Genomic DNA, 107,735 nt, shown 5'->3' with positions numbered 1-107,735 from the left:
GAAACCATTGTCCAGATGGACCAAAGGCCGATCATGCACTAACAATCAAATTGGACCACTCAAGTGGGGCTGATCAGACGGATGACCGTTCCTAGCGCAAAAGAACCTTGCGGATAAATCTCAGGCTCAAACTGCCTAATCCCTGATTGTGGACGCTCTAACCATTCACCTAGCGATTTATAGCGCTTTCGAGCGAGTGCATCCAAGTGTTCAGGTATGTCCAGCGCCTCGGCAATCGCTTCCAAGACTTCTTCGTGATTTGAAATTTGCTTATTCATAGTTTTTCCTCATAACGAATAGATTGGCTCGAATTCATCTGCCGGTACGGCAAAGAACGCCTTCAGAAGATCAGGCTTTGCCGTTCTGGCCTCCGCAACGCCACTACTTTTCAAATCCTTGATGCGCCGGGTGTCGTCTAATTTGTAAAACCCATCCGGCGCTGGCGGACTAATGCGATAAATTGCCTTGTGGTCAGCTCCGCCGACGTCACCGGTCAGAATATGTGCCAGGCCAGTTGAGCCATGTGATTGGCCTGCCATAAACAAGCCAGCTAGTTTTGAGGCCAGTCGTGCAGCGCCGTAGGCGTCTCGCATTTCAGTTACATCTTCCAGGCATCCGACGCTCAAAACCCGAATCTCACTAGCATTCCAGCCAAGGGTGCCAATTGCTTCGGCAACCGCTATCCCCGTCGGGTTGTTTGCCCAAACCCCACCATCGACAAGTCCGACGTCTCGCGCCGTAATATGTTCTCGGAAGTAACTTGGCGCTGCAGCAGTCGCGAGCGCCGCATCTACGGCTAAATCATTGTAGTCGGTGCTAAGACGCTCATGATGGGCTGTTTTGTAGATGTAGACCTTTTGAAGTTTGGTGTGCCAAGCTGGAACCATAAGGCGAGAAGTTGCCTCTCCTATCTTGCGTTCACCCAGAACCTTACCAAGCGCATCTTCTAGCGGTCCAGTGTCGTACTTTGGTCCCCAAACAGCCCACTTCGCCGTCTTACCAATCTTGGTAATGATCCCCTTGGCTCCGCCTTCAGTTTGGCCGAAGATTGCCGGTCCGTTTTCTTCATAAAGCGATAAAATCTCTTTGGCCGACAAACCAAGAGCCAATCCAATTGCAATGATGCCGCCAGTTGAAGTTCATGCGATAAGATCGAAATAGCGACCAATGGGATGTTCAAGATCTTCTTCTAGACTGGCCAAAAACGCCGCTGGAAACGTACCGCGAATTCCACCACCGTCGATTGAAAGGATTCTTCTCATATCTCTACTTTATCAAAAGTCATCCAATAGATGTAGGAACGAAAGCAGAACCGCACAAGATGTGGACACGAGAAATTAACAGTTTTTCAATGAAAAGGATGGCCGGGTTTGCAACCCCGGCCATCCAGCTCCTGAAATCAGGAGTGTCGGTTTGGTTCTTCTCGCTGCGCCAAGCGTTCCTGAAGCCAGTCCAGCACTTCACTCTCAACCCAGCCCACCCGGTTCGGGCCCAGCGGTACCCGTTTGGGGAATTGGCCTGCCTTCTCCAGCCGGGCTATGTGTTGAGGTGAGTACAGAACAAGCTCCTTCACCTGACGTTTTGAGAGTATCCTCATCACGATGTTCTCCATGATTGGAGAGCAACGCGATGCCCTCAGGTTTCGACAAGTCTCCCGAGAGGCCATTATGCTAGGTCAAAATCATCAGTTGATTCAATCAACATGCGCATTGTGGAACATAAGGGCATGTAGCATCGCAGCGAAAAGGGTGGACTAAACGGGGGTCCGAAAATTTATCACCCAATTTTATCTTGTAATATCAATTATTTATGAGAATTAATGGTGCCCCCACACGGACTCGAACCGCGGACCTACTGATTACAAATCAGTTGCTCTACCAGCTGAGCTATAGGGGCAAACGCAGGCGTTGCGTTTGGTGTCCGTGGCGCTTGGCCTTCAGACTGCGGGTTCTTTAGGGGATCATCGTTTGCGATGCAAGCGTTCTGAACCGCTCTTGGGTGGATTTTTTGTGCCCGTGTGGAGCGCGCGGATACGCCTGCTGACACCGCCCTATTTTGTTGTTTTACATGGGCTTCCCGAAAGGGTATTCAAACGCAGTGAAAAAAGGGGCTTTCACACAAGATGCAGTTGGTTTTGCACACAGGTGCTCATTACACGGAACAGGAACGGCTGATCCAATCGTTGCTGCGCAATGGGGATGCTTTCGGCAAGAAGGGGGTCGTGATCCCGGACCCGGAAGCCTACCGGGGGCTGGTGCGCGGGACGCTGAACGCCATGGGCAAATCGCCCCCGTCGGAAGATGCGCGGGAGGTTTTGCTGGACGTGATCCTGGGCGATGCAGAGGCGGAGCGGGTGATCCTGTCGGATCCGAATTTCTTTCGCACGCAGGGCACGGCAATGCAGAATGGCATCCTGTATCCCGCTGCCGCCAGCCGCATGGCGCATATGGCGGCGCTGTTTCCTGAGGATGAGATGCAGATCTTCATGGCGGTGCGCAATCCGGCCACCTTCCTGCCGATCCTGTATGAGGTTGCCACCAGGAAAGAGCCCGACGCCTTCTGGGGCAACCGGCAGCCGATGGATATCCGATGGTCCGAAACGATTGCCGCGATCCGGGCAGCGGTGCCGAGCGTGCCCATTACAATCTGGTGCAACGAGGATATGCCGCTGATCTGGTCAGAGATCATCCTTCAGATGGCCGGTCTGGAAGAGGGCAGCAAGATTGCCGGTGGCTTTGATCTGTTGATGTCGATCATGAGCAAGGAGGGTATGCAGCGCTTCCGGTCCTATCTGGCCAGCCATCCGGACATGTCAGAAGTGCAGAAGCGCCGGGTGATTGCTGCGTTTCTGGACAAGTTCGCGCTGGAAGAAGAGATCGAGGAAGAGCTCGACATGCCCGGCTGGACCGACGAACTGGTCGACGCCATGACTGAGCAATATGACGAGGACATGGAACTGGTGGCGCGCCTGCCAAATCTGTCGATCATCACGCCCTGATCATTGTTCACAGTGGCCACCAGCCGACACCAGCGGGTTCCAGGGTTTCCCCATGCCATTCAATGGGTTCTGGCGCGTAGTTGAACGCGAAGAGGTGGCTGGCGGTGCTCCGTAAGCGCAACCCTTCGGGAAGCGGGGTCAGTGGCAGATCGACCTGTTTTGCCAGAAGCGCCAGAACGCGCGACCAGAGATCCGGATCGGGCCAACCTGCAAGGTAGTGGAGGCTTTTGCCGCCGACCAAAACGGGCCCACCGCTTTCACATGATAGCTGCACCGGTGAAGTGCCTTCCAGTGTTTCCACCCAATGGCGCAGCGCGCCACCGCCCTGCACGGGGCGTGACGTGCCGGGCGGCAGGCTTTCCACCCGGGTCACCGTGGTGTCGAGGCCGGGCAAGGCCGGTCCCAGGGGCAGTGGGATTGTCAGGTCCGGCGTTACTAGGCCGGTGCGGGGGCCCAGAAGGCAGACCGCTTTGCTGGTGGACAGGGCCGCCGCCAGCCCGATTGGCAGAGTGGCGAGGCCGGGGGCGAGGATCAGCTTGTATCCGGAGAGGTCCGTGGTGGATGCGGGCAGGATGTCGATGGACAGGCCCTGACAGCGCAGCGCGCGGTAGGTCTCGAACATCAGGCGGAAGTAGCTGAAATCTGCCCCCTGCGGCAGCACCTCCCAACTCCAGGCGGAGGGGTAGTCAAACAGCAACGCCACCGGGGCTTGCGCTTGTGCGACATCGGGCATTTGGGCGATCTCTGTGGCGACCTGCTGCGCTTCGGCCAGACCGGGGGCGGCGGCATCGTCGGGGCGTCTGAGGCCTGCGTGCATTTGCTCCTGCGCGAAGGGCGCTTGCCGCCAGCGGAAGTAGCTGACAACTTCGGCCCCGTGGGCAAACGCCTCCCATGACCACAGGCGCACCATGCCGGGCAGGGGGGCCGGGTTGTAGGGCGCCCAGTTCACGGGGCCGGGTTGCTGTTCCATCACCCACCAGCGCCCGTTGTTCAGCCCCCGATAGAGGTCGTGGTGAAACGCCTGCATGTCCGGATCGCCCTGTTGCAGGTAGCGCGCCTTATGCGCGGCGTCCCCTTCAAGGCGGTCCGACAGAAAGCCGATCGGGTAGCTGTCCCATGACGCGATATCCAGATCACGGGCGACGGCGTGGTGATCGAAACCCATCTCACGGCCCATGTAGTTGTGGATCAAGGGCGCATCCGTCAGCGGCCGCAGGGCGGCCACTTGCGCGGCGTTCCACTGCACGACCTGATCAGAGGCGAAGCGGCGGAAGGCCAGCTCATGCGAGGGGTTGGACTGGGTCACGGTCTGGTTGGGCAGGTCGATGTCGTCGAAATCTGCGTATTCCATGGACCAGAAGACATTGCCCCATGCCCGGTTCAGTGCGTCGATGCTTTGGTAGTGTTGCGCCAGCCAGTCGCGGAAGGCATCGCGTGCGGCGGCGGAGTAGCTCAGCGTGGTTTCATGGCAGCCGTATTCATTGTCGATCTGCCAGGCGTGGATGCGCGGGTCACGGCCATAGCGTTTGCCCAGAGTGGTCGCCATATCGCGCGCGGCGTCCCGGTAGCCGCGGTGGCTGTGGCAGTAGTGCCTGCGGGAGCCAAACCTGCGGGGGTGGCCGTCTGCGTCCACGGCCAGCATGTCGGGAAAGCGGTCCAGCATCCAGCGTGGCGGCGTGGCGGAGGGGGTGCCGAGGATGATCTTGAGGCCTGCGTTGCCCAGTGTCGCGATGGCGCGGTCGAGCCAGCCGAAGTCGAAGGTACCAGATGTTGGCTCCAGCCGGGACCATGCAAATTCGCCGATGCGGACCCATGTCAGGCCCGCCGCCACCATGGCGGCAGCGTCTTTGGCCCAGGTCTCTTCCGGCCAGTGTTCGGGGTAATAGCAGACGCCAAGGGTGCGTTTCATAACAGGACCATGGGTTCGGCCAGCCCTTGAGCGATGTCAGGCAGGCGGAAGGTGGCCCCTTGCTGCGCGTCGGGTGTGTCGAGGCCGTGGTGCGCCGAGGTGACCATCAGGTCCGTCAGATCCGGGCCGCCAAAAGCGGGGCAGGTGGGCTGCGCAGCGGGCAGGGGCAGACGCTTGATTTCCGTGCCTTGCGGGGAGAGGCAGATCACGCAGGCCGCGCCCCAGCAGGCGACCCAGAGGTTGCCTGTTGCGTCCGTCACCGCCCCATCTGGGTTCAGCTCGGCCGGGCGCAGATCGGCAAAGATCGTTGCATCACCCGTTGGCCAGCCGGTGTCTGCGTCCAGTGCAACACGCATGATCCGGCGGGTGGGGGTATCTGTGTAGTAGGCACAGCTGCGGTCGGGGGCAAAACAGATGGCGTTGGAGATGGAGATGTCGGAGACCAGTTGCCGCAATTCACCCTTGTGATAGCGGTAGATCGCGCCGGCTCCCCGCTCCGCATTGTGGCCCATGGTGCCGATCCAGAACCCGCCCCAGGGGTCTGCACGCCCGTCGTTGGAACGGGTCACAGGATTGTCGGCTTCCAGAGGGCACAGCTGGATGCGGGTCTCTGTCACAAGGTTGAACCGCCACAGCGCGTCCTCAGAGGCCAGAATGAGGTTGTCGGGCTGGGCGCGGCCTGCGGCGGAGTGGTGGCGGTCGAACTGCCAGACCTGCGTCTTGCCGTCCCGGCGCGCCAGCATCTGTTTGCCCAGAATGTCGAACCAGATCAGCATCTGCCAATCGGGCAGCCACAGCGGACCTTCGCCCAGGCGGCAGGGGGTGGGATCAAAGATGCTCACGCCACTGCGGCCTTGTAGGCGGTCACGATTTTTGTCGCGCGCGCGTGGACCTCTGTTGGGCTGAGGGCGGGTTTGTACAAGGCCGAGCCGATGCCGAAGCCATCTGCGCTGGCCGCGATCCAGTCGCGAAAGTTATCCGCCCCGGCGCCGCCTACAGCGTAGACCTGCGTGCCGGGGGGGAGCACTGCGCGCAGGGCGGCAAGGCCGGAAGGGCCTGCCATGGTGCCGGGAAAGAGTTTGAGACCGTCGGCGCCTGCGTCCAAGGCGGCGAAAGCTTCGGTCGGGGTGAAGATACCCGGCCAGCTTTGCAGCCCGCGTGTTTTCGTCTGGGCGATGACGTCCGCATTGGCGTTGGGGGAGACAATGATCCGCCCGCCGGCATCGGCGACCTGATCGACCTGCGCCGGGGTCAAAACAGTGCCCGCGCCCACAGTCGCCCGGTCCCCCGCCACCCGCGCCATGGCGGCAATGCTGTCCAGCGGATCGGGAGAGTTCAGCGGCACTTCGATGGTGGTGATCCCGGCGGTGATCAGGGTCTGGGCAAGGGCCGGGGCCTCTGCCGGGGTGACGCCGCGCAGGATGGCGATGAGGGGCAGGGTCATATGGTCTCCTTCAGGGCTCGGAAGGCGGCGGTGAGGCCTGCCAGCGTCATGCGGTCGGCATCGGTGACGGTGGCGGGCACGCCTTGGGATTGCAGCGCACGGGCGTAGAGGGCGGATTGCGTGGCAGCACCGATGATGGCGATCTGTTGGCCCAGCCAATAGGGTTTGGCGGCGGCCAGTTCTGCCCCGATCAAGGCACCCGAAAGCCGCGCACGATTGGCAGACCCGGACGTGCCGTTCAACAGATCACCTGCCCGGATGGCAAAGAGGCTGGCGGCCAGTTTTTCCGGCCGGCTGAGCGTTTCGCTGACCGCAGCGTCAAAGTCGGCGTCTCGGGATTCGTTGCCGTTCAGCGAGTGGCGCAGGACCGAATGGCCGGCCAGAAGCGCGAACAATTCGCCGGTCAGGAACGTCTGGAAACTGACGACCTCCCCGGCAGAGACATGCACCCATTTGCTGTGCGTCCCCGGCAGGCAGATCACGCCGTCCCAGCCGGGGTTGAGGGCAAGAAAGCCTGCGATCTGTGTTTCTTCTCCGCGCATGACGTCCGCCGGAGACGGCTGTTTGAGGCCGGGAATGATGTGGACGGGTCGGGAGGTGCCCGGCACGCGGATCAGGGTCTTGTCCTGAGTGGTGCAGGGAATGGTGCGGTAAGGGGCTTCGGTCCAGCCTTGCCGCGCGCCGACCATGCCACAGGCGATGGCGGGGGTGTCGGGGGTGACGGGGAGGTCGACCATCAGCGCTTCCAGCGTCGGGCCGAATTCGTCGCGCGTCATGCGGCCCATGCCCTGCGCGCTTTGGGCCCGCGCGATGACTTCCGCGCCCGCCATGGCCCAGACGCGCAGGTTGCTGGTGCCCCAGTCGACCGCAATCCAAGTGGCTGTGCGCAATGTCTCCATGATCAGCCCGTCGTAACCACGCCGCCATCCACGACAAGGCATTGGCCCGTCATCATGCGGCTGGTGTCAGAGGCGAGGAACAGGACGGCATCGACCACGTCCTGCGGGACGAGGTGGGTTTTCAGGCACTGGCGTTCGAGGTGCGCGGCAAGCCCCTCGGGCGTGGCCCATTTTTCGAGCTGCTTTTCTGTCAGCACCCAACCCGGCGCAAGCGCGTTCACGCGGATGCCATCGGGACCAAGTTCACGGGCGAGGCCGCGGCTCATCGCGGTAATGCCGCCATTGGCCGCGACATAGGCCGGGTAACCTGCGTTGCCCATCATGTAGCTGATGGAAGAGAAGTTGATGATCGACCCTGCGCCGCGTTTTTGCATGGCGGGGGCGACGGCCTGGGCGGCAAAGAAGTAGGCTTTGAGATTGATGGCTTGCAGCCAGTCCCAATCGTCGGGGGTGAGTTCCGCAGTGGTATGGCGTTTGTCATTGGCGGCGTTGTTGACGAGGATATCGACGGGACCGTGGGCCTCTGCCGCCTGCGCGATGGTGGCTTGCAGATGGGCGGTGTCGGTGATGTCGCCTTGCAGAAACAGCGGCGCGCGGCCGTGTTTGGCGTTCATCTCTGCCACGAAGGGGCTGGCATCGGATCGGCCGATAAAAGCCACCTGCGCGCCCTGGGCCATGAAGCCATCGGTGAGGGCGGCCCCAATGCCAGAGCCGCCGCCGGTGATGTAGACGGATTTGCCTTTCAGATCGTGGAAGGTGGCGGTCATCTGTGTCTCCTCGGGGTTCGGTGCAAAAGTTTTCAAAAACTTTTGGCCGAATTTTTCGAAAAATTCGGGTCTCGTCTCAATGGCTTTCGCGGGTCACCAGCCGGGTGTCCTTGCCCACAAGGAAATCCAGATCGGCCCCTTCGTTGGCCTGCAACACGTGATCCACATACATCTTGGCATACCCGCGTGTGTAGTAAGGCGCATCGGCCTGCCACGCCGCGCGGCGTTCTTCCAGCGCTGCGTCATCGACCAGCAAGTCGAGCGTGCCGCCACTGGCTGACACCCGGATGCGGTCGCCGGTTTTGACCAGCGCCAGCGGCCCGCCTGCCTGCGCTTCGGGGGCGACATGCAGGATCACGGTGCCAAAGGCGGTGCCAGACATGCGGGCATCCGACACGCGGATCATGTCGCGCACGCCGTCTTTCACCAGCTTGGCCGGGATCGGCATGTTGCCCACTTCGGGCATGCCGGGATAGCCCTTGGGCCCGCAGCCTTTCAGCACCAGTATCGTGTCGGGCGTCACCGGCAGATCTTCACGGTCAATGTTGGCTTTGAGGTCTTCGATGTTCTCAAAGACATAGGCGGGGCCTTCGTGTTCCAGCAGCGCGTCGGTGGCGGCAGAGGGTTTCACGATGGCCCCGTCAGGGGCCAAGTTACCGCGCAATACGCGCAGGCCTGCGGCGGGTTTGACGGGCGCATCAAAGGCGTGGATGACGTCACGGTTAAAGACCTCCGCGCCGTCGTGATACGCAGCAATGTCGCCACCGAGTACGGTCTTGGCGGGGCGCAGGAGGTGTTTGATCTCCGCCAACACGGCAGGGATACCGCCGGCATAGCAGAAGTCTTCCATCAGGTATTTGCCCGACGGCATGCAGTTAACCAGCAGCGGCACATCGCTGGCCACTTCGAAATCCTTCAGCGTCAGGTCCACACCGACGCGGCCTGCAAGCGCCAGCAGATGCACTACAGCATTTGTGGAACCGCCCACGGCAGCATTGGCGAGGATGCCGTTGATGAAGGCATCCTTGGTCAGGACGTCAGAAGGCTTCAGATCTTCCTCCACCATCTCGACAATGCGTTTGCCGGTCAAATGCGCCAGCGCCATGCGGCGGGCGTCGACGGCGGGCAGGGCGGCGTTGGTGGGCAGGGCCATGCCCATCGCCTCGACAATGGAGGCCATGGTGGAGGCCGTGCCCATGGTCATGCACACACCTTTGGAGCGGGACATGCCGCTCTCTGCGCCCATGAAATCGGCCAGTGTCATTTCGCCCGCGCGCACGGCTTCTGAGAATTTCCACACATCCGTGCCGGAGCCGATGTCCTGCCCTTTGAACTTGCCGTTCAGCATCGGGCCGGAGGAGACGACGATAGAGGGCAGATCGACCGAGGCCGCGCCCATCAACTGCCCCGGTGTGGTCTTGTCGCAACCGCCCAGCAGCACCACGCCGTCGATGCCATAGGCGCGGATGGATTCCTCGACGTCCATCGCCAGCAGATTGCGAAACAGCATGGCAGTGGGTTTCATCTGTGTCTCGCCCAGCGACATCACCGGGAACTCGACGGGAAAGCCGCCGGCTTCCCAAACGCCACGCTTCACGCCTTCGGCGAGATCGCGCAGGCCGGAATTGCAGGGCGTCAGTTCTGACCACGTGTTGCAGATGCCAATGATTGGGCGGCCATCGAAGGCGTGATCGGGAAAGCCCTGGTTCTTCATCCATGAGCGGTGGATGAAGCCATCTTTGTCGAGCTTGCCATACCAATGCGAGGAGCGGCGTTTGGTCATTGATCTGTCTCCAATCGGGTCACAGGCGGTGGCCTTCCAGCACCCAGATGCTTTCGGGAAAGCTCCACGGCAGGGTCAGGCCTTGGTGCATCAGGGCGGTGCCGGTGAGGTCAACGCTGCGTTCTTTCAGTGCCAGCTTACCACGCGACAGGACCGAGGCAGAGCCCCGGTTGCGCAGCGAAATGCGGTAACGGGCGTCGGGGTCAAGGCGGGTCAGTGTCAGTGGACGCGGGGCGATCTGGGCGGAGGTGCGGGCCTTGCCCGCAAAGATCACAAAGCGGCTTCCGTCCGTGGCCAGTTGCTGTTCGGCGATGACGGCGGGGTCGGCGGCATCAAGGCGCAGGATATCGGCGTTGAACATCCAGTGGCGGTTGTCCTTCCACCAGGCGGTCACTTCCCGCAATACGTCCTCTTCACGGGCGTCCAACTCACGCGGGTCCATCTCGAACCCCATGTGACGTTGGGCGGCGATCCATGCGCGGAATTCGATGTCCAACTGGCGGCCTGACGTATGACAGGTGCGCGGACCCACGTGGCTGCCGGTGACCGAGGCGGGCAGGAAGAGCGCGGCGTTGTGCTGCATCATCAACCGTTCCAGCGCGTCGTTGCTGTCAGAGAGCCAGACCCGTTGGGTGCGGGACAGAATGCCAAAGTCGATGCGCCCGCCGCCTGAGGCGCAGCTTTCGATCTCCACCTGCGGGAAGTCCGCGCGCAAGCGGTCCAGCAAAGCGTAGGAGCCACGGGTCTGCCAGGCATCGGGCATGGGCAGGACGCGGTTGTGGTCCCATTTGATGTAGTCGATGGGATGGGCGCGCAGCAGGGCGGCGATGCGGTCATAAAGGAAGTCGCGAACCTCGGGCAGGGCCATGTTCAGCGCCTTTTGCTGACGGCCGAGGATCTGGTCTTCGGATCCCAGCGCCCAATCGGGGTGGGCGCGGTGGAGGTTGCTGTCGGGGTTGATCATCTCCGGCTCGAACCAGATACCGAAGGACATGCCAGCCCCGTGCACGTGGTCGATCAGGGGGCCAAGCCCTTCGGGATACTTGCGCGGGTCCACTTCCCAGTCGGACAGCGACGAGGTGTCATCGTCGCGTTGGCCGAACCAGCCGTCATCCAGCACGAAACGCTCGGCCCCGAGCGCGGCGGCACGGGTGGCGATATCTTTGAGTTTGGGCACGTCATGGTCGAAATAGACCGCTTCCCAGCAGTTGTAGTGCACCGGGCGCGGGGTGCCGGGTTTGGTCCATGTCACGATCCGGTCGCGCAGGTGCCGCTGGAAGGAGACCGCGCAGCCGTTGAGGCCGTCGGAGGAATAGACGGCATAGAGCGGCGCTGTGGCAAATTCGGTCGCGGGGGCGGTTTCCATCCGGGCCGCGTGCCCGAACTGGATCTGGCGGCGGCCATCGGGGAGTTCTTCGGCAATCATGCGGTGCCCGCCGGACCATCCGTAGTGGAAGGCATAGGCCTGCCCGCTGGCGTTGGTTGCCCCACGGCAGGGCACAATCAGGCCGGGGAAGTGTTCATGCCCGGTGCGGCCCGTGCGGTTCTCGCGGTAGCGGATGCCGGGGGACCATGGGGTGCGGTTGAGCTGGAACTCCCCGCACCAGCGGCCAGCAACGTCGATCATCTCATCGCTCATTTGTGGGGCGGGCAGGACGGGGGCGGCGAGCCAATGCAGGTGCAGCGGGCGGTCGGCGTTCAGCCGCGCGGTCATGGCAATGACGTGGGTTTTGGGGTCGAGGACAATCTGCGCGGTGTAGGTCAGCCGGTTGGGTGAATCCTCACAGGTGATCGTCAGCGTGCTGTCGCTTGCCTGCACATCCCTCAGCGTGAATTTGGGCAGCAGCGGCGTGCCATCCGCATCGCGCACGATCATGCCGGGCTGGCCGGGGAAGCTGCGCGCGGCTTCGGGGCAGAGGCTGAGGTCGGGGTTTTCATCCAGCATGCCGCCTGTCACGTCCAACTGGCTGGCCGCTGCGACTTCGTTCAGGTCTTCATCCCGTGGCAGGGGCAGGCCCCAGTAGATCACTTGCGGCATCTTGCCCGCCGTTGAGGACAGCGCCAGCGTTTGCCGCGCATCATCCAGCCGCCAGGTCTTTGTGGTCACTTCACAGCTCCGAGGGTGAGGCCTGCGATGAAGTGTTTCTGCATCAGAAAGAACATCGCCACAGGGGGCAGGGCGGCCACGATGCTGCCTGCTGACATCATGTGGTACATCGCGCGGAATTCGGAGTTGAAGGCGGTGATGCCTGCGGTCACTGGCTGGCTGTCAGGTCCCTGCGTCAGGACCACGGCCCAGAAGTAGTCGTTCCAGATGAACGTGAAGATCAGCACGGCCAGAGCAGCCAGTGCGGGTTTCATCAGCGGCAGGACCACGTACCAGAAGATGCGGATCTCGGAGATGCCTTCGACACGGGCGGCCTCGATCAGCTCATAGGGCAGGGCCTTGATGAAGTTGCGCATGAAGAGCGTGCAGAAACCCGTCTGGAAGGCCACGTGGAAGAGGACCAGACCTGTCTTGGTGTTGTAGAGGCCCAGATCCAGCGTCAGATCACGCACGGGGACCATGAGGATCTGGAACGGCACAAAATTGCCTGCCACGAACATGAAGAACAGCCAGATGTTGGCTTTGAATTTGTAGACCCCCAAGGCAAAGCCTGCCATCGCGGACAGGGCCACGGCGCCGATCACCGTGGGAATGGTGATCAGGAAAGAGTTCAACAGGTATTTGGGCATGTCGGAGTTGAAAAACACCTGCCCGTAGTTCTCAATGAAGTTGAACGAGGAGGGCACGCCCCAGTAGTTGGCATTGGTGAAATCCGCACCCGGTTTGATGGAGAAGATGGCGACAGCCAGCAGCGGCAGCAGCCATGCGATCAGCGCCAGCGGCAGGAAGGCCTGATAGGTCACACGGGCAGAGGGCGGGCGTTTGTCAAGCGGTGTGGGGAACATCAGCGTTTCTCCTCGCGGTACATCGACCAAAGGAAGTAGGTGATGAAGATCATCATGATCGCAAACAGGACCACGGCAATGGCTGCCCCGTATCCCATGCGGAAGCCGTATTCGGACAACGACACTTCGAACATGTAATAGGCCAGCACCTTGGAGGACCCAAACGGCCCGCCGCTGGTCATCACGGAAATCAGGTCAAAGCTGCGCAGCGCGCCGATGATGGTCACGACAAAGGCGATGAAGGTGGCAGGGCGGAGTTGTGGCAAGACAACGTGCCAGAGCATCCGCCAGCCCTTTGCCCCGTCCAGACGACCCGCCTCGATTTGTTCCGGGTTCACCGCGTTCAGGCCTGTGAGGTAGAGGATCATGCAATAGGCGGTTTGCGGCCAGAGGCCTGCAAGGATGATCCCGTAGGTCACGGTCCCTTCGCTGCCAAGGATGTTCACGGGCCCTGCACCAAACCATCCCAGCACCACGTTCAGGATGCCAAAGGCCGGGTCATAAAACCATGTGAAGACAAGGCCGACGACAACTTGGCTGATCACGAAGGGGAAGAAGAACAGCGATTTATACAGGCGGATGCCCGTAACCGTCTGGTTGAGAAACAGCGCGATGAACAGGCCCGCCGGGATCGCCAGCAGATAGAGCACCAGCCAGATCAGGTTGTTTTTGAGCGAGACATAGAAGCTGTCGCGGTCGACGTATTCCCAATAGAGGTCTTCGTAGTTGCGCAGGCCGACATATTCCGCCTGTCCCAGCCCGTCCCATTCATAAAGCGACAGGTTGAAGGACTGGAACACCGGGTAGATGACATAGACGGCAAAGAACAGGATCGCGGGCATCAGGAACAGCCAAGGCGCCAGCGTCTGTTGGTTGCGCTGCCAGTAGCTGCGCTCGATTTCGGTCACGGGCTGGGTGGCAAGGGTCATGGGCTTTCCTTTGCGACGGCTGCGCGCTGGTGAAGGGCGCTGCGGGCGAAACACATCCTGGGTCTGTTGCGCTTTGCGTGCGGCGGGATTGGAAAGGGCGCACCGATTAAGGTGCGCCCTGAACGTCTTACTTGTAGATCCGCCCGCGGGCGCGCTCCAGCTTGCCGAGGATACGGTCGATATCGTCTGGTTTGACCATGAATTCCTGGAAGCCTTCCATCGCCACCTTGGCCATCTCCGCTGGTGCATCGCGGTCAAAGAACTGCGCCACACCGCCGGGGCTGTTGGAGGACAGCATTTCAAACCCTTCGAGCAGGAACTTGTCCTCATCCACGGAAGACTTGTTGTTCACTGGCAACTGACCCAGTGCGTCACCTGCGTTGATCATGGTCTGGTTCTCCGCCGACACCACGAACTTCAGGAACGCCTTGGCGTTGTCCTTGTTGGACGCATTGGCGGGGATGTGGAACGTATCCGTCGGCGCATCCTCGGCCAGTGCGACATCCGGGTTGATCGCCGGGAACTGGTGGAAGTCGAGCTTGCTGTCGTCCAGACCCGCTTCGCGCAGCGGGGCCACGGCGAAGTTGCCCTTGAGGATCGCCGCTGCATCACCGTTGGTCATGAAGGGCAGGCTTTCCTGCCAGCTGTAGGCAGTGTGGTCGTCAATGAAAGCGCCCATGTCCAGAAGCTCACGCCAGTTGGCGAAAGTTGCCTTGACGCGGTCGTCTGTCCATTCGATTTCACCGTTGGTGAGGGCCGCGTGGAAGTCATAGCCGTTGGTGCGCATGTTGAGGTAGTCGAACCAACCCGCCGCGGTCCACAGGAACTTGGAGCCCAGCGTGAAGCATTTCTTGCCGCTGTCGATCACGGCCTGACAGTTGGCTTTGAACTCATCCCAGTTTGATGGCTCGCTGAGGCCAAGCTCTTCGTAGATGTCTTTGCGGTAGTAGACGCCCCACTGGTAGTAGGTGTAGGGCACGCCCCACTGCTTGCCGTCCAGCGTCATCGCGCCTTTGGTCGATGCCAGCTCCGTGCTCATCTGTTCGTCCCAGACGTCGGAGATGTCTTCAAACAGGCCCGCATCCACATAAGGACGCATGCGGTTGGCGGCGTACCAATTGGCCACATCCGGCGCGTCAGCGGTCAGGAAGTTGCGGATCTGCGTCTTGTAGGCCTCCCGGTCGATCACCGTCAGTTCGATGTTCAGATCCGGGTGCATTTCGCCAAAGCGCGCCACCATGCCTTCCATCACAGCACGGGGGGCAGGGTTGGACATGTCGGAGAAAATCTTGAGGTCGCCCGTCAGCTTGGCATGGCCATCGGCAAAGGCGGTGCCAGCCAGCATCGTGGCCCCGGCCAGCGCTGCGGCAAGCGTGGTTTTCAGTGAAGTCATCGTGATCCTCCCTACGATGTTCAGGTTCCATTATTTGGAACTATGTTTTATATATTGAAAACTACACCGCAACCGGGCAGACTTGTCAAGCGGCTTGCGTGGCGCAGACCACGGGGCGCATCAACGGGAGGAGGTCCCATGTCCGGCGACGGCACAGTGGGAAAAGCAATGGATGTCCTTGATCAGGTGGCCAGTTTCGGCCGCCCGGTGCGGTTTGCGACGCTGCTGTCGGTCAGCCCCTATCCCAAGGCCACGTTGTACCGATTCTTGCAAACCCTCACCCGGCAGCGCCTGTTGGAGTATGACCCCGACCAGCAAACCTATGCCGTGGGGCTGCGGCTGGTTCGGCTGGCACATGCGGCATGGAGCCAATCGAGCCTTGCACCGCTCGCGCGCGATCATCTGGACCGGTTGAGTGCGCAGATCGGCCTGACGGTGCATCTTGCACAACTAGACAACGGGCAGGTGCTGTATGTCGACAAGCGCAATGCCGCGCAGCCGGTGGACATGTTCTCCCAGGCGGGCAAAGTCGGGCCTGCCTATTGCACGGGTGTCGGCAAGGCGATGCTGGCGTTCCTTCAGGAGGACGAACAGGCGCGGTTGCTGACGCAGCAAAGCTATCATGCCTTTACGGCGCATACGCTGGCCACTCCTGCGGCGTTGAAGGCCGAACTTGATGCCATTGCCGCGCGCGGTCATGCCTATGATCGGGAGGAACATGAGCCGGGGATCATCTGCATCGCCGTGCCGATCCTGACAGATGCGGGGCGGGTGCTGGGTGGTTTGTCGATCACGGGCGCCACACAGATGACAGAGATGGCAGCCCTTGAGGCTCTGGTGCCGCAACTCAAGGCCACAGCGCGGGACATTGCCGATGACGGGGCAGCCTGGCGGTTTCCGGGGCAGGAACCGCTGCAACAGACTGGAACATAAGGGAGGGATGCCATGACAGGTGTCACGCTGGAGAAAACGATCAAACGCTACGGCGATGTGCAGGTCATCCACGGTATTGATCTTCAGATCGAAGATGGCGAGTTCTGCGTGTTTGTTGGCCCCTCGGGCTGTGGCAAGTCCACGCTGTTGCGGATGATTGCGGGGTTGGAGGAGACGAGCGAAGGCTCCATCGCCATTGGGACGCGGGATGTCACACGCGCCGATCCGTCAGAGCGTGGCGTGGCGATGGTGTTCCAGACCTATGCTTTGTACCCGCATATGACGGTGGCGGAGAACATGGGCTTTGGCCTGAAGATGAACGGCGTGCCGAAGACGGAGATCCGCGAAAAGGTCAAAATGGCCTCTGACATTCTCAAGCTGGATGAATACCTCAAACGCAAGCCTGCCAATCTGTCGGGCGGGCAGCGCCAGCGGGTCGCCATTGGCCGTGCGATTGTGCGGGGGCCGGAGGTGTTCCTGTTTGACGAGCCGCTGTCCAATCTGGATGCCGAACTGCGGGTGGAGATGCGGGTGGAGATCGCGCGGCTGCACAAGGAAATCGGTGCGACGATGATTTATGTCACCCACGATCAGGTCGAAGCGATGACGCTGGCCGACAAGATCGTGGTGCTGCGCGCGGGCAAGATCGAACAGGTCGGCGCGCCGCTGGAGCTCTACCGCGACCCGGACAACAAGTTCGTGGCGGGGTTCATCGGGTCGCCTGCGATGAACTTTCTGCGCGGGACAGTGAAAGGGGGCCGGATAAACGTGCCCGCTCTTGGTCGTGATGTTGAGGCCGATGTTTCCCTGCCGGCCGACGGCACGGATGTGATCATGGGCGTCCGGCCCGAACATATTGAGGTGACGGTGGGGCAAGGTCAGATGAAAGCGGAATTGTCCGAGGCGCTGGGCGGGGTGAGCTATCTGCACCTTGATACGCTCAGCGGGGAGCGGATCATCTGCGAAGAGCGCGGCGATGAGCGGGCGCGCGAAGGCGATACGGTCGACATCACCTTCGAGCCGCGCCGCGTCATGGTCTTTGACGCCGCAAGCGAAGCGCGGATCAGGTAGCGCGGTTCAATGACGCTGGTTGAGGCGTCCTGGCCGCTGCTGGTTTTTGTCGTTGCGGGGCTGTTCTCTCCGGGGCCCAACGTTGTGATGCTGACCGCGTCCGGCGCGCGGTTCGGGTTTCGGGCGACGGTCCCGCATCTGCTGGGGGTGCCGGTGGGGACGGGATTGCTGGCCGCGGCCAGTGCGCTGGGGCTCGGCGCGGTGCTGCTCGCCATGCCCGCTTTGAAGCTAACGTTCCAGATCATCGCGGCGGGGTGGATCTTGTGGCTGGCCTGGCGGATTGCGCAGGCGGCGCGCGCGGGGCAGGCCACGGATCGGGGGCGGCCGTTTGCGTTCTTACAGGCCGTTGGGTTTCAGGCCGTGAACCCGAAGATATGGGCGGTCACCCTTGCTGCTGCCGCAGGATTTGGCATCGGCTTGCCACCGGTACAGGAGGCCCTGCGGCTGTTTGTGGTCTTTGCCGGGGTCAACCTGTGCGTTTGCCTGTTCTGGACCACCGCCGGACATCTGCTTGCCCCGGTGCTGGCCCGCCCCCCGGTCTGGCGGGCATTCATGGTGACCATGGCGGTGTTGTTGGCGCTCACCGTGATCCTGATTTTCGCAGGGTAGTGCATTTAGTTTATATATAAAATATTTTTGCTTGAAGTAAATCGCGAACCGCCCTACCTTTTCGCCAACCTCATCCGAAAAGGGAGCTTTGAGATGCGTGCGATCTGTTTGGGCGGCGGGCCGGCAGGCCTCTATTTTGCGATCACGATGAAATTGCGCCGACCTGATGCAGATATCACCGTGCTGGAGCGCAACAAGCCTGATGATACCTTCGGCTGGGGTGTGGTGTTGTCGGATGAGACGCTGGACAATCTTGAGGCGAACGACCCGGTTTCGGCGCAGGAAATCCGCAAGCATTTCGCCTATTGGGACGATATGGCGCTGGTCTACAAAGGCACCAAGACGGTCAGTTCCGGCCATGGGTTCTGTGGCATCGGGCGGATGCGGCTGTTGATGATCCTGCAAGCCCGCGCGATTGAGCTGGGGGTGAATGTGCAGTTCGAAACGGAAGTGAAATCTGCCTCCGACTACCAGAAAGACTATGATCTGGTGGTGGCCTGTGACGGTCTGAACTCAAAGACGCGGCTGGAATTTCAGGACACCTTCAAACCTGACATCGACGTGCGCAAATGCCAGTTCATCTGGCTCGGCACGCATCAGAAATTCGACGATGCCTTTACCTTCATCTTCGAGGAAACCGACAAGGGCTGGCTCTGGGTCCATGCCTATCAATTCGATGATGACACTGCGACCTTCATCGTGGAATGCAGCCAGCAGACCTTTGACAACTACGGTTTTGGCGACATCAGCCAGCAGGAAACGATTGCGATCTGCGAGGAGGTCTTCAAGGACCACCTTGGCGGTCATGCGTTGATGACCAACGCCAACCACATCCGCGGCTCTGCCTGGATCAGGTTCCCGCGGGTGCTGTGTGAGAAGTGGCATCATGAGAACGTTGTGCTGCTGGGGGATGCGGCGGCGACCGCTCATTTCTCCATCGGGTCGGGCAGTAAGCTGGCGATGGAATCGGCGATCTCTCTAGCGGATCATGTCTGCGCGGAGGATGACGTGGCCACGGCCTTTGCCAAGTACGAGGACGCGCGGCGTCTGGAAGTGCTGAGGCTGCAATCGGCGGCGCGTAACTCATTGGAATGGTTTGAGGATGTGGAGCGGTATCTGGATCTCGATCCGGTGCAGTTGAACTATTCCATGCTGACGCGGTCGCAGCGGATCAGCCATGAGAACCTGCGCGCGCGGGATGGCAAATGGCTCGAAGGGGCTGAAAAGTGGTTCATGGAGCAGGCGGGTGCAGGGGCCAACGGCCCGGTGCGCGCGCCCATGTTCGCGCCGTTTCAGATGCGCGACATGACGTTGGAGAACCGGATCGTCGTCTCCCCCATGGCGCAGTACAAGGCCGTGGATGGGGCGCCGACGGATTGGCATCTGATCCACTATGGGGAGCGGGCCAAGGGCGGCGCGGGGCTGGTGTATACGGAAATGACGTGCGTTTCTGCTGAGGGCCGCATTACACCGGGGTGTCCGGGGCTTTATGCGCCGGAACATGAAGCGGCGTGGAAGCGGCTGACGGATTTTGTGCATGCGGAGACGGAGGCGAAGATCTGTTGCCAGATCGGCCATGCGGGGCGAAAGGGCTCCACGCGGGTGGGCTGGGAAGGTATGGATCAACCTTTGAAAGAAGGGAATTGGGAGATCGTTTCGGCTTCCGCAATTGCGTGGTCCGATGAGAATGCCACGCCGCGTGAAGCGACGCGGGCGGATATGGACCGCATCCGGGATGAATTCGTGGCGGCGGCGGAAATGGCCGATCGCGCGGGGTTCGACATGATCGAACTGCATGCAGCGCATGGGTATCTGATCTCCAGCTTTATCTCTCCGCTCTCGAACACGCGCGGGGATGAATATGGCGGCAGCCTTGAGAACCGGATGCGCTATCCGTTGGAAGTGTTCCACGCGATGCGCAAGGTCTGGCCTCAGGGCAAGCCGATGTCGGTGCGTATCTCTGCCAATGACTGGGCGGGCGACGACGGTGTGACGCCGGAAGAAGCCGTGCAGATTGCGGCGATGTTTGAAGCGGCGGGGGCAGACATCATTGATGTGTCGGCAGGGCAGACTTCGACGCAGGCCAAGCCGGTCTACGGGCGCATGTTCCAGACGCCGTTTTCGGACCGTATCCGCAATGAAGGCGGGATCAAGACCATGGCTGTGGGCAACATCTATGAAGCCGATCACGTCAATTCGATCCTGATGGCGGGGCGGGCGGATCTGGTCTGTCTGGCCAGGCCCCATCTGGCCGATCCCTATTGGACCTTGCGCGCGGGCGCGGAAATCGGGGATCGTCATGCCAAATGGCCGCTGCCCTATGAGGCGGGCCGGGATCAGGCTTGGCGGCTGGCGGATCGCGCCGCAGAAATGGAGCAGGTATGAGACGTGTATTGGTGACAGGCGGCGGGTCCGGCATTGGCCGGGCCATTGCGCAGGCATTCGCGGATGAGGGGGATGCGGTCACGATCTCGGGTCGGCGCAAAGAGGCGTTGGAGGAAACCAATGGCGGGCGTGGGATGACATGCGTGGCCTGCGACGTGACGGACGAGGCGCAGGTGGCGGCGCTGTTTGGTGAACCTTTTGATGTGGTGATCGCCAACGCAGGGGCAGGCGCGCCGATGAAGATGCGCGATATGCCGCTGGCACAGTGGAACAGCATCATCAATGTGAACCTGACAGGGGTGTTTCTGACCTTCCGCGCGGCTTTGCAGACCATGCAGACGGGCGGGCGTCTGATCGCCATGGCCTCCACCGCCAGTTTGCAGGGTGGGCCGAATATATCGGCCTATGTGGCGTCCAAACATGGGGTGTTGGGGCTGGTGCGGGCGTTGGCCACGGAAGTGGCGCGCGAAGGTATTACCTGCAATGCAGTCTGTCCGGGGTTTGTCGATACGCCGATGGGCGATGCGGCAGCCGAAGGGGTGGCCAAGCGGTTCGGCATCTCGCAGGAGGAAGCCACCGCACGGATCGTTTCGGGCAATCCGATGCGCCGGATGATCCGCCCCGAAGAAGTTGTGGCGGCGGTCAAATTCCTCGCCTCGCCGGAGGCCTCGATGGTCAACGGTCATGCGCTGTCGGTCTCGGGCGGTGAGGTATGACAGCGGCCAAGGACCGTTTGCGGCTGTGGCTGCGGCTCTTGAAAGTCGTGCGCGGCATTGAGACCGAGTTGCGTGAAAAGCTGCGGCGCGATCACAACACCACTCTGCCGCGGTTTGACGTGATGTCGGCGCTGTCGCGCCATCCCGATGGGCTGAAGATGAGCGAACTTTCAGGCGTGTTGCGGGTGTCCAACGGCAATGTCACAGGGATAGCGGATCGGCTGAGCGATGAAGGATTGGTGGAACGTATCGCCGTGCCCGGCGACCGGCGCGCGATGCGTCTGCGGCTTACGGCGGCGGGGCTGGCGGAATTCGCCGATCAGGCCGCGGCCCATGAAACCTGGATCAATGATGTGCTGAGCGGCATCAGCCCCGAAGAGGCCCGCGCCATGGCCGGCCGGTTGCAGGCCTTTGCAGATGCGGCACAGACGGCACAAGAAACAAGACAGAAGGACAGCGCAGATGCGTGAGGATACACAACATTTTCTATGTGAGATCGAGGACCGGATTGCCACCGTTCGGCTGGACCGCCCCGACCGCAAGAACCCGCTGACTTTCGACAGCTATGCAGAGCTGCGCGACTGGTTCCGTGATCTGGTCTATGCCGATGACGTGGATGTGGTGATCTTTGCCTCCAACGGCGGCAACTTCAGCTCTGGCGGGGATGTGCATGATATCATTGGGCCTTTGACCCGGATGAACATGAAGGAACTACTAAGTTTCACCCGCATGACCGGCGATCTGGTCAAGGCGATTGTGAACTGCGGCAAGCCGGTGATTGCAGCCGTTGACGGGATTTGCGTAGGCGCAGGGGCGATTATCGCCATGGCGTCGGATTTGCGGGTGGCAACACCGGAGGCGAAGACCGCGTTCTTGTTCACCCGCGTGGGTCTGGCAGGCTGCGACATGGGCGCATGCGCGATCCTGCCACGCATCATCGGCCAGACGCGGGCGGCGGAGCTTTTGTACACGGGCCGGTCGATGTCGGCGGAGGAAGGAGAAAGATGGGGCTTCTTCAACCGGTTGGTTTCATCAGCCGATCTGGACGCGGACGCTTTGAAGCTGGCCCGGCAGATCAAGGCGGGGCCGAACTTTGCCCATATGATGACCAAGACGATGCTGGCGCAGGAATGGTCGATGTCGATTGAGCAGGCCATTGAAGCCGAGGCGCAGGCGCAGGCGATCTGTATGCAGACGGGCGATTTCGAACGGGCGTACAAGGCGTTTGTGGCCAAGGAACGGCCTGTGTTCGAAGGCGACTGAGGGATAAGAGATTTTAGGCCTCTGGCAGGGTTTTTTGAACCATTTGGAAGGGGCGGGGAGCGCAGATGAGTGATCGTAGTTTTTTGGATTGGCCGTTTTTTGACGCGCGGCATCGGGAATTGGCGGATGCGCTGGATGAATGGGCGTCCGGGCAGTTGGGGGCGGTGGATCACGCGGATGTAGATGTGGCCTGTCGGTCCCTGGTGTCGATGATGGGCAAGGGCGGGTGGCTGCGCCATTCGGGGGCACAGGGGGATGAGGTGCTGGATGTACGCTCCCTTTGTCTGATCCGGGAGACATTGGCGCGCCATGATGGGTTGGCGGATTTTGCCTTTGCCATGCAGGGGTTGGGCACAGGGGCGATTTCGTTGTTCGGCACAGCGGAGCAGCAGGCGGAATGGTTGCCGCGCACCCGGTCGGGAGAGGCGATTTCGGCTTTTGCCTTGACGGAGCCGCAGTCGGGGTCGGATGTGGCCAGTTCCACCATGACCGCTGAAGCGGATGGCAACGGGTTTGTGCTGAATGGGCGCAAGACGTGGATTTCGAATGGCGGGATTGCGGATGTTTACACTGTCTTTGCGCGTACGGGCGAGGCACCGGGGGCCAAGGGGCTGTCGGCCTTTGTGGTGCCGGCCGACACGCCGGGGTTGAAGGTCGAGGAACGCCTGGAGGTGATGGCACCGCATCCGCTGGCGACATTGCATTTTGATGGCGTCAAAGTGCCGGGCTCGGCTTTGATCGGGGAAGCCGGGCGCGGGTTTGGCATCGCGATGTCGGTGTTAGATGTGTTTCGCTCCACCGTGGCGGCGGCAGCATTGGGTTTTGCGCGGCGCGCGTTGGATGAAGCGGTGGCGCGGGTCAAGGTGCGGCATGTGCAGGGGGCGCCGCTGGCGGATCTGCAGATGGTGCAGGGGCATATCGCGGATATGGCACTGGATGTGGATGCCAGCGCTTTGCTGGTCTACCGCGCGGCCTGGGCCAAGGATGCAGGCGCGCCAAGGGTGACGCGGGAAGCGGCGATGGCGAAGCTGTTTGCAACGGACCACGCGCAGCAGGTGATTGATAAGGCTGTGCAATTATTTGGCGGCGACGGTGTGCGGCAGGGGGTGGTTGTCGAAAGCCTCTACCGTGAAATCCGGGCGCTGCGCATTTACGAGGGCGCATCAGACGTCCAGCGGGTGGTGATCGCCCGTCAAACCCTGGGGGCATGAGCCCCTTCCAACGTGAGGAGACGAAACATGTCAGATCTTGAAAAAGGCATTACCGAAAACGGCGCCGGGTACGAAGGTGTGGAGTGGAACATTCTGGGGCAGCGGTATTTCCCCAAAGTGATCTGTGACACCTCCTTTGCGTTTGAGACCAATGCCAACCCCGGTGACGCCGTACCGGTGCATGTGCACCATACGCAGGATGAATTCATCCTTGTTCAGGAAGGGGAGCTGGACCTGAAGCTGGACGGTGTGTGGAGCAAGGCCTATCCGGGGGATGTGGTGCGGATGCCCAAGGGTATTCCCCATGGGTATTTCAACAAATCCGACAAACCCTGCCGGGCGCTGTTCTGGGTGTCGCCGATGGGCAAGCTGAAAGACCTGTTTGAGCAGTTGGATGATCTGAGCGATGTCGAGGAAGCGGTGCGTATCTCCGCCGAGCATGACGTCGATTTCCTGCCACCCGAAGCAAACGAATAACACATGTTCAGTCGCAGCGCCCATACCGATACATTCTCCCGTGATAACCTGCCGCCTGTGGCGGAATGGCCGGACTTGCTGTTGGAAGGGTTTGACTATCCCGATCGATTGAACGTCGGGGCGGAACTCACGGACAAGATGGTTGAAAAGGGGTTTGGGGATCATACCGCCCTGATCGGCAATGGGCGCAGGCGGACTTACAAGGAGCTGGCTGACTGGACCAATCGGTTGGCGGCGGCAATGGTCGAGGACCTTGGGCTGAAGCCCGGTAATCGGGTGCTGATCCGGTCCGCGAACAATCCTGCGATGGTGGCGTGTTGGCTGGCGGCGACCAAGGCGGGCGCTGTGGTGGTCAACACCATGCCGATGCTGCGGGCGGGTGAACTGGCTGCCATTGTCGACAAGGCTGAGATCAGCCATGCGCTGTGTGATACGCGGTTGATGGATGAGATGACGTCTTGTGCGAAGAGGTCAAAGTTCCTCAAGACGGTGGTGGGATTTGACGGCACGTCGAACCATGATGCGGAACTCGACCGGCTTGCCTTGGAAAAGCCCGTGCAGTTTGACTGCGTTGCGACGGCGCAGGATGATGTGGCGCTCTTGGGCTTCACCTCAGGCACAACGGGCGATCCCAAGGCGACGATGCACTTTCACCGCGATCTGCTGATCATCGCGGATGGTTACGCCAAGGAAGTGCTGGGTGTTGTGCCGGAGGATGTGTTTGTCGGCTCCCCACCGCTGGCCTTTACCTTTGGACTGGGCGGATTGGCGATCTTTCCCTTGCGGTTTGGGGCGGCGGCGACCTTGTTGGAGACCGCAAGCCCGCCCAACATGATTGAGATCATTGAGAAATTCAAAGCGACGGTGTGTTTCACGGCCCCCACCGCCTATCGCGCGATGTTGCAGGCGATGGAGGAGGGGGCGGATCTGAGTTCGCTGCGCGCAGCGGTCAGCGCGGGGGAAACATTGCCTGCACCCGTCTATCACGACTGGCAGGAGAAGACGGGCAAGCCGATGCTGGACGGGATCGGCGCGACGGAGATGCTGCATATCTTCATCTCCAACCGCTTTGACGATCACCGCGCGGCCTGCACCGGGCGGCCTGTGACCGGCTATGAAGCGAAGGTCATCGGGGAGGACGGTGCAGAGGTGCCGCACGGAGAGGTTGGACGGCTGGCGGTACGGGGGCCGACGGGGTGCAGATACCTCGCCGATGACCGGCAGAGTGTCTACGTGAAGGACGGCTGGAACATCACCGGGGACAGCTTCACCATGGACGCGGATGGCTACCTGCATTTCGCGGCGCGCAATGACGATATGATCATCTCTGCCGGCTACAACATCGCGGGGCCGGAGGTGGAAGCGGCGTTGCTGTCGCATCCGGCGGTGAGCGAGTGCGGTGTTGTGGGCGCGCCCGATGAAGCGCGCGGCGCGATTGTGCAGGCGCATGTGGTGCTGGCGGATGGGTTTGCGGGAGATGATAGCATGATCAAGGACTTGCAGGACCATGTGAAGGCGACCATCGCGCCCTATAAGTATCCCCGAGATGTGCGGTTCATTGATGAACTGCCAAAGACACAGACGGGAAAGATACAGCGTTTTGCATTGAGGGATACGTGATGAGTACCTTTGATCAGGCTTCGGAAGGGGCGAAAATGGATTTCGCCGGGGACATGTCCTACGGTGATTATCTGGGGCTGGAGGCGATCCTGTCGTCGCAGCATCCGCTGAGCTCTGCCCATGATGAGATGTTGTTTATTGTGCAGCATCAGACCTCCGAGCTTTGGATGCGGTTGGCGATCCACGAATTGGAAGCCGCGCGCAAGGTGATGCTGGAGGGGAACCTGCAACCTGCGTTCAAGATGTTGACGCGGGTGGCGCGGATCTTTGAGCAGCTGAATTCAGCGTGGGATGTGCTGCGCACCATGACGCCGAGCGAATATACCGCATTCAGGCCGTCGCTGGGGAATTCCTCGGGGTTTCAGTCGCATCAGTATCGGCAGGTGGAATACCTGTTGGGCAACCGGATTGGCGCGCTGATGAAGCTGCATAAGCACAAGCCTGTCGCCTATGACGTGCTCAAGAAGGAATTGGAGCAGCCGAGCCTCTATCAAGTGGCCATTGGGATTACCTGTGATGCCTTGGGCGTTGCGTCCCTTGCGGGGCCGCCTGGCACGGACAGTTGGAAAGCGGACCCGGCGGTGCAGGATCTGTGGCAGAAGGTCTATGAAGCGCCCGAAGCGCATTGGGCGCTCTATGAGTTGGCTGAAAAGTTGGTCGATCTGGAGGATTACTTCCGGCGCTGGCGGTTCAACCACGTCACCACGGTGGAGCGGATCATCGGTTTCAAACGCGGCACCGGCGGCACAAGCGGGGTTGCCTACCTGCGCAGGATGCTGGAAGTGGAGCTGTTTCCCGAGTTGTGGCACGTCAGAGGAGCGCTGTAAGTGGCTGACATATTGAAGAAAGATCAGTTCATCTTGCCGGAAGGCGTGGTGTATCTGGATGGCAATTCGCTGGGTCCGATGCCCAAGACCGTGCCGCAGCGGATGCAGGGTGTGGTCACGGATGAATGGGCGCAACTTCTGATCGGTGGCTGGAACAAGGCAGGCTGGATGGAGATGCCTGCGCGGGTGGGCGATGCTGTGGGGCGTCTGATTGGCGCGCCCAATGGATCGGTCGTGATGGGCGACACGCTGTCGATCAAGGTCTATCAGGCGTTGGCGTCCGGCGTGAAGCTGCGGCCAGACCGTCGCGTGATCCTGAGTGATACCGGCAACTTTCCCAGCGATCTCTATATCGCGGAAGGTTTGGTGGGGCTGCTGGGGCAGGGGTATGAGCTGCGCACCGTGGCACCAGAAGACGTGGCCGAGGCGATCAGCGATGACATCGCCGTGGTGATGCTGACGGAGGTGGATTACCGCACGGGCCGCAAACACGACATGAAGACGATTACAGAGATGGCCCATGCCGCAGGGGCTGTGATGGTCTGGGATCTGGCCCATTCAGCGGGCGCCTTGCCCGTTGATCTGGCTGCGTCCAATTGCGAATTTGCAGTGGGATGCACGTATAAATACCTCAACAGCGGGCCGGGCGGGCCTGCGTTCATCTACGTGCGGCCGGATCTGGCGGATGGGGTTGAGCCTGCATTGGCCGGGTGGCTGGGCCATGCGCGGCCGTTTGATTTTGATCTGAACTACACCCCCGGCGCTGGGATTGAGCGGATGCGGGTGGGCACGCCGCCTGTGCTGCAACTGGCCGCGCTTGAGGAGTCGATGAAGCTTTGGAAAGACGTGGATATGCACGCTCTGCGCGCCGCGTCCATCGCTTTGCAGGAACAGTTCATAGCGGAAGTGGAGGCGGCTGTGCCTGCGCTGACGCTGGCCAGTCCGCGCGATGCGACTGTGCGCGGCTCTCAGGTGTCGTTCCGGTTTGAACATGGCTATGCCGCGATGCAGGCGGTGATTGCGCGCGGTGTTGTGGGGGATTTCCGGGCGCCGGATATTATGCGCTTTGGGTTTACGCCACTCTATATCGACGCGGCGGATGTGACACGGGCGGTGGGGATCATCGCGGATGTGATGAACAACGATTTGTGGGATGATGATCAGTACAAAGTGCGCGCCCGCGTGACGTGATGTCAGGTTCCTGTGCAACTTCGGGTTGCTCGATTGCGGGGCACCTTTCCGCGATCTTTCTAAACTGCCGGGCGTGGCAGGAATAGGTCGCCACCGCAGGTGTCTGGCCTCGGACCACTTGCGCGCCTTGTTGCGCAGATGACTATGCTTTCAGATCTAGATCGGATCGGTCGTAGCGATGACGGCCATCTTCCGATGGCAGACTGCGCTTGAGTGCCCAGAAATGCCGGACCTCTGGCATGCCCATGTCAGGATTGTCGGCCAAAAAATCGCGGGTGTATTGGTTGAACTGATTATGGTGTGCAATGTCGCTCTGCGCGCCCGGTGCTTTGGCAGCGGCGGTCAGACGGTGATATTCCGCCACGGCATCGCTCAGCGTTTTGCCGGTATTGGCTTTGATCCACGCCATGAAGGCCCTGTTGAACTTGAACTGCGCCCCCACTTCGGACTTGAAAAAACGCCGCACATTCTGGGAGTTGCGATAGCTGTCGGTGATGACGGTCTCCGGTGTGAGCGGTTCGGAATGCCAGTCGAACCTCGACGTGCTGCGCGGTTGGGTGTCGCCGGGCAGGCGTGTCTCTCCGGTGTCCAGAAAATGGGCGATGCGGTCAAGCTGGGTGAACTTCGCGCCTGTGATCTTGAGACCACGGCGGCGACATTCGGCTTCAAGCTCTGCCTTGGTCCAGTACCACCGCCGCAATGCCGCGCTGCTGGTGATCGTCTCAATCGGGGGGCGGGTTTCGGTCTGCATGGGGTGTAAGATGTGTGGAAACCCTCCCCAGTCAAGAATATGGCCCCGCTTGGATAAGGCGGGGCCGAAAATTCTGAAAAAAGAGTGTATGGATTGGGTGGGTATCGAGCCACCCACTTCCCCGGTAATGTCAGCCGGAGAAGAGATGCTGCCGTTTTGACCATCAAATCGGGCGCTCATATGGCAGGATGAAGGTTTCTGCGCGACAACGCATGGTTGTCTTTGAGGGAGGGCATGAGGCATGGCAATCCGGGACAGGCGCTCACTGACGCGGCGCCGCGTTTTGCAGCAAGGCCTGGCGGCTGCTGTGGCTGGGGTGGTGCCTGCGTTTGCACGGGCGCAGGATCGCTATGATCAGCAGCATTTGCTGGATTTTGCCCCTGTGGGCAACGTCACGCTGATCCATGTGGGCGACTTCCTTGGCCAGGTCCACCCACACCTCATGCGCCCCTCCGCCCAGAAGATTGCGCGCACAGGTGAACGGCATTTGCCGGAATACCTGACGGATGAGTTGCTGCGCATTCGTTTCGGTGTCGGAGGGCGGCAGCCCATGGACTACGCCCTGACCGCTGCGCATTTTGAAGAAGATGCGGCGGCTTACGGGCCGATGGGCGGGATCGGGCATGTCAAAACGGTGGTGGAGGCCATCCGCGCCCGCAGGCCCGGTGCGGTTCTGATTGCCGGTGAGGGGGCAGAGAGATTGTCACCGCTTGAAATGACGACACCTGTGCAGGTGATCCGACCGCAAAAAGTCCCGCTCGCCGTGATTGACCTGATGGACCGCGACGCGCTGTCGGATCAGGTGGTGCAGGCACGTGCAGAGGCGGCAGTGGTAGTCTGTCGCTCCGCCCTTGGCATGGCGGCGAACCGGCAGATCGCGTGGGATGTTCCGGGCATTGATCTGATCCTGTGCCACGGCGATGCACCTGCGTTTCCGGAAGTTGTGCGGGTGCAGGGTACTGCCCTGATCGCTTCGGGCACGCAGGGGCGGTTCGTGACGCGGATTGATCTGGATGTGCAGGAGGGGAAACTGGCCGGTATGGCGCACCGTTTGATCCCGGTCTTTGGCGATTTGCTTGCCGCGTCCGTCGTACCGGACGTCGTCGCGGCGGACACTACGAAACTGGGCGATGCCCCGCATCTGCTCTACCGCCGTGGTGCCTTGTCCAGCACTTGGGATGATCTGATCTGCGGCGCGATGCGGCAGGCCACGGGGGCGCAGATTGCGCTGGTGGGGGGTATGCAGCATGGGGTGAGCGTCCTTCCCGGCGCGCCCGTCACCCGCGCTGCGGTGGCGTCCGTGCTCTGGGGCCAGCCGGGTGAGGCGCGCAAGAGGAGGATGTCGGGTGCCGAAGTGGCGCAGGTTTTGCAGGACGCGGCAGAGGCCGTTTTTCATGCCGATCCCTATCAACGGCACAAGGCTGCGATGATGCGCGGGCAGGGGATAACATTTGGCGTGGACCCTGATGCGGCGGAGGGACAGAAGGTCAGCGGCCTGATGCTGGCAGACGGCACATCACTTGATCCCGCTGGGCGCTATGATGTGGTGACATGGGGCGCGGGGGCGTGGGGTGAGCCGGTCTCTGATGTCGCTGCGATGATCGAGGATTACCTCTCAGCAGGTCTCACCCCGCAGCCAGACTGAACGTGCCTTGGCCGCGCACAAAGCGATTCACCAGATCGGGGATATGCTTGCGGAAGGGGAAGAAGCCTTTGGTGGCGAGGGGCCAAGCGGCCTCTTCAAAGTCCCGACGGCGCTGGTTGAGCGGCAGCGCATCGGGGCGCGCGCGGTAGGCTTGCAGCACATCCTGCACGGGACCGACAGGCGCATAGGGCGTAACAATCTGATCCAGCTGGTGTTTTTGCGCCCACAGGGCGATCCCTTCCGCGCTGTCCATGACGCTCAGGTCTGGCGCGCGGTCGCGTGCTGCGGCGCGGCGGAAGGCAGCAACATGCGGAGCCATCTGCCAGGGACTGTGGCCTTGCGTGGCGTCGAGATACCCGAAGGTGAGAGGGGGCATGTCATTGATCCGCAAAGGGGCCGGATCACAGTCATCGCCGTGCAGCAGAACCCCATGCCGGGCCACAAGGGGCAGGGGCGCCGCTGGCGGGAGCAGGCCTGCGGCAGGGTTGGGCGGGTAGGCTATTGCCGGGGCGTCGCTGGCCAGACCGGGCACGGATGTAAACCGGCCGTCGGTGAACTTGGCAATGTTGCTTTCAGTGGCGAGGTAGGTTTTGCCAACCGTCTGGATACCCGCAACCCACCGCCAGCTGAGCGTGTTCACTGCCGCGTCCCCATCCAGCAGGTGGCGCAGAAAGAAATCCGCGCCCAATTGCCACGGCAGTTTCAGCGTGAAGATCCAGATGGAGGCGAACCACATGCGCGCGTGATTGTGCAGATATCCGGTCTGCGTCAGTTCCTTTGCCCAACCGTCAAACGGCGCGATGCCCGTCCGGCCCAGACAGGCGTCTTCCCACCTTTGCCGCAGGCCGGATTGGGTCTGCACTTCATCCGCCAGGCGGTTGAGGTCGGCCCGATACATCTGCCAAACAGCGGGGCGCAGTTCCATCCAGCCCTTCCAATAGGTGCGCCAGAACACTTCCGACAGGAACTTGTCAGCATCTGCCGCGCGGTGGTGGTCCAGCGCCGCGCGGGCCACTTCCGGCTCGGTCAGCAGGCGCGCGCGGATGTAGGGGGACAGGGTCGACACCGCCTCATGTCGGCCTGCGCCGAAATCGACGTTGCGACCCTTGGCGTATTGCCCGGCGGTTTTGGGGGCAAATGCCTCAAGACGGGTCAAGGCAGCGGCGCGTGTGGGCGGGAAATGTTCAGGGATGTCAGCCATGCGGGGCAGGTAGACCGGGCATGGCCAAGATCAAGATCGCACATCTGCGTGCCGTCCCCCTCTTGAACCCCCCGAACGCCACGACTAATCTTTGGTCAAGAGTTTTGCGGGTATGGTCCTGCAAACCAGGATACAGGCAGGCAATATGCACGACATCATCGACACCTACACCAACAACCTCGTTCCCATGGTTGTTGAACAGACCAGCCGTGGCGAACGCGCCTACGACATTTTCTCCCGCCTGCTGAAGGAGCGGATCATTTTCGTCAATGGCCCGATCCATGACGGCATGAGCCAGCTGATCGTGGCGCAGCTTCTGCACCTTGAGGCGGAAAACCCGTCCAAGGAAATCTCCATGTATATCAACAGCCCCGGTGGTGTTGTGACCTCTGGCCTGTCGATCTACGACACGATGCAGTACATCCGGCCCAAGGTCTCCACGCTCGTGATCGGGCAGGCGGCATCGATGGGGTCGATCCTGACGGTGGGTGGCGAAAAGGGCATGCGGTTCTCCCTGCCGAACTCCCGCATCATGGTGCACCAGCCGTCGGGTGGCTATCAGGGTCAGGCCAGCGACATCATGATCCATGCGCAGGAAACCCAGAAGATCAAAGACAAACTGATCGAGATTTACGTCAAGCACACGGGCCAGACGGCCAAAGCGGTGGAGAAGGCGCTGGATCGCGACAACTTCATGTCGCCTGAAGAAGCCAAGGATTGGGGCCACATCGACGAAATCGTCGAAAGCCGTGGCAAAGAAGATGATCCGGATGCACCCAGCAAGGGCAAGGATGACAGCTGATCTGGGAACAGATCTGTGACGATTTAGCGATTGTAGCGAAGCAGGTGCTGGCCTAGGATATGCGCAGGGATGCGGTGCGTCCCTGCGGGGCGTTGGTTTAAGTGCGAACCTGAAAGGGTTAAGATGGCGAATTCTTCTGGTGGTGACAGCAAAAACACCCTCTATTGCAGCTTCTGTGGCAAGAGCCAGCATGAGGTGCGTAAGCTGATTGCGGGCCCAACGGTGTTCATCTGTGATGAATGTGTTGAGCTGTGCATGGACATCATCCGGGAGGAGACGAAAGCCTCCGGCCTGAAAGCCACGGATGGGGTGCCCACACCCAAGGATATCTGCGGCGTGCTGGATGACTACGTGATTGGTCAGGCCATGGCCAAGCGGGTGCTGTCCGTGGCGGTGCACAACCATTACAAACGCCTCAACCACGCCCAGAAGGGCGGGGATATCGAACTGGCGAAATCCAACATCCTGCTGATCGGCCCAACGGGCTGCGGCAAGACGTTGCTGGCGCAAACGCTCGCGCGCATTCTGGATGTGCCGTTTACGATGGCGGATGCCACGACGCTCACCGAAGCGGGCTATGTCGGGGAAGATGTTGAAAACATCATCCTCAAGCTGCTGCAATCCTCCGAATACAATGTCGAACGCGCGCAGCGCGGCATCGTCTACATTGACGAGGTCGACAAGATCACCCGCAAATCCGAGAATCCTTCGATCACCCGCGACGTATCTGGCGAAGGCGTGCAGCAGGCGCTGCTCAAGCTGATGGAAGGCACGGTTGCGTCTGTGCCGCCACAGGGCGGGCGCAAACATCCACAGCAGGAATTCCTGCAAGTCGACACCACAAACATCCTGTTCATCTGTGGCGGTGCCTTTGCGGGCCTCGACAAGATCATCGCGCAGCGGGGCAAGGGCTCTGCCATGGGCTTTGGCGCGGATGTGCGGGACAACGATGAACGCGGCGTGGGAGAGATCTTTACCGATCTGGAGCCTGAAGATCTGCTGAAATTCGGTCTGATCCCGGAATTCGTGGGCCGTCTGCCCGTTCTGGCAACGCTGGAAGATCTGGACGAAGATGCGCTGGTTACCATCCTGACGGAGCCGAAGAACGCGCTGGTCAAGCAATACCAGCGCCTGTTTGAGCTGGAAGAGACGCAGTTGACCTTCACCGAAGATGCGCTCAGCGCGATTGCCAAGCGGGCAATCGAGCGCAAGACCGGTGCGCGTGGCCTGCGGTCCATTCTGGAAGATATCTTGCTGGATACGATGTTCGAACTGCCGGGGCTGGATTCGGTGAGCGAGGTTGTCGTGAACGAAGAGGCGGTGAATTCTGATGCCGCGCCTTTGATGATCCACGCCGAAAAGGAAAAAGAGCCTGCCTCCGCAGGGTAAACCCTGATGGGTGACTGTTTCAAAGGCGGGCCTTCAGGGGTCCGCCTTTTTTATTGAGAAGGAAAGACCATGACCATCAAACGCATCCATTCCGGCGGGGAATTTGAGAAGAAACTTGGATACTGCCGCGCTGTTGTTGCGGGCGGCTTTGTCCATGTTGCAGGCACAGTGGGTCAGGGTGACGATGTCGTGGCGCAGTGTAAATCGGCCCTTGGGATCATTGATGCGGCGTTGACGAAGGCGGGCGCAAGCATGGCTGATGTGGTCCGGGTGACCTATATGTTGCCAGACCGGGCAGAGTTTGAGCCCTGTATTCCGCATCTGGAAGGCGCATTTGGCGCGCATCCACCAGCGGCGACAATGATCGAATGCGGGCTGCTGCGCCCCGAAATGCGGATCGAGATTGAGGTGACGGCCTTGATGCCAGCGTAACATGGCTGTTCAGGGCGCGTTACAGCGCCTTGAACAGCAGTGTTGGCAATTGGGCTGGCGGGTCGAAGCCGCCGTTCATACGCAGATCAGGCCGGTTCGGCTTCGACTTCGACAAAGTTCTTGCCGAGCCGTTTTTTCACATCGTCCGCGCTGAGTGCTTTCCACTTTGTCTTTGCGGATTTGATGAAACCGGCGGCCGTCAGTTCCTGTTCCAGCGCGGGCATGTCCAATTCCCCCATCCACATGCGGGGTTTTGCGTCTTCGGCGGGTTTCCAGGACCGGGCGAGTGTTGTGATCACCTCCGGTGCCTTGCCCGAAAAACTCTCCACATGACGGATCAATTGCTGTGTCGCGCCAGAGGGGCGGCGCACCACCATGCCGATCTGCGTCTTGGGGCTGGCCACCATGGCCAGCAGATGCAGCGCGGAACCTTCGGCAGCGAGGATCTGTTTCGCGGCCTTGTAGGTTGCAATCTGGCTGGTCAGATCGTGCTTTTGCGGGTGATAGATGGTGTAGCCCTGGCGGATCAGGTTCTCTTCCAACTCCGCTTCGCCCACCAGTGTCCCGCGTCCCGCAGGCAGTTTGCTGCGGCTGATATAGAGTTTCTCCGGTCCGTCCGCCTTGACCTTCTTGGCAAAACGCTTGGAAATCGCCTTGCGATAGCTGTCGGTGCCGGAGACCATTTTGCCCAAGCCAACACCCTGTCCCGGGACAATCAACCGTTCAACCCGCTCTGGCTTGTCGACGCAGATCACGGGCACTTCCGTACCCATAAGCGTGGCGAACTCCCGATGTATATCAAGCACTTCGTCGCCATTCCGGGGGCGTTTGGGGATATAGAGGATGCCGTCGATCTTGTCCTTGATCTGGTTCAGCGCCCAGAGGCGTGAGGTGCTCTCAACAAGGAAATGGCCAAAGTGCATCCACAGCACACCCGCCCAGAGCCATGTCCCCTTGCGCAGGGGCAAATCCCCCTCGGGCATGGCGGGTTTGGTGGTCAGGGAGCGGCCATTGCGCCACAGCGCACCGTTGGCCAGATAGCTGCCATCGGCGTGCAGCAGCCCTGCGCGCTGGACAAATCCCGTCTCCACCGGGGGCACGATGACCACGTCGTCGGCCTTCTCAATGCTCTCCGTCCAGCCGCCATCGGGGTGCGGCGGTTGCAGGTTGGGATCAAAGGTGCAGGTCCAGATATGGCGGGTGCACAGATGCGGCACCTGGGTGAACCCCGCACGGGCGAGGATGGATTTGCATTCGCGCATGCCTTCCTTGCCGTAGGCGTTGGGGTGGAATTCGATCACAATGGCGCGCACGCCTTCAAGGCTGGCATGGCGCAGGAAATCCAGCTCACCCCCTTCGATGTCCATCAGCAGCACGGTGGGTTTGAAATCGCGGTGCACATCGGCGTAACTGGCGACCTTTACATCTACCTTGGTGGTGTGGCGATGTTCCGCTTCGATCAAGGATGAGCCGAGGTAGGAATTGCGGATGTGAAACGGCATCGTCTGAGGGGCATCCGGCGCGCTGATCAGCACTTCGTTGCGGACTTCGATCTTCTTGCCAAGACGGTTCATCTTGTACAAGGCATTGATATGGGGGATCAAATTCGGGTTGGCTTCAAAGGACATGACCTTGGCAGGTTTGCCATTCTTGCAGGCCACAGCGCCAACAATGCCCAGACCCGCGCCCAGTTCCAGCACATGGTCACCGGGTTGGACCACTTCCAGAGCGCCGGCAATTTCCTGTCCCTCATAGCGCGCCAGATTGATGCGATTGGCCCGTTCGGGGGTCATCATCGGGCTGTCCGGTACCTTCACCCCATGGCACACCGCTGCCGGTTCGACCTTGGACGCGCTTGCGGTCCTGGACTTTGCCACCGCCTTGGGCGCTGTTTTGGCCTTGGTCGTGGATTTGGTTTTCGACGCCGCTTTGGGCTTTGATTTGGTTGTGCTGCTCGCCATCGGGTATTCTCCCTGCTTTTGTGCATAGTATCGTGCAAGGGTCTTAACGCCAAGTAAGTAAGCGGGGATCCGTCATCGGGAGTCTTTGCGGCAACACCTGCTGGACCCAGGTGACGCGATGGTGCATAACGCATCCAACCACAGGCGGAGAGATCATGGGCATTCTCAACACAATTTTCCGGGCGCTGACATGGTGGGAGCGGGGCACGCTCAACACCCAGTTTTTCACGTGGCGCAAGGGGCAGAAGGTCGGTGAGGATGATCAGGGGAACATCTATTACCGCAACGCCGATGACAGCCGCCGCTGGGTGATGTTCAACGGGGAAATGGAAGCCTCCCGCGTCAGCCCCGACTGGCACGGATGGCTGCACCGCACCTGGGATGAGCCGCCGACGGAAAAGCCGCTCAAACGCAAGGATTGGGAAAAGCCCCATGTGGAAAACCTGACCGGCACCATGCGCGCCTATGCGCCTGCGGGCTCCCTCCGGCAGGCCGCACCCGAAAAGCGCGGCGACTATGAGGCATGGAGCCCCGAATAGGGCTGACGCGATGACACGCCGTTTTCTGAGCATTCTGATCAGCGCCCTGGTCTGCGCGGCGCCCGTCGCGGCGCAGGACGTGGCAAGCGCCTCTGGCGCGATTCTGCGCGTTCTGGACAAGACATCTGGGGATGCGAAGGACCTTGAGGTGCAGCGCGGGCAGATGGTGCGGGAGGGGCGGTTGCAGATCGCGATGCAGGACTGCCGCTATCCGGCGGGCAACCCGTCTGGCAACGCCTATGCGGCCCTTGAGATCAGCGAAGTGGACAAGGACGGCCTGCTGTTCTCAGGCTGGATGATCGCTTCAAGCCCGGCACTGTCCGCGCTGGAGCATCAGCGCTACGATGTCTGGGTCATCCGCTGCACCACGTCCTGAAGCGTTGGCACTTCGGGGCGGATAAAATGCGCCTCACGGGCCATCGCATGCTCCAGCCGCCCGTGGTACTGACTGCGCGTGATCTCCACCCCGCCGAGGGAGGCGAGGTGATCGGTCAGAAACTGCGTGTCAAACAGCGTGTACCCTGCGTGCCTCAGGCGATCGACAAGGGCGGCCATCGCCATTTTTGACGCGTTGGTACGGCGCGAAAACATGCTTTCCCCGAAGAATGCAGCGCCCAGTGTGACGCCATAGACGCCACCGACCAGCGTATCCTCCTCCCACAGCTCCATTGAATGGGCATGGCCGCGTTCGTGCAGGATGCTGTAAAGGTTTGATATTTCTGCGTTGATCCAGGTCTCTACCCGATCTGCGCAGGCGGCGACCACGCCATCGAAGTCGCGGTTGATGGCCAGTGTGAAAGAACTGCGCCGCATCGCCTTGATCAGGGAACGCGACAGATGGAACCCCTCAAGCGGCATCACGCCACGGCGTTTTGGATCGACCCAGAAAACACTGGGATCATCGCGGTGTTCGGCCATGGGAAAGATCCCCATACCGTAAGCCCGCAGCAAGATCTCCGGCGTGAGCTCGGACATGCCGGCTCAGCTGTCGCTCAGGTTGGTTTCCAGCCAGTGTTCCAGCCAGTGGATGTTGTAGCTGCCGCGCTGAACGGCTTCCTCGGCCAGCAGGGCGTGGAACAGGGGGACGGTGGTGTCGACACCGTCCACAATCAGCTCTCCCAAGGCGCGCGCCAGACGCGCCAGCGCTTCCGGGCGGTCGCGGCCGTGCACGATCAATTTGCCGATCAGGCTGTCGTAGTAGGGCGGGATTTTGTAGCCGTCATAAAGCGCGCTGTCCATCCGCACACCCAGCCCACCGGGCGTGTGATACTGCGTGATCGTGCCGGGACAGGGCGAGAAGCTGGGCAGTTTTTCCGCGTTGATGCGGACTTCGATGGCGTGGCCGTTGATCTCAAGCGTATCCTGCTCAAACGTCATATCAAGGCCGGAGGCCACGCGGATCTGTTCGCGCACCAGATCGACACCAAAGATGGCTTCGGTCACCGGGTGTTCGACCTGAAGGCGGGTGTTCATTTCGATGAAGTAGAACTCACCGTTCTCATACAGGAATTCGATGGTGCCCGCGCCGATGTAATTGATGTCCGCCATGGCATCCGCGCAGGTCTTGCCGATGCGGGCGCGCTCTTCGGCGGTGATGGAGGGGCCGGGGGCTTCCTCAAACACCTTCTGGTGGCGGCGCTGGAGGGAGCAATCGCGTTCCCCCAGATGCACCGCGCGGCCTTTGCCATCGCCAAACACCTGAATTTCGATGTGGCGCGGGGTGGTGAGGTATTTCTCGATATAGACTTCGTCATTGCCGAAGTTGGATTTGCCTTCGGCACGCGCGGTCTGGAAGGCTTTTTCCATCTCTGCGGCGTTCTGGGCCACCTTCATGCCCTTGCCACCGCCACCTGCCGTGGCTTTGATGATCACCGGGTAGCCAATCTCATCGCCGAGGCTCTTCGCCTCTTCCAGTGTCGCGACGCCGCCTTCGGAGCCGGGCACGCAGGGCACGCCGAGCTTCTTCATGGTGTCCTTGGCGGTGATCTTGTCGCCCATCACGCGGATATGTTCTGCCGTGGGGCCGATGAAGGTCAGGCCATGATCTTCGATCACCTGCACGAACTGGGCATTTTCACTCAGAAAGCCATAGCCGGGGTGGATTGCTTCGGCACCCGTGATCTCACAGGCCGCGATGATCGAGGGGATCGACAGGTACGACTGGGCCGAGGAGGGCGGCCCGATGCAGACGCTTTCGTCCGCCATGCGCACGTGCATCGCGTCGCTGTCGGCCGTGGAATGCACCGCGACGGACTGGATGCCCATCTCACGCGCCGCGCGGATCACGCGCAGGGCGATCTCTCCGCGGTTGGCGACCAGAATTTTGTTGAACATCCCCGGGCCCCTTATTCGATGATCACCAAAGGTGCGCCGAATTCGACGGCATCGCCGTCTCCGACAAGGATGCGCTTGATCGTGCCGGACCGTGGGGCAGGGATGTGGTTCATGGTTTTCATGGCTTCCACGATCAGCAGGGTATCGCCTTCGCCGATGCTGGCACCAACGCTGATGAAAGACGGCGCGCCGGGTTCGGCCTGCATGTAGACCGTCCCCACCATCGGGGAGGTGACCGCACCGGGATGGGCTGCTGGATCGTCACCGCCGCCTTCGGCCGGGGCCGGGCTGGCCATGGCCGCAGGGGCCGGAGAGGCCATGGGCGCGGGTGCGGCCTGTTGCGCGGGCATCTGGGCGGCGACCACCTGTTGCGGTGGCTTGCGGCTGACGCGCACATTCAGGCTGTCGCTTTCCGCGTAGTCGCGTTTGACCTGCAATTCGGTCAGATCATTTTCGTTGAGCAATTCCGCGAGAGCGCGGATAAAGGCCACATCAGCGTCATGGGTGTTTTTTGGCATGGGTCCTCGACGTTTCCTCGGCTCCGGTGTGACCGGGTGCACGTTTTTTTCGCTTATATGTCATGGGACATAGCAATGAAAGTGGGGAGTTGAAGGGGGAAAATGATGCACAAGGATGCAATGGGGCGGAGGCTGCGATGAATTTGGCGCAATGGCTGGTGCGGCGTGCGGCGGTTTCACCGACAGCGCCGGCCTTGTTTTCAGGCATCACTCAGGTGTCGGATTATGCCCGTTTTGCCGCCCGCGCCCGGTCGGTGGCGGCGGGATTGCAGGCGCGTGGTGTGCAGCCGGGGCAGCGGGTGGCACTGCTGATGCGCAATGATCCGGCTTATCTGGTGGCGCTCTATGGCATCTGGATGGCCGGGGCGGCTGCGGTGCCGATCAACGCAAAGCTTCATGCGCGTGAAGTGGCACATATCTTGCAGGATGCGGGTGTTGCGCTGGTTTTTGCCTCCCCCGGCCTCGACCAGCATGTTGCGGGCGTTCCGGTCGTGATCACCCCCGGTGCGGATTTTGAGCGGTTCTGCGCCACTGGACCGATTGAACAGATCGCAGCGCGCGCGGCAGATGATCTGGCGTGGCTTTTCTATACATCGGGCACCACGGGTACACCCAAAGGTGTGATGATCACCCACGGCATGCTGATGGCGATGGCGTTGAGTTATGGTGTGGATGTCGACCCGGTCTCGGGCGAGGATGCAGCGCTTTATGCCGCACCCATGAGCCATGGTGCAGGGCTGTATAACCTGATGCACGTCCATGCCGGGGCGCGGCATGTCTGCCCGCAGAGCGGTGGATTTGACCCGGCGGAGGTGCTGATGCTGGCCGCGCATCACGGACGGGTGCATATGTTTGCCGCACCGACGATGGTCAAACGTCTGACCGATCATGCGCGCGCCGCTGGTGCAACAGGAGAAGGGCTGCGGACGGTCGTTTACGGCGGGGGCCCGATGTATGTGGCGGACATCTGCGATGCGGTGGATCACTTCGGCCCGGTTTTCGTGCAGATCTACGGTCAGGGCGAATGCCCGATGGCGATCTCTGTGCTCAGCCGCGCGGAGGTCGCGGACCGAAGTCGGCCGGGATGGCAGGCCCGTCTGGGGTCCGTGGGCCGCGCGCAGGCCGCTGTCGAAGTGCGGATTGAAGGCGCTGCTGCGCCCGGTGATGTGGGAGAGATCATGGTGCGCGGCGCGCCCGTGATGCCGGGGTATTGGAACAACCCCGAGGCCACCGCGCAGACCTTGCAAGACGGCTGGCTGCGGACCGGGGACATGGGGTTCCTGGATGCGGCGGGGTATCTGACCTTGCAGGACCGGAGCAAGGATTTGATCATCACCGGGGGCAGCAACGTCTATCCGCGTGAGGTTGAAGAAGTGTTGTTGCAGCACGCTGATGTGGCGGAGGTGTCGGTCGTCGGCCGTCCGCATGCGGAGTGGGGCGAAGAGGTTGTGGCTTTTGTTGTGGGAGAGGCTGCGGAGGTCGAGCTGGACGCGCTCTGTCTGTCGCAGATTGCGCGGTTCAAGCGGCCCAAGGCCTATCTGCGGGTGGAGAGCTTGCCGAAGAACAACTACGGCAAGGTGCTGAAGACAGAGCTGCGCAAGTTATTGGCGGATTGAGCCGCAAAGGTCGCGGAAAATTCAAATTTTCCGGTTCGGAATTTTTGAAAATTCCGGGGCAGGCAGCGGACGTCACCTTCAGCAACGCCCGCCCCGCTTCGTCAGATGGCGAGGTATTCCGCGCGCAACTCTTCGTTGTCCAGCACCTCTTGCGCGGTGCCGTCAAAGACAATCCCGCCCGTATCCAGAATCACTGCACGGTCCGCCAATTGCAGCGCACGGACCGCGTTCTGTTCCACCAGAATGGTCGTGATCCCCTGATCCTTGATGATCCCAAGCGTCTTTTCGATCTCATCCACGATCACCGGGGCCAGCCCTTCGTAAGGCTCATCCAGCAGCAGCACCTTGATGTCACGCGCCAGCGCGCGGGCAATGGCGAGCATCTGTTGTTCGCCGCCTGAAAGGGTCGTGCCTTCCTGGTTCTTGCGTTCGCCCAGACGGGGGAACAGCTGATAGAGCCGTTCCAGTGACCAGCCCACAGGCGGCGCGATCTGGGCGAGCTTGAGGTTTTCCTCAACCGTCAGTCCCGGAATGATCCGGCGGTCTTCGGGAACAAGGCCCAGACCCGCCTGTGACGCCTCATGCGCCTGCATCTTGTGGAGCGGCTGGTGGTCCAGCCAAATCTCCCCATGGCGGGCTTCCGGTTCGGCCAGTCGGGCAATCGCGCGCAGGGTGGAGGTCTTGCCCGCACCATTGCGGCCCAGCAGGGCGAGGATTTCGCCCTCATGGACGTTAAAGCTGATGCCCTGCACGATGTAGCTTTCGCCGTAGTAGGCCTCAAGGTCCCAGACCGACAGATAGGCCGGCGCAGTGGCGGCGTGGTTGGCGTTGCGGTCGAGCGTTTGGGTATTCATATCATGCGTTCCTTCACAAAGGCGGCGTTAAGCGGCGTCCTGGGTTTCACCCAGATAGGCTTCGCGCACCTTGGGATGCCCTTTGATGTTGTCGGGGGTGTCTTCGACCAGCGGCGTGCCCTGCGCCAGCACCGTGATGCGTTCCGCAAGGGAGAAGACCACGTGCATGTCATGCTCAATGATGGCGATGGTGATGTCACGCTCTTCCTTGATCTGCTTGAGGAGGTCGATGGTGTTGTTGGTATCGGCCCGCGCCATCCCGGCGGTGGGTTCATCCAGCAGCAGCAGGCGCGGGTCCTGCGCCAGGCACATCGCAATCTCCAGACGACGTTTGTCACCGCGCGACATGGATGCTGCATTCATTTCGCGCTTGTCGATCAGCTTCATCTCTTCGAGCATGTGTTCGGCTTTGCCCAGGATGTCCTTTTCGTTGTCGATGCCTTCGATGGCGTGCATGCGGAACGCCCCGTCGCGTTTGGCGAAACAGGGGATCAGCATGTTTTCCAGCACCGTCAGATCGCCGAAGATTTCCGGTGTCTGAAAGACGCGGGAAATGCCCATCTGGTTGATCTCATAGGGTTTGCGCCCCAGCACCGATTGCCCGTCAAACATGACCGACCCGGTATCCGGAATGAGCTTGCCCACCAGACAATTGAGCAGCGTGGATTTGCCCGCCCCGTTGGGGCCGATGATCGCGTGGACAGAGTTTTCCGCCACACTCAGGTTCACGTCTCCGAGCGCCTGAAGGCCCCCAAACCGCTTGCCGACGTTCTTTACTTCGAGAATAGCCATGGGTTGTTCTCCTTATTCAGCAGGGGTTTTTGAGCCATCGGGTGAGCTGTCCGACGGTTTCTTGCGGCCAAACAGCCGCCCGATGCGCTGGCCGCCTTCGACAAGGCCGCCGGGCAGGAAGATCACCACCAGCATGAAGATGATGCCAAGCGTGAGGTGCCAGCCTTTGCCCACGAAGGGATAGATCATCGTGACCAGCAGGTCTTCTATCCCATCAGGCATGAAGGCAAACCATTGCTCCAACACGCCCTTGTTGATCTTGGAGACGATGTTTTCCATGTATTTGATCAGACCCGCGCCGAGCACTGGACCAATCAGCGTGCCTGCACCGCCGAGGATCGTCATCAGCACAACTTCGCCTGATGCCGTCCAGAACATCCGTTCCGCGCCCACCTGCGTGTCCATTGCCACCAGCAGACCACCCGCAAGACCGGCATACATGCCGGAGATCACAAAGGCCGCCAGCGTGTAGGGTTTTGAATTGAGGCCGGTGTAGTTCATCCGCTGCTGATTGGATTTGACCGCCCGCAGCATCATCCCGAAAGGCGACCGGAAGATACGGATCGACATATAGAAGGCGATCAGCATGACAATCGCGGCGATGTAGTAGCCGGCGTTGAAGGTAAACACCCAGTTGCCCATCACCAGTTCCGAACTGGCGCGCATGTCCAGACCAAAGAGGTTGGCCCGCGGCGACTGACCTGCTTCCAGTGCGCCATCAAGGATGCGCGGATCGGTGTACTTGGGCTGAAGTCCGGTTTCGCCACCGGTGATCGGCGTCAGCACCGAATAGGCCAGCGCATAGGACATCTGCGCAAAGGCCAGCGTCAGGATGGAGAAGTAGATGCCCGAGCGGCGCAGGGAAATCCAGCCGACGAGCAGCGCGAAGAGGCCCGCAATCACGATGGAGACCACGATGGCCGGGATCACGTTCATTGTTAGCAGCTTCATCATCCAGATTGCCGCATAGGACCCCACACCGAGGAAAGCGGCGTGGCCGAAGCTGAGATAGCCGGTCAGGCCAAACAGGATGTTGAACCCGATCGCGAAGATGCCAAAGATCACCAGACGCTGCATCAGGTCGGGGTATCCTGCGTTGAACTGCGCCATGGCGGACCCTTCAGGGAAGGGATTGAGGATGAAGGGAGCAGCCATCGTCAGGATCGCGACGATGATCAGCAGGCCGAAGTCTTTTTTGTTCAGTCCAAGCATTGTCTTACTCCTCCATCACGCCTTTGCGGCCCATCAGGCCACGGGGACGGGTCAGCAGAATGATAATTGCCACCAGATAGATGATGACCTGATTGATGCCGGGGATCAGCTCCAGCACCACCGCCATGGAGGCGAAGCTTTCCAGAATGCCCAGAAGGAAGCCTGCAAGCACCGCACCGGGCAGCGATCCCATGCCGCCGACGACAACCACCACGAAGCTGAGGACAAGGAAATCCATGCCCATGTGATAGTTGGGAGAGTTGATCGGCGCATACATCACGCCCGCCAGCCCTGCGACCGCGGCCGCGATGCCGAACATGATGGTGAAACGCTTGTCGATGTTGATGCCCAGAAGGCCGACGGTCTCACGGTCTGCCATGCCTGCGCGGACCACCATGCCGAAGGTGGTGAATTGCAGGAAGGCAAAGACCGCACCGATGATCACAGCGGCGAAAGCAAAGTATACAAGCCGCCAGTAGGGATAGATGATCGTATTGGGATCGAAACCCATCATCGCGCCAAAGTCGAAAGAGCCACGGAAGGCGTCAGGTGCGGGTGTCGGGATCGGGTTGGCGCCGTAGTAGTATTTGATCACTTCCTGCAAAACGATGGCGAGGCCAAAGGTCACGAGGATCTGGTCTGCGTGGGGGCGTTTGTAGAAGTGTTTGATCAACCCGCGCTCCATGATGAAGCCGATGCCGACCATGACGGGGATGGACACAATGAGGGACAGGGGGACGGCCCAGTCGATGATGGCGTCTCCGGTCGCCTGCCCAAACAGGTCGTAGATATAGGGGACCTCGATCTTGGCGGGGTTGCCAAGGAAGTCGGTCTTGTTTTCGTCGATGACCGTGTGGCTCAACGTCAGAAATTTGCTGAACGTCACAGCACAGAAGGCGCCGATCATGAACAAGGCGCCATGCGCGAAGTTCACAACACCCAAGGTCCCGAAGATCAGCGTCAACCCCAGCGCGATGAGCGCATAGGCTGAGCCTTTGTCCAGGCCGTTGAGGATTTGCAGGATAATTGCGTCCATTGAGTGGGTGCCCCCGTCACTTGCGCATCCCCGTTGCGGAATGCGGCGTCAGGCCATTTGGCCAAAATGGCAGGGCGGCGGTGGTGCCGCCCTGCGATCTGTCTTGGATGTGCGCTTAGGCGCCCGGGTTACATGTTCCCAGTGAACCACCCGCCATCTGTGGGTGATCGGGGTCATAGGTCACCTGCTCAACAGGTGTGACTTCCACGATTTCCAGCAGGTCGAATTCGGACTCCGGGTTCTCTTTGCCCTTCACGACCAGCACGTCCTTGAAGCACTGGTGATCCGCGCCACGGTAGAGTGTTGGACCGTTGCCCATGCCGTCGAACTCAAAGTCTTCCAGCGCTTCGACAACCGCACAGGGGTTGAAGGAGCCCGCACGCTCAACCGCGTCTGCATAGAGCAGCGCCTGAACGTAGCAGGTGTGCGCCGCCTGTGAGGGTGGGAAGCCGTATTTGGTGCCGAAGGATTTCACGAAGGCTTTGGAGCCTTCATCCGTCAGGGACCAGTGCCAGTTGGTGGAGCCGAAGATGCCCTTCACGTTGGCGCCCGCACCCTTCGCCATCAGGCGGGAGTAGAGAGGCACGACGATCTGGAAGTCTTTGCCGTTGACCTGCTTGTCGCGCAGACCGAACTGAACGGCGTTGGTCAGGGAGTTCACCATGTTGCCGCCGTAGTGGTTCAGAACCAGTGTGTCGGCGCCGGACTGGAGCACAGGTGCGATATAGGCAGAGAAGTCTGTCTGTGTCAGCGGTGTCTTCACCGCATTTACAGTTTCCCAACCCATGGCTTCCGTGGAGGAACGCACGGCTTCTTCTGTGGTGTAGCCCCAGTTGTAGTCCGCCGTCAGGTGGTATGCCTTCCGGTCGGTGCCGTAGGCGTTGGCCAGTACGGGCGCAAGTGCCGCACCGGACATGTAGGAGTTGAAGAAGTGGCGGAAACCGTTGGCCCGCTTGTCTTTACCCGTTGTGTCGTTGGAGTGGGTCAGACCCGCCATGAAGATCACGCCTGCCTCCTGGCAGAGCGCCTGCACAGCCACAGCCACACCAGAGGAGGAGCCACCGGTGATCATCACCGCGCCGTCTTTTTCGATCATGGACTTGGCGGATGCGCGGGCTGCGTCCGACTTGGTCTGCGTGTCGCCCGTGACATACTCGACCTTCTTGCCGAGGATACCGTTGCCTTGCAGCGCCTTGGAGCTGAAGGTGTTCATCAGGCCGCCGTCGCCGCCACCGTTCAGGTGCTCGACCGCCAGCTCATAGGCGCGCAGTTCGTCTGCACCTTCGTCCGCATAAGGACCGGACTGGGGCACGTTGAAGCCCAGTGTCACGGTGCTGCCGGTGGGCGCGTTGGTGAAACCTGAATGGCCGTCGGCGCGCAGATACGTGGGCAGTGTGAGGCCCGCGCTTGCCGCCGCACCGGTCTTCATCAGACCACGACGGGTCAGTTTTGAAAATGACATAAAGTCCTCCCGATTGATTAACTGAGCAAAGGTCCCTCCCTGGGCCGATGCAACAGACACTATTGTGCAAAGACATCTTCGGTGGGTTGTGAAAATGGTTCAATAACCCCCTTGATCTGAAAGATTATTCTGTAAATATCTTGTCAGAACTTTTGCGGAGCTTGTAAATTTCATGATACTGCGTTGCAGAAACCTGTTGAATTTCTGTTGTTTTGGTCGGAGTGCACCTGATGGCTGTTGAAACGCTGACCGGTAGCCGCATCCGCGAACGTCGTGTGATTGCAGGCCTCAAGCAGGCCGAACTTGCCCGCGACATCGGCATTTCCGCAAGTTACCTCAATCTGATCGAACACAACCGGCGCAGAATCGGCGGCAAGCTTTTACTGTCGATTGCCCAGCGTCTGGGAACGGAGGCGCAGACGCTGACCGAAGGGGCAGAAGCTGCGCTGATCGCGACGCTGCGGGAAGCCGCGGTTGAGGCCGGTCTGACCGGGCCGGAGGCTGCGCAGGCGGAGGATTTTGCCGGCCGTTTCCCCGGCTGGGCGGATGTGCTGGCCGGGACACGCAGGCGGGTTGCTGCCCTGGAAGAGACCATCGAAGCCCTCAGCGACCGTTTGGCGCATGACCCGCATCTGGCCGCATCCATGCACGAGTTGCTGACAACGGCGGCCTCCATCCGTTCCACTGCCGCCATTCTGGCAGAGACGAAGACGCTGCAACCGGAATGGCGCAGCCGGTTTCATGCCAACATCAACGAAGACAGCCGCCGCTTGTCCGAAAGCGCGGAGGCGCTGTTGGGCCATTTGAATGTGGAGGCCGACGCGGCGGATGCAGCGGGCTCCCCGCAGGAGGAGGTGGAGGCGTTTCTCACCCGTCACGCCTACCGCTTTGACGTGCTGGAAAGGGCCGGTGACACCACCGACGCGTTGAAGCAGGTGATTGAAGAGGCCGCAGACCTGCGCTCTCAGGCGTCCCGCTTCATTGCCGCGCGGGTGCTGGAGATGATCTCTCAGGACGCGCAGGCGTTGCCGATGCAGGACGTGCAGGGGGCGATTGAAACCCATGGCACGGATCCGATGACAGTGGCGCGCCGTCTGGGGCAGCCGGTGGGGCGGGTTCTGCGACGGATGGCGGCCTTGCCTGATCTGGGTGCGGGACTGGTGGTCTGCGACCGGGCGGGCACCGTGATTTTTCGCAAATCGGTCGAGGGGTTCACGGTGCCGCGGCATGGCGCGTGCTGCCCGCTTTGGCCTCTGTTCGCGGCTTTGGCCCAACCGGGCACAGTGCTGTCGGAAAAGGTCAATCAGGTCGGCCGGGCCGAAGCGGGTTTTGTCAGCTATGCGACGGCAGAGGCCGCAACACCGTCGGGATACAATTCCGTACCGCTCGTGCAGGGGGTGATGCTGCTGTTGCCTGCCGCACCGGATGGGGCTGCCTCGCGCAAGGTGGGCTCAACCTGCCGCGTGTGCCCGCAGGAGGGCTGCGTTGCCCGCCGGGAGCCTTCCATCATGAGCACCGGCATTTGACCGCGCTGACGCAAAAGCCACGTCAGCTTTGACAGCGTAAGCGTTCCGGTGCATCGTCCTTTTGTGCGCGGCACGCCCCGACAGAGGGTGGCAGGACACACGCGAGGGGAGGCGCGGCGGATGAAGCATGTGGTGCTTGTGGAGGACGAGTTAAACATCGCCGAAGCGATCCGTTTTCTGCTGTCAAATGAAGGCTGGCGGGTGGAGACGCTGGCGAATGGGTCCAATGCGGTCGATGTGATCCGCAATGCGGGTCCCGATCTGGTGATGCTGGATGTCATGCTGCCGGGTAAAAGTGGCTTTGAGATCCTGCATGATCTGCGCGCGGATCCGGCGATGATGGAATTGCCGGTGCTGATGCTGACAGCGCGGGGACAGCGCAGTGACCGGGAACTGGCAGAGAAAGCGGGCGTGAGCCGTTTCATGACCAAGCCCTTTTCCAATGCTGAGATGCTCGATGCTGTGCGCGAGCTGACGGCGACATGACGGGCGAACCTGAGCCGGTTGCGCCGCCGATCTTTCTGGAACGGCGCAGCTACCGCCGCCGCCGTTTGTGGGACGCGGTGCGGCTCTTGCCGTTTCTGGGCGCGGTGTTGTGGATGGTGCCCCTGATGTGGCCGATGCCGGACGGGGCTGACGGGCAGGGGGTCAGCACGTCATCCGCGCTTTTGTACATCTTTGCGGTCTGGGTCTTTCTTGCCTTTGTCGCGCGGCTTTTGTGGCGCGGGACGTCCCAGACGGCGGATCCGCCTGACTGATGGTGACCCTCAATCAGCTGGTCTTTGTCTGCCTCGCCTATGTTGTGGGGCTGTTTGCGGTGGCGTTCTGGGCGGAACGCGCTGCCATTCGCGGCAGGGGCAACCGCTGGCTGCGCTCCCCCATGGTCTATACGCTGTCACTCTCGATCTATTGCACGGCCTGGACGTTTTACGGCGCGGTTGGATATGCGGCGCGCTCCGGTCTGGAATATCTGACGATCTATCTTGGACCATCACTGGTGATGATTGGCTGGTGGTGGATCTTGCGCCGCCTCGTCCGTATTGGCCGCAGCCAGCGGGTCACGTCGATCGCGGATCTGATTTCCTCCCGGTTCGGCAAGTCGAATACGCTGGCGGTGGTGGTCACGGTGATGGCGGTCATCGGGGTGACGCCCTACATCGCGTTGCAGCTGCAATCGGTTGTGCTGTCATTGGCCATCTTTGCTGCACCTGATCCCCTGCTTGCCGTTGGCGAAGACGGTGGGTTCAACAAGGGGCAGGCGGCATTCTGGGTGGCTGCCGGTCTTGCGGTGTTTACCCTGCTTTTCGGCACGCGGAACCTGAACGTCAACGAACGCCACCACGGTGTGGTGATCGCGGTCGCGGTTGAAGCCGTGGTGAAGCTTTTTGCGCTGATTGCGGTTGGCTCTTTTGTGGTCTGGGGACTTGCGGGAGGGCTGGGCGAGACGATGGCGCGGATTGATGCCTCCGCCATTGGCCGCTGGGAAGTTGAAGGCGGGCGTTGGGTGGCGCTGACCATGGTCTCGGCAGCGGCGTTCTTGTGCCTGCCGCGGATGTTTCAGGTCATGGTGGTTGAGAACGATGAGGAACGGCACCTGCAAATCGCGTCATGGGCCTTTCCGCTCTACCTCGTGCTGATTTCCCTCTTTGTGGTGCCGATTGCGGTGATCGGGCTGGACCTGATGCCCGCAGGGTCGAACCCGGATCTGTTCGTGTTGTCCCTGCCGCTGAGCCAGGGGCAGAACGGGTTGGCGATGCTCGCCTTTCTAGGCGGATTTTCTTCAGCCACGTCGATGGTGATCGTGGCCACGCTGGCGCTGAGCACGATGGTCAGCAACCACATTGTGATGCCGATCTGGCTCAACGCCGGGTCAAGCGGTGCGGTGCAATCTGGCGACGTGCGCGCGGTTGTGATCCGCGCGCGGCGGTTGTCGGTCCTGCTGATCATCGGGTTTGGGTTTCTCTATTACCGTGTGTCGGGCGGCAGCAGCGCACTGGCGGCCATTGGCACAATCTCTTTTGGCGGGGTCGCGCAGTTCCTGCCGGCGCTTCTGGGGGGTATCTTCTGGCGCGGCGGGACTCGGGCCGGGGCACTGGCGGGGCTGGGCGTGGGGTTCAGCCTTTGGGTCTTCACCATGTTGCTGCCCAGCTTCGGGCAGGGCGCTGCCTTGTCCGTCGCGACATTTGAACAGGGGGTTCTGGGGCTGGGCTGGCTGCGGCCGCAGGCCTTGTTCGGGGTTACCGGTCTTGATCCGACGGTGCATGCTGTTTTCTGGAGCGTCGGTTTGAACGCGCTGAGCTTCATTGTCGTGTCTTTGGTTACTTTCCCGGACCCGATTGAACGCCTGCAAGGCGCGCAGTTTGTGAATGTGCTGGAGCACGCAGGGCCAGCGCGTGGCTGGACAGCGACACTGGCGGGCAGCGAAGATCTGATGATCATGTCGCAGCGTATCCTTGGCGCTTCCGAGGCGCAGGCGTTTTTTGCTAGCCACGCGCGCGCGCAGGGGTTGCCGGGGGATCTGCCGGAACCCACGTCAGATTTCGTGCAGGCGCTGGAGCGGGAGCTGGCCGCTTCGGTTGGCGCTGCGACGGCCCATGCGATGGTGTCCCAGATCGTCGGCGGCACGTCTGTCTCGGTGCAGGATCTGATGGCGGTGGCGGACGAATCGGCACAGATGCTTGAGTATTCGAGCCAGCTGGAAGCAAAATCGCGCGAGCTGTCCGCCACAGCGGCGCAACTGCGCTCCGCCAATGAGAAGCTGACGCAATTGTCGCTGCAAAAGGACACGTTCCTCAGCCAGATCAGCCATGAACTGCGCACGCCGATGACGTCTATCCGCTCGTTCTCGGAAATCCTGCGGGATGCCGGCAGCATGAGCACGGAGGAAAAGACCCGCTATGCGTCGATCATCCACAGTGAGACCATCCGTCTGACGCGGCTGCTGGATGACCTGCTGGATCTGTCGGTGCTGGAGAATGGGCAGGTCACGCTTTATCCCGCCCAAGGACGGTTGAGCGATGTACTGGACCGCGCGCAGGCGACGGCATTGGCGGGGCAGTCCGATCCGATCCGCGTTGTGCGTGACGATGGGCCGGAGGACATTCACCTGCACACGGATCTTGACCGTCTTGTGCAGGTCTTCATCAACCTCGTGACAAATGCCCACAAATATTGCCGCGCCGATGCGCCGGAACTGCGGATCACCGTGACCCGGCGGCCCGATGATCTTGTCGTTGATTTTGTTGACAACGGTGCAGGCCTGAATGCGGAAGCGCGGGCCGTGATCTTTGAGAAGTTCAGCCGCGTTGCAGGGCAGGACGGCGAAGGGGCAGGGCTTGGCCTCGCGATCTGCCGGGAAGTGATGCTGCGCCTGGGGGGCAGTATCGAATACCTGCCGGGCATGGCGGGCACGGGCTTTCGCGTCACGTTGCCGCTGGAGGCAATCGAGGCCCCTCAAAAACCTGACATCGCAGGGATATCTGCGGCGTCATAAAGCCGTTGGTAACCCAGATCGCCTATCACCGTCCCTTAAGGCCGCCAGTGCCGGGTCGGAGAACATGGGCGAAGAGCACAGTAAGACACAGACAGACCCTGCGGATCAGGCAGGTTTGAAGGGGGGCGGTGCGCCCCCGTCTGCGCTCGTGCGCAAGGCGCATGTCGGGCGGGAAGAGCATCAGGCGCGCGCCATGACGCTGGCCAAGGCACTGCGTCTGACAACAGCCAAGGTTGCGAATGATCTGTTCGACATGGCTTTGGCAGTCATCGGGTTTCGCGCCGAACGCCATGCAGGGGATGCGCTTGCGCCGCTCTTTGACGATACAGGCTTGTTGATGCTGCTTGAAGGCCCGGACCGGCAGCGCGCGGCGGCGGTGATGGACGGTGCTTTGGTCGGGGCGTTGATACAACAGCAGACAATGGGCAAGGTGACGCCAGCGCCGGAGGGGGGCGACACCCGGCGGCTGACCGACACGGATGCCGCCATCTGCGCACCGTTTCTCGATGCGCTGCTGGCTCGTGTGGCTCCCTTGCCTGAAGCGCGGGATGAACAGGCGTTGATCGGGGGATATGCCTTTGGCGCACGCACGCAGGAGCCGCGGTTGCTGTTGATGGCGATGGAAGCGCAAAGCTACAGGGTGCTGCACCTGACAATAGACATCGAAGGGGGCCGCAGGCAGGGGAAACTGATGTTGTGCCTGCCTGAAGGGGCCGCCTTTGCCGGTGCAGACGCGGGCGCGGCAGGTGTTGCGGGGGCAGTGCCTGCGCCAGCAGAGCCGCCTCAGCCCCGGACCTTGACGGAGCCTGTTCTGGCCTTGCAGATCCACCTTCCGGTCGCTCTGACGCGCATCCAACTGCCGCTGAGCCGGTTGAGCACGCTCAAGGTAGGGGATGCGCTGACGTTGGAAAACGCGGATTTCGCCACCACTCGGGTGCTGACCCCGCAGGGAAAGACGCTTGGGTCAGGCAGTCTGGGACAGGTGAACGGGGTCCGTGCGTTGCGGCTTTTGTCCGCCACAGCGGCGCAGAACATGGGCGCGCAGGACATGGGGCAGGGCTTTGGTGACGGGATGCCGAATGGCAGCGGCGGTGATGCGGCAATGCTGGCACTGGACGATCTGGATCCCACGGCGGCGCCGGAAATGGATGCCTTGCCGGATATGCCCGATATGTCGGACCTGCCTGGCTTGGACGATGCGTCTGAACCCGCTGAAAGCGCGTCCCTTCCCGATTTGCCTGAGATGGAGGGGATGCCCGATCTGCCAGATATGTCGGACCTGCCGGAACTGGATGATCTTCCCGACCTTCCCGATTTGCCGGACCTTCCGGATCTGAAAGCCGGCTGACCCCGGCGCGTGATCAGCCGAAGGGCTTGTCCAGTACCGGTGCGATGTTTGTCAGGTCATACCCGGCATCACGTGCGGCCTGAACGATCTCCTGTGCCGGCACATCGCCTGCCTGTCCCAGCGCCCAAGCGATGCAGGACCGGGTGCCGGAGGCGCAATAGGCCAGCACAACCTGATCGGTGGCGGCACCTTTCTCTTTGTTGGCGGCAATGACCTCGGGCACCATGCTTTGATGGGTCAGGGGTTGCTCGGCGAAGTGCAGCCCGGCTGCTTCGGCTGCGGCGCGAATGGTATCGGCGCAATGGCTTGGCGGGACCTCTCCATCGGGGCGGTTGCACAGGATCAGGGTGATCCCGGCGGCGCGCAGGTCTTCCATATCCTCGCATGAGATCTGCGGGGCGACGTAATAGCGGGGGGTGAGTTGCCGGATATCCATAGGGTGATGTAAGCAGCCCCGACGGTTCTGTCCAGCGGGTCCGGACAGAGGAGCAGGACGCAGCCAACAGGCGCGCGATCCTCAGCCGAGGAAAATCCCGACAATCACCATCATCAGGCCGATCACGGACAGGAACAGTGCCCCAAGGTTCAAGGGCAACACACGTTTCAACACATCGCGCATTTCCGCATCGGGCAGTTTCTTGCGTTTGGCCCGGCTGACCGTGACGATACACCAGATCAGCCCGACAAGACCCAGCAAGGACAAGGCCGCACCGGTCCAGATCACGATGTCGAATACAGATGTCTCAGCGTTTTCCATGCGCGCAGAGCTAGGACAATCCCAAGCGCAGGGCAAGAGCCGCTTGCGGGCCGGCGGGGGGCGGGCTACTCAGATCAAAACCAATTCGATTGAGGACACCATGAGCGACACCAGCACCAATCCAGACGTCATTGAAACCGAAGGCGATGCGACCTACCGCGTGACTGCAAATGAACTGCGCCAGTTCGTTGAGCGGATTGAGCGGCTGGACGCAGAAAAGCGCGATCTGGCGGACCAGCAGAAAGAGGTCATGGCAGAGGCGAAAGCGCGCGGCTATGACACCAAGGTGCTGCGCAAGGTGATCGCGCTGCGCAAGCGGGAGCCTGATGACATCGCCGAAGAAGAGGCGGTGCTGGACATGTATAAAGAAGCGCTGGGGATGTAAGTTCCACCGCTTTTATCGTTATTCGCACAGGATTGATGGGTCGCGACCCCAAGCAGGTCCGATCCCCCTTGCACCTCCCCCGTCCCGCCAATAGAAGGGCGGAAATTTTTCGCACGCAGCAAGGCTGCGGGCCCCAATCCCATGGAGCACACATGCAGGTCAACGAGACGCTGAACGAAGGTCTGAAACGTGGTTATGCCATCACCGTGACGGCAGCTGAACTGGACGCCAAGGTCAACGAAAAGCTGACAGAGGCGCAGCCCGAAGTCGAGATGAAGGGCTTTCGCAAGGGCAAGGTCCCGATGGCGCTGCTGAAAAAACAGTTCGGTCAGCGCGTGATGGGCGAAGCGATGCAGGAAAGCATCGACGGCGCCATGGCGGATCACTTCGAGAAATCTGGTGACCGTCCCGCCATGCAGCCCGAAGTCAAGATGACCAACGAGGAATGGAAAGAAGGCGACGACGTCGAAGTTTCCATGACCTATGAGGCGCTGCCAGAAATTCCGGAAGTTGATCTGTCCAAGATCAAGCTGGAGAAAATGGTTGTGAAGGCCGACGATGCGGCGATTGACGAAGCGCTGGCGAATTTGGCCGAGAACGCGCAGGACTTCAAAGCCCGCAAGAAAGGCTCCAAAGCCAAGGACGGCGATCAGGTTGTCATGGATTTCGTCGGCAAAGTCGACGGTGAGGCGTTTGAAGGTGGCTCCGCCGAGGATTATCCGCTGGCACTGGGTTCCAATTCCTTCATCCCCGGTTTTGAAGAGCAACTGGTTGGCGTGAAGGCCGGTGAAGAGAAAGCCGTGACCGTTTCCTTCCCTGAGGATTATCAGGCGGAGCATCTGAAGGGCAAAGAAGCCGTTTTCGATTGCACGATCAAAGAGGTCAAAGAACCTGTCGCCGCTGAGATCAACGATGAGCTGGCCACCAAGTTTGGCGCCGAAGACCTTGCTGCGCTCAAAACCCAGATTTCCGAACGTCTGGAAGCCGAATATGCCGGTGCCGCCCGTGCTGTGATGAAGCGTGGTCTGCTCGACGCGCTGGACAAGCTGGTCAGCTTTGACTTGCCGCCGTCACTGGTCGAAGCCGAGGCGGGCCAGATCGCGCACCAGCTGTGGCATGAGGAAAACCCCGAGGTCGAAGGTCACGATCACCCTGAGATCAAACCGACGGATGAGCACACCACACTGGCCGAACGCCGCGTGCGTCTGGGCCTGCTGCTGGCGGAGATGGGCCAGAAGGCCGAAGTGGAAGTCACCGACGCTGAGATGACCCAGGCGATCATGGCGCAGGCGCGCCAGTATCCCGGTCAGGAGCGTCAGTTCTTTGAATTTGTTCAGCAGAACCAGCAGATGCAGCAGCAGATGCGCGCGCCGATCTTCGAAGACAAGGTTGTCGATCACATCGCGGAGAATGCGAACGTGACCGAAAAAGAAGTGTCCAAAGAGGATCTTCAGAAGGCTGTCGAAGCGCTGGAAGACGAAGAGTAAGTTCCTCTGCATCGGAATTTTCAAAAGGCCCCGCTTGGACGCGGGGCCTTTTTTATGTCTGTAGCAGTGGGTGCAGCGCTTTTTGGGCGGCGTCTGGGGTTTCGATCTGCGGCATATGACCCGCATGCGGTATCGTCGCGAAGGTCGTCTTTTTCCCCATTGCGACGTGTAGCGCCTTGCCGCGCGCCAGTGGGATCCAGGGATCTTCTTCGCCCCAAAGGATATGTGCGGAGCACCGCACCTCCCCATAATGTGGTTCAATCTCCGCCGTATAGATTTCATCCGCCTGTTCAAACTGCCGGTAGAAACTTTCGCCACCGGAAGGTGTGAGCCAAGGGTCTATGAGCGCTTTCAGGTCATCTGTGGCGATAGGCGTGGTAAAGGCCCCTTCAATATAGGCTCGGACAATGGCGGCATGGATATGCGCTGGCAGCCCCTGAAAGGCGCCAATGTGCTGGCCCACATGATCGAAGAACGCTGAGCCCCATGGCCGCATGGCGACAACATTCATCAAGATGAGCCGCTGAAAATCCGCGCCATGCAGCAGGTGCGCGCGCAGCGTGGTTGCACCGCCGAAGTCATGGGCGATCACGGTGGGCTGGTTCAGGTTCCAGTGCTGCATGATCTCTGCAAAGACCTTGCCCTGAACATCCAGGGAAGTCCGGTGGTCCGTGCGCTTTTCCGACGCGGCATATCCCGGCATGTCATACCAATAGACCCGGTTTTTGGCTGCCAGCGCAGGGATGAGCCGGTGCCAGGAGTAAGAAGACCATGGCCATCCATGCGCCAAGACCAGCGGGGGACCTTCTCCGCCCTGTCCTGCACGGACGTTGCCAGCGCGCGTCTTGATGTCTTCTGAGAGTGTCCATTCCATCGCCGCATCCACCATGTTTTCCAGTCGTAAAAACATCTGACGAAAGTGTGCAGCAAATCGCAATCGCACGGGGCGATATGAGGGACATGATTTTTGTGGATATGTAAGGACGTGTTTGGTGTCGCTCAGGGTGTTTTTGCGGCGCCGTCAGCCCGGTCGCAATCCTGTCTCCACCAGCATCCCACGGCGTTTCGCCTCATAGTAGTATCCGCGTGCGTACCAGCTGATCGCGGTATCATAGTCCCCATCAGAGAGCAGCCACGCGCCCCGCAGGTATTTTACCGCAAATTCGAGGTTGGTGTCCGCATCCAGAAGGTCTGCGGGCTGGCCGCGAAAGCCCATGGTGCGCGCGGTTTGCGGCAGGATCTGCAACAGCCCGTAGTAGGGACCGTTACGGGCACCGGGGTTGTGTGTGCTTTCGCGGATGGCAAGCTTGTGTACCAGCGGGCGCGGCACGTCATAGAAATCCGCCCAGCGGTTGATGCTCGCCCGCAATTGCGGGGTTTCATTGGGATAGAGCGGGGGGTCGCTGGGGGCGACGGGATCGGGGCTGCGCCCGCAGGCGGTGAGGGCAGCTGTGGCGGCGATCAGGAAGGTGCGGCGGTGCATGGGAGGCTCACTTTCAGGGTGTCGTAACAGTAGTGGAGGGAGGGTGGAGAGAGCAAGCAATGTGCTGGAATGCAGCGGGTTTTTGCGGGTCTTGGGCAGACCCGTGAGCGCGCGTGACGTTCAGTTGACGATACGTCGTTTGCCAACCGCACCGGGCAGCGTCCTGTAGGTTTCAAATCCCATGGCTTCATAATAGGCCAGTGCCGCGCGGTTATCCGCACCAATCGTTGCGTCGATCTGCTTCAGGCCAGCGGCACGCGCAGCGTCCAGTGAGGACAGGAACAGCGCCCGGCCAACACCGTGCCGCCCGGTAGCGGAGGTCACATAGGTCCCGATGATCCCCCAACCGATGGGAAGGTCAAACGGGTTGTTGGCGCTTGCGACTTTCAGGGACTGAAAGCCGATGATGGTCCCGGTTTGATCCCTTGCGACCGAACACCGGATCCCGTCGGGATGATCTATGTAGTGCTCCAGAACGTGCTGGGCGGATCTGGGGCGTTGAGAGTTCCAGGACAGGAGGATGTCCGTCAGTATCTCGCTCATGCGGGGGGCGTCACCGGCGGTGGCTTCCACGACGTTCATCAGACGATCCTTCACGGTATGGGGCACATTCGGCCGTCAGCGCGCATATTGGTCCCTTGTGCGGGCAAGGCTAAGTCATCTGATGCGGTGGTACCGGAAACCGTCCGGACATCACACCATATTTGCCCTTGATCGACCTGTGGCGGGCGAATGCTTTGCTGTTCAAAAGATGACACCTGTGTGGAATTCTCCTAGCCTGCTTGGGACGGCCCCGGTTCGGCTTGATCATCCGGGCCACCATCGCGGCGGCAAGATCGGTGCGGCCCAACGACCGGAGAGCAGGCAATGGCGCGTACATCCCCATCATTCACCCTTGGTGTCGAGGAAGAATATCTGATTGTCGATGCAGAGACGCTCGATCTTGTGGCGGCGCCGCAGGCGCTGATGGACGCCTGTATCCGGAAGATGGGAAAGAAGGTCAGCCCTGAGTTCCTCAGATGTCAGGTGGAAGTGGGCACGGGCGTCAGTGCGACGATCGCAGAGGCACGTGAGGACCTTGCCAATCTCAGACGGTCGGTGAAAGAGGTTTGCAATGACTTCGGGTTTGAACCCATCGCAGCCTCGACCCATCCGTTTGCGGCATGGCAGGAGCAGAAGTTCACAGACAAGGAGCGATATCAGACGCTTGAGAAGGATCTGGCGGGGGTGGCGCGGCGCATGTTGATCTGCGGCATGCATGTGCATGTGGGGATTGATGATGACGACATGCGGGTCGATCTGCTGGGCCAGTTTTCCTATTTCGTGCCGCATCTGCTGGCGCTGTCGACGTCATCCCCGTTTTGGGAAGGGCGGCACACGGGGCTTCATTCCTACCGCTTGAGTGTGTTTGACAATCTGCCGCGTACCGGGCTGCCGCCGCTGTTTTCCAGCTTTTCGGAGTATCGCCGGTCCATTCAGACGATCATTGATGCCGAAATTGTCGAGGATGCCAGCAAACTCTGGTGGGATGTGCGTCCGTCCGCGCGCTTTCCCACGCTGGAATCGCGCATTTGTGACGTGATGCCAAAGATTGATCATGCCATTGCCGTTGCTGCACTGACGCAGAGTATTTTCAGAATGCTCCATGAGTTAAGTCGCAAGAACCAGCGGTGGCGGTTGTATGAGCGGTTTTTGATTGAGGAAAACCGATGGCGCGCGCAGCGCTATGGGCCGACGGCGGGACTGATCGACTTCGGCATCGGGCAGATTGTGCCGTTTGAGGACATCCTGGAAGAGATGATCGATCTGGTTTTGCCACATGCTGTTGCATTGGGATGCGCTGCGGAGGTGGAAAGCGCGCGCAATATCCTGCGGGACGGGACAAGCTCGCAGCGACAGGCGGCTGTGTTTGACGCTGCGATTGCGCAGGGGCGCGACACGGACGCGGCGCTGAAAGATGTGGTGCGCTCTCTGGTCGCGGAGTTCAGCGAGGGGGTGTGACGGTGCGGTGCGCGGGTGGTGGGCCGGCACCGTGGCGCCGAAGGTGCCAACGAAAAACGCCGCACATGAGATGCGCGGCGTTTTCAATGTTTTAGATGGTGGACGCCTTAGCTTGCGGGCGTCTCTTCTTCGTCGCCTGCGGCCTCATCATCGGAGGGGCTCTCGACAGCTTCGGCCAGGTCTTCGTCCTCGGACGCAGCGGCACCGATGTCGTCAAACAGTTCGGCAATCTCGAAGTCAGCGGCGGCTTCTTCTTCCGCAGCCAGCTCCTGGATGGATTTGCCGGATGCCTGAAGCTCTGCCTCTTCGGGTGAACGTGCAACGTTCAGCTGAATGGTGGCTTCGACCTCGGGGTGCAGCACCACGGCCACGTCGTGCAGGCCCAGCTCTTTGATGGGCGCGGTCAGCACGACCTGTTTGCGGTCGACGGTGAAACCAGCTTCGGTTGCCGCATCGGCCGCGTCACGGGTGGTGACGGAGCCATAAAGCGCGCCCGCGTCAGAGGCGGAGCGAATCACGATGAACTGCTGACCGTTGAGGGTATCAGCCATCTTGTCGGCTTCTTTCTTGGTCTCGAGGTTTTGTGCCTCAAGCTGGGCCTTGCGGCCCTCGAATGCTTCGATGTTGGCTTTGGACGCAGACAGCGCCTTGCCCTGTGGCAACAGGTAGTTGCGCGCAAAGCCAGGTTTGACGTCGACTACTTCGCCCATCTGGCCCAGTTTGGCCACGCGTTGCAGAAGGATAACTTGCATGTGCTTTCTCCTTACTTGACGGCGTAGGGCAGCAGCGCGAGGAAGCGGGCGCGTTTGATGGCACGGGCCAGTTCACGCTGCTTTTTCGCAGAGACTGCGGTGATACGGGAAGGCACGATCTTGCCACGCTCAGAGATGTAGCGTTGCAGCAGGCGCGTGTCCTTGTAATCAATCTTGGGTGCATTGTCGCCCGAGAAGGGGCAGACCTTGCGACGGCGGAAAAATGGTTTTGCAGCCATGGTTTAGTGTCCTTTCTTCAAGCTAAAGATCAACGGCGCTCACGGCGGTCAGGCCGTTCGTCGCGTTTCTGCATCTGCACGGAAGGCAGTTCGGCGTGATCGTCGACCTTGATGGTCAGAACGCGCATCACGTCGTCATGCAGGCGCATCAGGCGTTCCATTTCCTGAACGGCCGGAGCAGGTGCATCCGAGCGCAGGAAGGCGTAGTGGCCCTTGCGGTTCTTGTTGATCTTGTAGGCCATCGTCTTGACGCCCCAATACTCGTGATCCACGAGTTTCCCACCGTTGTCGGACAGGACGGCACCAAAGTGTTCGATCAGCCCCTCGGCTTGCGTGTTGGACAGATCCTGACGCGCGATCATAACATGCTCATACAGCGGCATGCGGTCTCCTATTTATATCAAGGCGCATTTCATAGGCAGGGCGATCATCCTTTGCGGCCCCACCACGAGAGACTGCGCGGTTCATGTATCTTGCAAAGGAAGGGGCCGTATACACGGTTTGGCGCGCGGAACAAGGGGTGCCGCGCGCCTTTCGGTTCAGGTTGCAGGCGCGGTGAACAATCCGCGCCGCAGGTTCAGGGCACGGGCGCTTTGCATCAGGACGATGGCGGTCAGCGCCGCCATGAGGACTTCCGCCACAGGCCCCGCCAGCCAGATGCCCGTTTCGCCCCAGAACAGCGGCAGGATAAACGTCAGCGGCAGCGCGAAGGCATAGGGTTTGGTCAGCCCTAGGATCGCCGCGCGCGAGGCGTTGCCGATGGCCTGAAAATACGTGGCAATCATGATCATCGGCCCGGCGAGCCACAGCATCAGTACCGTCAGCGGCAGGATGCGGACAAAGGCGTCGATCACGTCCGGGTCATCGACAAACCACAGCCCGATGGCCCTTGGGAACAGGCTGAGCGCGGCCTGCACCACGACGCAATAGACAAAGGCGATGGCGATCCCGATCCGCAGGCCCTGATCCGAGCGCGCCCAGCTTTGCGCGCCGTAGTTATTGCCGACGATGGATTGCACCGCATGGGTCAACCCCAGAAGCGGCAGGAACCCGAAGGTCAGCACCCGCGTCACCATGCCGTAGGCCGAAATGGTCGTTTCATACCCCGGCTGGTCCAGCATTTGCAGGGCAACAATCACGGCCGTGGTGCCAAGGGCAATGCCGATGAAGTTCAGGCTTTGCGGTGCACCCAGCGCCAGAATGCGACCCCATCCGTGCAACAGGGAAAACTGCAAGACAGCGCCGGGATGCAGCTGTGCCCGACCGCTGAACCGGTAGCCCATGATGATCGACAGGGCGAGCAGTTGCGCCAGTGCCGTGCCGTAGGCGGACCCCGCAACGCCCATGTTGAACCACGCGATCAGCACGTAGTTGAAGGCGATGTTGGACAGTGCCACCAGCAGGCTCATCGCCGCCATGAAGCCCACGCGCCCTTCGTTGCGCAGCGCGTCGGAGTTGACGGCCAGCACGAAAGCCAGTGGGGACATGTACGCGGTGATCGACAGATAGGTCTGCGCCATCTCCGCCAATGGTTCCGAGCCGGATGCGAGCGCCAGCGACAGGGGCGCGCCGATCAGCAGATACCCGACGATCAGCATTGCACTGACGAACAGCGCCATGCCGTGTGCGCCAGCAAATGTCGCGCGGGCGGCGGGGCCGTCTTCTGCGCCAAGGTGGCGGGCCAGAATGCTTGACATGCCGTTGGAGACCAGCGTCGCCAGCGCCACGATCAGCATGTAGAGCGGGAAAATCAACGTGACCGCGCTGAGCGCATCTGGCCCCACGTAGCGGCCAAGAAAGATGGCATCGACCAGTGTCAGGAGGCCGTTCATGCCCATCACGAAGATGATGGGCAGGGCGGTTTTCAGATAGATCTGGCCCAGCGGGCCATGTGTGAAGGTGTTGGTTTGGGACATCTCGTAACCTCTTTTCAGATGTTCCGCGACGGGAAGAGGGGCTCGCATTGACCTGTCACGCGGGAACGTTTGAAAGGGTCAGATTGTCGTTTCGGCACTTCACCATGGGCATACGCCTGCGAGCGGCTGGTGGCCGGACCATGCCGGCAGCGATAGGCGTTCGCCGGGCATTTTGCAATTGTTCTTTGTCAAGGCACGCTGAATTTCTCACATCGTCCCCGTTGCGCCGCGGGGTTGCCCTTTTTTGGGCGTCTTTGTCGGTCAGGTCTTTGGTAACAGTTGTTAACCAGAGTGAAACCCGATGACCTCCACTGCCCAATTGCCGGATGCCGACCTGACTGCCGCACAGCCTGTACGCATGCTGGATGGGGGACGGTTGATGCTGCGCGGACTGCAACGTCTGTTCGGGGTGGCGTTCATTGTTGTTGCCTTCGGGCTTTGGCTGTTGCCCGGATCGAGCTTTGAAAGCGAATTGCTGCTGTTCAAGCTGTTGTTGTCGATTGTGGCCGGATTTCTTGGCATCGGTTTGCTGCAATCCGGCGCGCCCCAGCTGGCCCCGCACATAGAGATCGACACCATCCGTCGTGAGGTGCGTCTGGTGCGCGCGTCGCAACTGGAGGCACCGCAGGTGCTGGAGCGCTGCGCCTTCGATGATCTGGCGCATGTTGAGCTTGAAGGGCCGCACGTGCGTTTGTGGGATGCCAGTGGCGCCTTCATGGCTGAGGTGACACTGACGGATCAAAAGGTCTTCTCAAGGCTGAGCGCATGCCTGCGTGACAGCGGCAAGGTGCTTTGAGCACAGCGTTCGAGAACCAACACGCAGGCTTTCAATTCAGCGAACCCCTCAAGAATGGAGTTTATTCGCTCACGCAGTGTTCATCAGCGCGCAGGGTCTGTTCGTCTGTTTGAGATTGATCGAGAACAGGCTTACCCCAGATAACTTCATTGAAACCAACAATGGAGTTTTGCCAATGACGTCCCCGATCAAAACCATCATGTTTGCCACCGCTCTGACCATGGGTCTGGGTGCAACTGCTGCCACGGCGGCTGAGAAATTCGTGCTGGATGCCAGCCACAGCCAGGTGGTCTTCAACTACAACCACCTTGGGTTCTCTACCACCTATGGCATGTTTTCCGGCTTTGAAGGGGAGATCATGTTTGACGAGGCAAATCCTGCCGCGTCCTCCGTCACAGTTTCGATGCCGGTGATGTCGATGTTCACCGGTTGGGAGCAACGCGAGGGGCATTTCATGTCTGACGACTTCTTTGGTGCAGCCGAAGGCGACCTGGTGACGTTCACGTCGACCTCCATTGAGGTGACGGGCGACGACACGGCGCTGATCACGGGTGATCTGAGCATGAATGACGTGACCAAGTCTGTTGTTCTGGACGCCAAGCTGAACAAAGTGGGCGATCATCCGATGGCGGGCAAGCCGTGGATGGGGTTTGATGCGACGACAACGCTGATGCGGTCCGACTTCAACGTGGGTGCCTTTGCGCCAGCCGTCAGTGACGAAGTGCAGGTCACCATTTCCGTTGAGGCGATGAAGGCCGAATAGGCCGTTCCTCTTGATAGAGTTGACAGGCCGCCGGGGGTCCCTCCGGCGGCCTGTTTGTTTCAGCTGTCTGGTTCTGCCGCCGCGCGGGTTGCCGTAAGCCTCACCACCACATCGACGGCAAAGGCGAGGCTGCTTTCGTCCTGCATGTTTGTGCCGACGTTGTAGTCCAGCCGGTTCAGGGTCAGGCTGCCGTCCATCTCTGCCTTGTCGTCCGCTATGTTGAGCGAGAAGGGCAGGGTTAGCGGCATTGTGGTGTCTTTGATGGTCAGCGTGCCTTCGGCGATAAAGCCATCCTGACCGGGTTTGATCTGCGCGGTGAACACTGCTGTGGGGTGGTTGGCGGCATCAAAGAAGTCCGCGCCCATGGCCTGATCCGTGACCGACCCCAGCGTGAGGGAGGAGATGGACACCGTGGTGGTGACATCGCCCAGAGGGCCGTCCGTGATCGTTTCATCAAAAGTGATGGCGGCGGTCCAATCGGCGAAGGTGCCGCTCACGGCATTGCCGAATTGTGTGACGGTGATTTCAATGGTGCCGTCTTCGACCTGCCAGTCTGAGGCGACGTCTTCGAGGGCCACAGCCGCCTCCGCAGTGTCGTGTTTGTCGCCACCGGCGAGGGCTGCGGCCACAAACATCGCTGCGATCCAGATGCCAAGTGCGCCAAAGAGCGGGGATTTGGGGTGGTCTTGTCTGGGCAATGGCCCCAGCCCCGGTGTGCCCGGCAACATCCGTCGCAAGGTGGCGTCGTTGTCAACGAAGTGGTGCTTTAGGGCGCCAGCAATATGCAGCAGCAGCGACGCGATCAGGATCTTGGTGGAAACCCAATGCACCGCGCTGGCAAGATGCTCAATCTCAACGGATTTCGGCACCAGCGGCAGGTTTTGCCCCAAAGGCCACCAGATGGGCGCAAAACCCGAAGCCGCCGCGTGACCGATCCAGCCGGAGAGCGGCACAATGACCAATGCACCATAGAGCAGCCAATGCACGACCTCGGCCAGACGGCTCTCCAGCGGTTTGTCGGCGTTGAGCAACCCCGGTTTGGTCTGGCTCAGCGCCCAGAGGATGCGCAGGGCGGCGGTGAAAAAGGCCGCAACACCAAGGGTTTTGTGCAGTGAGAACAGCCAGGCTTTACGGGCGAGCTCTGTGTCCGTTTCATAGGGCAGCTGGTTTGCGTACCAGCCCAGCGGCAGCAACGTCAGGATCAGCAGTGCGGTGAGCCAGTGGAAGGTTTTTGTCACGCCGCCGTAGCGTTCGGATGTGTTGGTCAGGGCCATGGGGTGCTCCGTCTTTGGTGCTGCATTAGGTAACGGCGCAGCGGCTGAGGACAATGGCGATCTGCGCAGAGGGGATGTGCGGCCTTGTTTGCACGCAGGGCAGGCGATAAGCCTTGGAAAACAGCACACGAGGATATCCATGAGCATCGCATTCGTTTTTCCCGGTCAGGGCGCGCAGACCATCGGTATGGGGCAGGCATTGGCAGAGGCGTATCCCGCTGCCCGTGCGGTCTTTGATGAGGTGGATGAGGCGCTGGGGGAGAAACTGTCTGCGCTGATCTGGGAAGGTGAGATTGAGACGCTGACCCTGACGGAGAACGCACAGCCTGCGTTGATGGCGACGTCCATGGCGGCTTTGGCCGCGTTGCAGGCCGAAGGGGTTGGTCTGGACCGCGCGTCTTTCGTGGCGGGGCATTCGTTGGGAGAATATTCGGCGCTCTGTGCGGCGGGCGCATTGTCGCTGGCGGATACCGCGCGGCTGTTGCGGGTGCGCGGACGCGCGATGCAGGCGGCGGTGCCTGTGGGGCAGGGCGCGATGGCCGCCGTGCTGGGGCTGGATGCCGATGCAGTCGACAAGGTCGCGCAGGAGGCTGCGGGGGATGAGGTCTGTCAGTTGGCCAATGAGAATGATCCGACGCAGAACGTGATCTCCGGCAGCAAGGCCGCGATTGAACGGGCGGTTGTGTTGGCGAAGGAAGCCGGTGCCAAACGCGCGTTGCCACTGCCCGTGTCCGCGCCGTTCCATTGCGCGTTGATGCAGCCTGCGGCGGATGAGATGGCCAAGGCCCTGGCAGAGGTGACGATGCAGGCACCAGCCGTGCCCCTGGTGGCGAATGTGCTGGCGGAAGCTGTGTCAGACGCCGATCGCATACGGGATTTGCTGGTGGATCAGGTCACCGGGCGCGTGCGCTGGCGGTCCTCGGTTGAGTGGATGGCGGCACAGGGCGTGACGGAGTTTTGGGAGATTGGTGCCGGCAAGGCGCTGTCGGGGATGATCCGGCGGATTGCCAAGGAAAGCACCTGCCGCGCGGTGGGCTCGCCTGATGATGTGGCGGCGGTGGTTGCCGCTTGATGCGGTTGTTTGCTGCTTTGGCTTTGGTTGCAGCCCTTCTGTGGGGCTGTGCGATTGCGGAGAATGCAGTTGACCGGACGGAGATTGAGGTGCGGGGGACGGCATTGTTCCTGAGTGGCGAGATGACGTCACGTACGCCTGCGAATTTCCTTGCGGCACTGGATGCCAACCCGCAGGTCACGACGATTGTGCAGACCTATATGCCGGGATCACTGGATGATGAGGCGGTGTTGCGCATGGGGTATGCGTTGCGGGATCGGGGGCTGAACACCCATCTGACGGCGCAGAGCGAGATCTATTCTGGGGCGGTCGATCTGTTTCTGGCCGGGCGGCAACGCACGATGGAACGGGGCGCGGTGATTGGCGTGCACGCCTGGGCCGATGGGTTTGGCGAGGCGACGGATTATCCACCCGGCGCGCCGGAGCATCAAAGCACGGTGGCCTATACGCAGGAGATGCTCGGAAGCGATGCGTTTTACTGGTTTACCTTGCAGGCGGCTCCGTCGGACGGGATACATGAGATGACAGCGGCGGAAATCGCGCGCTTTGGTCTGCTGACGCAGGCTGTGCAGTAATGAAAGAACAAAGGACGGGATATGTTTGATCTGACAGGGAAAAATGCACTGGTGACCGGTGCCTCGGGTGGCATCGGGGCAGAGATTGCGCGCAGTTTGCATGCTGCGGGTGCTGCGGTGGGGCTGTCCGGCACGCGGATTGAGCCGTTGGAGGCGCTGGCAGCGGAACTTGGCGACCGCGCCCATGTACTGCCCTGCAACCTGAGTGATATGGACGCTGTCAACGCGCTGCCCGGCCAGGCGATTGAGGCGATGGGGTCAGTTGATATTCTGGTCAACAACGCGGGCATCACCCGCGACAATCTGTTTATGCGGATGTCGGAAGAGGAATGGGATTCTGTGCTGGATGTGAACCTTGGGGCGACGTTTCGCCTGTGCAAGGGCGTGATGCGCGGGATGATGAAAGCGCGTTGGGGCCGGATTGTGAACATCTCAAGCATTGTCGGGGCCACGGGCAATCCGGGGCAGGCGAATTATGCCGCCTCCAAAGCGGGGATGGTGGGGATGTCAAAATCGCTTGCCTATGAGGTTGCAAGCCGTGGCATCACCGTGAATGCCATTGCACCGGGGTTTATTGCCACCGCGATGACGGACAAACTGACGGATGATCAAAAGTCTGGAATCATGAAACAAATTCCCGCTGGCCGGATGGGAACACCAGCAGAGATTGCAGCCGCCACGCTGTACCTTGCAAGTGACGAAGCCGCCTATCTGACGGGCACGACCTTGCACGTGAATGGCGGCATGGCCATGTTGTAGAAGGCGCGCCATTACCGTTTGCGCGCCCGAAATCCTGTGCTAAAGGGGGCGCAGAATCGATATGGGCGCGTTTGACCGCACCCGAAACCTTGTGTCACAACTTCGTGCACGAAGGACATCACCGCCTCAGTATGGGGCATCTGCCAAGTGCCTTTCGGGGCATGCGGAAAAAGGAAGGGCCATTGGCCCGAAAACGTGAGGAAAAGATATGAGCGACGTCGCAGACCGCGTGAAAAAGATCGTTGTGGAACACCTTGGTGTTGAAGAGGACAAAGTTGCCGAGAATGCGTCGTTCATCGACGATCTGGGTGCTGACAGCCTGGACACCGTTGAACTGGTGATGGCGTTCGAAGAAGAGTTCGGCATCGAAATCCCCGATGACGCGGCAGAGAACATCCAGACCTTTGGCGACGCGGTGAAGTTCATCAAAGAAGCCTCCTGAGGCCCGTGCATTTCAGGGCCTGATTGGCCCGCTGCACGAAAAGAAATCAAACGGCATCTTTCCAAAGCGGAATGATGCCGTTTTTTGATTCAAGGCCTCTGCGGGGGGTTGTGGCGGGGTGCTGTGCTGCGGCAAAAGAGGGTCAGGCAGCAATCAAAGTGTGAAGGTAATTCACCACCCATGTCGCGCACTGTACCAACGATTAACACACCCCGTATGACCCTGCGCGCGATGCGCGCGGAGGATTTTGCCCGTTTTGCTGAGATCTGGGCGACCCCGGAAGTGGTGGCCGAAATCACCGGCGAGCCGCGCCCGAAATCGCAGTCGTGGGATTCGTTTCTGCGCAATGCGGGCCATTGGCAGATCACCGGCTTCGGACAATGGGCCGTGCAGGTGCATCGCGCGCCGCAAATGGATGGCCAGGTCGGGTTTTTCTTTGGCAGCAGGGGGTTGGGTGAGGATTTTGATCCCTATCCCGAGGCCGGATGGGTTCTGGCGCCTGAGATTCAGGGTCAGGGTTTGGGGCTGGAGGCCGCGAAAGCTGCCCATGATTGGTTTGACCGGATCATTGCCGGGCGCACCGTCTGCATCATCACGACGGACAATCACCCGTCCCTGAAGCTGGCGCGCAAGCTGGGCTATGTGCCAATCCGCGAGCTGCGGCATCAGGGCGCGGATGTGGTGTTGATGGAGCGCAAGGGGCCGCCGGTCTGACCGCTGAGAAGCTGCGCGGGACAGCGCCGCTCTTGAACAGGCGCGCCTGCACCATGTATAGGCCTGACAACATAACAGACGAGACAAAGGCAGGGCCGTGATATGCGCAGAGTAGTGGTGACAGGTCTGGGGTTGGTGACGCCTCTGGCAGACGGGGTTGAGGAAAGCTGGACCCGTATTCTGGAGGGGCAGTCCGGGGCCGGGCCGATTACCGGTTTTGATGCCAGCCGGTTGGTCACGCAATACGCCTGCGAAGTGCCTTTGGGCGATGGCAGTGATGGCACGTTTGATGCCTCCAAGTACATGGAACCCAAGGAGCAGCGGAAGGTTGATACCTTCATTCTGTTTGGCATGGCCGCAGCCCAGCAGGCGGTTGAGGATTCCGGCTGGATGCCGGAGGACAATGAGGGTCAGGAACGCACGGGCGTTCTGATCGGTTCCGGCATCGGTGGCCTGAATTCCATTGCCAATACAGCCGTGATGATGGCGGAGAAAGGTCCCCGCCGCGTCAGCCCGTTCTTTGTGCCGGGGGCGCTGATCAATCTCATCTCAGGGCAGGTGTCGATCCGCTATGGCTTCCGGGGGCCAAACCATTCGGTGGTGACGGCGTGTTCGACGGGTGCGCATGCGATTGGGGACGCAAGCCGTCTGATCCAGCATGGCGATGCGGATGTGATGATCGCAGGTGGTGCGGAAGCAGCGATTTGCGAAATTGGGATTGCCGGGTTTAACGCCTGTAAGGCGCTCAGCACCAAGCGCGGCGATGATCCGAAATCCGCCAGCCGCCCCTATGATGCGGACCGGGATGGGTTCGTCATGGGGGAAGGCGCGGGCATCGTGGTGCTGGAAGAATATGAGCACGCAAAGGCCCGCGGCGCAAAGATCTATGCCGAGGTGATTGGTTATGGGCTGTCGGGTGACGCCTATCACATCACTGCCCCGTCCGAGGATGGTGAGGGTGGTGAACGCTCCATGCGTGCGGCGTTGCGCGGTGCGGGGCTGGAACCCAAGGATATTGATTACATCAACGCGCATGGCACTTCGACCATGGCCGATACCATTGAATTGGGCGCGGTGGAGCGGATGATGGGAGAGCATGCGGGGTCTGTGACCATGTCGTCGACCAAATCCGCGACCGGGCATCTGCTGGGGGCTGCGGGGGCGATTGAGGCGATCTTCTCCATCCTTGCGATCCGCGATCAGGTGGCACCGCCGACGATCAATCTGGACAATCCGGCGGTGGAGACCGCCGTTGATCTGGCCCCGAACAAGAAGGTGGCGCGGGAGATCAACGTGGCCTTGTCCAATTCGTTCGGGTTTGGGGGCACAAACGCCAGCGTCTTGTTTGGGAAAGTCGGCTGATGTGGCGGCATATTGCCTCTAACGCGGTGACGTTTCTGCTGGTGGGGGCGTTCCTGCTGGGCGGGGTGATCCTGTGGGGCAAGAATACCTATGTTGCTGTTGGGCCTCTGGAAGAGGCGATTTGTGTCCGGGTTGAGCGCGGCTCTACCATGCGGCGGGTCAGTGAGGATCTGGCGGCGCAGGGGGCGGTGAGCAATGCGTCGATCTTTCGGATCGGGGCGGATTATCAGGAGAAGACCCAGCAGTTGAAAGCGGGGAGCTTTCTGGTGGAACCGGGCACGTCGATGGCCGAGATTGTCGATGTGGTGACACGCGGCGGAGCGAGCACGTGCGGCACGGAAATTGTCTACCGCGTGGGGGTGAACAGGGTTTCTGCGCAGGTGCGTGAGCTGGATCCAGCGACCAACCGGTTTGTGGAGAAGGCGGCGTTCAATCCTGCGACGGAAGAAGTTCCGGCGATTTACACCCAGAAGAAAGCGGAGAGCGACACGCGGTTTCGTGTGGCTGTCGCGGAAGGTGTGACAAGCTGGCAGGTGGTTGAAGCGCTGAACGGGTTGGAGGTGCTGGAGGGCAGCGTTCCCGAGTTGCCCGCTGAGGGGGCATTGGCGCCCGACAGCTATGAGGTGCGTCCGGGAGATGATCGCGCGTCGGTCGTGGCGCGGATGCAGGCGGCGCAGGAATCCATTGTTGCGGAAGCCTGGGCTGCGCGGGATGAGAATTTGCCGATTGGCAGCCCGGAAGATCTGTTGATCCTTGCGTCGATCATCGAGAAGGAAACAGGTGTTGCGGATGAGCGGCGTCAGGTGTCGAGCGTGTTTGTGAACCGGCTCAACCAGGGCATGCGTTTGCAGACGGACCCGACGGTGATTTACGGGATTACGGAAGGCAAAGGCGTGCTGGGACGTGGATTGCGGCGGTCGGAACTGCGAAGGGAGACGCCGTGGAATACCTATGTGATTGACGGATTGCCGCCTACACCGATTGCCAATCCGGGGCGTGCCAGCCTGATGGCGGCGGCACAGCCGGATGAGACGCCGTATATTTTCTTTGTGGCCGATGGCACGGGAGGCCATGCCTTTGCGGTGACGCTGGAAGAGCATAACCGCAACGTTGCGCGCTGGCGCGAAATCGAAGCCGAGCGTGGGGCGGAAGCTGCGGGAAATGCGTCGACGGGCGGAAATTGATCGGCGCAACGCGCGGTCCGGTAAGGTGTTGTTAACAATAATTATCTTGACTTAACGAACGGTCCGAAGTATATCTTTTGGCACGCTAGAAGAGATGGGCAAACGGCCACGGGACACCTCCCGCAGGCCGTTTTTTCATGTCTAACCGGTTGGGGATCCATTCGAAAAGGAATGACCCAAATGACCACGATACCACTGGAGCAAGAAATTGAGGACGGAACCGAGCTGCTCGGTTCTCTCCAAGCTGCGGTCCGCAGTCTGAGGCGCGACATTGAAGCGCTGACGGCACGGGTGCGCGGCGATGATGCTGTGAAGGATACAGAGGTCACCCGGTCCATGACAGATGTGCGTGGGCTGATTGTGCAATGCGTTAAAGCGGAGATGAGTCTTGATGAGAGCAAGAAAAAACAAGCTGGGATTGTACAGGGGGGATATGCCCTCGACCTTGATCAGGCGCGGATTGACATCGGGTGCAAGCTGGATCGCTTGCGCCGATGCTCAAGTCCAGACTGAGTTTCTGGACGGGTTGGATGAGGGAGAGCTTTTGGCTCTCCCTTTTTTGTTCGAGTTCTGGGCGATGCCGCATCAGTTGGCGCCGGAGGGGGATTGGCGGTCCTGGGTGGTGATGGGGGGCCGTGGTGCAGGCAAGACACGTGCAGGTGCCGAATGGGTGCGCAGCATGGTCGAAGGGTCCATGCCGCTGGATGAAGGCAAAGCCAAGCGCGTGGCATTGGTTGGGGAGACCATTGAGCAGGTGCGTGAAGTGATGGTCTTCGGGGACAGTGGCATTCTGGCCTGTTCGCCTGAGGATCGGCGGCCGAAGTGGGAGCAGGGACGCAAGCGGCTGGTCTGGCCGAATGGGGCGGTGGCCTCTGTTCATACGGCTTACGATCCCGAAGGGTTGCGCGGACCGCAGTTTGATGCGGCCTGGGTGGATGAATATGGCTGTGCGGCGGTCGACAAGGGGGCAAATCAACCCAACACATTTCTGGATGCCAAAAGCTCTGAAAGCAGTTTGCCGTATTACTCCAACGGGGCGCGGGATGAGTTGATGCAGGCACAATACCTGACTGCCATGACATCCTATTGGCGCGACCCGGCACATAACCCGATTTCAGACGAATATGACGCGCCGATGATTGACATGAGCCGCGCCTTTGTCTGGGCCTGGGACACGCGGCCCTATCCGTTTTTCCCCAACAATCGTGATTTGTGGAGCGACGGGGAGAATTATGCGCGGGGGCATTGGATCAATGGACGCACGTCGTCACGGACGCTGGCTTCGGTGGTGGATGAGGTGTGCAGACGCGCGGGGCTGACGCATTACAGCACGCGGGGGCTGTATGGGTTTGTGCGGGGCTATACGGTTGAGCAGGTGACAGAAGCGCGCACAGCCTTGCAGCCGCTGATGATCCGCTATGGCTTTGACGCGATTGAGCGGGATGGCCTGCTTCAGTTCCGGATGCGGGATGGCATCTCACCGGCCCCGTTGGATCCGGCCTTCTTGGCGGAGCATGGTGAGCTTGAAGGCACGGTGGAGCAGACGCGGGAAGCCGATGCCGAGGTATCAGGCCGGGTTCGGCTGCGGTTCGTTCAGGCGGACGGCAACTTTGATGTGATTTCCGAAGAGGCGGTCCTGGCCGACGAAGCCACACATGCGGTCACCGGGTCGGAATTGAACATGGCATTGACGCGGGCAGAAGGGCGGCAGGTTGCGGAGCGCTGGTTGGTTGAGGCGCGGGTGTCGCGCGAACATCTGCGCCTGGCCTTGCCGCCGTCGCAGCTTGCCCTCGGGGCGGGCGATGTGATCGAACTGCCCGGCGATGGGACCGAAGGGCCGGGACGCTACCGGATCGACCGGGTGGAGCAGAGTGAGCTGCAACTTGTGGATGCCGTGCGGATTGAGCCGGAGGCCTATACCCCTGCGCCGTTTGTGGATGAAAACGCTGCGGTGCGCCCTTTTGCTGCGCCCATTCCGATTCAATCCTATTTCCTTGATCTGCCGCTTCTGCGCGGGGATGAAGTGCCGCATGCGCCCCATATTGCGGCCACCGCGCAGCCCTGGCCGGGATCAGCAGCGCTGTATCAGTCAAGTGTGGACAGCAATTATGCGTTGAACGCCCTGTTGCCTGTGAAAGCATCCATGGGGGTCACACAATCCCCCTTGCCGCGCGCCTGTTCGGGGGTTTTCGACCGGGGGGAGGTATTGCAGGTGCGCATGACCACCGGCACGTTGGAAGCCGTTGATGAGGCTGCCCTGCTGGCGGGCGCGAACCTTGCTGCGATTGGGGATGGCACACCGGGCAACTGGGAAGTGTTTCAGTTCGCCCAGGCGGAGTTGGTGAGCAACAGAACCTATTGGCTGACCAACCGCTTGCGCGGGCAGGCCGGGTCGGATGCGCTGATGCCGGACGTCTGGCCGGCGGGATCGGTGTTTGTTTTGCTGAACGGTGTGCCGTCGCAGATTTCGCTGAGCCCGAACCTGCGCCGGGTGTCACAGCATTTCCGCATCGGGCCTGCCAATCGCAGTTATGATGATCCATCCTACAGACACGAAGTTGCGGCGTTTGACGGCAATGGACTGCGCCCTTTGAGCCCGGTGCATCTGGGCGGTCTCAAACAGTTGAGCGGGGACTACGCTTTTGACTGGATCCGCCGGTCGCGGGTGGGCGGTGACGATTGGGAGACGGTCGATGTGCCGCTGGGAGAGGAGAGTGAATCCTATCTGGTGCGTGTGCGCGAAGCGGGAAGTGTTGTACGCGAGGAGATCGTGACAGCGCCGGCATGGGCCTATTCCGTTGCGGCGCAAGCGGCCGATGGGGTGACGGCCCCGTTCGAGGTCGCGGTTGCGCAGGTATCGGCGATTTACGGGCCGGGACTGTTCCAGCGCCTTCAGGTCGCGGTGTGATGCGCCCGGTTCTGCCACTGGATGTTGCGGCGGCGGCGCGGGCCTTGCTGGCGCTGCCGGATGCCGAGCGGAACGTGGTGTGTCAACGCATGCTCGCCCAGGCGGATGCGGCGGACAGGTATGTGCGCAGGACACGGAAGCTTCATCCGCACTGGGGGAATGGCACGCTTCTGGCCGCTGCACGACAATGGCCTTTGGCGGGTGAAAAGAGCTTTGATGATCGGGGGTATCGGGACTGCACGATGATGGTCTTGCGCCACCTTGATCAGCGCGCCGGGCAGATATCGTGTAAGCCTGCCTAACAGAAAGGTGTCATAATTTTGATGCAGGCCGGGTTTGCATATGCCTTAATGATGATACATGACACAGTACCGTCAGGCAGCGAAGGAACGCATCATGGCCGAAGCCCGTCAGAATGTCGCCGAAATGGACCCCGTGTGGCACCAGATCCAGCGCGAAGCGCAGCAGGCGGTCCAGGATGAGCCGTTGATCGGCGGTTTTGTTCATGCCTGTATCCTGCACCATGCCTCGATTGAGCGGGCCTTGTCGTACCGGATCGCGGCCAAACTGTCGTCAAATGAAATGTCGATGATGGTTGTGCGGGAGATGGTTGAAGAAGCCTATGCGGCGGAGCCTGCCTTGGTGGAAGCCGCCCGTGCGGACCTGCGCGCGATCTATGAGCGTGATCCGGCCTGCCACCGGCTGTTGCAACCGATCCTCTATTTCAAGGGATACCAAGCGGTACAGGCCTACCGGGTCGGGCATCACCTGTGGACCCGCGGCAAGCGCGATCTGGCGTATTTCGTGCAGATGCGGGTGAGTGAGATTTTCGGGGTGGATATTCACCCCGCCGCCCGGATCGGCAAAGGGATCATGATTGATCACGCCCACTCCATCGTTATTGGCGAGACGGCTGTGGTGGGAGACAACGTCTCCATGCTGCATTCCGTGACGCTGGGCGGGACGGGCAAGGAAGAAGAGGACCGTCACCCCAAGATCGGCAACGGCGTGTTGATCGGTGCGGGTGCGAAGGTGCTGGGCAATATCCGCGTGGGCGATTGCAGCCGGATCGCGGCGGGGTCTGTGGTGCTGGAAGAAGTGCCGACCTGCAAGACCGTTGCCGGCATTCCGGCGCGGATTGTTGGGGAAGCGGGCTGTGATCAGCCGTCGATGTCGATGAACCACATGTTTGGGCCGCACGAGCAATCATCCTAGACCTATCCCAACGCACGTCCGCTTGTTTGGCGTGGCACCACTTGTCTTCCAAATGGTTCTAAAAACCCTGCCAGAGGCCTGAAATCTCTTCTGGAGCTCCGACAGAGATTTTAACGCTCCGCGGGGGTTTTTTAGACCATTTGGAAGGGGCGGCGGGGCTGGTGCCGTTCCGTTAGGCCAGCATGGTCATCGGGTTTTCGAGGTTGTCCTTGATCGCGGCCAGAAGCTGCGCGCCCAGAGCACCGTCGATGACGCGGTGATCGACGGAGAGGGTGACGGACATGACCGTCGCCACGCCCAGCTCTCCGGCGTCATCCACGATCGGTTTTTTCACACCTGCACCAACAGCGAGGATCGCGCCGTGGGGCGGGTTGATGACCGCGTCGAAGTTATCGATGCCAAACATGCCGAGGTTGGAAATGGCGAAGCTGCCGCCCTGATATTCATGCGGGGCGAGTTTGCGGTCGCGGGCGCGGGCAGCGAGGTCTTTCATCTCTGCCGATAGGGCGGAGAGGGATTTGTGGTGGGAATCCTTCAGGACCGGGGTGAACAGGCCGCCTTCGATGGCGACGGCAACAGCGACGTCTGAAGGTGTGAGTTTCAGGATGCGGTCGCCTGCCCAGACGGCGTTGGCGTCGGGGACCGATTGCAGGGCCAGCGCGCAGGCCTTGATGATGAAGTCATTGACGCTGAGTTTCACGCCGCGCGCTTCGAGTTGTTTGTTCAACGCGCTACGGAATTTCAGCAGGGCATCCAGGTGGATGTCGCGGCGCAGATAGAAGTGCGGCACCTGTTGTTTGGCTTCTGTCAGGCGGGCTGCGATGGTTTTGCGCATGCCGTCGAGGGAGACTTCCTCGTATTCGCGGCCTTCGTACATCCGGGCGATGGCATCGGCCGTTGGGGCCGCCGCGGGTGCGGCAGCGGCAGCCGGGGCTGGGGCGCTGGCGGGTTTCGGAGCGTCGGTTTGGCTGAGACCCTCGACATCGGCTTTCACGATGCGGCCATGGGGGCCGGAGCCGGTGATCTGGCTGAGGTCGAGCCCTTTGTCCGCTGCGATGCGTCGCGCCAAGGGGGAGGCGAAGATGCGGTTGCCCTCTGCGGCTCTGGGCGCAGCAGGGGCGGGGGCTGCGGTTGCGGCAGCGGGTTCGGGGGCTGCGGCTGGCCCTTCTGCTTTGGGTGCGGCGGGTGCTGCGCTGATATCATCCGCGCTTTCGCCGTCTTCCAGCAGCACCGCGATGGCGGTGTTGACCTTCACCCCTTCGGTGCCGTCGGCGATCAGGATCTTGCCGATCACCCCTTCATCGACGGCTTCGAATTCCATGGTGGCTTTGTCGGTTTCAATCTCGCACATGACATCACCGGAGACGACGGTATCGCCTTCCTTGACCAGCCATTTGGCGAGCGTGCCTTCTTCCATCGTGGGCGACAGGGCGGGCATGAGGATTTCTGTGGGCATCTTGACCGCTCCTTATGTGTAGGTGACTTTTTTGACCGCTGCGATGACCTCATCGGTGGTCAGCAGCGCGTGTTTTTCAAGATTGGCGGCATAGGGCATGGGGACGTCCTTGCCGGTGCAGTTGATGACCGGCGCGTCGAGATAATCAAACGCCTCCTGCATCACCACGCTGGAGATGTAGTTCCCGACGGAGCCTTGTGGCCAGCCTTCCTCGACCGTGACAAGACGGTTGGTTTTCATCACGGATTTCAGGATCGCGGGCGTGTCCATCGGGCGCAGTGTGCGCAGGTCGATGACCTCGGCTGAAATGCCGTCTTCGGCCAGCTTGTCCGCGGCTTCCAGTGCGTAGGTCATGCCGATGCCGAAGCTGACGATGGTGACGTCCGTGCCTTCACGCCAGATGCGGGCCTTGCCGAAGGGCACGGTGTAATCGTCCAGATCAGGCACATCGAAGGTGCGGCCATAGAGGATTTCGTTCTCAAGGAAGATCACCGGGTTGGGGTCGCGGATGGCGGTTTTCATCAGGCCTTTGTAGTCGGACGCGGAATAGGGCATCGCAACTTTCAGGCCAGGGATCTGCATGTACCAGGCGGCGTAATCCTGGCTGTGCTGCGCGCCGACGCGGGCGGCAGCGCCATTAGGGCCACGGAACACCATGGGCGCGCCCATCTGGCCGCCGGACATATAGAGGGTCTTGGCGGCGGAATTGATAATGTGGTCAATGGCTTGCATGGCGAAGTTGAACGTCATGAACTCCACGATCGGGCGCAGGCCGCCGAAGGCTGCACCGACACCGATGCCGGCAAAACCGTGTTCGGTGATGGGGGTGTCGATCACGCGTTTGGGGCCGAATTCATCCAGCATGCCCTGGCTGATCTTGTAGGCGCCTTGGTATTCGGCGACCTCTTCGCCCATCAGGAAGACGGTATCGTCGCGGCGCATTTCTTCGGCCATGCCGTCGCGCAGGGCCTCGCGGACGGTTTGTTGTTTCATCGCGGTGCCATCGGGCCAGTCGGGAGAGCTGTCGACCTGTGGCGCGGCGGGGGCTTCGGCGGCTGGTGCGGCCTGCGGGGCAGGCGCGCTTTCAACGGGGGCCGCAGCAGGTGCAGCGGCAGCCACGTCATCGGCACTTTCGCCATCTTCGAGCAGCACGGCGATGGGGGTATTCACTTTGACCCCTTCGGTGCCTTCGGCGACGAGGATCTTGCCAATCACTCCTTCGTCCACAGCTTCGAATTCCATCGTGGCCTTGTCGGTTTCGATTTCCGCCATGATGTCACCGGAGGCGACGGTGTCACCTTCCTTGACCAGCCATTTGGCCAGTGTGCCTTCTTCCATGGTGGGGCTCAGGGCGGGCATGAGGATTTCTGTTGCCATGACTTACGCCTCCTCCAGCTCTGCATAGATATCGGTCCACAGCTCATCGAGGTGCGGCTCCGGACTGTCTTTGGCGAATTCTGCGCTTTGGTTCACGATTTCCTTGATTTCCTTGTCGATGGCTTTGAGATCCTCTTCGGAGGCGTGTTTGCCGTCGATCAGCATGGTGCGCACGGCGGCGATGGGGTCGCGTTCGTCGCGCATCTTCTGGACCTCTTCACGGGTGCGGTATTTGGCGGGATCGGACATCGAATGGCCCCGGTAGCGGTAGGTTTTGATCTCTAGAATATAGGGGCCTTTGCCAGCGCGGCAGTGGGCCACGGCGGTTTCGCCCGCGGCTTTCACAGCCAGCACATCCATGCCGTCGACCGCTTCGCCGGGGATGCCGAAGGCTTTGCCGCGTTCCCAGATTTCAGCGCTGGAGGTGGAGCGTTGTTGCGACGTGCCCATGGCGTATTGGTTGTTTTCAATGACAAAAACGCATGGGAGTTGCCAGAGGGCGGCCATGTTGAAGGTCTCATAGACCTGACCCTGGTTTGCCGCACCGTCGCCGAAGTAGGTGAAGGTCACACGGCCGTTGTCCTGGTATTTGTCAGCAAACGCCAGACCTGCACCCAGCGGCACTTGCGCCGCGACGATGCCGTGGCCGCCATAGAAATGCTTCTCTTTCGAGAACATGTGCATGGAGCCGCCCTTGCCTTTGGAATATCCACCTTCGCGGCCTGTCAGTTCGGCCATCACGCCGTTAGGGTCCATCCCGCATGCCAGCATGTGACCATGATCGCGGTAGGAGGTAATGCGTTTGTCGCCTTCCTCTGCCGCGGCTTCCAGACCGACAACCACAGCTTCCTGACCGATGTAGAGGTGGCAGAAGCCGCCGATCAGTCCCATGCCGTATAGCTGGCCTGCTTTTTCCTCGAACCGCCGGATCAGCAGCATGTCGCGGTAATAGGCCTTGAGTTCATCTGCGGATACATTGGGTTTTTTCGGCGTGGCTTTCTTGGCGGCCATGGGCATCTCCTCCGGTCCATGCGGGCGAGGCGCATAGATAGTTTAGCGTTAAACTATCATCCTGTTTAAAGGATTCGAAGGTCGTTGGGTAGTGGGATTCTGAGGGCAGGCCGGTGCCGGGATCAGCGGATAACGATCTCATCGCTGCGGATCATGCCAAGGACCTTGCGGGCCTGTTCGTCCAGCAGATCAAGATCGAGGTAGTCATCCGACATGCGTTTGGTGAGGTTTTCCATCTGCGCGACTTCCGCACGGACCGCGGCAAGCTGGGTGCGCAGGTCCTGGCTTTCGGCGACAATCTCTGCCCGGCGGAACAGGCCAAAATCGCCCTGAACGGCGGCAAAGGTGAAATACAGGCTCAATGCAAATGCGATTGCAAAGAACAACAACGTGCCAAACGCGGGCCGGTTTGTCTGGGTCATCTGGTCTGCCTCATACGTCTCTTGTCGGACGATGTGGCACAGTAGCATGTGGATAGCCTGCTGGGAATCCCCCAAAAGTGCTATTTTCCCAGAAAAAGGCCCGAAACACGGGTTGTGATGGCGCGGGGGAACAGGCGGGGCAGATTGGCAAAGACCGCATTCATTGCCCCGGGCACCGCCACGGCGCGTCCACCAATGGCGGCTTGCCATCCGGCTGCCGCAACCTTGGCCGCATCCGCGATGGGGGTCATGGTCAGCAGACGGGTGCCGTGCATATCGCCGTCGTCAAAGAAGTTCGTCTGGGTCGCACCGGGGCAGAAGGCGGTCACGGTCACCGGGGTGCCGCGCAGCTCGTGGGCAACCGCTTCGGACAGGTGCAGGACGTAGGCTTTGGTTGCGGCATAGACGGCCATGTTTGGACCCGGCAAAAAGCCAATGGTGGACGCCACGTTCAGGATGCGGCCCCGTTGTTGGGTCTGCATGGGAGGGATGGCCAGCTTCATCAGGCGCGTGAGGGTGCGCATGTTCACGTTGATCGAGGACAGTTCACGGTCCCAGCTGTCAGGATCGGCAAAGGGACCGTGGCTGCCTAAGCCAGCGTTATTGATCAGGAAATCGACCTGGCGGTCCTTGGTGGCCTCAGCCCAGAGCCGGTCCGCCTCAGCCAGATCGCTGAGGTCGGCAGGGATCACGACCACCTCCGCACCATTGGCGCGCAGCGTGTCGGCCTGCGCCTCAAGCAGATCGGCAGACCGGGCGGTCAGGATCATCTTGCGGCCGTGGCGCGCGGCAAGCTGGGCGAATTCCGCGCCCAGCCCCTTTGACGCGCCGGTGATCAGGGTCCATTCAGCCATCGTTTTCCTCCGAGTTTCAGCGGGTGAGATAGCGGTCTGCCAACCCGTCTGCGATCCAGTTTTCCAGCGCGTCCGCCTGAAGCCCTGCGCTGACGCCGGCCCAGGCGTCGGCGACATCCGCACCGCGCGCGACAAAGCGGTCGTCGATCTCATCCTTGAGGGTTTCGCCGGCGATGTCACCTGCGGCTTGCGCCAAAAGGGCCAGATAATAGGCGCGGGCGTAGGAACGGGTCTGACCCGCGCCTGCAAGATAGGCAAGTGACAGGCGGCGCAGGGCGCGCGGGTCGTCACCATCGGGGAGGGAGACGGTAGCGGCGTCTTCACCCAGCGCTTCGCCTTGGGCGGAGAGCACGTCGACCGTTGTCATCTGGGCTTCCAGGCGGTCCAGAATGGACACGGCCCCGTCAATCCCACCGGCAGCGGCCTGCAAGGCGAAGGGATAGGCCGCGCCCGCATCGCGCCCTTGCAGGACACGGGCGACCAATGCGGCGGCCTGCGGTGCATTCCCGGCATCCGCCAGCAGGGGGCGCACCAGATCGGGCACAAGGGCAGGGACCTGCGGCACGCCATTGCCGTCAATGAGCGCTTCGGCCAGTGCCAGACGGTCCGCTGCCGACAGGCTGTCCGGGTCTTGCAACGCGGCGAGCGCCGCTCCGCTGAGGATGCGGCTGCGGGCGATGGGGCTGGTGCGGGCTTCGAGCGCGAGCGAGGCGATCAGCGCTTGCGGTTCGGCGTTGTAAACCTCCGGTTCGATCACGATGCCGGTGTCGGGCAGGTTGGCCTCGATCGTGAGTTCACCCGGATCAGTGACAAATTCCTCCACCTTTTCCATCAGTTGGTTGACGAAGTTGCGTTCCACGGCGGTGACGGTGCGGGTGCCATTGTTGGACAGGAATTGTGTCACCCCTTCGGCCCCAATGGCGCGGATGGTGGCAGGGTCAGAGAAGTTGGGCGGCAAAACCGTCGCGACCTTGGCCCACCCCCCCTGATCCTTGAGGCTGGCCACTGCGCGCATCACGCGGAACGCGGGATCACCGGGGCCGAAGGTGCCAAGACGGGGCAGGATCATGCCGGAGGCGGAGAAATCCAGATTGGCCACTTCGTTGACGGAGAGCGTCAGATCGGCAGATGTCTCACCGGTGGTATAGGTATAGGCGGTGCGGAGTTTGAACTGGTCGAGCGTGATGTCCCGCATGCCTGCCGCGCGCAGGCCCATGGCCACATCACGCGGTACGCAAGCGGTGCTGGCGGTGGCCCCAATGAGGTTGAGGTTGATTTCGGATGCGACTTCGCCGGGCTTTGCCACGTCGGTGTTGATTACGGCGCGTTCGATGGTGATCACGCATTGGCGCGCCTGATCATAGGGCAGTTGTGGCCGCGCGGTGATGCCAGAGATCGACACGGTACCGCGCAAAAGGTCAGTGGAGAGGAAATCATACTCCAGTTCCATCTGCGTGCGCAGGGCGGCAATCGCGGTATTGGCCACGAAAGTGCCGATGCGGTTGGCAGAAAAGAACTCTGCCAGACCCGGTTGGGGATCGGTCTCGGCCTGAGCCGCTAGGGGCATCGACAGGGCGCAGATCAGAACGCTGGTGCGAAAGAGGGCGGACAAGCTGGGCATGGGAACTCCTTTTGGTTCCCGCCAGACTACGCGCCGGATGGGGGATGGCAAGGTGGGGATATCCCCACCTTTGCCGCTCAGGTGCTGAGCGCAGCCACGCCGGGAAGGGTCTTGCCTTCCATCCATTCAAGGAAAGCACCGCCTGCGGTGGAGATATAGGTGAAATCGCTTGCGACACCGGCTTGATTGAGGGCGGCTACCGTGTCTCCACCACCGGCCACCGACACCAGTGTGCCATTGCGCGTCAGTTCTGCTGCGGCCTGTGCGGCGGCTTTGGTGGCTGTGTCGAAAGGGGTGATTTCGAATGCGCCCATCGGTCCGTTCCAGATCAGGGTCTTGAGCCCGGCAAGCGCCAGCGTCACTTCCTTGATGCTGTCAGGGCCTGCATCCAGCACCATCTGATCCGCCGCGAGCCGCGTTTCGGGGCGCAGCATCATCACCTCATGGGTGGCCCCGGCGGCGAATTCCCTTGCGACAAGCCCGTCCATGGGCAGGATCACCCGGCATCCGGCGGCATTGGCGCGCGCGAGGATGTCCTTGGCGGTCTGGTAGAAATCCGGTTCCTGAAGGGAGGCGCCCATGTCTGCACCTGCGGCGGCGTGGAAGGTATTGGCCATGCCGCCGCCGATCACCAGCACGTCCAGCCGCTGCACGAGGTTCTCCAGCAGTGCGATCTTGGTGGAGACCTTGGCCCCGCCGACCACGGCGCCAACGGGACGTTCTGGCTTGGAAAGCGCGGCTTCGAGCGCGCTCAGTTCCGCCTGCATCAGACGCCCCGCGCAGGCAGGCAGCAGCCGTGCCAGCGCTTCGGTGGAGGCATGCGCCCGGTGCGCGGCAGAAAAGGCATCGTTGCAATAGACATCGCCAAGCGCGGCGAGGGTTTGGGCGAAAGCGGGATCATTGCCTTCTTCTCCGGGGTGAAAGCGCAGGTTTTCCAGCAGCTGGATGCCCGTCGCATCCGCGGCGGCACTGAGGTCCTCAACAAAGGTGACAGGCTTGCCGAGGGCCTTCTCCAGTGCGGGCAGCACCTGGGCCAGGCTCATCTCCGGCACCACTTTGCCTTTGGGTCTGCCGAAATGGGCGAGCAGGACCGGTGTGCCGCCCTTGACCAGAATATCCTTTACCGTGGGCACGATGCGGTCGATGCGGGTGGTATCGGTGACGCGGCCGTCCTCGACAGGCACGTTGATATCCACACGGACCAAAACCCGTTTGCCGCCCAGATCCATATCGTCGAGTGTCTTCCAGCCCATCTGCCCGCTCCTTGAAATGTGATGTGCTGTCTTTTGCCTGAACGCGGGCGCGCGTCAATGCACCTGCTTGGCAATTGCGCAAATCCCGCCTAACTAGTGCGCAACGAAATGCAAGGAGCAGGCCATGGCCGAGATCAAAGACCCCGAAAACACCATCCTGATGGAGCTCAAAGGCGGCACCGTCACAATCGAACTGCTGCCCGATGTGGCGCCGCAGCACACCGCGCGGATGAAAGAGCTGGCGCGGGCTGGGAAATACGACAATGTCTGCTTTCACCGCGTGATTGACGGCTTCATGGCACAGACCGGCGATGTGGAACATGGCAACATGGAAGACGGCTTCAACATCCGCATGGCGGGCACGGGTGGTTCCGATCTGGGCAATGTGCCTGCGGAATTCTCCAAGGTGCCCCACGCCCGTGGCTCGATTGGTGCTGCGCGGTCGGCAAACCCCGATTCAGCCAATAGCCAGTTCTTCATCAACTTCAAGGACAATGATTTCCTGAACGGGCAGTACACCGTCTATGGACAGGTCACCTCCGGGATGGAACATGTCGACGCCATCGTGCGGGGCGAGCCCCCTGCCGAGCCGGACCGGATGATCAGCGTCAAGGTGGCTGCGGATGCGTAACGCTGCTTTGAAAGGCGGGCTCTTTGCTGCGCTCATCGCGGGGCCCGCGCTGGCAACGGGCATCCAGATCGAAGTGGCAGGCGAGGCCAATGGCACCGTCACCATCGACCTGCTGGAAGATATCGCACCGCTGCATGTGGAGCGGATCACCGCGCTGGCCGCTGCTGGTGCCTATGACAACGTGGTGTTCCACCGCGTGATCGACGGCTTCATGGCGCAAACGGGTGATGTGCAGTTCGGCAAGCTGGGCGATGACATGCGGCAAGCGGGCCGTGGCGGGTCGGAGATGCCGGACCTGCCGGCAGAGTTCTCCGATGTGCCGTTTGACAAAGGCGTCATTGGCATGGCGCGGGCGCAGAGCCCGGACAGTGCCAACAGCCAGTTCTTCATCATGTTCGATCAGGGTTATTTCCTGAACGGTCAATATACCGTTGTGGGCAAGGTCACGGGGGGGCAGGACATCGTCGATGCGATCAAACGCGGCACCGGGCCGAATGGCGCTGTTGTCGGCGCGCCTGATGTGATGCAGAAAGTCACCGTGATCGACTGATCTCACGGCAGATCACAAGACCCAGGGGCGCGCTATCCAGCGCGCCCTTTTTTGTGGCAAACTGCCGGGCATGATGAGAGTTCTTGCTGCCGCCTTCGCTTTATGTGTCTGGACCGTGACCGCACAGGCCGATCCCGCCCGGTGGAAATCGGAATGGCCGGACACGGATTTTTCGCGCTCCAGCGTGGGAGCGTGGTCCGAGATCATGTCCGGTGGTCCGCCCAAGGACGGCATTCCCGCTTTGGACGCGCCGTCTTTCCTGTGGGCTTCTGGCGCGCGGGGGCTGGGGGACAGGGAACCGGTGATCACGCTGGAGATGGCAGGCGCCGAACCGCGCGCTTATCCGATCCGTTACCTGATGTGGCATGAGATCGTGAACGACCAGATCGGCGGTGTGCCGGTGGCGGTCACCTTCTGCCCCCTGTGCAATTCCGCGATGAGCTTTGACCGCCGGGTGCGCGGGCAGGTCCTGCGCTTTGGCGTGACAGGCAAGCTGCGCCGCTCGGACATGGTGATGTATGACCGGGAGACGCAAAGCTGGTGGCAGCAGGCCGAAGGGCGCGGGATTGTGGGGCGTATGAACGGTGTGCAGTTGCGTCAATTGCCCAGTTGGATGGAGAGTTGGGCCGCGTTTAAATCGCGCAACCCGCAGGGGCTTGTGATGGCCGAGCCTGCTTTCAACCGCGACTACGGGCGCAATCCGTACCGGGGCTATGACAGTTCCGCCCGGCCGTTTCTTTATAACGGCGAGATGCCGCCGCATGGGATTTCACCCTTGGTCCGCGTGGTGCGTGTGGGCGACCGGGCCTGGCCTTTGACACGGCTGGCGCAGGTTGGTGAGGTGTCGGAGGCCGGTGTGGTGATCTCGTGGCGCGCAGGGCAGGCATCGGCGCTGGACAGCGCGAAGATCGCCAAGGGCCGGGACGTGGGCACGATCCGGGTGCGTGACGGGCAAGGCAGAGATGTGGCGCATGACGTGATGTTTGCGTTTGCGTTTCATGCGTTCTGGCCGGAGGGGCGGTGGATGTTGGAGTGAGGGGGGGGACGAATGATGGGAAGCCGGTGCGCGGGACGAAGTTACAATCTGCTGAAATCGCAGTGCATATGCTTATGTTGTCGTAGATCCATCATTGCAAGTATGCTGATAGGTAAACCAAATCCCCTTTTGCAGCTTAAAGGTAAGAATTCCACATGGACGATGAAGACTGGCAAATCTTTACAAGTGCTTGGCTTCAAGCGATGAGAGAATTTCAATCTGAAAGGCTCACAATGGAAGAAGCCTTTGACCTGATTGGGAAGTTTAGCAACGATATTGACGAGGAAATTGAGCAGTTCGCCTGCAATGTAGTGTCTGAAATTAGTGGTTTCCCTCGCGGTTATGCGGAAGTACTTACCCTCCTTCAAAAAAAGCCAAGCAGGCAAGATGTGCTTAGATATATGAACTCATAGTATCTGCTAAGGGTTGACGGGTCGGGGCTCAAACCCGCCATCCCCGACTACCCCCTCAGCCCGGAACAAGGCGTAGCCGCCGGGCCATCGTCTGCCCCCCGCTTGGGCAGGCGATTTGGTTAGGCTGGGTGGGTCGTTGAGAGGGAACGCATTTCCTGCACTATAAAGTGGCAGAGAACGCGCGTCAGATAGCCTTCCCGGGGCAGACGATGGCCCGGCGCGTGGTGTGTGTTTGGTGAGCGCTTTGTGTTCACCAGACATATGAACGTCTTCTTTGCTCAGATCATTGTCCGCAGACCAAAAGATCGAAAGTTACAACAGCGACGTAGGGTGTGCAATGAATGCGCACCCTACGCAAAACACCGCCGCGATTTCTCGCTGCGGTGTTTTCAAATCTCCAACCGTTATCCCGGAAAAATCAGGAGCCGGGGTTCGCCTTGGGCGAGGGCGGGTTTTTCGCGCCGGGGTTCAGCGGGTCGTCCTGACGCTGCACGGAGCCTTCGAAATGCGCGCCGCTTTCGATGGCGATGGTCTTGTGGATGATGTCACCCTCAACCCGTGCCGTCGACGTCAGACGCACTTTCAAACCGCGCACGCGGCCCACGATGCGGCCGTTGATGACCACGTCATCAGCAATCACTTCGCCTTTGATCGTCGCACTCTCTCCAATCGTCAGCAGGTGGGCGCGGATGTCGCCTTCCACTGTGCCTTCGACCTGGATGTCGCCGGTTGTCTTCATGTTGCCGGTGACGTGCAGATCGGCGGAGAGGGTAGATGCAGGGGGTTTCACTTTTGGTGCGCTCGCTTTGAAGTCACTGCCTTTGGGCGCGGGTGCACCAGAGGAGGCGGGGGCCTGTGGGGCAGACGGACGCGGGGCGTCGGTTTCTTTGCCGGTCACAGGGTCATTGATTTTGCTTTTAGAAAACATCGTTTGCAGCCTTGATATAGATCATGGGGTTTACAGCCTTGCCGCCCACGCGCACTTCGTAGTGCAGGTGAACGCCAGTGACGCGTCCAGATGCTCCCATATCACCAATGCGCTGCCCGCGCGAGACCCTTTGGCCAACTTTAACGCGAATGCGGGACATGTGGGCGTAGCGGGTCTCAATCCCGAACTCATGCTGGATTTTGACCAACCGGCCATAGCCCGACTGGCGTCCGGCGAAGGTCACCACGCCATCCGCAGTGGAATAAAGCGGCGTGCCCATGCCTGCGGCAAAATCGACACCGGAGTGCATGCGACGGCCCCCGGTCTTGGGATCACGGCGGTAGCCGAAGGAGGAGGTGAAGCGGAAGTTGGCTTTCACTGGCGTGGCAAAAGGCGCTTTTTCAGCAGCGATGCGGTAGAGGTTCAACCGGTCCATCTGGTTGAGCAGACGGTTGGCGCGCAGGGTATCGGCGGAAGGTTCTTCACCGCGGGTGGTGAAAGACAGTGGCGTCATCGGGCCACCCTGACCGGAGTATCCCCGGCGCACGGTTTCGATGATACGGTCGGTGGGCATGCCAGCGTCGCGGAACATCTTGTCGAGCGGTGCGACGGACACGCTCATCGCCTCTTCCAGCTGGCGGAAGATGGCGTCGTTGCGGTCCTGCATCAGCGCGATCCGCTGCTCCATCTCGTCTGCTTTCAGCAGCGCGTCCTGACTGTCAAGGATCACCTGATCACGCTCCTGCGCGGTGCGTTCCAGTGCGCTGGCAAGGAAATCGATGGGGGTGCCGCTGGCGGCGGTCTGAATGACACTGCCGCCGCCTTCTTCGAGGGTGCTTTCAAGCTCTGCCAGCTGGGTGCGGGCGGCTTCGCGGTCGTGCATTGTGTCGCGCAGGGTGGACTGGATCACCTCGATTCCGGTTTCCAGCTCACGACGGCGGGTTTCTGATTCCAGCAGATCGGACTGCATCATGGAGATCTGGGCGAGGGCGGCGTTGAACCGCTCCTGAGCGGCCAGCGCTTCCTCGGCGCGGCGGTCGCGTTGGGCGGAGAGGTCATTCAGGCGGGCCTGATAGGTGCGCTGGTCCCGCTTGGCCTGTTCGCGGAAGTTGCCCGACCCGATGCTGTCCATCAGGATCACGGCCGTGGCGATGATGGCCCAGGCAACAAGGGCGGCAGAGCCTGCAAAAGCGATCAACTGCGTGCCGGGGCGCAAGCGGATGAAACGGGTATCGGTGTCGGATTTCAGGAAGACGCGGCGTTCGGGGAAATACGATTCCAAGATGGAATGCACTTTGATGGCAAGCTTGGTGCGCACGTGTCTCAATCCTTCGTTCCGTCCCGTCGCGCAAACCTGAGCCTTCCCCGGTGCCGGAGTTTGCGCATGACGTCATTAGACAGCGTGCAGGCTTGGGGCAAGCCTTGTGACCCGCCTTGCGGCCCATCGGCGGTTCCGGGGGGCTTTTTGGCGAAAATCCGCCGATAACCAAAGGCTTGGGGCGCAAGGTTCACGTAAATTGAGACTTCTCGCTTAGCGTGTGGGGCCGCCCTGCGCGGTCAAAGGCCAGTAGAAGTCCGGCGGAATACCCGCATCTGCCCGTTTTTCTTCGTTAAACGGTGGCTTCAGGTGGCCGTGGAAATAGTGGCGGACAAGGGCGTGGAAGCGGTCCTTTGGGTCTTCGTCAAACCGACCGCAGAGGAAGTGAAACCATTTGCTGCCATAGGCGACATGGGCCACTTCTTCGGCATAGATCGTTTCGAGCGCGGCCACGGCATTGGTCGCCTTGGCGCGTTTGAAAATCTCGATCATGCCGGGGGTGACATCAAGGCCGCGCGCTTCCAGCACCATGGGCACAACGGCCAGACGCCCCATCAGATCGGTCGCGGTGTCCTCGGCGGCGCGCCACATGCCGGCATGGGCGGGCAGCGCGCCGTAGTGGCTGCCTGCCTCTTCAAGGCAATCGGCCATCAGATTGAAATGTTTGGATTCTTCGTCTGCTGCCTTCACCCAGTCATCATAGAAACCCATCGGCAATGTCGTGTCGGTAAACCGCGCGATGATGTCCCAATGCAGGTCCACGGCGTTCAGTTCGATATGGGCCACGGCATGCAGCAGGGCGATGCGGCCCTCGGGTGTGCCGGGCTTGCGGTGCGGCACGTCGCGGGGGCTGAGCAGTTCGGGCCGCTCGGGCCGGGCCGGGTGCAGGGGGGGATCGGCGGTGCCGATTTCCGGTGTCTGTCCAGCCTCCCGCGCGGCTTGCCATTGGGCAGCAAACCGGCGCGACAGGTCGGTCTTTTCGCGGCCATCCGCACAGCGCAGAACCGCCTCTGCCATCTGGGCGAGGGGGATCACAGCGCCTGCGCCGCCTCAAGCACCTCTTCGACGTGACCGGGGACTTTCACCTTGCGCCAGACCCGCGCGATCTTGCCTTCCGAGTCGATCAGATAGGTGGCGCGTTCTATCCCCATGCTTTTCTTGCCGTACATGTTCTTTTCAACCCAGACGCCGTAGTCCTCCGTCATGGTGCCGTCTTCATCCGACAGCAGCGGCACGCCCAATGAATGCTTGGCCGTGAACTTGTCATGTTTGGCCATAGTATCGCGGGAAATGCCGAAAACCTGCGTGTTTGCGGCCCTGAACCCGTCCATGTGTTCGGTGAAACCAATGGCCTCTTTCGTGCAACCGGGCGTGTCATCGCGCGGATAGAAATACAGCACAACGGCGCTGCCCTTGAGGGTGCTGAGGCTGACAGTGCCGCCACCGGTGACAGGCAGGGTGAAATCTGGGGCTGGATCGGAGACGTCGGGCATGGGGGTTCTCTTTTTGTTGTGGAGCGTCGGGGCTTTGCAAGCCAGGCTGTGGGCTGGCATAGTAGGGCGGAATTGGCAAAGGCCAAGGCCCGTAACCCACTTGGATGAAAATGAGCGACGCCCTCTCTCCGGCAAAGCCCCGCCGCCGCCTTTGGGTGCGGATGCTGCTGTGGATCGTGGTGGGTGTGCTGGTGATCGGGGCGACGGGGGCGGGAGGTGTCTTTTACGCCAAGGGCCGCGCCTTTACTTTGCCGGATTGGGCCGAGGCGCGGATCGAGACGCGGATCGCCGAAGCCTTGCCGCAGGTGCGCGTCGGATTTGACGAGATGATGGTCGTCATCGACGACGGCTGGGTGCCGCGCATCCGCCTGCGCAACATCGGCGTGACATCCGTGACGGGGGAGGAAGTTGCGCGCTTTAACGAGCTGCGCGTCAGCTTTGCGCCCGGCCCGCTGATGTCACGGCAGATCCAGCCGGAGCGTATCTCTCTCTCTGGTGTTGTGGCGCGGCTGCGGCGGGGCGCGGACGGGCGGATCAGCCTCAGCGCCAATCTGGTGGGAGACGGGGCGGTGCGCGAAGCGGGCAGTCTGCCGGAACTCATCGGACAGTTTGACGACGTACTGGACGCGCCAGCGTTGCAATCCCTGCGGTCGATTGAGGTGCGCGCGCTGACATTGCAGTACGATGACCTGCTGACAGACAAGGCATGGACCATCGACGGCGGCCGGCTGTTGATGACGCGGGAAGGGGACGCGCTGGCGCTGACTGCCGATCTGGCGCTGTTGAGTGGCGGCAGCGGCGTGGCCACGCTGGAGGCGCATTACGAAAGCACGATCGGAGAGGTTGCAGCGGAATTCGGTCTGAGTTTTGAAGGCGTTGCGGCCACGGACATCGCGAGCCAGAGCCCGGCCTTTGCCGCGCTGGATGTGCTGCGGGCTCCCATCTCGGGCGCTGTGGAAAGCGGGATGAATGCCGATGGCCGCTTTGCGCCACTACAGGCGCGGCTGGAGATCGGTGCAGGTGTGGTGCAGCCCACCCCGGCGGTGCGACCTATCCCGTTTGAAGGGGCGCTGGCGTCTTTTTCCTACACGCCAGAGGAACGGTTGCTGACCTTTGATGAGGTGGCGTTGAACAGTGCGTGGGTTTCGGGACGGGCACAGGGGACGGCGGTGCTGGGGCTTGATGCCGACAACCGCGGGCCGTTGCGGGATCTGGTGGCGCAGTTGCAGGTGTCGGAACTGACAGCCAATCCCAACGATTTCTACGATGCCCCGGTCAGCCTCTCCGGTGTTGATCTTGATTTCCGGCTCCAGCTGAACCCGTTGCGGGTCACGGTCGGGCGGATGCAGGTCAGTGATCAAGGCCGAAGCCTGACGGTGGATGGCGATCTGGTGGCGGCACCGGACGGGTGGCGCGTGGCCTTCGATGGTCACATGGACGGGATTTCCCCGGCGCGGCTGATGACGCTCTGGCCCGTTGATCTGGCGGGCAAGACCCGACGCTGGCTGGATGAAAACCTGCTGGCCGGAGAGATCGAAAATGTGGATCTGGCATTTCGTCGGGGGCCGGAGGCCGCACCACTGACCTTCCTTGGTTTCGAGTTTGACAAGGCCACCGTGAAGGTTGCCAAGTTCATGCCGCCCATCACGCAAGGACGGGGGCGGTTTTCGCTGATGCAGGACCGGATGGTTGTTGCATTGGATGAAGGAGAGGTGATGGCAGCCGAAGGCGGCGCTGTGGCGCTGGCCGGGTCGTCGTTCATCATACCTGACACCCGTATCAAGGGCGGCGCACCCGCCGTGCTCAGACTGCGCAGCCAATCCACGATCACCGGGGCGATGTCGCTGCTCAATGGCCCGCCGCTGAGCGTTGCGGACAAGGCGAAGCTGCCGGTGGCCCTTGCGGGTGGGGAGGCCGTGATCGAGGGCACGGTGGCCTTCCCGCTGAAGAAGGACCGCGCCCCCGGCAGCACCCGGTTCGATGTCAGTGGTGATCTGTTCGACGTGCAGTCAGATGTCTTGGTCAAGGACCGCCAGGTGGCGGCCGCAAGGCTATCGCTGACGGTCAACAACGAAGCAGTGACCCTTGTCGGTGCCGCCGCCGTTGATGATGTGCCGTTTGAGGGGCGTTTCACCCAGCCGCTGGGCAAGCGCGCGCCGGGGGCCTTGCGCGGGGATGTGGCACTTACGGCGCAGGCGTTGGAGACCTTCGGCATCGCCTTGCCACCCGGAACCGTTGCTGGGGCGGGCAAGGGGGCTTTGGCGCTCGATATCGGGGGGGGTGAACCGCCGGTCTTTTCGCTGACGTCTGATCTGTTGGGCGTGGACCTGCGGGTGCCGGAGTTGGGATGGCGCAAGCCGCCGGATCGCCGTGCCCGGCTGGAGGTCGCGGGGCGATTGGGGGATGTGCCGCGCGTCGACAAGCTGGAAATCGAAGGGGCGGGGTTGCGTGCGACGGGGGATGTGCGGCTGAAGTCCGGTGGCGCGCTGGACCGCGTGCGCTTTGATCAGCTGCGTGTCGGCGGGTGGCTGGATGCGCCGGTGGAGCTGATTGGTCAGGGGCAGGGCAACCCGGTGGAGATCGCGCTGCTGGGCGGCACACTGGATCTGCGCAGCGCCGATCTGGGCGGTGGTGGCAACGCCAGCAGCAGTGGGCAACAAGGATCCGCCTTGCGCGTTGCGCTCGACAAGTTGCAGATCACCGATACGATCGCATTGACCAACATGCAGGGGCTCTTTGCCACGCGGGGTGGATTGGACGGTGAATTTCAGGCGCTTCTGAACGGCGGCGCGCCGGTGTCCGGCCGGGTGGTCCCTCAAAACGGGCGCAGCGCGGTGCGGTTGACCTCGGAAGATGCGGGCGGGGTGCTGCGTTCTGCCGGGTTGCTCAGGCAGATTGAAGGCGGATCCTTGACCCTGACGCTGGTGCCGCGCGGGGATGCGGGCATCTTTGACGGAGATCTGCGCATCGGCGATGTGACCGTGCGCGCGGCTTCTGGCATCGCGGCCTTGATCAATGCGATTTCCGTCGTCGGTCTGGTGAATGAACTGAATGGCGACGGCATCTATTTTGATGATGTGGAGGCGTCCTTTCGTCTGACCCCGACACGCCTGACCCTGACAGAGGCCAGTGCGGTCGGCAATTCGCTGGGGCTGTCGATGGATGGCATCTATGCGCTGGATCAGGGGGTGATCGACATGCAGGGCGTGGTGTCGCCTGTGTATCTGATCAACAGTATCGGGTCCGTGCTGACCCGCCGGGGCGAAGGGCTGATCGGGTTCAACTACACCCTGCGGGGACCTGTTGCCTCTCCTTCGGTGGCGGTCAATCCGCTGTCGGCCCTGACGCCGGGCATGTTTCGTGAGATGTTCCGCGCGCCAGCCCCACGATTGCCGCCTGTAGAGGGCGAAGAACCCGGTGCACCGCCAGAGGCCGAGAATCCAGTTGAAGAGAAAAACGTGGGGCGGTAACGGGGCCGCATGAAGCTCTCTGATTTCGACTTTGATTTGCCCGAGGCGTTGATCGCAACGCGGCCTGCGGTGCCACGGTCTTCGGCGCGTCTTCTGGTGGCTGCGGGTGACATGATCCACGACCGGCGGGTAACCGATCTGGTGGATTGGCTGCGCCCCGGTGACCGTCTGGTGCTGAACGACACCAAGGTGATCCCCGCGCGCCTGACCGGCCAGCGCCACCGCAACAGCGCGCAGGGGCCGGTGCACGCCAAGATCGAAGTAACGCTGCTGGAACCCGGCAGCGATGGCACATGGTCTGCGCTGGTGAAGCCATTGCGCAAACTGAAGGACGGCGAAGAGGTGATCTTCTCCGACGACCTGTCGGCGACTTTTGAAGGCGCGGCGGAGGGGCAGGCGCGGTTGCGGTTCAATTGCACAGGGGAGGATTTCGATGCGGCGCTGAATGCAGCAGGTGCGATGCCGTTGCCGCCCTATATTGCCGCCAAGCGGGCCGCAGATGCGCAGGACCACACCGACTATCAAACCGTGTTTGCACGCACACCCGGCGCGGTTGCTGCGCCCACGGCATCACTGCATTTCGATGAGGCATTGCTGGGCGCTCTGGCCGCGAGGGGGGTGACGTTCAGCCATGTCACCCTGCATGTGGGCGCGGGAACGTTCCTGCCGGTGAAAGTTGACGACATCACCCAACACAAGATGCACGCCGAATGGGGCCGGGTGGATGCGCAGGCGGCGGAGGAGATCACGGCGACCAAAGCCGCAGGCGGGCGGGTGATCCCGGTGGGCACCACGGCGTTGCGGTTGATCGAGACGGCAGCGCGCAGTGGCACACTTGCAGCCTGGGACGGCGACACGGATATCTTCATCACGCCCGGATTCGACTTTCAGATCGCAGACGGGCTGATGACCAATTTCCACCTGCCGAAATCCACGTTGATGATGCTGGTCTCCGCGCTCATGGGTTCTCAACGCATTCGTGCGATCTATGCCCATGCGATTGCGCAGGAATATCGGTTCTTTTCGTATGGGGATTCGTCGCTTTTGTTGCCTCACGGGTAAGCGAACTGCGCGAAAAGGCTGAAAAACGTCTCCTGGATGTCGCGCGTTGAAGTGACGCCTGCCGCGCGACAGGTCAGGCAGGGGTATACCGCCAAGGAGGCCGAGCCATGATGCAGGTGCTGACGAGCGCATGGGCGCTTTTGCTGGGAATGTGCCTGTTGATGGTAGGCAACGGGATGCAGGGCACGTTGCTGGGTATCCGGGGCGCGCTTGAGGATTTCACGACCTTCGAGATGTCGATCGTGATGTCGGCATATTTTGTTGGATTTCTGGGTGGTTCGCGCATGGCGCCGGGGATGATCCGGCGGGTGGGGCACGTGCGGGTGTTTGCAGCACTTGCCTCGCTTATTTCGGCGGTGATGATCCTCTATCCGACATTCCCCAATATCATCGTCTGGACGGCGGGGCGCGTGCTGATCGGGTTCTGTTTCTCGGCGGTGTATGTGGTGGCCGAGAGCTGGCTGAACAATGCCGCAGACAATTCGAACCGTGGCAAGGCGCTGTCGCTTTACATGATTGTGCAGACACTGGGCATCGTGATTGCACAGGCGTTGCTGCTGACAGCCGATCCGTCGGGCTTTATCCTGTTTGTCATCCCGTCAGTGTTGGTGAGCCTTGCCGTCACCCCGATCCTGTTGTCGATCACGCCGACACCGGCGTTCGATACGACCAAACCGATGAGCCTGCGGGAATTGGCGGGGTTCTCTCCGCTTGGGTGTGTCGGAATGTTCCTGTTAGGTGGGGTGTTTTCCGCACAGTTTGGCATGGCCTCGGTCTATGGTGCGGAAGCGGGACTGAGCGTTGTTCAGATTTCGACCTTTGTTGCGACATTTTTCGTGGGTGCCGTGGTATTGCAGTTCCCGATTGGCTGGATTTCTGACCGGATGGACCGACGGGCCCTGATTGTCGTGGTGTCGCTGATCGGTCTTGCCGGGTCCGCAATTGGAATGGTGATGGGGCATGTTTTCAGCCTGCTGCTGGTGTCGGCCTTTGTTGTGGGCGGTATGTCGAACCCGCTCTATTCGTTGCTGATTGCCCATACGAATGACTTTCTTGAGCATGACGATATGGCGGCCGCATCGGGTGGGTTGATATTTATCAATGGCTTGGGAGCCATTCTTGGCCCGATGATCACAGGCTGGATCATGGGAACTGCGATTGGCCCGGCAGGGTTCTACCTGTTTACGGGGATCCTGTTTGTGATGCTGGCGGCCTACGCTGCCTATCGTTCCACTCAGCGCAAGAGCGTCGCGGTGGAGGATACGAGCAACTACTTTCCAATTTTGCCTTCTGCGACAGCAGTTGCGGTTGAATATGCACAAGAATACGTCATTGAGACGGAGCAGGAAGAGGAAACATCGGCAAATGCGCCCTAGGATTTCGGTTTTGATACAAATTGTGAGTGTACTTGTCATGACGCTCAGGCGTAGCATCTTGAAGTGTAATGGTAATCAAGGCGTTTTTTGCCTGGAGGAGTGGTGAAATGGTGGGTCCTGAGGAAGTACTTTCCTTTTGGCTGGATGAGATTGGTCCGGGTGGTTGGTATGATGCCAATGATGCGTTGGACGCAGACATCCGTAAGAGGTTCTTGAGCGCATGGGAGCAGGCCTGCGAAGGCAAATTCTCCCTCTGGTTGACGTATCCCTCTGGGGCGCTGGCCTATATCATTCTTCTGGATCAATTCCCGCGAAACATGTTCCGCGGTGACAGCCGGGCGTTTGCGTCTGACCGCATTGCGCTGGCCGCGGCCAAATCGTCGATTGAGCGGGGCTGGGACATGCGGATTGATGAGCCTGCGCGGCAGTTCTTCTACATGCCGCTGATGCATTCGGAAAACCTGTGTGACCAGGACCGTTGCGTGCGGCTGATGTGTGAGCGGATGCCCGAAAGCCGGGAGCACAATCTGCTGCATGCCCGTGCCCACCGCGAAGTGATCCGCCAGTTCGGGCGGTTTCCCTATCGCAACGCAGCGCTGGACCGCGCGCCCACGGAACTGGAAGCTGCTTACGTGGCAAAAGGCGGCTATGGCAGCACGGTGCGGGCGTTGCAGGCACAGGCAGCCGCCTGACAGCGAAGATAGATCGTATTCTCGCGGTTGTGAGGGCGCAGGATATAGTTTAATGGTGAACTATATCTGAAACGCACATCCGCGAGGTTCCCCATGGCTGCAAAATCCTTTGATCTGATCGTCATTGGGGCCGGACCCGGTGGATATGTCGCGGCGATCCGCGCCTCCCAGTTGGGCATGAATGTCGCCATCGTGGAGCGGGAGCATCTGGGCGGCATCTGTCTGAACTGGGGCTGTATCCCCACCAAGGCAATGCTGCGCTCGTCAGAGGTCTTTCATCTGATGGAGAGGGCCAAGGAGTTTGGCCTCAAGGCCGAAGGCATCGGCTATGATCTCGATGCAGTGGTCAAACGCTCGCGCAAGGTGGCGGGGCAGTTGTCGGGTGGCATTGGCCATTTGATGAAGAAGAACAAGGTGACGGTCTTCATGGGGGCGGCGACGCTTCCCGCCAAGGGCAAGGTGAGCGTCAAGACCGACAAGGGTGTTGAGGACCTGACGGCCAAGAACATCATCCTTGCCACCGGGGCACGGGCGCGTGAACTGCCGGGGCTTGAGGCGGATGGCAAGCGGGTCTGGACCTACAAACATGCGTTGCAGCCCGCGCATATGCCGAAAAAGCTGCTGGTCATCGGATCGGGGGCCATCGGCATCGAATTTGCCAGCTTTTACAACACGCTGGGTGCCGACACGACCGTTGTTGAAGTCATGGATCGCGTGTTGCCGGTGGAGGATGCAGAGATCAGCGCCTTCGCCAAGAAGGCGTTCGAGAAGCAGGGCATGAAGATCATGCAAAAGGCGATGGTCAAACAGCTGGACCGCGGCAAGGACAAGGTGACCGCGCATATCGACGTGGGCGGCAAGGTTGAGAAACAGGATTTCGACACGGTGATTTCCGCCGTGGGCATTGTCGGCAATGTTGAGGATCTGGGGCTGGAAGCGCTTGGCGTGAAGATCGACCGGACCCATGTCGTCACGGATGAATTCTGCCGCACGGGCGTTGAGGGGCTTTATGCCATTGGCGACATCGCAGGCGCGCCGTGGCTGGCGCACAAAGCGTCTCATGAGGGCGTGATGGTCGCGGACCTGATCGCAGGCAAACATGCGCATCCGGTCAAGCCCGAGACGATTGCCGGCTGCACCTACTGTCATCCGCAGGTGGCGTCGGTTGGATATACCGAAGCCAAGGCCAAGGAATTGGGCTATGACATCAAGGTTGGGCGGTTCCCCTTCATCGGCAATGGCAAGGCGATTGCACTGGGTGAAGAGAACGGGATGATCAAGACCATCTTTGACGCCAAGACGGGTGAGTTGCTGGGCGCCCATATGATTGGTGCCGAAGTGACAGAGCTTATTCAGGGCTATGTCGTGGGCCGTCAGTTGGAGACCACGGAAGAAGACCTGATGAACACGGTCTTCCCGCATCCGACGTTGAGCGAGATGATGCACGAGGCGGTGCTGGATGCTTACGGGCGCGTCATTCACATGTAGGCCCTGAGCCGCAGACGCGCGTGCCTATGGACGGGTCGGGGTGAGGGTGCCATACAACCGTTATGGTCAGTCTCAACCGCGTTGTCATGCATGCTTCCAGCCGCCGGATGATCCGGGCCCTGCGGCCCCCGACGCTGGAGGTGGCGGAGGTGTCGGGCAAATGGGGCAAGCGGTTCAATTTCAAGTCTTATGAGCAGTTTCGCTATCCCGCATATGACATCTGCGCGGGTCCTTACGTGGACAAGGACAGCGGGGAGATCCGGCAATTTGACCTGATCCTTGCCAATCAGGTGTGGGAGCATCTGGACCGCCCCTATGCGGCGGCGCAACATGTCTACAGGATGCTGCGCAAGGGCGGGTATTTCTGGATCGCGGTGCCGTTCATGCTGCCCTTGCACGCGGCTCCGCAGGACAATTCCCGGTGGAGCGCGCGGGGGCTGAAGAACCTGTTGATCGAATGCGGGTTTGACGAAGATGCCATCCACGCGGAACAATGGGGCAATCTGCATGCCGCACAGCGCAATCTGGAGAAACCCTGGCCGCCCGTTTACGAGGAAGAGACGGATGATCTGAAGAACGATCCGGACATGCCGATCTGCGCCTGGGCACTGGCCCAGAGGATCGCGTGAGCGTCAACACATCCTGGGGCCTGATCCTGGCGCTTTGGGGGGCGGGACTGGGCGCGGCGGCGCAATACGGCAAAATCTCGGTCATTTTTGATCTGCTGCCCGCTGCTTACCCTGATGCGGGGACCGCGCTGGGGTTTGTCGTATCCCTTGTCGGGTTTGTCGGGATCATCCTTGGCGTTGTTGCCGGGTTGGTGGTCGCGCGCATCGGCTATCGCCGGGCGTTGCTGTGGGCGCTCTGGACGGGTGCTGCGGTGTCGTTTGCGCAGGCGCTGTTGCCGCCTCTGGCGGGGATGCTGGCGCTGCGCATCCTCGAAGGGGCCTCGCATCTGGCGATTGTGGTGGCGGCGCCGACGATGATCGCGCGGTTGAGCGCGCCTGCGCATCGTGCATTTTGCCTGACACTTTGGGGAACCTTCTTTGGGGTCGCTTTTGCACTGCTCGCCTGGTTGGGACGGCCGCTGGCGATCAACGCAGGTCTGCCCGCTCTTTTTGCGGCGCATGGGGTCTATATGGCGGGTTTCGCGTTGCTTCTTGGGGCGCGTTTGAGCGCCTTGACAGGGGTGGACAAACCACCGCCCCTGTCGTTTCGGCAAATCCTGCGCGACCACGGAACGATCTACCGTTCGCCCCATCTGGCGGCGCCGGCTGCGGGGTGGCTGTTCTATACCTTCAGCTTTGTGTCGATCCTGACGGTGCTGCCGCCCTATCTTGCGCCAGAGATGCGCGGGCTGATCATGGGCGCGATGCCGTTGATGAGCATCGCAGTGTCGATGACCGTGGGCGTGCTCCTGCTGCGTTACATGTCTGCGGTGCGCGTGGTCGAACTGGGATTTGTGCTGTCTGCGCTGTGCATGGTGTGGCTTTGGGTCGCGCCGGGCGCGGCGGTGGCCTGCCTTGCGCTGGCCGGGTCGATGGGGCTCATTCAGGGGGCGAGCTTTGCGGCGGTGGCGCAGTTGAACGTCAAACCCGCAGATCAGGCGCAGGCCAATGGGGCGATGGCGCAGATGGGCAACATCGGCAATACCAGCGGCACACCGATCATGGCAGCGGCCCTTGCGGGGATGGGCTATACCGCGCTTCCGCTGCTGGCGTTCATCGCTTTTGCCGCCGGACTTGCGGTGCATTTGGTTCTGGGGTCACGGCGCCGGGGCGCGATGCCTGCGCAGTAACCCTTTGTTAAGATGTTCCGCTTACGTTCTCATTTTTTCATTGGAGAATCCATCACAACCGCCTATCTACATCCCCTGAACAGGGGTGCGACATGGCTGAGCTTAAAAACATCGAAGTCCGCGGCGCGAGAGAGCATAATCTCAAGAACATCGACGTGGATATTCCACGTGACCAACTGGTTGTTATCACGGGGCTTTCGGGGTCCGGCAAGTCATCGCTCGCTTTTGACACGATCTATGCCGAAGGGCAGCGGCGCTATGTCGAATCGCTCAGCGCATATGCGCGGCAATTCCTCGACATGATGCAGAAACCGGATGTGGATCACATCTCCGGCCTGTCGCCCGCCATTTCGATTGAACAAAAAACCACCTCCAAGAACCCCCGTTCCACCGTGGGCACTGTCACGGAAATCTACGACTACATGCGTCTGTTGTTTGCGCGGGTCGGCACGCCCTATTCACCCGCGACCGGCAAGCCCATCGAGGCGCAGCAGGTACAGGACATGGTCGACCGCATCATGGGGATGGAGGAGGGGACCCGCGCTTACCTGCTCGCCCCGATCATCCGCGACCGGAAGGGCGAGTATCGCAAGGAGTTTCTGGAACTGCGCAAGCAGGGTTTCCAGCGGGTGAAAGTGGACGGGGAATTCTACGAGTTGGACGCGCCCCCGACGCTCGACAAGAAATTCCGCCACGACATTGACGTGGTGGTGGACAGGATCGTGGTGCGCGAAGGGCTGGAGACGCGGCTGGCCGATTCCTTGCGCACCGCGCTCGATCTGGCCGATGGCATCGCTATTCTGGAGACGGCCCCCAGCGAGGGCGATCCGGAACGCTATACGTTCTCCGAGAAATTTGCCTGCCCCGTCAGTGGTTTCACCATTCCGGAGATTGAGCCGCGCCTGTTCTCCTTCAACGCGCCCTTCGGGGCCTGTCCGGATTGTGACGGTCTGGGGATGGAGTTGTTCTTTGACGAACGCCTCGTGGTGCCGGATCAGAACCTGAAAATCTATGACGGCGCGCTGGCCCCCTGGCGCAAGGGCAAAAGCCCGTATTTCCGGCAGACCATCGAAGCCATTGCCAAGCACTACCAGTTCAACCAGCAGACCAAGTGGAAAGATCTGCCGGAGAAGGTGCAACAGGTGTTCCTGCGCGGCTCCGGCACGGAAGAGATCAAGTTCCGCTATGACGAAGGCGGTCGTGTCTATGAGGTGACGCGCGTCTTTGAAGGGGTGATCCCCAACATGGAACGCCGCTACCGCGAGACGGACAGCAACTGGATCCGTGAGGAATTCGAGCGCTATCAGAACAACCGGCCCTGCGGGACCTGCGAAGGGTTCCGTCTGCGGGCAGAGGCTCTGGCGGTCAAGATCGGCCCGCCGGAGAAGTTGCTGCATGTGGGCCATGTGGTGCAGATGTCGATCAAGGAAGCGTTCGACTGGTGCGAAGAGGTGCCGGGCTATCTGAGCGCGCAGAACAATGAAATTGCGCGGGCGATCCTCAAGGAAATCCGCGAGAGGTTGGGTTTTTTGAACAATGTGGGGCTTGAGTATCTCACGCTCAGCCGGAATGCGGGCACGTTGTCGGGCGGGGAAAGCCAGCGTATCCGGCTGGCGTCCCAGATCGGCTCCGGCCTGACCGGAGTGCTCTATGTGCTGGATGAACCCTCCATCGGGTTGCACCAGCGGGACAACGACCGGCTGTTGCAGACGCTCAAGAACCTGCGCGATCAGGGCAACACGGTGATCGTGGTGGAGCATGACGAGGAAGCGATCCGCGAGGCGGATTACGTCTTTGACATCGGCCCCGGTGCGGGCATTCACGGCGGACAGGTGGTCAGCCACGGTGTGCCAGCTGTCATTGCGGCGGACAAGAATTCCATTACAGGTCAGTACCTAACAGGGACGCGCGAGATTGCCGTGCCGCCAACCCGGCGCAAGGGGAACCGCAAGAAGCTGAAGGTGGTCAAAGCGACGGGCAACAACCTGCGCGGGGTCACGGCGGAGTTTCCGCTGGCGAAGTTTGTCTGCGTTACGGGGGTGTCGGGTGGCGGGAAATCGACGCTGACGATTGAAACGCTGTTCAAGACGGCCTCCATGAACCTCAACGGCGCGCGGCAGACGCCGGCCCCCTGCGAGACAATCAAGGGGCTGGAGCATCTGGACAAGGTGATCGACATCGACCAGCGCCCCATCGGACGGACGCCACGTTCCAATCCGGCGACGTACACGGGGGCCTTCACGCCGATCCGTGACTGGTTCGCGGGGCTGCCGGAGGCCAAGGCGCGCGGCTACAAGCCCGGTCGGTTCAGCTTCAACGTCAAGGGCGGCCGCTGTGAGGCCTGTCAGGGCGATGGTGTGATCAAGATCGAGATGCACTTCCTGCCGGATGTCTATGTGGAATGTGAAACCTGCAAGGGCGCGCGCTACAACCGGGAGACATTGGAGATCAAGTTCAAGGGCAAGAGCATCGCCGATGTCCTTGATATGACAGTGGAAGATGCGCAGGCGTTTTTTGCGGCGGTGCCATCCATTCGCGAAAAGATGGACGCGCTGATGCGGGTCGGGCTGGGCTATATCAAGGTGGGCCAACAGGCGACCACCCTTTCCGGGGGCGAAGCGCAGCGGGTGAAACTGTCCAAGGAACTGTCCAAGCGATCGACGGGTCGGACGCTCTATATTCTGGATGAACCGACGACGGGTCTGCATTTTGAAGACGTGCGTAAGTTGTTGGAAGTGCTGCATGAACTGGTCGATCAGGGCAATTCGGTGATTGTCATCGAACACAACCTTGATGTGGTCAAGACCGCCGATCACATCATCGACATTGGTCCCGAAGGGGGCGATGGCGGCGGTATGATCGTGGCGGAGGGCACGCCGGAGCAGGTGGCGGAAGTGGCGGAGAGCTATACCGGCAAGTACCTTAAGCCGATGCTGTCGAAGCAGACGAAAGTTGCGGCGGAGTAGGGTGCTGCGCTGTTTGATGTAGATCTGACCTTTTAGGTCAGAATGTCACATCCTGCTGCGCCGCAGAAAACCTACCTCTCTCCCTGGAACCGAGGAGAGAGAGCGCGATGACAACCTGTTCGACCAATACCACCGTCCGTCCTGCCAGCCCGCTGATGGAAAAATCCAAGGCGCGCGTGACCGCCGTGACCCAATCGTTGGAGTTCAAGGTGCTGACGGGCCTGCTCATGGTGTTGATGCCTTGGGGCGCTGCAATCGCAACTTTCGGCTATGTCGCCTTCATCACCGTCATGCTGGCGCTGGTGCCGACGGCTTTCGTGTTGTTGATCCTCATTACCGTCGGGAAATAGCGCGGAAGCCGATCATCCGGAGCTACAGCACAGATCGATCAACCGCGCGGTGTCCTGCGCATCAAGCGTATCAAACGCACCGCTCAGCTGTTCCAGTTCTGTCGCGCGGGCCTCTCCCAGAATGGGGTCTGTGAAGAGATGGAACTTCTGCGAGATTTCAGCGTCGGAGAGCGGCAGGTCATTATCGCCGCGCGGTGTTCGGGGATCATCTGCCAAGCGGCGGCCGTCCTTGGTCAGAATCGTCACCTGCGCCCAGCGTTTGCCTTGTGAGATCTTTGTCAGATGCGGGTCGTCGATCAGGGTGATGCGGTTGCTGATGGCCTGAATGGCAGGGTCGGTCAGCGTTGCGGCGTCCAGCTCCGGCACGCCGATCTGGCCGCGCACGATCATTGTGGCAACCGGAAAGGCGATCCCATAGGCAAATTCGCAGGAGGTTTGCGGCGCATGACCGGCAAGACGGGTGGCGTTGTGGAAGGTGCGAATTTCCACGGTTTCAATGTCTTGTGGTGTCAGATCGTGGGTGGCCGTCAGATGGGCGACCGCATCGATGCTGGGGTGGGCCCAGCGGCAGCAGGGGTAGGGTTTGTAACTGGTGTCCTCCACGGTGCGCCAGACGCTGCCCAGATCGTTCCAGAAGTCAGGGGCGGCTTCACAGGTCAGGGCAGGGGCGCCGGTGAACCCTTCACGCGCCAGATAGGCAGCGGTGATGCCGGAGGGCGCGCCCCAGCCGACGCCATCGCGCACCATGGTGGGGTGGTCGATGCAGCGCATCATCTGGCTGCGTGGTCCGTGGTATTCACCGATGCCTGCCGCATGGCGCAAGACGCCTGCGTCGCACCCCAACATCCGCGCGGCCATCGCGGCCACGCCCACAGCCGTCCATGCGCCAGACGTGTGGTAGTCCGCACAGGTCGCGTGCTGGGCCAGCCCTGCGCGGCCGCTGATCTCATACCCGACCGCCAGATGTGCGGCGAGGTCGCGACCCGTCAGGGGGCTCTCAGCCGCATCCGCCATGGCGAGCAGGGCGGGAAACACTGCTGATCCGACATGGCCCTTGCAGGGCGACGTGGTGTCATGGGCATCCACGGCGTCGATGGTGAAGGCACCGGCCATGGCTGCTCCCGCCGGGCTGACCGGTCGGCCATCCATCAGCATCCGCGCAGCCCCCGCGTCCCCAACGCCGTAGAGGGCAATCGCCGCGCGCCGGGCAATCACCGACATATCCGTGCGGGAGGCCACGGCGGCGACGCCCATCGTGTCCGTAAAGGACCGCCGCAGGACCCACAGCAGATCAGGTGGCAGGTCGCTATAAGTCAGTTCAGCAGAAAAGGTTTCGAATGGAACAGGCATGGGTGCCTCCGTGAGGTGCGATTCCTCTCACCTTACGGCAGCACTTCGGCCAGGAATGCCCGTTTGCGACCTCAGCCTTCGCGGCTACGCGCGGCAAACCGGGGCAGCATGGCGCTGAAATCCTTGCCCTGACCGTCCTCGTCTTCGACGAATTGTTTGTAGAGCGCCAGTGCGGCGGCCCCCATGGGCGTGTCTGCATTGACCAAAGCGGCGGCTTGCTGGCTGAGGCCAAGGTCCTTCAGCATCAGTTCCGCTGCAAACCCCGGCTGGTAGTCGTTGTCCGCAGGAGAGGTCGGGCCGACACCGGGGGCAGGGCAATAGGCATTCATCGACCATGAATAGCCCGAAGAAGTGCTGACCACGTCGAACATCTTTTGCCGGTCCAGACCCAGCTTGTCGGCAAGCGCAAAGGCTTCGCAGGTGGCGATCATCGTGGCGCCAAGGATCATGTTGTTGCAGATCTTCGCCGCCTGTCCGGCACCGGCGTCACCGCAATGCACGGCCTTCTGACCCATGATGTCAAAGAGCGGGGCGGCGGCGGCAAATGCGGCCTCTGATCCGCCGGCCATGAAGGTCAGCGTGCCGCCTGCCGCGCCGCCAATGCCGCCTGAAACGGGGGCATCCACCCACAAAAGAGACGCCTTTTCAGCGGCTTCTGCGGTGTTCCTCGCGCTTTCCACATCCACGGTGGAGCAGTCGATGAGCACGGCACCTGCGCGCATGTGCCCAATCGCTTCTGCCGCAACGTCGCGCAGGATCGTGCCATTCGGCAGCATCGTGATCACCACATCCGCGCCGGAGACAGCGCTGGCGATACTGTCCGCGACAGCGACGCCGTCGGCCTGCGTGCCGGCGACGTCATATCCCCGCAGGCTGTGGCCAGCTGATGCCAGATTGGCCGCCATCGGTGCGCCCATGTTCCCCAGTCCGATAAAGCCGATGTTCAGGCTGCTCATGGTGGTCTCCTCAGAGTTTCAGTGCGTTCTTGCCCAAAGGCATCAGCATTTGCGCGACAGCGACGGCTGGCACGTCACAATCTGCATAGCGCCATTTGGGTTGGCGGTCTTTGTCGATGATAGCGGCGCGGATGCCTTCGAGGAAATCCGCATGTTCCATTGCGCGATAGGTGAAGCGGTATTCCAGGTCGAGCGCTTTTTCCAGCGTCAGAGAAGGTCCGCGCAGACGGTGCAGCATCTCAACGGTGCAGGCCATGGACAGCGGGGACGGGCGGCTGAGTTTCTTCAGGGCGTCCTTGGCAAAATCAGTGTTGGCATGGCGCAGATCGTTGAGGATGTCGCCAAGCGCTTCGCCGGCAAAGAGCGCGTCGATTTCCGGCTGCTGTGCGCGCAGCGCGCCCGCGGGCGCAGGCTGGCCGGTGACCGTCTCTGCATCGCCTGTTGATTCAAGCGTATCGATCATCGCGGGCCAGTCGGTCTGGGGCACAAAGGTATCGGCAAACCCCGCCAATATCGCGTCATCTGGCCCCATCCGCGTGCCTGTCAGGCCAAGGTATTCTCCCAGCCGTCCCGGTGCCAGCGCCAGCATAAGCGACCCGCCGACATCCGGCACCAGCCCGATGCCGCATTCCGGCATGGCGATCTGGCTGCTTTCCCCCACAATGCGGTGACTGCCGTGACAGCCGATCCCGACACCGCCACCCATGGTGAACCCTTGCAGGAAGGACACAACAGGCTTGGGATAGGTGAAGATCTTGTTGTTCAAACGGTATTCATCGGCCCAGAATTTCTGCCCATAGGCATAGTCGCCGTTGGTACCGGTCTCATACAACTCCGCGATGTCGCCGCCAGAGCAGAAGGCGCGGTCGCCCTCCGCGTCGATCACCACCAATGCGACCGCGTCATCCTCCCGCCAGGCGTCCACCGCTGCCTCGATCGCCAGACACATCTCATAGGTCATCGCGTTCAGCGCGTGGGCACGGGTGAGGGTGATACGCCCCGCGCGGCCCGTGATGCGGATGGAGATATCGCTCATCTCTGGGCCAGCATGTCGCGGGCGACGATCACGCGCATGATTTCATTGGTGCCTTCAAGGATCTGGTGCACCCGCAAATCGCGGACCAGCTTTTCGATGCCGTAATCCGCCAGATAACCGTAGCCGCCGTGCAGTTGCAGGCATTGGTCCACAACCTTGCTGCCCGCCTCTGTCACGAACTTCTTTGCCATGGCGCAGAATTTCGTCGCATCGGGCGCGCCGTTGTCGAGCTTCCACGCCGCTTGCCGCAGGAAGGTGCGGGCGGCTTGCAGCTCGATCTCCATATCGGCGAGGCGGAATTGCAGGCCCTGAAACTGGTCAATGGGTTTGCCGAAGGCCTGCCGTTCACCCATGTAGTTCAGTGTAGCAGTCAGCGCGGTCTGTGCGGCCCCCAGCGAACAGGCGGCGATGTTCAAACGGCCGCCATCCAGCCCCATCATCGCATATTTGAAACCTTTGCCTTCCTCACCGATCAAATTCGTGCTCGGAATGTTGCAATTGTCGAACTGCACTTGCGCCGTGGGTTGGCTGCGCCAGCCCATTTTATCCTCCAGACCGCCGAAGGAAAGGCCCTTGGTGCCGTCTTCGACATAGACGGTGGAAACACCGGCGGCCCCTTCATCCGCGGTGCGCACCATGCAAACGTAAGCGTCAGAATAGCCCCCACCGGAGATGAATGCCTTGGTGCCGTTGAGCCTGTAGCCTTCGTTTGTCCGTTCCGCGCGGGTCTTGAGGGCGGCGGCGTCGGACCCGGAACCGGGCTCAGTCAGGCAGTAGGACAGCACCGTGTTCATTGACAACACATCGCCCATGATCCGCGCTTTCATGTCATCGGAGGCAAAGGTGTCGAGCATCTTGGCGCACATGTTGTGGATCGACAGGAAGGCCGCAACCGACGGGCAGGCCATCGACAGCGCTTCAAACACCAGCGTCGCATCAAGCCGCGTCAGGCCGGACCCGCCCCCGTCTTCGGAAACATAGAGGCCACCAAAGCCAAGTTCGGCGATACGCGGCCAGAGTTCCTTGGGGATCGTCCCATCGCGTTCCCAGGTCTGTGCATGGGGGGCGATGTGTTCCTGCCCGAAGGCATATGCCATGTCGAAAATGGCGGTTTGTTCTTCGCTGAGTGCAAAATCCATGCCGTCGAACCCGTAGTTATTGAACGCTTGTTTAATTGCAGGATTGCCGCGCCAATGCAAGTTCCTGCATCAAGATAGGCACAGTTTGTGCCGCGCGGGATCGAGCGATTCGTAAGGCAACGGCAGAGCGACTCCGGGAGAGTTCTCTCCGCAGACACACGTTAAGGGAGATTAGCACAGCCGATAGCGTTAACTTTTTCGCGGAATGCGCGAATATGACAAAAAAGTGGCAAAAGATCGCAATTTGAATGATTTTTGTGCCATGATGTTTGCTGCTGTCATGAATAACGCAAGTCAATTTGGAATTTTGAATATGAGACACTCTGTTTTCGGTGCAATCCTCGGGGCACTTGCCCTCTCCGCTACATCCGCTTTTGCTTCAACAGTGTTGGAGCCGACAACGCTTGATTTCGAAGGCGGCGCAAGCGTCTATCCAAGGGCCGCGGGTTCAACCGCGACAGTGGACGGCTATATCCTTGAAGATCTGAACATAGGCAGCGGCAACTGCCGTGCGGGCGATTGTACGCATGAATCCGGTCAGGGTGTCCTGCTGACGCTGAGACGGACGATGAACGAAGTGTTCAATTTCGACAGCTTCTGGTTTTCGTCCCAGGGCAATGGCAACAGCGGTGACAATTACGTCAGTGTGACGGCCTTTACCGGCGGTCCCGGCACCTATGTGAAAGGGCAGACGATTGACTTCTTCTTTGGCCGCACCTTCGCAGAGATCCTTTCAGAGGACGGCGCGACCGTGATCCATGTGGAAGGGGAAGCCCCAACGCCCGGCAACTCCAGCGATTGCCGGAACAACGGGATCTGCAAGCAATATGGCTACAGCGTCGGCCTTGGCGCTGGATTTGACAACGTCACGAAGATCGAGTTTTCCGCGCTGGCCACGGGCAACAACCGGTTGGACGATTTCGGTGTTGCGCGTCAGGTGGCTGCGGTGCCGTTGCCCGCAGCGGGTTGGCTGTTGATTGCGGGTCTGGGTGGTCTTGTCGCCGCCCGTCGCCGCCGCACCTGATTTCAGCATGATCGAAATCGGAAAAGGCAGCCCCTGAGGGCTGCCTTTTTTGTTGTGTGGCGCACTGGTCGGGGTGGGCAGTTACTCCATCACAGGGATGGAGAATTCGCCACCTTCCTTGATGCCTGACGGCCAGCGTGCGGTCACGGTCTTGGTGCGTGTGTAGAACTTGAACGCATCCGGCCCGTGCTGGTTCAGGTCGCCAAAGACGGATTTCTTCCAGCCGCCGAAGGTGTGATAGGCCAGCGGCACCGGGATCGGCACATTGATGCCGACCATGCCGATGTTGATCC

The 107,735-nt window shown here is 61.0% G+C and carries 104 protein-coding genes, 1 tRNA gene and 1 pseudogene (1 of these 106 cut by a window edge); 55 read left to right on the top strand and 51 right to left on the bottom strand.

The window, feature by feature from the left end:
- Positions 1–59 precede the first annotated feature (59 nt).
- The 4 genes and pseudogenes from Q1A91_RS20960 to Q1A91_RS20945 all read right to left on the bottom strand — a co-directional run bounded on the left by Q1A91_RS20960 (position 60) and on the right by Q1A91_RS20945 (position 1,896).
- A complete protein-coding gene (locus tag Q1A91_RS20960; RefSeq protein ID WP_299882260.1) occupies positions 60–278 on the bottom strand; it encodes a hypothetical protein in 219 nt (72 codons plus the stop codon).
- Between the two features lie 9 nt (positions 279–287).
- Positions 288–1,127, bottom strand: a pseudogene (locus Q1A91_RS20955) (patatin-like phospholipase family protein); the annotation flags it as partial.
- A gap of 272 nt (positions 1,128–1,399) precedes the next feature.
- Positions 1,400–1,612, bottom strand: coding sequence for an AlpA family transcriptional regulator (locus Q1A91_RS20950; RefSeq protein ID WP_299882259.1), 213 nt, complete (start codon positions 1,610–1,612; stop codon positions 1,400–1,402).
- 208 nt (positions 1,613–1,820) lie between these two features.
- Positions 1,821–1,896: transfer RNA gene (locus Q1A91_RS20945), tRNA-Thr, on the bottom strand.
- A gap of 226 nt (positions 1,897–2,122) precedes the next feature.
- Here Q1A91_RS20945 and Q1A91_RS20940 point away from each other — a divergent pair.
- Complete coding sequence (locus Q1A91_RS20940) at positions 2,123–2,998, top strand: hypothetical protein (RefSeq protein WP_299882257.1); 876 nt, start codon at positions 2,123–2,125, stop codon at positions 2,996–2,998.
- A gap of 7 nt (positions 2,999–3,005) precedes the next feature.
- On the opposite strand, the gene Q1A91_RS20935 is transcribed toward Q1A91_RS20940, so the two are convergent.
- The 10 genes from Q1A91_RS20935 to Q1A91_RS20890 all read right to left on the bottom strand — a co-directional run bounded on the left by Q1A91_RS20935 (position 3,006) and on the right by Q1A91_RS20890 (position 15,074).
- A complete protein-coding gene (locus Q1A91_RS20935; protein WP_299882255.1) occupies positions 3,006–4,907 on the bottom strand; it encodes a beta-galactosidase in 1,902 nt (633 codons plus the stop codon).
- The gene (locus Q1A91_RS20930) at positions 4,904–5,749 is read right to left on the bottom strand and encodes an SMP-30/gluconolactonase/LRE family protein (RefSeq protein ID WP_299882254.1); all 846 of its coding nucleotides are present in this window, start codon (positions 5,747–5,749) and stop codon (positions 4,904–4,906) included. The genes Q1A91_RS20935 and Q1A91_RS20930 overlap by 4 nt, the downstream gene beginning before the upstream one ends.
- The gene (locus tag Q1A91_RS20925; RefSeq protein WP_299882252.1) at positions 5,746–6,351 is read right to left on the bottom strand and encodes a 2-dehydro-3-deoxy-6-phosphogalactonate aldolase; all 606 of its coding nucleotides are present in this window, start codon (positions 6,349–6,351) and stop codon (positions 5,746–5,748) included. The genes Q1A91_RS20930 and Q1A91_RS20925 overlap by 4 nt, the downstream gene beginning before the upstream one ends.
- Positions 6,348–7,250: a 2-dehydro-3-deoxygalactonokinase gene (locus tag Q1A91_RS20920; RefSeq protein ID WP_299882250.1), complete on the bottom strand. Its 903-nt coding sequence runs from the start codon at positions 7,248–7,250 to the stop codon at positions 6,348–6,350. Before Q1A91_RS20920 ends, Q1A91_RS20925 begins: the two co-directional genes overlap by 4 nt.
- A gap of 2 nt (positions 7,251–7,252) precedes the next feature.
- On the bottom strand, positions 7,253–8,017 hold the full coding sequence (locus Q1A91_RS20915; protein WP_299882248.1) for an SDR family NAD(P)-dependent oxidoreductase: 765 nt from the start codon (positions 8,015–8,017) through the stop codon (positions 7,253–7,255).
- 76 nt (positions 8,018–8,093) lie between these two features.
- The gene (locus Q1A91_RS20910) at positions 8,094–9,800 is read right to left on the bottom strand and encodes an IlvD/Edd family dehydratase (RefSeq protein ID WP_299882246.1); all 1,707 of its coding nucleotides are present in this window, start codon (positions 9,798–9,800) and stop codon (positions 8,094–8,096) included.
- A gap of 19 nt (positions 9,801–9,819) precedes the next feature.
- On the bottom strand, positions 9,820–11,838 hold the full coding sequence (locus Q1A91_RS20905) for an alpha-galactosidase (RefSeq protein WP_299882273.1): 2,019 nt from the start codon (positions 11,836–11,838) through the stop codon (positions 9,820–9,822).
- Between the two features lie 65 nt (positions 11,839–11,903).
- A complete protein-coding gene (locus tag Q1A91_RS20900) occupies positions 11,904–12,752 on the bottom strand; it encodes a carbohydrate ABC transporter permease (RefSeq protein WP_299882244.1) in 849 nt (282 codons plus the stop codon).
- The gene (locus Q1A91_RS20895; protein ID WP_299882242.1) at positions 12,752–13,681 is read right to left on the bottom strand and encodes a carbohydrate ABC transporter permease; all 930 of its coding nucleotides are present in this window, start codon (positions 13,679–13,681) and stop codon (positions 12,752–12,754) included. The genes Q1A91_RS20900 and Q1A91_RS20895 overlap by 1 nt, the downstream gene beginning before the upstream one ends.
- Before the next feature lie 127 nt (positions 13,682–13,808).
- Entirely contained in the window at positions 13,809–15,074 is a 1,266-nt protein-coding gene (locus tag Q1A91_RS20890; protein WP_299882240.1) for an ABC transporter substrate-binding protein, read from the bottom strand.
- A gap of 138 nt (positions 15,075–15,212) precedes the next feature.
- Here Q1A91_RS20890 and Q1A91_RS20885 point away from each other — a divergent pair, with 138 nt between their 5' ends.
- The 12 genes from Q1A91_RS20885 to kynU all read left to right on the top strand — a co-directional run bounded on the left by Q1A91_RS20885 (position 15,213) and on the right by kynU (position 27,377).
- Entirely contained in the window at positions 15,213–16,007 is a 795-nt protein-coding gene (locus Q1A91_RS20885) for an IclR family transcriptional regulator (protein ID WP_299882238.1), read from the top strand.
- Positions 16,008–16,019: 12 nt separating this feature from the next.
- The gene (locus Q1A91_RS20880; protein WP_299882236.1) at positions 16,020–17,078 is read left to right on the top strand and encodes an ABC transporter ATP-binding protein; all 1,059 of its coding nucleotides are present in this window, start codon (positions 16,020–16,022) and stop codon (positions 17,076–17,078) included.
- Between the two features lie 9 nt (positions 17,079–17,087).
- Positions 17,088–17,687 carry a LysE family transporter gene (locus Q1A91_RS20875; RefSeq protein ID WP_299882234.1) on the top strand — a complete coding sequence of 200 codons (600 nt, stop codon included), beginning with the start codon at positions 17,088–17,090 and terminating at the stop codon, positions 17,685–17,687.
- A gap of 93 nt (positions 17,688–17,780) precedes the next feature.
- A complete protein-coding gene (locus tag Q1A91_RS20870; protein WP_299882232.1) occupies positions 17,781–20,072 on the top strand; it encodes a bifunctional salicylyl-CoA 5-hydroxylase/oxidoreductase in 2,292 nt (763 codons plus the stop codon).
- On the top strand, positions 20,069–20,788 hold the full coding sequence (locus Q1A91_RS20865; protein ID WP_299882230.1) for an SDR family NAD(P)-dependent oxidoreductase: 720 nt from the start codon (positions 20,069–20,071) through the stop codon (positions 20,786–20,788). The genes Q1A91_RS20870 and Q1A91_RS20865 overlap by 4 nt, the downstream gene beginning before the upstream one ends.
- Positions 20,785–21,258: a MarR family winged helix-turn-helix transcriptional regulator gene (locus Q1A91_RS20860; protein WP_299882228.1), complete on the top strand. Its 474-nt coding sequence runs from the start codon at positions 20,785–20,787 to the stop codon at positions 21,256–21,258. The genes Q1A91_RS20865 and Q1A91_RS20860 overlap by 4 nt, the downstream gene beginning before the upstream one ends.
- On the top strand, positions 21,251–22,051 hold the full coding sequence (locus Q1A91_RS20855; RefSeq protein ID WP_299882226.1) for an enoyl-CoA hydratase family protein: 801 nt from the start codon (positions 21,251–21,253) through the stop codon (positions 22,049–22,051). Before Q1A91_RS20860 ends, Q1A91_RS20855 begins: the two co-directional genes overlap by 8 nt.
- A gap of 65 nt (positions 22,052–22,116) precedes the next feature.
- Positions 22,117–23,262 carry an acyl-CoA dehydrogenase family protein gene (locus Q1A91_RS20850; RefSeq protein ID WP_299882224.1) on the top strand — a complete coding sequence of 382 codons (1,146 nt, stop codon included), beginning with the start codon at positions 22,117–22,119 and terminating at the stop codon, positions 23,260–23,262.
- Between the two features lie 27 nt (positions 23,263–23,289).
- Positions 23,290–23,739, top strand: a complete 450-nt coding sequence (locus Q1A91_RS20845; protein WP_299882222.1) for a cupin domain-containing protein — start codon at positions 23,290–23,292, stop codon at positions 23,737–23,739.
- 3 nt (positions 23,740–23,742) lie between these two features.
- Complete coding sequence (locus Q1A91_RS20840; RefSeq protein WP_299882220.1) at positions 23,743–25,359, top strand: AMP-binding protein; 1,617 nt, start codon at positions 23,743–23,745, stop codon at positions 25,357–25,359.
- On the top strand, positions 25,359–26,186 hold the full coding sequence (locus Q1A91_RS20835) for a tryptophan 2,3-dioxygenase family protein (RefSeq protein WP_299882218.1): 828 nt from the start codon (positions 25,359–25,361) through the stop codon (positions 26,184–26,186). The genes Q1A91_RS20840 and Q1A91_RS20835 overlap by 1 nt, the downstream gene beginning before the upstream one ends.
- Positions 26,187–27,377 (top strand): kynureninase, encoded by a 1,191-nt coding sequence (kynU, locus tag Q1A91_RS20830; RefSeq protein WP_299882216.1) that lies wholly within the window; start codon positions 26,187–26,189, stop codon positions 27,375–27,377.
- Positions 27,378–27,519: 142 nt separating this feature from the next.
- Here the strand turns inward: kynU and Q1A91_RS20825 are convergent, their stop codons facing one another.
- Positions 27,520–28,128 carry a DUF6434 domain-containing protein gene (locus Q1A91_RS20825; RefSeq protein ID WP_299882214.1) on the bottom strand — a complete coding sequence of 203 codons (609 nt, stop codon included), beginning with the start codon at positions 28,126–28,128 and terminating at the stop codon, positions 27,520–27,522.
- A 241-nt stretch (positions 28,129–28,369) separates the two neighbouring features.
- Here Q1A91_RS20825 and Q1A91_RS20820 point away from each other — a divergent pair, with 241 nt between their 5' ends.
- On the top strand, positions 28,370–29,773 hold the full coding sequence (locus tag Q1A91_RS20820; protein WP_299882212.1) for a 5'-nucleotidase C-terminal domain-containing protein: 1,404 nt from the start codon (positions 28,370–28,372) through the stop codon (positions 29,771–29,773).
- Here Q1A91_RS20820 and Q1A91_RS20815 read toward each other — a convergent pair.
- Complete coding sequence (locus Q1A91_RS20815) at positions 29,754–30,974, bottom strand: FAD-binding domain-containing protein (protein ID WP_299882210.1); 1,221 nt, start codon at positions 30,972–30,974, stop codon at positions 29,754–29,756. The genes Q1A91_RS20820 and Q1A91_RS20815 overlap by 20 nt on opposite strands.
- Positions 30,975–31,119: 145 nt before the next feature.
- On the opposite strand from Q1A91_RS20815, the gene Q1A91_RS20810 reads away from it, so the two are divergent.
- The 3 genes from Q1A91_RS20810 (at position 31,120) to Q1A91_RS20800 (ending at position 33,597) form a co-directional block, all read left to right on the top strand.
- Positions 31,120–31,776: an ATP-dependent Clp protease proteolytic subunit gene (locus Q1A91_RS20810; RefSeq protein ID WP_299882270.1), complete on the top strand. Its 657-nt coding sequence runs from the start codon at positions 31,120–31,122 to the stop codon at positions 31,774–31,776.
- 123 nt (positions 31,777–31,899) lie between these two features.
- Complete coding sequence (clpX, locus tag Q1A91_RS20805; RefSeq protein ID WP_299882208.1) at positions 31,900–33,165, top strand: ATP-dependent Clp protease ATP-binding subunit ClpX; 1,266 nt, start codon at positions 31,900–31,902, stop codon at positions 33,163–33,165.
- 69 nt (positions 33,166–33,234) lie between these two features.
- The gene (locus Q1A91_RS20800; RefSeq protein ID WP_299882206.1) at positions 33,235–33,597 is read left to right on the top strand and encodes a RidA family protein; all 363 of its coding nucleotides are present in this window, start codon (positions 33,235–33,237) and stop codon (positions 33,595–33,597) included.
- Positions 33,598–33,683: 86 nt separating this feature from the next.
- Here the strand turns inward: Q1A91_RS20800 and Q1A91_RS20795 are convergent, their stop codons facing one another.
- Entirely contained in the window at positions 33,684–35,558 is a 1,875-nt protein-coding gene (locus Q1A91_RS20795) for an FkbM family methyltransferase (protein WP_299882204.1), read from the bottom strand.
- 155 nt (positions 35,559–35,713) lie between these two features.
- On the opposite strand from Q1A91_RS20795, the gene Q1A91_RS20790 reads away from it, so the two are divergent.
- Together Q1A91_RS20790 and Q1A91_RS20785 are read left to right on the top strand one after the other, a co-directional pair.
- The gene (locus tag Q1A91_RS20790; RefSeq protein WP_299882202.1) at positions 35,714–36,097 is read left to right on the top strand and encodes an NADH:ubiquinone oxidoreductase subunit NDUFA12; all 384 of its coding nucleotides are present in this window, start codon (positions 35,714–35,716) and stop codon (positions 36,095–36,097) included.
- Between the two features lie 10 nt (positions 36,098–36,107).
- Positions 36,108–36,473 (top strand): DUF2155 domain-containing protein, encoded by a 366-nt coding sequence (locus Q1A91_RS20785; RefSeq protein WP_299882201.1) that lies wholly within the window; start codon positions 36,108–36,110, stop codon positions 36,471–36,473.
- Here Q1A91_RS20785 and aat read toward each other — a convergent pair.
- Genes aat through accB form a run of 3 tightly spaced genes read right to left on the bottom strand, consistent with a single transcriptional unit; the run spans position 36,437 to position 38,949 of the window.
- Positions 36,437–37,072: a leucyl/phenylalanyl-tRNA--protein transferase gene (gene aat, locus Q1A91_RS20780; protein WP_299882199.1), complete on the bottom strand. Its 636-nt coding sequence runs from the start codon at positions 37,070–37,072 to the stop codon at positions 36,437–36,439. The genes Q1A91_RS20785 and aat overlap by 37 nt on opposite strands.
- 6 nt (positions 37,073–37,078) lie before the next feature.
- The gene (gene accC / locus Q1A91_RS20775) at positions 37,079–38,431 is read right to left on the bottom strand and encodes an acetyl-CoA carboxylase biotin carboxylase subunit (RefSeq protein ID WP_299882197.1); all 1,353 of its coding nucleotides are present in this window, start codon (positions 38,429–38,431) and stop codon (positions 37,079–37,081) included.
- A gap of 11 nt (positions 38,432–38,442) precedes the next feature.
- Positions 38,443–38,949: an acetyl-CoA carboxylase biotin carboxyl carrier protein gene (accB, locus tag Q1A91_RS20770; RefSeq protein ID WP_299882195.1), complete on the bottom strand. Its 507-nt coding sequence runs from the start codon at positions 38,947–38,949 to the stop codon at positions 38,443–38,445.
- A gap of 137 nt (positions 38,950–39,086) precedes the next feature.
- On the opposite strand from accB, the gene Q1A91_RS20765 reads away from it, so the two are divergent.
- A complete protein-coding gene (locus Q1A91_RS20765; RefSeq protein WP_299882193.1) occupies positions 39,087–40,565 on the top strand; it encodes an AMP-binding protein in 1,479 nt (492 codons plus the stop codon).
- Positions 40,566–40,666: 101 nt separating this feature from the next.
- Here Q1A91_RS20765 and Q1A91_RS20760 read toward each other — a convergent pair whose 3' ends face one another.
- From Q1A91_RS20760 to Q1A91_RS20740, 5 genes are all read right to left on the bottom strand, one after another.
- A complete protein-coding gene (locus tag Q1A91_RS20760) occupies positions 40,667–41,419 on the bottom strand; it encodes an ABC transporter ATP-binding protein (RefSeq protein ID WP_299882191.1) in 753 nt (250 codons plus the stop codon).
- Between the two features lie 27 nt (positions 41,420–41,446).
- Complete coding sequence (locus Q1A91_RS20755) at positions 41,447–42,211, bottom strand: ABC transporter ATP-binding protein (RefSeq protein WP_299882189.1); 765 nt, start codon at positions 42,209–42,211, stop codon at positions 41,447–41,449.
- Between the two features lie 12 nt (positions 42,212–42,223).
- The gene (locus tag Q1A91_RS20750) at positions 42,224–43,423 is read right to left on the bottom strand and encodes a branched-chain amino acid ABC transporter permease (RefSeq protein WP_299882187.1); all 1,200 of its coding nucleotides are present in this window, start codon (positions 43,421–43,423) and stop codon (positions 42,224–42,226) included.
- A gap of 4 nt (positions 43,424–43,427) precedes the next feature.
- Positions 43,428–44,459 carry a branched-chain amino acid ABC transporter permease gene (locus Q1A91_RS20745; protein WP_299882185.1) on the bottom strand — a complete coding sequence of 344 codons (1,032 nt, stop codon included), beginning with the start codon at positions 44,457–44,459 and terminating at the stop codon, positions 43,428–43,430.
- A gap of 115 nt (positions 44,460–44,574) precedes the next feature.
- Positions 44,575–45,921: a substrate-binding protein gene (locus Q1A91_RS20740; protein WP_299882183.1), complete on the bottom strand. Its 1,347-nt coding sequence runs from the start codon at positions 45,919–45,921 to the stop codon at positions 44,575–44,577.
- Between the two features lie 230 nt (positions 45,922–46,151).
- Here Q1A91_RS20740 and Q1A91_RS20735 point away from each other — a divergent pair, with 230 nt between their 5' ends.
- From Q1A91_RS20735 to Q1A91_RS20715, 5 genes are all read left to right on the top strand, one after another.
- Positions 46,152–47,447 (top strand): short-chain fatty acyl-CoA regulator family protein, encoded by a 1,296-nt coding sequence (locus tag Q1A91_RS20735; protein WP_299882181.1) that lies wholly within the window; start codon positions 46,152–46,154, stop codon positions 47,445–47,447.
- A gap of 120 nt (positions 47,448–47,567) precedes the next feature.
- Positions 47,568–47,933 (top strand): response regulator transcription factor, encoded by a 366-nt coding sequence (locus Q1A91_RS20730; RefSeq protein ID WP_299882178.1) that lies wholly within the window; start codon positions 47,568–47,570, stop codon positions 47,931–47,933.
- Positions 47,930–48,205, top strand: a complete 276-nt coding sequence (locus Q1A91_RS20725) for a hypothetical protein (protein WP_299882176.1) — start codon at positions 47,930–47,932, stop codon at positions 48,203–48,205. The genes Q1A91_RS20730 and Q1A91_RS20725 overlap by 4 nt, the downstream gene beginning before the upstream one ends.
- Positions 48,205–50,940 (top strand): ATP-binding protein, encoded by a 2,736-nt coding sequence (locus Q1A91_RS20720; RefSeq protein WP_299882174.1) that lies wholly within the window; start codon positions 48,205–48,207, stop codon positions 50,938–50,940. The genes Q1A91_RS20725 and Q1A91_RS20720 overlap by 1 nt, the downstream gene beginning before the upstream one ends.
- Before the next feature lie 64 nt (positions 50,941–51,004).
- Positions 51,005–52,288 (top strand): FliM/FliN family flagellar motor C-terminal domain-containing protein, encoded by a 1,284-nt coding sequence (locus tag Q1A91_RS20715; RefSeq protein WP_299882172.1) that lies wholly within the window; start codon positions 51,005–51,007, stop codon positions 52,286–52,288.
- 13 nt (positions 52,289–52,301) lie between these two features.
- Here Q1A91_RS20715 and Q1A91_RS20710 read toward each other — a convergent pair whose 3' ends face one another.
- Together Q1A91_RS20710 and Q1A91_RS20705 are read right to left on the bottom strand one after the other, a co-directional pair.
- Positions 52,302–52,724, bottom strand: a complete 423-nt coding sequence (locus Q1A91_RS20710; RefSeq protein WP_299882170.1) for a TIGR01244 family sulfur transferase — start codon at positions 52,722–52,724, stop codon at positions 52,302–52,304.
- Between the two features lie 81 nt (positions 52,725–52,805).
- The gene (locus Q1A91_RS20705) at positions 52,806–53,045 is read right to left on the bottom strand and encodes a hypothetical protein (protein WP_299882167.1); all 240 of its coding nucleotides are present in this window, start codon (positions 53,043–53,045) and stop codon (positions 52,806–52,808) included.
- Positions 53,046–53,145: 100 nt separating this feature from the next.
- Here Q1A91_RS20705 and Q1A91_RS20700 point away from each other — a divergent pair, with 100 nt between their 5' ends.
- Both Q1A91_RS20700 and tig read left to right on the top strand, forming a co-directional pair.
- Positions 53,146–53,430 carry a DUF2312 domain-containing protein gene (locus Q1A91_RS20700; protein ID WP_299882166.1) on the top strand — a complete coding sequence of 95 codons (285 nt, stop codon included), beginning with the start codon at positions 53,146–53,148 and terminating at the stop codon, positions 53,428–53,430.
- 152 nt (positions 53,431–53,582) lie between these two features.
- A complete protein-coding gene (gene tig, locus Q1A91_RS20695; RefSeq protein ID WP_299882164.1) occupies positions 53,583–54,917 on the top strand; it encodes a trigger factor in 1,335 nt (444 codons plus the stop codon).
- A 52-nt stretch (positions 54,918–54,969) separates the two neighbouring features.
- Here the strand turns inward: tig and Q1A91_RS20690 are convergent, their stop codons facing one another.
- From Q1A91_RS20690 to Q1A91_RS20680, 3 genes are all read right to left on the bottom strand, one after another.
- Positions 54,970–55,827: an alpha/beta hydrolase gene (locus Q1A91_RS20690; RefSeq protein ID WP_299882162.1), complete on the bottom strand. Its 858-nt coding sequence runs from the start codon at positions 55,825–55,827 to the stop codon at positions 54,970–54,972.
- A gap of 111 nt (positions 55,828–55,938) precedes the next feature.
- On the bottom strand, positions 55,939–56,400 hold the full coding sequence (locus Q1A91_RS20685) for a lytic transglycosylase domain-containing protein (RefSeq protein WP_299882160.1): 462 nt from the start codon (positions 56,398–56,400) through the stop codon (positions 55,939–55,941).
- 120 nt (positions 56,401–56,520) lie between these two features.
- Positions 56,521–56,982, bottom strand: coding sequence for a GNAT family N-acetyltransferase (locus tag Q1A91_RS20680; RefSeq protein WP_299882158.1), 462 nt, complete (start codon positions 56,980–56,982; stop codon positions 56,521–56,523).
- Positions 56,983–57,267: 285 nt separating this feature from the next.
- Between Q1A91_RS20680 and Q1A91_RS20675 the strand changes: the two genes are divergently transcribed.
- Complete coding sequence (locus tag Q1A91_RS20675) at positions 57,268–58,401, top strand: carboxylate-amine ligase (protein WP_299882156.1); 1,134 nt, start codon at positions 57,268–57,270, stop codon at positions 58,399–58,401.
- A gap of 107 nt (positions 58,402–58,508) precedes the next feature.
- Here the strand turns inward: Q1A91_RS20675 and rplI are convergent, their stop codons facing one another.
- The 4 genes from rplI to Q1A91_RS20655 all read right to left on the bottom strand — a co-directional run bounded on the left by rplI (position 58,509) and on the right by Q1A91_RS20655 (position 61,308).
- Positions 58,509–59,153, bottom strand: coding sequence for a 50S ribosomal protein L9 (gene rplI / locus Q1A91_RS20670; protein WP_299882154.1), 645 nt, complete (start codon positions 59,151–59,153; stop codon positions 58,509–58,511).
- Positions 59,154–59,164: 11 nt separating this feature from the next.
- Entirely contained in the window at positions 59,165–59,392 is a 228-nt protein-coding gene (rpsR, locus tag Q1A91_RS20665; protein ID WP_005982441.1) for a 30S ribosomal protein S18, read from the bottom strand.
- A gap of 29 nt (positions 59,393–59,421) precedes the next feature.
- Complete coding sequence (gene rpsF / locus Q1A91_RS20660) at positions 59,422–59,775, bottom strand: 30S ribosomal protein S6 (protein ID WP_299882152.1); 354 nt, start codon at positions 59,773–59,775, stop codon at positions 59,422–59,424.
- A gap of 156 nt (positions 59,776–59,931) precedes the next feature.
- A complete protein-coding gene (locus Q1A91_RS20655; protein WP_299882150.1) occupies positions 59,932–61,308 on the bottom strand; it encodes an MATE family efflux transporter in 1,377 nt (458 codons plus the stop codon).
- Between the two features lie 301 nt (positions 61,309–61,609).
- Here Q1A91_RS20655 and Q1A91_RS20650 point away from each other — a divergent pair, with 301 nt between their 5' ends.
- Together Q1A91_RS20650 and Q1A91_RS20645 are read left to right on the top strand one after the other, a co-directional pair.
- Entirely contained in the window at positions 61,610–62,104 is a 495-nt protein-coding gene (locus Q1A91_RS20650) for a hypothetical protein (RefSeq protein WP_299882148.1), read from the top strand.
- Between the two features lie 187 nt (positions 62,105–62,291).
- Positions 62,292–62,867 (top strand): YceI family protein, encoded by a 576-nt coding sequence (locus tag Q1A91_RS20645; protein ID WP_299882268.1) that lies wholly within the window; start codon positions 62,292–62,294, stop codon positions 62,865–62,867.
- 59 nt (positions 62,868–62,926) lie between these two features.
- Here Q1A91_RS20645 and Q1A91_RS20640 read toward each other — a convergent pair whose 3' ends face one another.
- Positions 62,927–64,141, bottom strand: a complete 1,215-nt coding sequence (locus Q1A91_RS20640; protein ID WP_299882146.1) for a cytochrome b/b6 domain-containing protein — start codon at positions 64,139–64,141, stop codon at positions 62,927–62,929.
- Between the two features lie 139 nt (positions 64,142–64,280).
- Here Q1A91_RS20640 and fabD point away from each other — a divergent pair, with 139 nt between their 5' ends.
- From fabD to cysE, 11 genes are all read left to right on the top strand, one after another.
- Complete coding sequence (gene fabD / locus Q1A91_RS20635; protein WP_299882144.1) at positions 64,281–65,213, top strand: ACP S-malonyltransferase; 933 nt, start codon at positions 64,281–64,283, stop codon at positions 65,211–65,213.
- Positions 65,213–65,788, top strand: coding sequence for a hypothetical protein (locus tag Q1A91_RS20630; RefSeq protein WP_299882142.1), 576 nt, complete (start codon positions 65,213–65,215; stop codon positions 65,786–65,788). Before fabD ends, Q1A91_RS20630 begins: the two co-directional genes overlap by 1 nt.
- Positions 65,789–65,809: 21 nt before the next feature.
- On the top strand, positions 65,810–66,547 hold the full coding sequence (fabG, locus tag Q1A91_RS20625; RefSeq protein WP_299882140.1) for a 3-oxoacyl-[acyl-carrier-protein] reductase: 738 nt from the start codon (positions 65,810–65,812) through the stop codon (positions 66,545–66,547).
- 208 nt (positions 66,548–66,755) lie between these two features.
- Positions 66,756–66,989 (top strand): acyl carrier protein, encoded by a 234-nt coding sequence (locus Q1A91_RS20620; protein ID WP_025057844.1) that lies wholly within the window; start codon positions 66,756–66,758, stop codon positions 66,987–66,989.
- 180 nt (positions 66,990–67,169) lie between these two features.
- A complete protein-coding gene (locus tag Q1A91_RS20615) occupies positions 67,170–67,703 on the top strand; it encodes a GNAT family N-acetyltransferase (protein WP_299882136.1) in 534 nt (177 codons plus the stop codon).
- Positions 67,704–67,805: 102 nt separating this feature from the next.
- Positions 67,806–69,065, top strand: a complete 1,260-nt coding sequence (gene fabF, locus Q1A91_RS20610; protein WP_299882134.1) for a beta-ketoacyl-ACP synthase II — start codon at positions 67,806–67,808, stop codon at positions 69,063–69,065.
- Entirely contained in the window at positions 69,065–70,249 is a 1,185-nt protein-coding gene (gene mltG, locus Q1A91_RS20605) for an endolytic transglycosylase MltG (protein WP_299882132.1), read from the top strand. The genes fabF and mltG overlap by 1 nt, the downstream gene beginning before the upstream one ends.
- 180 nt (positions 70,250–70,429) lie before the next feature.
- Positions 70,430–70,762 (top strand): hypothetical protein, encoded by a 333-nt coding sequence (locus tag Q1A91_RS20600; protein WP_299882130.1) that lies wholly within the window; start codon positions 70,430–70,432, stop codon positions 70,760–70,762.
- Positions 70,763–70,793: 31 nt separating this feature from the next.
- Positions 70,794–73,157, top strand: coding sequence for a glycoside hydrolase TIM-barrel-like domain-containing protein (locus tag Q1A91_RS20595; protein ID WP_299882128.1), 2,364 nt, complete (start codon positions 70,794–70,796; stop codon positions 73,155–73,157).
- Positions 73,157–73,459: a hypothetical protein gene (locus Q1A91_RS20590; RefSeq protein WP_299882126.1), complete on the top strand. Its 303-nt coding sequence runs from the start codon at positions 73,157–73,159 to the stop codon at positions 73,457–73,459. The genes Q1A91_RS20595 and Q1A91_RS20590 overlap by 1 nt, the downstream gene beginning before the upstream one ends.
- A 94-nt stretch (positions 73,460–73,553) precedes the next feature.
- Entirely contained in the window at positions 73,554–74,372 is an 819-nt protein-coding gene (gene cysE / locus Q1A91_RS20585) for a serine O-acetyltransferase (protein WP_299882266.1), read from the top strand.
- 172 nt (positions 74,373–74,544) lie between these two features.
- Here the strand turns inward: cysE and Q1A91_RS20580 are convergent, their stop codons facing one another.
- From Q1A91_RS20580 to pgk, 7 genes are all read right to left on the bottom strand, one after another.
- Positions 74,545–75,828 (bottom strand): pyruvate dehydrogenase complex dihydrolipoamide acetyltransferase, encoded by a 1,284-nt coding sequence (locus tag Q1A91_RS20580; RefSeq protein ID WP_299882124.1) that lies wholly within the window; start codon positions 75,826–75,828, stop codon positions 74,545–74,547.
- Positions 75,829–75,840: 12 nt separating this feature from the next.
- Positions 75,841–77,205, bottom strand: coding sequence for a pyruvate dehydrogenase complex E1 component subunit beta (locus tag Q1A91_RS20575; RefSeq protein ID WP_299882122.1), 1,365 nt, complete (start codon positions 77,203–77,205; stop codon positions 75,841–75,843).
- A gap of 3 nt (positions 77,206–77,208) precedes the next feature.
- Entirely contained in the window at positions 77,209–78,216 is a 1,008-nt protein-coding gene (gene pdhA, locus Q1A91_RS20570; RefSeq protein ID WP_299882120.1) for a pyruvate dehydrogenase (acetyl-transferring) E1 component subunit alpha, read from the bottom strand.
- Positions 78,217–78,338: 122 nt separating this feature from the next.
- Positions 78,339–78,638, bottom strand: a complete 300-nt coding sequence (locus tag Q1A91_RS20565) for a septum formation initiator family protein (protein WP_299882118.1) — start codon at positions 78,636–78,638, stop codon at positions 78,339–78,341.
- 80 nt (positions 78,639–78,718) lie between these two features.
- Positions 78,719–79,492, bottom strand: a complete 774-nt coding sequence (locus tag Q1A91_RS20560) for an SDR family oxidoreductase (protein ID WP_299882116.1) — start codon at positions 79,490–79,492, stop codon at positions 78,719–78,721.
- 16 nt (positions 79,493–79,508) lie between these two features.
- Complete coding sequence (locus Q1A91_RS20555; protein WP_299882114.1) at positions 79,509–81,113, bottom strand: hypothetical protein; 1,605 nt, start codon at positions 81,111–81,113, stop codon at positions 79,509–79,511.
- A 77-nt stretch (positions 81,114–81,190) separates the two neighbouring features.
- Entirely contained in the window at positions 81,191–82,366 is a 1,176-nt protein-coding gene (pgk, locus tag Q1A91_RS20550; protein ID WP_299882112.1) for a phosphoglycerate kinase, read from the bottom strand.
- A 124-nt stretch (positions 82,367–82,490) separates the two neighbouring features.
- Here pgk and Q1A91_RS20545 point away from each other — a divergent pair, with 124 nt between their 5' ends.
- From Q1A91_RS20545 to Q1A91_RS20530, 4 genes are all read left to right on the top strand, one after another.
- On the top strand, positions 82,491–82,997 hold the full coding sequence (locus Q1A91_RS20545; RefSeq protein ID WP_299882109.1) for a peptidylprolyl isomerase: 507 nt from the start codon (positions 82,491–82,493) through the stop codon (positions 82,995–82,997).
- A complete protein-coding gene (locus Q1A91_RS20540; RefSeq protein WP_299882107.1) occupies positions 82,990–83,547 on the top strand; it encodes a peptidylprolyl isomerase in 558 nt (185 codons plus the stop codon). Before Q1A91_RS20545 ends, Q1A91_RS20540 begins: the two co-directional genes overlap by 8 nt.
- A 70-nt stretch (positions 83,548–83,617) precedes the next feature.
- On the top strand, positions 83,618–84,583 hold the full coding sequence (locus Q1A91_RS20535) for a DUF3179 domain-containing protein (protein WP_299882105.1): 966 nt from the start codon (positions 83,618–83,620) through the stop codon (positions 84,581–84,583).
- A gap of 155 nt (positions 84,584–84,738) precedes the next feature.
- The gene (locus Q1A91_RS20530) at positions 84,739–84,996 is read left to right on the top strand and encodes a hypothetical protein (protein ID WP_299882104.1); all 258 of its coding nucleotides are present in this window, start codon (positions 84,739–84,741) and stop codon (positions 84,994–84,996) included.
- Between the two features lie 418 nt (positions 84,997–85,414).
- On the opposite strand, the gene Q1A91_RS20525 is transcribed toward Q1A91_RS20530, so the two are convergent.
- The 4 genes from Q1A91_RS20525 to Q1A91_RS20510 form a co-directional block, all read right to left on the bottom strand.
- Positions 85,415–85,924, bottom strand: coding sequence for a polymer-forming cytoskeletal protein (locus Q1A91_RS20525; RefSeq protein WP_299882102.1), 510 nt, complete (start codon positions 85,922–85,924; stop codon positions 85,415–85,417).
- Positions 85,914–87,242 carry a M23 family metallopeptidase gene (locus Q1A91_RS20520; RefSeq protein ID WP_299882100.1) on the bottom strand — a complete coding sequence of 443 codons (1,329 nt, stop codon included), beginning with the start codon at positions 87,240–87,242 and terminating at the stop codon, positions 85,914–85,916. The genes Q1A91_RS20525 and Q1A91_RS20520 overlap by 11 nt, the downstream gene beginning before the upstream one ends.
- A 213-nt stretch (positions 87,243–87,455) precedes the next feature.
- On the bottom strand, positions 87,456–88,277 hold the full coding sequence (locus tag Q1A91_RS20515) for a ferritin-like domain-containing protein (protein ID WP_299882098.1): 822 nt from the start codon (positions 88,275–88,277) through the stop codon (positions 87,456–87,458).
- On the bottom strand, positions 88,274–88,735 hold the full coding sequence (locus tag Q1A91_RS20510; protein WP_299882096.1) for a peroxiredoxin: 462 nt from the start codon (positions 88,733–88,735) through the stop codon (positions 88,274–88,276). The genes Q1A91_RS20515 and Q1A91_RS20510 overlap by 4 nt, the downstream gene beginning before the upstream one ends.
- Before the next feature lie 110 nt (positions 88,736–88,845).
- On the opposite strand from Q1A91_RS20510, the gene Q1A91_RS20505 reads away from it, so the two are divergent.
- The 9 genes from Q1A91_RS20505 (at position 88,846) to Q1A91_RS20465 (ending at position 101,937) form a co-directional block, all read left to right on the top strand.
- A complete protein-coding gene (locus Q1A91_RS20505; RefSeq protein ID WP_299882094.1) occupies positions 88,846–92,205 on the top strand; it encodes an AsmA-like C-terminal region-containing protein in 3,360 nt (1,119 codons plus the stop codon).
- A 9-nt stretch (positions 92,206–92,214) separates the two neighbouring features.
- The gene (queA, locus tag Q1A91_RS20500) at positions 92,215–93,267 is read left to right on the top strand and encodes a tRNA preQ1(34) S-adenosylmethionine ribosyltransferase-isomerase QueA (RefSeq protein WP_299882092.1); all 1,053 of its coding nucleotides are present in this window, start codon (positions 92,215–92,217) and stop codon (positions 93,265–93,267) included.
- Between the two features lie 107 nt (positions 93,268–93,374).
- The gene (locus Q1A91_RS20495; protein WP_299882090.1) at positions 93,375–94,643 is read left to right on the top strand and encodes an MFS transporter; all 1,269 of its coding nucleotides are present in this window, start codon (positions 93,375–93,377) and stop codon (positions 94,641–94,643) included.
- A 107-nt stretch (positions 94,644–94,750) separates the two neighbouring features.
- The gene (locus Q1A91_RS20490) at positions 94,751–95,335 is read left to right on the top strand and encodes a DUF924 family protein (RefSeq protein WP_299882088.1); all 585 of its coding nucleotides are present in this window, start codon (positions 94,751–94,753) and stop codon (positions 95,333–95,335) included.
- 93 nt (positions 95,336–95,428) lie between these two features.
- Entirely contained in the window at positions 95,429–96,823 is a 1,395-nt protein-coding gene (lpdA, locus tag Q1A91_RS20485; RefSeq protein ID WP_299882086.1) for a dihydrolipoyl dehydrogenase, read from the top strand.
- Between the two features lie 62 nt (positions 96,824–96,885).
- On the top strand, positions 96,886–97,452 hold the full coding sequence (locus tag Q1A91_RS20480; RefSeq protein ID WP_299882084.1) for a methyltransferase domain-containing protein: 567 nt from the start codon (positions 96,886–96,888) through the stop codon (positions 97,450–97,452).
- Positions 97,449–98,621, top strand: a complete 1,173-nt coding sequence (locus Q1A91_RS20475) for an MFS transporter (RefSeq protein WP_299882082.1) — start codon at positions 97,449–97,451, stop codon at positions 98,619–98,621. Before Q1A91_RS20480 ends, Q1A91_RS20475 begins: the two co-directional genes overlap by 4 nt.
- Positions 98,622–98,713: 92 nt before the next feature.
- A complete protein-coding gene (gene uvrA / locus Q1A91_RS20470; protein ID WP_299882080.1) occupies positions 98,714–101,587 on the top strand; it encodes an excinuclease ABC subunit UvrA in 2,874 nt (957 codons plus the stop codon).
- 107 nt (positions 101,588–101,694) lie between these two features.
- Positions 101,695–101,937 (top strand): hypothetical protein, encoded by a 243-nt coding sequence (locus tag Q1A91_RS20465; RefSeq protein WP_299882078.1) that lies wholly within the window; start codon positions 101,695–101,697, stop codon positions 101,935–101,937.
- A gap of 12 nt (positions 101,938–101,949) precedes the next feature.
- Here Q1A91_RS20465 and Q1A91_RS20460 read toward each other — a convergent pair whose 3' ends face one another.
- From Q1A91_RS20460 to Q1A91_RS20445, 4 genes are all read right to left on the bottom strand, one after another.
- Positions 101,950–103,287, bottom strand: a complete 1,338-nt coding sequence (locus Q1A91_RS20460; protein ID WP_299882076.1) for an MmgE/PrpD family protein — start codon at positions 103,285–103,287, stop codon at positions 101,950–101,952.
- Between the two features lie 71 nt (positions 103,288–103,358).
- A complete protein-coding gene (mmsB, locus tag Q1A91_RS20455; protein ID WP_299882264.1) occupies positions 103,359–104,234 on the bottom strand; it encodes a 3-hydroxyisobutyrate dehydrogenase in 876 nt (291 codons plus the stop codon).
- A gap of 19 nt (positions 104,235–104,253) precedes the next feature.
- The gene (locus tag Q1A91_RS20450) at positions 104,254–105,279 is read right to left on the bottom strand and encodes an enoyl-CoA hydratase/isomerase family protein (protein WP_299882074.1); all 1,026 of its coding nucleotides are present in this window, start codon (positions 105,277–105,279) and stop codon (positions 104,254–104,256) included.
- The gene (locus Q1A91_RS20445; protein WP_299882072.1) at positions 105,276–106,418 is read right to left on the bottom strand and encodes an acyl-CoA dehydrogenase family protein; all 1,143 of its coding nucleotides are present in this window, start codon (positions 106,416–106,418) and stop codon (positions 105,276–105,278) included. The genes Q1A91_RS20450 and Q1A91_RS20445 overlap by 4 nt, the downstream gene beginning before the upstream one ends.
- Positions 106,419–106,803: 385 nt before the next feature.
- Between Q1A91_RS20445 and Q1A91_RS20440 the strand changes: the two genes are divergently transcribed.
- Positions 106,804–107,442, top strand: a complete 639-nt coding sequence (locus Q1A91_RS20440) for a VPLPA-CTERM sorting domain-containing protein (protein WP_299882070.1) — start codon at positions 106,804–106,806, stop codon at positions 107,440–107,442.
- Positions 107,443–107,523: 81 nt separating this feature from the next.
- Here the strand turns inward: Q1A91_RS20440 and Q1A91_RS20435 are convergent, their stop codons facing one another.
- Positions 107,524–107,735, bottom strand: the 3' end of a protein-coding gene (locus Q1A91_RS20435; protein WP_299882068.1) for a CoA-acylating methylmalonate-semialdehyde dehydrogenase. The gene runs 1,288 nt beyond the window's last position; 212 of the gene's 1,500 nt are visible here — the last part of the coding sequence; the start codon falls outside the window, past its right edge; it ends in the stop codon at positions 107,524–107,526.

Source organism: uncultured Sulfitobacter sp., from assembly GCF_947500075.1.
Taxonomy (GTDB): Bacteria; Pseudomonadota; Alphaproteobacteria; order Rhodobacterales; family Rhodobacteraceae; genus Sulfitobacter.
This window is presented reverse-complemented; position numbering and strand designations above follow the sequence as displayed.

Excerpts from the sequence above, each read along its gene's own strand:
- Q1A91_RS20935 (WP_299882255.1), bottom strand. The coding sequence starts at position 4,907 with ATGAAACGCACCCTTGGCGTCTGCTATTACCCCGAACACTGGCCGGAA.
- Q1A91_RS20700 (WP_299882166.1), top strand. The coding sequence starts at position 53,146 with ATGAGCGACACCAGCACCAATCCAGACGTCATTGAAACCGAAGGCGAT.
- Q1A91_RS20735 (WP_299882181.1), top strand. The coding sequence starts at position 46,152 with ATGGCTGTTGAAACGCTGACCGGTAGCCGCATCCGCGAACGTCGTGTG.
- clpX (WP_299882208.1), top strand. The coding sequence starts at position 31,900 with ATGGCGAATTCTTCTGGTGGTGACAGCAAAAACACCCTCTATTGCAGC.
- Q1A91_RS20675 (WP_299882156.1), top strand. The coding sequence starts at position 57,268 with ATGGCGCGTACATCCCCATCATTCACCCTTGGTGTCGAGGAAGAATAT.
- Q1A91_RS20615 (WP_299882136.1), top strand. The coding sequence starts at position 67,170 with ATGTCGCGCACTGTACCAACGATTAACACACCCCGTATGACCCTGCGC.
- Q1A91_RS20730 (WP_299882178.1), top strand. The coding sequence starts at position 47,568 with ATGAAGCATGTGGTGCTTGTGGAGGACGAGTTAAACATCGCCGAAGCG.
- Q1A91_RS20465 (WP_299882078.1), top strand. The coding sequence starts at position 101,695 with ATGACAACCTGTTCGACCAATACCACCGTCCGTCCTGCCAGCCCGCTG.
- rplI (WP_299882154.1), bottom strand. The coding sequence starts at position 59,153 with ATGCAAGTTATCCTTCTGCAACGCGTGGCCAAACTGGGCCAGATGGGC.
- fabD (WP_299882144.1), top strand. The coding sequence starts at position 64,281 with ATGAGCATCGCATTCGTTTTTCCCGGTCAGGGCGCGCAGACCATCGGT.
- Q1A91_RS20655 (WP_299882150.1), bottom strand. The coding sequence starts at position 61,308 with ATGTCCCAAACCAACACCTTCACACATGGCCCGCTGGGCCAGATCTAT.
- fabG (WP_299882140.1), top strand. The coding sequence starts at position 65,810 with ATGTTTGATCTGACAGGGAAAAATGCACTGGTGACCGGTGCCTCGGGT.
- Q1A91_RS20920 (WP_299882250.1), bottom strand. The coding sequence starts at position 7,250 with ATGGAGACATTGCGCACAGCCACTTGGATTGCGGTCGACTGGGGCACC.
- Q1A91_RS20880 (WP_299882236.1), top strand. The coding sequence starts at position 16,020 with ATGACAGGTGTCACGCTGGAGAAAACGATCAAACGCTACGGCGATGTG.
- Q1A91_RS20640 (WP_299882146.1), bottom strand. The coding sequence starts at position 64,141 with ATGGCCCTGACCAACACATCCGAACGCTACGGCGGCGTGACAAAAACC.
- Q1A91_RS20450 (WP_299882074.1), bottom strand. The coding sequence starts at position 105,279 with ATGAGCGATATCTCCATCCGCATCACGGGCCGCGCGGGGCGTATCACC.
- Q1A91_RS20445 (WP_299882072.1), bottom strand. The coding sequence starts at position 106,418 with ATGGATTTTGCACTCAGCGAAGAACAAACCGCCATTTTCGACATGGCA.
- Q1A91_RS20480 (WP_299882084.1), top strand. The coding sequence starts at position 96,886 with ATGGTCAGTCTCAACCGCGTTGTCATGCATGCTTCCAGCCGCCGGATG.
- Q1A91_RS20680 (WP_299882158.1), bottom strand. The coding sequence starts at position 56,982 with ATGAACGTCGTGGAAGCCACCGCCGGTGACGCCCCCCGCATGAGCGAG.
- Q1A91_RS20835 (WP_299882218.1), top strand. The coding sequence starts at position 25,359 with ATGAGTACCTTTGATCAGGCTTCGGAAGGGGCGAAAATGGATTTCGCC.
- Q1A91_RS20650 (WP_299882148.1), top strand. The coding sequence starts at position 61,610 with ATGACCTCCACTGCCCAATTGCCGGATGCCGACCTGACTGCCGCACAG.
- Q1A91_RS20685 (WP_299882160.1), bottom strand. The coding sequence starts at position 56,400 with ATGCACCGCCGCACCTTCCTGATCGCCGCCACAGCTGCCCTCACCGCC.
- Q1A91_RS20860 (WP_299882228.1), top strand. The coding sequence starts at position 20,785 with ATGACAGCGGCCAAGGACCGTTTGCGGCTGTGGCTGCGGCTCTTGAAA.
- tig (WP_299882164.1), top strand. The coding sequence starts at position 53,583 with ATGCAGGTCAACGAGACGCTGAACGAAGGTCTGAAACGTGGTTATGCC.
- Q1A91_RS20875 (WP_299882234.1), top strand. The coding sequence starts at position 17,088 with ATGACGCTGGTTGAGGCGTCCTGGCCGCTGCTGGTTTTTGTCGTTGCG.
- Q1A91_RS20530 (WP_299882104.1), top strand. The coding sequence starts at position 84,739 with ATGGACGATGAAGACTGGCAAATCTTTACAAGTGCTTGGCTTCAAGCG.
- Q1A91_RS20755 (WP_299882189.1), bottom strand. The coding sequence starts at position 42,211 with ATGGCTATTCTCGAAGTAAAGAACGTCGGCAAGCGGTTTGGGGGCCTT.
- accB (WP_299882195.1), bottom strand. The coding sequence starts at position 38,949 with ATGCCAAAAAACACCCATGACGCTGATGTGGCCTTTATCCGCGCTCTC.
- Q1A91_RS20820 (WP_299882212.1), top strand. The coding sequence starts at position 28,370 with ATGGCAATCCGGGACAGGCGCTCACTGACGCGGCGCCGCGTTTTGCAG.
- Q1A91_RS20855 (WP_299882226.1), top strand. The coding sequence starts at position 21,251 with ATGCGTGAGGATACACAACATTTTCTATGTGAGATCGAGGACCGGATT.
- lpdA (WP_299882086.1), top strand. The coding sequence starts at position 95,429 with ATGGCTGCAAAATCCTTTGATCTGATCGTCATTGGGGCCGGACCCGGT.
- Q1A91_RS20745 (WP_299882185.1), bottom strand. The coding sequence starts at position 44,459 with ATGGACGCAATTATCCTGCAAATCCTCAACGGCCTGGACAAAGGCTCA.
- Q1A91_RS20540 (WP_299882107.1), top strand. The coding sequence starts at position 82,990 with ATGCGTAACGCTGCTTTGAAAGGCGGGCTCTTTGCTGCGCTCATCGCG.
- Q1A91_RS20620 (WP_025057844.1), top strand. The coding sequence starts at position 66,756 with ATGAGCGACGTCGCAGACCGCGTGAAAAAGATCGTTGTGGAACACCTT.
- Q1A91_RS20815 (WP_299882210.1), bottom strand. The coding sequence starts at position 30,974 with ATGGCTGACATCCCTGAACATTTCCCGCCCACACGCGCCGCTGCCTTG.
- Q1A91_RS20925 (WP_299882252.1), bottom strand. The coding sequence starts at position 6,351 with ATGACCCTGCCCCTCATCGCCATCCTGCGCGGCGTCACCCCGGCAGAG.
- pdhA (WP_299882120.1), bottom strand. The coding sequence starts at position 78,216 with ATGGCCGCCAAGAAAGCCACGCCGAAAAAACCCAATGTATCCGCAGAT.
- queA (WP_299882092.1), top strand. The coding sequence starts at position 92,215 with ATGAAGCTCTCTGATTTCGACTTTGATTTGCCCGAGGCGTTGATCGCA.
- Q1A91_RS20790 (WP_299882202.1), top strand. The coding sequence starts at position 35,714 with ATGGGCATTCTCAACACAATTTTCCGGGCGCTGACATGGTGGGAGCGG.
- rpsF (WP_299882152.1), bottom strand. The coding sequence starts at position 59,775 with ATGCCGCTGTATGAGCATGTTATGATCGCGCGTCAGGATCTGTCCAAC.
- Q1A91_RS20705 (WP_299882167.1), bottom strand. The coding sequence starts at position 53,045 with ATGGAAAACGCTGAGACATCTGTATTCGACATCGTGATCTGGACCGGT.
- Q1A91_RS20960 (WP_299882260.1), bottom strand. The coding sequence starts at position 278 with ATGAATAAGCAAATTTCAAATCACGAAGAAGTCTTGGAAGCGATTGCC.
- Q1A91_RS20950 (WP_299882259.1), bottom strand. The coding sequence starts at position 1,612 with ATGGAGAACATCGTGATGAGGATACTCTCAAAACGTCAGGTGAAGGAG.
- Q1A91_RS20535 (WP_299882105.1), top strand. The coding sequence starts at position 83,618 with ATGATGAGAGTTCTTGCTGCCGCCTTCGCTTTATGTGTCTGGACCGTG.
- Q1A91_RS20800 (WP_299882206.1), top strand. The coding sequence starts at position 33,235 with ATGACCATCAAACGCATCCATTCCGGCGGGGAATTTGAGAAGAAACTT.
- Q1A91_RS20765 (WP_299882193.1), top strand. The coding sequence starts at position 39,087 with ATGAATTTGGCGCAATGGCTGGTGCGGCGTGCGGCGGTTTCACCGACA.
- Q1A91_RS20545 (WP_299882109.1), top strand. The coding sequence starts at position 82,491 with ATGGCCGAGATCAAAGACCCCGAAAACACCATCCTGATGGAGCTCAAA.
- Q1A91_RS20720 (WP_299882174.1), top strand. The coding sequence starts at position 48,205 with ATGGTGACCCTCAATCAGCTGGTCTTTGTCTGCCTCGCCTATGTTGTG.
- Q1A91_RS20940 (WP_299882257.1), top strand. The coding sequence starts at position 2,123 with ATGCAGTTGGTTTTGCACACAGGTGCTCATTACACGGAACAGGAACGG.
- Q1A91_RS20795 (WP_299882204.1), bottom strand. The coding sequence starts at position 35,558 with ATGGCGAGCAGCACAACCAAATCAAAGCCCAAAGCGGCGTCGAAAACC.
- Q1A91_RS20725 (WP_299882176.1), top strand. The coding sequence starts at position 47,930 with ATGACGGGCGAACCTGAGCCGGTTGCGCCGCCGATCTTTCTGGAACGG.
- Q1A91_RS20865 (WP_299882230.1), top strand. The coding sequence starts at position 20,069 with ATGAGACGTGTATTGGTGACAGGCGGCGGGTCCGGCATTGGCCGGGCC.
- Q1A91_RS20740 (WP_299882183.1), bottom strand. The coding sequence starts at position 45,921 with ATGTCATTTTCAAAACTGACCCGTCGTGGTCTGATGAAGACCGGTGCG.
- uvrA (WP_299882080.1), top strand. The coding sequence starts at position 98,714 with ATGGCTGAGCTTAAAAACATCGAAGTCCGCGGCGCGAGAGAGCATAAT.
- Q1A91_RS20845 (WP_299882222.1), top strand. The coding sequence starts at position 23,290 with ATGTCAGATCTTGAAAAAGGCATTACCGAAAACGGCGCCGGGTACGAA.
- accC (WP_299882197.1), bottom strand. The coding sequence starts at position 38,431 with ATGTTCAACAAAATTCTGGTCGCCAACCGCGGAGAGATCGCCCTGCGC.
- fabF (WP_299882134.1), top strand. The coding sequence starts at position 67,806 with ATGCGCAGAGTAGTGGTGACAGGTCTGGGGTTGGTGACGCCTCTGGCA.
- Q1A91_RS20895 (WP_299882242.1), bottom strand. The coding sequence starts at position 13,681 with ATGACCCTTGCCACCCAGCCCGTGACCGAAATCGAGCGCAGCTACTGG.
- mltG (WP_299882132.1), top strand. The coding sequence starts at position 69,065 with ATGTGGCGGCATATTGCCTCTAACGCGGTGACGTTTCTGCTGGTGGGG.
- Q1A91_RS20760 (WP_299882191.1), bottom strand. The coding sequence starts at position 41,419 with ATGAATACCCAAACGCTCGACCGCAACGCCAACCACGCCGCCACTGCG.
- Q1A91_RS20890 (WP_299882240.1), bottom strand. The coding sequence starts at position 15,074 with ATGACTTCACTGAAAACCACGCTTGCCGCAGCGCTGGCCGGGGCCACG.
- Q1A91_RS20915 (WP_299882248.1), bottom strand. The coding sequence starts at position 8,017 with ATGACCGCCACCTTCCACGATCTGAAAGGCAAATCCGTCTACATCACC.
- Q1A91_RS20575 (WP_299882122.1), bottom strand. The coding sequence starts at position 77,205 with ATGGCAACAGAAATCCTCATGCCCGCCCTGAGCCCCACCATGGAAGAA.
- Q1A91_RS20510 (WP_299882096.1), bottom strand. The coding sequence starts at position 88,735 with ATGCCCGACGTCTCCGATCCAGCCCCAGATTTCACCCTGCCTGTCACC.
- Q1A91_RS20810 (WP_299882270.1), top strand. The coding sequence starts at position 31,120 with ATGCACGACATCATCGACACCTACACCAACAACCTCGTTCCCATGGTT.
- Q1A91_RS20525 (WP_299882102.1), bottom strand. The coding sequence starts at position 85,924 with ATGTTTTCTAAAAGCAAAATCAATGACCCTGTGACCGGCAAAGAAACC.
- Q1A91_RS20900 (WP_299882244.1), bottom strand. The coding sequence starts at position 12,752 with ATGTTCCCCACACCGCTTGACAAACGCCCGCCCTCTGCCCGTGTGACC.
- Q1A91_RS20630 (WP_299882142.1), top strand. The coding sequence starts at position 65,213 with ATGCGGTTGTTTGCTGCTTTGGCTTTGGTTGCAGCCCTTCTGTGGGGC.
- aat (WP_299882199.1), bottom strand. The coding sequence starts at position 37,072 with ATGTCCGAGCTCACGCCGGAGATCTTGCTGCGGGCTTACGGTATGGGG.
- Q1A91_RS20885 (WP_299882238.1), top strand. The coding sequence starts at position 15,213 with ATGTCCGGCGACGGCACAGTGGGAAAAGCAATGGATGTCCTTGATCAG.
- Q1A91_RS20600 (WP_299882130.1), top strand. The coding sequence starts at position 70,430 with ATGACCACGATACCACTGGAGCAAGAAATTGAGGACGGAACCGAGCTG.
- Q1A91_RS20495 (WP_299882090.1), top strand. The coding sequence starts at position 93,375 with ATGATGCAGGTGCTGACGAGCGCATGGGCGCTTTTGCTGGGAATGTGC.
- Q1A91_RS20870 (WP_299882232.1), top strand. The coding sequence starts at position 17,781 with ATGCGTGCGATCTGTTTGGGCGGCGGGCCGGCAGGCCTCTATTTTGCG.
- Q1A91_RS20750 (WP_299882187.1), bottom strand. The coding sequence starts at position 43,423 with ATGCTTGGACTGAACAAAAAAGACTTCGGCCTGCTGATCATCGTCGCG.
- Q1A91_RS20460 (WP_299882076.1), bottom strand. The coding sequence starts at position 103,287 with ATGCCTGTTCCATTCGAAACCTTTTCTGCTGAACTGACTTATAGCGAC.
- Q1A91_RS20910 (WP_299882246.1), bottom strand. The coding sequence starts at position 9,800 with ATGACCAAACGCCGCTCCTCGCATTGGTATGGCAAGCTCGACAAAGAT.
- Q1A91_RS20785 (WP_299882201.1), top strand. The coding sequence starts at position 36,108 with ATGACACGCCGTTTTCTGAGCATTCTGATCAGCGCCCTGGTCTGCGCG.
- rpsR (WP_005982441.1), bottom strand. The coding sequence starts at position 59,392 with ATGGCTGCAAAACCATTTTTCCGCCGTCGCAAGGTCTGCCCCTTCTCG.
- Q1A91_RS20565 (WP_299882118.1), bottom strand. The coding sequence starts at position 78,638 with ATGACCCAGACAAACCGGCCCGCGTTTGGCACGTTGTTGTTCTTTGCA.
- Q1A91_RS20840 (WP_299882220.1), top strand. The coding sequence starts at position 23,743 with ATGTTCAGTCGCAGCGCCCATACCGATACATTCTCCCGTGATAACCTG.
- Q1A91_RS20905 (WP_299882273.1), bottom strand. The coding sequence starts at position 11,838 with ATGCCGCAAGTGATCTACTGGGGCCTGCCCCTGCCACGGGATGAAGAC.
- Q1A91_RS20505 (WP_299882094.1), top strand. The coding sequence starts at position 88,846 with ATGAGCGACGCCCTCTCTCCGGCAAAGCCCCGCCGCCGCCTTTGGGTG.
- Q1A91_RS20555 (WP_299882114.1), bottom strand. The coding sequence starts at position 81,113 with ATGCCCAGCTTGTCCGCCCTCTTTCGCACCAGCGTTCTGATCTGCGCC.
- Q1A91_RS20490 (WP_299882088.1), top strand. The coding sequence starts at position 94,751 with ATGGTGGGTCCTGAGGAAGTACTTTCCTTTTGGCTGGATGAGATTGGT.
- Q1A91_RS20715 (WP_299882172.1), top strand. The coding sequence starts at position 51,005 with ATGGGCGAAGAGCACAGTAAGACACAGACAGACCCTGCGGATCAGGCA.
- Q1A91_RS20710 (WP_299882170.1), bottom strand. The coding sequence starts at position 52,724 with ATGGATATCCGGCAACTCACCCCCCGCTATTACGTCGCCCCGCAGATC.
- pgk (WP_299882112.1), bottom strand. The coding sequence starts at position 82,366 with ATGGGCTGGAAGACACTCGACGATATGGATCTGGGCGGCAAACGGGTT.
- Q1A91_RS20690 (WP_299882162.1), bottom strand. The coding sequence starts at position 55,827 with ATGTTTTTACGACTGGAAAACATGGTGGATGCGGCGATGGAATGGACA.
- Q1A91_RS20850 (WP_299882224.1), top strand. The coding sequence starts at position 22,117 with ATGAGTGATCGTAGTTTTTTGGATTGGCCGTTTTTTGACGCGCGGCAT.
- cysE (WP_299882266.1), top strand. The coding sequence starts at position 73,554 with ATGGCCGAAGCCCGTCAGAATGTCGCCGAAATGGACCCCGTGTGGCAC.
- Q1A91_RS20590 (WP_299882126.1), top strand. The coding sequence starts at position 73,157 with ATGCGCCCGGTTCTGCCACTGGATGTTGCGGCGGCGGCGCGGGCCTTG.
- Q1A91_RS20580 (WP_299882124.1), bottom strand. The coding sequence starts at position 75,828 with ATGCCCACAGAAATCCTCATGCCCGCCCTGTCGCCCACGATGGAAGAA.
- Q1A91_RS20825 (WP_299882214.1), bottom strand. The coding sequence starts at position 28,128 with ATGCAGACCGAAACCCGCCCCCCGATTGAGACGATCACCAGCAGCGCG.
- Q1A91_RS20560 (WP_299882116.1), bottom strand. The coding sequence starts at position 79,492 with ATGGCTGAATGGACCCTGATCACCGGCGCGTCAAAGGGGCTGGGCGCG.